The organism is Streptomyces sp. NPDC093568 (assembly GCF_044764945.1).
Taxonomy (GTDB): domain Bacteria; phylum Actinomycetota; class Actinomycetes; order Streptomycetales; family Streptomycetaceae; genus Streptomyces.
The window spans coordinates 455,710-571,052 of the sequence record NZ_JBIWJD010000001.1 but is presented as its reverse complement, the minus strand read 5'-3'; the positions used below and the strand labels follow the sequence as shown (position 1 = coordinate 571,052).

The 115,343-nt window shown below is 71.1% G+C and carries 82 protein-coding genes and 2 pseudogenes (1 of these 84 running past the window's edge); 45 read left to right on the top strand and 39 right to left on the bottom strand.

Features of this window, described 5'->3' with window-relative positions:
* From ACIRD7_RS02370 to ACIRD7_RS02345, 6 genes and pseudogenes are all read left to right on the top strand, one after another.
* Positions 1 to 588, top strand: partial view of a hypothetical protein gene (locus ACIRD7_RS02370; protein ID WP_403448632.1) — the 3' end only. It extends 744 nt beyond the left edge of the window; only the last 588 of its 1,332 coding nucleotides appear in the window; its start codon lies beyond the left edge, outside the window; it ends in the stop codon at positions 586 to 588.
* A gap of 13 nt (positions 589 to 601) precedes the next feature.
* A complete protein-coding gene (locus ACIRD7_RS02365; protein WP_403448629.1) occupies positions 602 to 1,996 on the top strand; it encodes a caspase family protein in 1,395 nt (464 codons plus the stop codon).
* A 404-nt stretch (positions 1,997 to 2,400) separates the two neighbouring features.
* Positions 2,401 to 3,813 (top strand): hypothetical protein, encoded by a 1,413-nt coding sequence (locus tag ACIRD7_RS02360; RefSeq protein ID WP_403448626.1) that lies wholly within the window; start codon positions 2,401 to 2,403, stop codon positions 3,811 to 3,813.
* Between the two features lie 273 nt (positions 3,814 to 4,086).
* Positions 4,087 to 4,278: pseudogene (locus ACIRD7_RS02355) on the top strand (CorA family divalent cation transporter); the annotation flags it as partial.
* Positions 4,279 to 4,769: 491 nt separating this feature from the next.
* Positions 4,770 to 5,654, top strand: a complete 885-nt coding sequence (locus tag ACIRD7_RS02350; protein ID WP_403448623.1) for a LysR substrate-binding domain-containing protein — start codon at positions 4,770 to 4,772, stop codon at positions 5,652 to 5,654.
* Between the two features lie 92 nt (positions 5,655 to 5,746).
* Positions 5,747 to 6,805, top strand: coding sequence for a tartrate dehydrogenase (locus ACIRD7_RS02345; RefSeq protein ID WP_403448621.1), 1,059 nt, complete (start codon positions 5,747 to 5,749; stop codon positions 6,803 to 6,805).
* Positions 6,806 to 7,013: 208 nt separating this feature from the next.
* Here the strand turns inward: ACIRD7_RS02345 and ACIRD7_RS02340 are convergent, their stop codons facing one another.
* Positions 7,014 to 8,615 (bottom strand): PucR family transcriptional regulator, encoded by a 1,602-nt coding sequence (locus ACIRD7_RS02340; RefSeq protein WP_403448618.1) that lies wholly within the window; start codon positions 8,613 to 8,615, stop codon positions 7,014 to 7,016.
* 278 nt (positions 8,616 to 8,893) lie between these two features.
* On the opposite strand from ACIRD7_RS02340, the gene solA reads away from it, so the two are divergent.
* The 10 genes and pseudogenes from solA (at position 8,894) to ACIRD7_RS02290 (ending at position 21,185) form a co-directional block, all read left to right on the top strand.
* Positions 8,894 to 10,030: an N-methyl-L-tryptophan oxidase gene (gene solA / locus ACIRD7_RS02335; RefSeq protein ID WP_403448616.1), complete on the top strand. Its 1,137-nt coding sequence runs from the start codon at positions 8,894 to 8,896 to the stop codon at positions 10,028 to 10,030.
* A 120-nt stretch (positions 10,031 to 10,150) separates the two neighbouring features.
* Positions 10,151 to 10,834, top strand: coding sequence for a haloacid dehalogenase type II (locus tag ACIRD7_RS02330; protein WP_403448613.1), 684 nt, complete (start codon positions 10,151 to 10,153; stop codon positions 10,832 to 10,834).
* A 157-nt stretch (positions 10,835 to 10,991) separates the two neighbouring features.
* Positions 10,992 to 12,011: an ABC transporter substrate-binding protein gene (locus ACIRD7_RS02325; RefSeq protein WP_403448610.1), complete on the top strand. Its 1,020-nt coding sequence runs from the start codon at positions 10,992 to 10,994 to the stop codon at positions 12,009 to 12,011.
* Positions 12,012 to 12,018: 7 nt separating this feature from the next.
* The gene (locus ACIRD7_RS02320; RefSeq protein ID WP_403448607.1) at positions 12,019 to 12,975 is read left to right on the top strand and encodes an amino acid ABC transporter permease; all 957 of its coding nucleotides are present in this window, start codon (positions 12,019 to 12,021) and stop codon (positions 12,973 to 12,975) included.
* Complete coding sequence (locus ACIRD7_RS02315) at positions 12,972 to 13,739, top strand: amino acid ABC transporter ATP-binding protein (RefSeq protein ID WP_351469011.1); 768 nt, start codon at positions 12,972 to 12,974, stop codon at positions 13,737 to 13,739. Before ACIRD7_RS02320 ends, ACIRD7_RS02315 begins: the two co-directional genes overlap by 4 nt.
* Before the next feature lie 322 nt (positions 13,740 to 14,061).
* Entirely contained in the window at positions 14,062 to 15,342 is a 1,281-nt protein-coding gene (locus ACIRD7_RS02310) for an NAD(P)/FAD-dependent oxidoreductase (RefSeq protein WP_403448603.1), read from the top strand.
* 41 nt (positions 15,343 to 15,383) lie between these two features.
* Positions 15,384 to 16,835: an NAD-dependent succinate-semialdehyde dehydrogenase gene (locus tag ACIRD7_RS02305; protein ID WP_403448601.1), complete on the top strand. Its 1,452-nt coding sequence runs from the start codon at positions 15,384 to 15,386 to the stop codon at positions 16,833 to 16,835.
* Position 16,836: 1 nt separating this feature from the next.
* On the top strand, positions 16,837 to 17,820 hold the full coding sequence (locus tag ACIRD7_RS02300) for a D-2-hydroxyacid dehydrogenase (protein WP_403448598.1): 984 nt from the start codon (positions 16,837 to 16,839) through the stop codon (positions 17,818 to 17,820).
* Between the two features lie 283 nt (positions 17,821 to 18,103).
* A pseudogene (locus tag ACIRD7_RS02295) lies at positions 18,104 to 18,292 on the top strand (CorA family divalent cation transporter); the annotation flags it as partial.
* A gap of 334 nt (positions 18,293 to 18,626) precedes the next feature.
* Positions 18,627 to 21,185 (top strand): GH32 C-terminal domain-containing protein, encoded by a 2,559-nt coding sequence (locus ACIRD7_RS02290; RefSeq protein WP_403448596.1) that lies wholly within the window; start codon positions 18,627 to 18,629, stop codon positions 21,183 to 21,185.
* Positions 21,186 to 21,199: 14 nt separating this feature from the next.
* Here the strand turns inward: ACIRD7_RS02290 and ACIRD7_RS02285 are convergent, their stop codons facing one another.
* Positions 21,200 to 21,502, bottom strand: coding sequence for a putative quinol monooxygenase (locus ACIRD7_RS02285; RefSeq protein WP_403448593.1), 303 nt, complete (start codon positions 21,500 to 21,502; stop codon positions 21,200 to 21,202).
* A 55-nt stretch (positions 21,503 to 21,557) separates the two neighbouring features.
* A complete protein-coding gene (locus tag ACIRD7_RS02280; protein ID WP_403448590.1) occupies positions 21,558 to 22,520 on the bottom strand; it encodes a carbohydrate kinase in 963 nt (320 codons plus the stop codon).
* Positions 22,521 to 22,766: 246 nt separating this feature from the next.
* On the opposite strand from ACIRD7_RS02280, the gene ACIRD7_RS02275 reads away from it, so the two are divergent.
* The 4 genes from ACIRD7_RS02275 (at position 22,767) to ACIRD7_RS02260 (ending at position 26,886) form a co-directional block, all read left to right on the top strand.
* Complete coding sequence (locus tag ACIRD7_RS02275) at positions 22,767 to 23,789, top strand: sugar ABC transporter substrate-binding protein (protein ID WP_403448587.1); 1,023 nt, start codon at positions 22,767 to 22,769, stop codon at positions 23,787 to 23,789.
* Positions 23,790 to 23,934: 145 nt separating this feature from the next.
* Positions 23,935 to 24,957, top strand: a complete 1,023-nt coding sequence (locus ACIRD7_RS02270; RefSeq protein ID WP_403448584.1) for an ABC transporter permease — start codon at positions 23,935 to 23,937, stop codon at positions 24,955 to 24,957.
* Positions 24,954 to 25,787 (top strand): ATP-binding cassette domain-containing protein, encoded by an 834-nt coding sequence (locus ACIRD7_RS02265; RefSeq protein WP_403448582.1) that lies wholly within the window; start codon positions 24,954 to 24,956, stop codon positions 25,785 to 25,787. Before ACIRD7_RS02270 ends, ACIRD7_RS02265 begins: the two co-directional genes overlap by 4 nt.
* Positions 25,788 to 25,863: 76 nt before the next feature.
* Positions 25,864 to 26,886, top strand: a complete 1,023-nt coding sequence (locus ACIRD7_RS02260; RefSeq protein WP_403448579.1) for a LacI family DNA-binding transcriptional regulator — start codon at positions 25,864 to 25,866, stop codon at positions 26,884 to 26,886.
* A gap of 103 nt (positions 26,887 to 26,989) precedes the next feature.
* On the opposite strand, the gene ACIRD7_RS02255 is transcribed toward ACIRD7_RS02260, so the two are convergent.
* Positions 26,990 to 28,054 (bottom strand): LLM class flavin-dependent oxidoreductase, encoded by a 1,065-nt coding sequence (locus ACIRD7_RS02255; protein WP_403448577.1) that lies wholly within the window; start codon positions 28,052 to 28,054, stop codon positions 26,990 to 26,992.
* 119 nt (positions 28,055 to 28,173) lie between these two features.
* Between ACIRD7_RS02255 and ACIRD7_RS02250 the strand changes: the two genes are divergently transcribed.
* Entirely contained in the window at positions 28,174 to 29,070 is an 897-nt protein-coding gene (locus ACIRD7_RS02250) for an aminoglycoside phosphotransferase family protein (protein WP_403448575.1), read from the top strand.
* 4 nt (positions 29,071 to 29,074) lie between these two features.
* Here ACIRD7_RS02250 and ACIRD7_RS02245 read toward each other — a convergent pair whose 3' ends face one another.
* Positions 29,075 to 29,275, bottom strand: a complete 201-nt coding sequence (locus ACIRD7_RS02245) for an MbtH family protein (protein WP_403448572.1) — start codon at positions 29,273 to 29,275, stop codon at positions 29,075 to 29,077.
* A 94-nt stretch (positions 29,276 to 29,369) separates the two neighbouring features.
* Between ACIRD7_RS02245 and ACIRD7_RS02240 the strand changes: the two genes are divergently transcribed.
* Positions 29,370 to 30,557 carry an alpha/beta hydrolase-fold protein gene (locus ACIRD7_RS02240; protein ID WP_403448569.1) on the top strand — a complete coding sequence of 396 codons (1,188 nt, stop codon included), beginning with the start codon at positions 29,370 to 29,372 and terminating at the stop codon, positions 30,555 to 30,557.
* Here the strand turns inward: ACIRD7_RS02240 and ACIRD7_RS02235 are convergent.
* The 8 genes from ACIRD7_RS02235 to ACIRD7_RS02200 form a co-directional block, all read right to left on the bottom strand.
* On the bottom strand, positions 30,487 to 32,187 hold the full coding sequence (locus ACIRD7_RS02235; protein WP_403448566.1) for an ABC transporter ATP-binding protein: 1,701 nt from the start codon (positions 32,185 to 32,187) through the stop codon (positions 30,487 to 30,489). The two genes, ACIRD7_RS02240 and ACIRD7_RS02235, sit on opposite strands and share 71 nt — an antisense overlap.
* On the bottom strand, positions 32,174 to 43,069 hold the full coding sequence (locus tag ACIRD7_RS02230; protein WP_403448563.1) for an amino acid adenylation domain-containing protein: 10,896 nt from the start codon (positions 43,067 to 43,069) through the stop codon (positions 32,174 to 32,176). The genes ACIRD7_RS02235 and ACIRD7_RS02230 overlap by 14 nt, the downstream gene beginning before the upstream one ends.
* A 59-nt stretch (positions 43,070 to 43,128) precedes the next feature.
* Positions 43,129 to 44,916, bottom strand: coding sequence for an ABC transporter ATP-binding protein (locus tag ACIRD7_RS02225; RefSeq protein ID WP_403448560.1), 1,788 nt, complete (start codon positions 44,914 to 44,916; stop codon positions 43,129 to 43,131).
* A gap of 2 nt (positions 44,917 to 44,918) precedes the next feature.
* Positions 44,919 to 45,977, bottom strand: a complete 1,059-nt coding sequence (locus tag ACIRD7_RS02220) for an iron-siderophore ABC transporter substrate-binding protein (protein ID WP_403448557.1) — start codon at positions 45,975 to 45,977, stop codon at positions 44,919 to 44,921.
* Positions 45,978 to 46,089: 112 nt separating this feature from the next.
* Entirely contained in the window at positions 46,090 to 46,932 is an 843-nt protein-coding gene (locus ACIRD7_RS02215) for an ABC transporter ATP-binding protein (protein WP_403448554.1), read from the bottom strand.
* Positions 46,933 to 46,971: 39 nt separating this feature from the next.
* Positions 46,972 to 48,096 carry a FecCD family ABC transporter permease gene (locus ACIRD7_RS02210; RefSeq protein ID WP_403448551.1) on the bottom strand — a complete coding sequence of 375 codons (1,125 nt, stop codon included), beginning with the start codon at positions 48,094 to 48,096 and terminating at the stop codon, positions 46,972 to 46,974.
* Positions 48,093 to 49,151 carry a FecCD family ABC transporter permease gene (locus ACIRD7_RS02205; protein WP_403448548.1) on the bottom strand — a complete coding sequence of 353 codons (1,059 nt, stop codon included), beginning with the start codon at positions 49,149 to 49,151 and terminating at the stop codon, positions 48,093 to 48,095. Before ACIRD7_RS02205 ends, ACIRD7_RS02210 begins: the two co-directional genes overlap by 4 nt.
* 93 nt (positions 49,152 to 49,244) lie before the next feature.
* Positions 49,245 to 50,600 carry a lysine N(6)-hydroxylase/L-ornithine N(5)-oxygenase family protein gene (locus ACIRD7_RS02200; protein ID WP_403448545.1) on the bottom strand — a complete coding sequence of 452 codons (1,356 nt, stop codon included), beginning with the start codon at positions 50,598 to 50,600 and terminating at the stop codon, positions 49,245 to 49,247.
* A gap of 264 nt (positions 50,601 to 50,864) precedes the next feature.
* Here ACIRD7_RS02200 and ACIRD7_RS02195 point away from each other — a divergent pair, with 264 nt between their 5' ends.
* Positions 50,865 to 51,812, top strand: coding sequence for a methionyl-tRNA formyltransferase (locus tag ACIRD7_RS02195; protein WP_403448542.1), 948 nt, complete (start codon positions 50,865 to 50,867; stop codon positions 51,810 to 51,812).
* 11 nt (positions 51,813 to 51,823) lie between these two features.
* Here the strand turns inward: ACIRD7_RS02195 and ACIRD7_RS02190 are convergent, their stop codons facing one another.
* Genes ACIRD7_RS02190 through ACIRD7_RS02160 form a run of 7 tightly spaced genes read right to left on the bottom strand, consistent with a single transcriptional unit; the run spans position 51,824 to position 61,586 of the window.
* Entirely contained in the window at positions 51,824 to 52,570 is a 747-nt protein-coding gene (locus ACIRD7_RS02190; RefSeq protein ID WP_403448539.1) for an anti-sigma factor domain-containing protein, read from the bottom strand.
* Positions 52,567 to 53,151 (bottom strand): ECF RNA polymerase sigma factor SigK, encoded by a 585-nt coding sequence (gene sigK / locus ACIRD7_RS02185; RefSeq protein WP_403448537.1) that lies wholly within the window; start codon positions 53,149 to 53,151, stop codon positions 52,567 to 52,569. The genes ACIRD7_RS02190 and sigK overlap by 4 nt, the downstream gene beginning before the upstream one ends.
* Before the next feature lie 43 nt (positions 53,152 to 53,194).
* Complete coding sequence (gene sbnA, locus ACIRD7_RS02180) at positions 53,195 to 54,319, bottom strand: 2,3-diaminopropionate biosynthesis protein SbnA (protein ID WP_403448534.1); 1,125 nt, start codon at positions 54,317 to 54,319, stop codon at positions 53,195 to 53,197.
* 43 nt (positions 54,320 to 54,362) lie between these two features.
* On the bottom strand, positions 54,363 to 55,433 hold the full coding sequence (sbnB, locus tag ACIRD7_RS02175; protein ID WP_403448531.1) for a 2,3-diaminopropionate biosynthesis protein SbnB: 1,071 nt from the start codon (positions 55,431 to 55,433) through the stop codon (positions 54,363 to 54,365).
* Positions 55,430 to 56,434, bottom strand: coding sequence for a TauD/TfdA family dioxygenase (locus tag ACIRD7_RS02170; protein ID WP_403448528.1), 1,005 nt, complete (start codon positions 56,432 to 56,434; stop codon positions 55,430 to 55,432). The genes sbnB and ACIRD7_RS02170 overlap by 4 nt, the downstream gene beginning before the upstream one ends.
* 23 nt (positions 56,435 to 56,457) lie before the next feature.
* Positions 56,458 to 59,013 carry an amino acid adenylation domain-containing protein gene (locus tag ACIRD7_RS02165; protein ID WP_403451614.1) on the bottom strand — a complete coding sequence of 852 codons (2,556 nt, stop codon included), beginning with the start codon at positions 59,011 to 59,013 and terminating at the stop codon, positions 56,458 to 56,460.
* Between the two features lie 5 nt (positions 59,014 to 59,018).
* Positions 59,019 to 61,586, bottom strand: coding sequence for a Pls/PosA family non-ribosomal peptide synthetase (locus ACIRD7_RS02160; protein WP_403448525.1), 2,568 nt, complete (start codon positions 61,584 to 61,586; stop codon positions 59,019 to 59,021).
* A gap of 52 nt (positions 61,587 to 61,638) precedes the next feature.
* Between ACIRD7_RS02160 and ACIRD7_RS02155 the strand changes: the two genes are divergently transcribed.
* On the top strand, positions 61,639 to 61,971 hold the full coding sequence (locus ACIRD7_RS02155; RefSeq protein ID WP_403448523.1) for a hypothetical protein: 333 nt from the start codon (positions 61,639 to 61,641) through the stop codon (positions 61,969 to 61,971).
* Positions 61,972 to 62,035: 64 nt separating this feature from the next.
* Here ACIRD7_RS02155 and ACIRD7_RS02150 read toward each other — a convergent pair whose 3' ends face one another.
* Positions 62,036 to 64,012: a protein-arginine deiminase domain-containing protein gene (locus tag ACIRD7_RS02150; RefSeq protein WP_403448520.1), complete on the bottom strand. Its 1,977-nt coding sequence runs from the start codon at positions 64,010 to 64,012 to the stop codon at positions 62,036 to 62,038.
* A gap of 181 nt (positions 64,013 to 64,193) precedes the next feature.
* Between ACIRD7_RS02150 and ACIRD7_RS02145 the strand changes: the two genes are divergently transcribed.
* From ACIRD7_RS02145 to ACIRD7_RS02135, 3 genes are all read left to right on the top strand, one after another.
* The gene (locus ACIRD7_RS02145) at positions 64,194 to 65,108 is read left to right on the top strand and encodes an amidohydrolase family protein (protein WP_403448517.1); all 915 of its coding nucleotides are present in this window, start codon (positions 64,194 to 64,196) and stop codon (positions 65,106 to 65,108) included.
* 110 nt (positions 65,109 to 65,218) lie between these two features.
* Positions 65,219 to 65,887: a LuxR C-terminal-related transcriptional regulator gene (locus ACIRD7_RS02140; protein ID WP_403448516.1), complete on the top strand. Its 669-nt coding sequence runs from the start codon at positions 65,219 to 65,221 to the stop codon at positions 65,885 to 65,887.
* Between the two features lie 181 nt (positions 65,888 to 66,068).
* On the top strand, positions 66,069 to 67,550 hold the full coding sequence (locus tag ACIRD7_RS02135; RefSeq protein WP_403448513.1) for a hypothetical protein: 1,482 nt from the start codon (positions 66,069 to 66,071) through the stop codon (positions 67,548 to 67,550).
* A gap of 130 nt (positions 67,551 to 67,680) precedes the next feature.
* Here the strand turns inward: ACIRD7_RS02135 and ACIRD7_RS02130 are convergent, their stop codons facing one another.
* Positions 67,681 to 70,143 (bottom strand): SpoIIE family protein phosphatase, encoded by a 2,463-nt coding sequence (locus ACIRD7_RS02130; RefSeq protein ID WP_403448510.1) that lies wholly within the window; start codon positions 70,141 to 70,143, stop codon positions 67,681 to 67,683.
* A gap of 229 nt (positions 70,144 to 70,372) precedes the next feature.
* On the opposite strand from ACIRD7_RS02130, the gene ACIRD7_RS02125 reads away from it, so the two are divergent.
* The 4 genes from ACIRD7_RS02125 to ACIRD7_RS02110 all read left to right on the top strand — a co-directional run bounded on the left by ACIRD7_RS02125 (position 70,373) and on the right by ACIRD7_RS02110 (position 77,237).
* On the top strand, positions 70,373 to 72,442 hold the full coding sequence (locus ACIRD7_RS02125; RefSeq protein ID WP_403448507.1) for a SpoIIE family protein phosphatase: 2,070 nt from the start codon (positions 70,373 to 70,375) through the stop codon (positions 72,440 to 72,442).
* Between the two features lie 54 nt (positions 72,443 to 72,496).
* Entirely contained in the window at positions 72,497 to 73,255 is a 759-nt protein-coding gene (locus ACIRD7_RS02120) for an IclR family transcriptional regulator (RefSeq protein WP_403448504.1), read from the top strand.
* Positions 73,256 to 73,361: 106 nt separating this feature from the next.
* On the top strand, positions 73,362 to 74,555 hold the full coding sequence (locus tag ACIRD7_RS02115) for a PP2C family protein-serine/threonine phosphatase (protein ID WP_403448501.1): 1,194 nt from the start codon (positions 73,362 to 73,364) through the stop codon (positions 74,553 to 74,555).
* 9 nt (positions 74,556 to 74,564) lie between these two features.
* A complete protein-coding gene (locus ACIRD7_RS02110) occupies positions 74,565 to 77,237 on the top strand; it encodes a SpoIIE family protein phosphatase (protein ID WP_403448498.1) in 2,673 nt (890 codons plus the stop codon).
* A gap of 119 nt (positions 77,238 to 77,356) precedes the next feature.
* Here ACIRD7_RS02110 and ACIRD7_RS02105 read toward each other — a convergent pair whose 3' ends face one another.
* Positions 77,357 to 79,348, bottom strand: a complete 1,992-nt coding sequence (locus ACIRD7_RS02105; protein ID WP_403448495.1) for a flavin monoamine oxidase family protein — start codon at positions 79,346 to 79,348, stop codon at positions 77,357 to 77,359.
* A gap of 292 nt (positions 79,349 to 79,640) precedes the next feature.
* On the opposite strand from ACIRD7_RS02105, the gene ACIRD7_RS02100 reads away from it, so the two are divergent.
* Complete coding sequence (locus tag ACIRD7_RS02100; RefSeq protein WP_403451612.1) at positions 79,641 to 81,062, top strand: family 43 glycosylhydrolase; 1,422 nt, start codon at positions 79,641 to 79,643, stop codon at positions 81,060 to 81,062.
* A gap of 41 nt (positions 81,063 to 81,103) precedes the next feature.
* Complete coding sequence (locus ACIRD7_RS02095) at positions 81,104 to 81,841, top strand: polysaccharide deacetylase family protein (RefSeq protein ID WP_403448492.1); 738 nt, start codon at positions 81,104 to 81,106, stop codon at positions 81,839 to 81,841.
* 75 nt (positions 81,842 to 81,916) lie between these two features.
* On the opposite strand, the gene ACIRD7_RS02090 is transcribed toward ACIRD7_RS02095, so the two are convergent.
* On the bottom strand, positions 81,917 to 82,927 hold the full coding sequence (locus tag ACIRD7_RS02090; protein ID WP_403448490.1) for a DUF2278 family protein: 1,011 nt from the start codon (positions 82,925 to 82,927) through the stop codon (positions 81,917 to 81,919).
* Positions 82,928 to 83,124: 197 nt separating this feature from the next.
* Between ACIRD7_RS02090 and ACIRD7_RS02085 the strand changes: the two genes are divergently transcribed.
* The 3 genes from ACIRD7_RS02085 to ACIRD7_RS02075 are packed head-to-tail and all read left to right on the top strand — an operon-like array spanning position 83,125 to position 85,487.
* A complete protein-coding gene (locus tag ACIRD7_RS02085) occupies positions 83,125 to 83,568 on the top strand; it encodes an SRPBCC family protein (protein WP_403448487.1) in 444 nt (147 codons plus the stop codon).
* On the top strand, positions 83,565 to 84,143 hold the full coding sequence (locus ACIRD7_RS02080) for a class I SAM-dependent methyltransferase (RefSeq protein WP_403448484.1): 579 nt from the start codon (positions 83,565 to 83,567) through the stop codon (positions 84,141 to 84,143). The genes ACIRD7_RS02085 and ACIRD7_RS02080 overlap by 4 nt, the downstream gene beginning before the upstream one ends.
* Positions 84,144 to 84,176: 33 nt before the next feature.
* A complete protein-coding gene (locus tag ACIRD7_RS02075; RefSeq protein ID WP_403448482.1) occupies positions 84,177 to 85,487 on the top strand; it encodes a lanthionine synthetase LanC family protein in 1,311 nt (436 codons plus the stop codon).
* Here the strand turns inward: ACIRD7_RS02075 and ACIRD7_RS02070 are convergent.
* The 5 genes from ACIRD7_RS02070 to ACIRD7_RS02050 all read right to left on the bottom strand — a co-directional run bounded on the left by ACIRD7_RS02070 (position 85,433) and on the right by ACIRD7_RS02050 (position 92,122).
* Positions 85,433 to 86,590, bottom strand: a complete 1,158-nt coding sequence (locus ACIRD7_RS02070) for an XdhC family protein (protein ID WP_403448479.1) — start codon at positions 86,588 to 86,590, stop codon at positions 85,433 to 85,435. The genes ACIRD7_RS02075 and ACIRD7_RS02070 overlap by 55 nt on opposite strands.
* 49 nt (positions 86,591 to 86,639) lie before the next feature.
* On the bottom strand, positions 86,640 to 88,097 hold the full coding sequence (locus tag ACIRD7_RS02065) for an NCS2 family permease (RefSeq protein WP_403448477.1): 1,458 nt from the start codon (positions 88,095 to 88,097) through the stop codon (positions 86,640 to 86,642).
* Between the two features lie 164 nt (positions 88,098 to 88,261).
* Complete coding sequence (locus ACIRD7_RS02060; protein WP_403448475.1) at positions 88,262 to 90,646, bottom strand: xanthine dehydrogenase family protein molybdopterin-binding subunit; 2,385 nt, start codon at positions 90,644 to 90,646, stop codon at positions 88,262 to 88,264.
* Between the two features lies 1 nt (position 90,647).
* A complete protein-coding gene (locus ACIRD7_RS02055) occupies positions 90,648 to 91,232 on the bottom strand; it encodes a (2Fe-2S)-binding protein (RefSeq protein WP_403448472.1) in 585 nt (194 codons plus the stop codon).
* Positions 91,232 to 92,122: an FAD binding domain-containing protein gene (locus ACIRD7_RS02050; protein WP_403448469.1), complete on the bottom strand. Its 891-nt coding sequence runs from the start codon at positions 92,120 to 92,122 to the stop codon at positions 91,232 to 91,234. Before ACIRD7_RS02050 ends, ACIRD7_RS02055 begins: the two co-directional genes overlap by 1 nt.
* 376 nt (positions 92,123 to 92,498) lie before the next feature.
* On the opposite strand from ACIRD7_RS02050, the gene ACIRD7_RS02045 reads away from it, so the two are divergent.
* Together ACIRD7_RS02045 and ACIRD7_RS02040 are read left to right on the top strand one after the other, a co-directional pair.
* On the top strand, positions 92,499 to 94,172 hold the full coding sequence (locus ACIRD7_RS02045) for a PucR family transcriptional regulator (protein WP_403448467.1): 1,674 nt from the start codon (positions 92,499 to 92,501) through the stop codon (positions 94,170 to 94,172).
* A gap of 153 nt (positions 94,173 to 94,325) precedes the next feature.
* A complete protein-coding gene (locus ACIRD7_RS02040) occupies positions 94,326 to 95,108 on the top strand; it encodes a hypothetical protein (protein ID WP_403448464.1) in 783 nt (260 codons plus the stop codon).
* 45 nt (positions 95,109 to 95,153) lie between these two features.
* On the opposite strand, the gene ACIRD7_RS02035 is transcribed toward ACIRD7_RS02040, so the two are convergent.
* The gene (locus ACIRD7_RS02035; RefSeq protein ID WP_403448462.1) at positions 95,154 to 95,975 is read right to left on the bottom strand and encodes a GntR family transcriptional regulator; all 822 of its coding nucleotides are present in this window, start codon (positions 95,973 to 95,975) and stop codon (positions 95,154 to 95,156) included.
* A 154-nt stretch (positions 95,976 to 96,129) separates the two neighbouring features.
* On the opposite strand from ACIRD7_RS02035, the gene ACIRD7_RS02030 reads away from it, so the two are divergent.
* Both ACIRD7_RS02030 and ACIRD7_RS02025 read left to right on the top strand, forming a co-directional pair.
* A complete protein-coding gene (locus ACIRD7_RS02030) occupies positions 96,130 to 96,981 on the top strand; it encodes a (2Fe-2S)-binding protein (protein WP_403448460.1) in 852 nt (283 codons plus the stop codon).
* 304 nt (positions 96,982 to 97,285) lie between these two features.
* Complete coding sequence (locus ACIRD7_RS02025) at positions 97,286 to 98,326, top strand: DUF2637 domain-containing protein (RefSeq protein ID WP_403448457.1); 1,041 nt, start codon at positions 97,286 to 97,288, stop codon at positions 98,324 to 98,326.
* Positions 98,327 to 98,429: 103 nt separating this feature from the next.
* On the opposite strand, the gene ACIRD7_RS02020 is transcribed toward ACIRD7_RS02025, so the two are convergent.
* On the bottom strand, positions 98,430 to 98,912 hold the full coding sequence (locus ACIRD7_RS02020; protein WP_403448455.1) for an ATP-binding protein: 483 nt from the start codon (positions 98,910 to 98,912) through the stop codon (positions 98,430 to 98,432).
* A 611-nt stretch (positions 98,913 to 99,523) separates the two neighbouring features.
* On the bottom strand, positions 99,524 to 100,141 hold the full coding sequence (locus ACIRD7_RS02015) for a hypothetical protein (protein WP_403448453.1): 618 nt from the start codon (positions 100,139 to 100,141) through the stop codon (positions 99,524 to 99,526).
* A gap of 247 nt (positions 100,142 to 100,388) precedes the next feature.
* Between ACIRD7_RS02015 and ACIRD7_RS02010 the strand changes: the two genes are divergently transcribed.
* The gene (locus ACIRD7_RS02010; protein WP_403448450.1) at positions 100,389 to 101,696 is read left to right on the top strand and encodes a helix-turn-helix domain-containing protein; all 1,308 of its coding nucleotides are present in this window, start codon (positions 100,389 to 100,391) and stop codon (positions 101,694 to 101,696) included.
* 20 nt (positions 101,697 to 101,716) lie between these two features.
* On the opposite strand, the gene ACIRD7_RS02005 is transcribed toward ACIRD7_RS02010, so the two are convergent.
* Entirely contained in the window at positions 101,717 to 103,000 is a 1,284-nt protein-coding gene (locus ACIRD7_RS02005) for a protein phosphatase 2C domain-containing protein (RefSeq protein WP_403448447.1), read from the bottom strand.
* A gap of 218 nt (positions 103,001 to 103,218) precedes the next feature.
* Positions 103,219 to 103,362 (bottom strand): hypothetical protein, encoded by a 144-nt coding sequence (locus ACIRD7_RS02000; protein WP_403448444.1) that lies wholly within the window; start codon positions 103,360 to 103,362, stop codon positions 103,219 to 103,221.
* 555 nt (positions 103,363 to 103,917) lie between these two features.
* Between ACIRD7_RS02000 and ACIRD7_RS01995 the strand changes: the two genes are divergently transcribed.
* The 4 genes from ACIRD7_RS01995 to ACIRD7_RS01980 all read left to right on the top strand — a co-directional run bounded on the left by ACIRD7_RS01995 (position 103,918) and on the right by ACIRD7_RS01980 (position 108,362).
* Complete coding sequence (locus ACIRD7_RS01995) at positions 103,918 to 104,907, top strand: helix-turn-helix transcriptional regulator (RefSeq protein ID WP_403448441.1); 990 nt, start codon at positions 103,918 to 103,920, stop codon at positions 104,905 to 104,907.
* A gap of 56 nt (positions 104,908 to 104,963) precedes the next feature.
* Positions 104,964 to 105,446 (top strand): DUF456 domain-containing protein, encoded by a 483-nt coding sequence (locus ACIRD7_RS01990; protein ID WP_403448439.1) that lies wholly within the window; start codon positions 104,964 to 104,966, stop codon positions 105,444 to 105,446.
* A 170-nt stretch (positions 105,447 to 105,616) separates the two neighbouring features.
* A complete protein-coding gene (locus ACIRD7_RS01985) occupies positions 105,617 to 107,926 on the top strand; it encodes a glycosyl hydrolase family 95 catalytic domain-containing protein (protein ID WP_403448437.1) in 2,310 nt (769 codons plus the stop codon).
* Positions 107,927 to 107,987: 61 nt separating this feature from the next.
* Positions 107,988 to 108,362, top strand: a complete 375-nt coding sequence (locus tag ACIRD7_RS01980; protein WP_403448434.1) for a PPOX class F420-dependent oxidoreductase — start codon at positions 107,988 to 107,990, stop codon at positions 108,360 to 108,362.
* 248 nt (positions 108,363 to 108,610) lie between these two features.
* On the opposite strand, the gene ACIRD7_RS01975 is transcribed toward ACIRD7_RS01980, so the two are convergent.
* The 5 genes from ACIRD7_RS01975 to ACIRD7_RS01955 all read right to left on the bottom strand — a co-directional run bounded on the left by ACIRD7_RS01975 (position 108,611) and on the right by ACIRD7_RS01955 (position 114,931).
* On the bottom strand, positions 108,611 to 109,120 hold the full coding sequence (locus tag ACIRD7_RS01975; RefSeq protein ID WP_403448432.1) for a methylated-DNA--[protein]-cysteine S-methyltransferase: 510 nt from the start codon (positions 109,118 to 109,120) through the stop codon (positions 108,611 to 108,613).
* Positions 109,121 to 109,122: 2 nt separating this feature from the next.
* Positions 109,123 to 110,517, bottom strand: coding sequence for an AlkA N-terminal domain-containing protein (locus ACIRD7_RS01970; RefSeq protein ID WP_403451610.1), 1,395 nt, complete (start codon positions 110,515 to 110,517; stop codon positions 109,123 to 109,125).
* 87 nt (positions 110,518 to 110,604) lie between these two features.
* Positions 110,605 to 111,696: a ribosome small subunit-dependent GTPase A gene (gene rsgA / locus ACIRD7_RS01965; RefSeq protein WP_403448430.1), complete on the bottom strand. Its 1,092-nt coding sequence runs from the start codon at positions 111,694 to 111,696 to the stop codon at positions 110,605 to 110,607.
* A gap of 238 nt (positions 111,697 to 111,934) precedes the next feature.
* Entirely contained in the window at positions 111,935 to 113,422 is a 1,488-nt protein-coding gene (locus ACIRD7_RS01960; protein WP_403448427.1) for a cellulose binding domain-containing protein, read from the bottom strand.
* A gap of 189 nt (positions 113,423 to 113,611) precedes the next feature.
* Complete coding sequence (locus ACIRD7_RS01955) at positions 113,612 to 114,931, bottom strand: radical SAM protein (RefSeq protein WP_403448424.1); 1,320 nt, start codon at positions 114,929 to 114,931, stop codon at positions 113,612 to 113,614.
* Positions 114,932 to 115,343 lie beyond the last annotated feature (412 nt).

Sequence of the window (115,343 nt, the reverse complement as noted above, 5' to 3'; positions counted from 1 at the left end):
ATGATCGAGACCCTGCGGCCGTGGCCGTTCGCCCAGTTGCTCAAGCGCGACGACTGGCGGCTGCCCGACGGAGAGCTCGTCTCCGGCGGCGATGGGATCAACGGCTCGATACCCGCGTACGTCCAAACGATCTATGCCGCAAGCGTCATCGGCCTGGCAAGCACGCCGCCACCGCGACCCCGCTGGCGGCTGGGGCCGTTCACGCCCGCCAAACCGCCGGTACGCGGCATCCCGCACCGCGTGCTCCCGCCGCCCTGGACCACCGTGCAGGGTGGGGGCAACGCCGGCGGGGTGGTCCCCGGGCGTACCGCCCAGCTCGTACTGCCCAGGACCGCGGCCTTGGGCGGCATCACCATGCGGTACCGGGACCCGGCCCTTGTCCAACGGTTCCAGATACCCCTGGACCGCTCGGAATGGCTGGCCCGGCTCGCCATCGCCCGCTCGGTCGGCGAAGGCGCACCCGCACCCGACCCGGAACCTGCCGAATCCAGCGTGGCTGACCTCGCCGCAGGGGCCCGCGTGGTCGGTTTCGGCTGCGTCACCGTGCCGGTCTCGCCCCGGCCCAACGATCAGTATCAATGGCAATGAAAGGTGGAGGACCGTGTTGACTGCAAGGCGATTCACGAGTTGTACGACCGCAAGCACCCGTGAGCGGCTCGAGACGGCGATGTCGAACGTCCGGCCCATCGGCGTGCGCGAGACGCACCGCAGTGCAGTCCGCGCCATCCAGAGCGCGCTGGCCGACCTCAGCGACGCATACCTGCTGCAGGCCCAGGTGGACGGCATGTTCGGCCCCCGGACCACGAGCGCCGTCGAGATCTTCCAGCGCGACTACGGACTGTACGCCGATGGTTTCGTCGGCAAGCAGACGATGACCCAGCTCGACACGATCTTCTCCGGTGGTGTCGTGCGGACGCCGTCCGGGATGAGCCTGCACGTCGGGGTGAACAAACTGGACCCGGCCCACTACGGCGGCGAAGTTGCTGTGCTGGCGTCTTGCGTCAACGACGCCAAGGCCATGCAGCGGATGGCCGAGAACCTCGGCTACAGCGGGTCGGTGCTTGCCGATGAGGACGCGACCGTGGCCAACGTTACTGCGGTGATCCGCGCGGCCACGGAGGCGTTGTTCGCCGGTGACGCGTTCTTGTTGTCGTTCTCGGGCCACGGCAGCCAGATCCCGAACAGCGGCGCCGACGACGAGCCCGACGGCATGGACGAGACTCTCTGCCTGTATGACCGAATGCTCGTCGACGACGAACTGCACTTGCTGCTGAGCGAGTTCCGCGTCGGCGTGCGGGTTTTCCTGGTCTTCGACAGCTGCCACAGCGCCACCGCAGCCAAGGCGAAGGATCAGATCACCGTTGGTCGCAAGGCGATCAAGGACGTGCTGGTCAAGGATTTCGACAGTTCCTTCAAGCAGTTGGAAGTCGCGCTCGCCACGGTGCCGGTCACCCGGCAAGAGGTCGGCAGCGACGAGGTGCCCGCGGCCCGCAGTTCCGAGCCGCTCACCGACGAACAGCTCAGCAAGGTATTCGCCGACGAGCTCGACCCGGATGAGTTGCGGCCGACCGAGCCGGCGGAGCTCAGCATCCAGTCCAAGGACATCATCCAGTTGTTCGCCGACCTCGAAGCAGACGCCGCCCAGGCGCCGGGCAAGCTGTTGCAGCGCTGGGAGACGCCGTACAAGGGCGCCAACCGTGCCGTGTACGACAGCGTGCGCAACCTCGTTGGCCCGAAGGAGATGACGGTCGTCGAGGCGAAGGTGGCCAGCTTCGCGGCCTGCCTCGACGCGCAGACGGCCCTCGCCGGCAGCGTTCTCAGCGAGTTCACCTCGCACCTGGTCACGGTGTGGGGGGACGGCAACTATGCGGGTGACGGCGAACAGCTCATCGCCCGGCTCAAACAACTCGGAAGCCAGAACGGCGCGATCCCCACCCTGATGACGTACGGTGCCGGCGGTTCTGCCCTCACTTACGAACGCCCGTTCGTGATCTGAGCCAACCATGTGTCTCGCGTCGCTTGCGGAGGACAGAAATGTATGGATCACGGGCACGCCGGGCGCCTCACCGGAGACAGTGGCCGGCATGGAGTGGTTGACGGCCTGTTGACCGGCGGCAAGGCGGTCCCACCGGCCACGGTAGGGGAGGCGGACCATACCGCCCGCGCCCTCTACCAGGGGCTTCCTCCGCCTGCCAGGCCAACTGCCAGTCCAATCGAGGGGTTGGAGAAGGCTCAATTGCAAGCTTGGCGACCAAAGTGGCCGAGGCTGGGCGACTTCCGGGAAGCAGGCTGTTGTCGAACCGTACAGATTCCGCCGAGGGCCCAAGGGGCTGGACAGGGCAGCCTGCCACGGCCCACCGGCAGTACGACGCGGCGTCGGCTCTGGGAAGGGGCGGGGACATGACCATCACTTGGCCTTGGGCGATCGTTCTGTGTCGCTTCTCCGATGTCCCCGCAGTGCCGCAACCACGCGAGTACTACGTTGATCTCTACACGGTGGGCGGGGCAGGCGGCGTCGCCGACTACTGGAGGGCAGTCACCAGCAACAACATCGACATCACTGGCTCCCAGGTCTTCGGGTGGTTCACCATGACACATCCTGCCTCAGATGTGTCGCGGCTGGTCTTCCCGCACGAGCGATACAAGCTGGTGCAGTGGGGAAGGGACGCCGCCGCGGCGAACGGTGTCGATCTCGCACCGTTCCAACAGGTCCTGGTCGTCCACAACTTCGGAGTCGATCACGGAGCAGCCGGCAACGGCATCGTCATCGGCCATTCAGACCCTCACCTCTGCGAGTTCGGCTTCATCTGCCATGAGATGGGCCACGGATTCGGACTGCCTCACTCCTTCGCGGCGAATCCCGACTGGGAGTACGGGGACGGCTGGGACCTCATGAGCTTCGCCACAACCACGTTCCAGTTCCCGATCACATTCAAGGGAACAGCTGGCGCAGCCACCGTAGGGCTCAATGCCCGCAATCTGCGAGCTCTCGGAGCCGTTCCTCCCGGCCGGATCTGGCAACAGTCCACACGCGACTTCAGCGCCGAGGTCACCCTTGATCCTCTGAACCAGCCTCCTGTCGGAAACCACGGCTACCTAGTCGCCGAAGTAGCGCTCGGCGGCGTCGCACACACCATCGAGTTCCGCAGGAAGGCTGGCTGGGACCGGGCCATCCCGGAAGACGCGGTATCCGTGCGGGAGATCCGGACCGACGGTCGTAGCTACCTGTACCCGTCCGCTGGGGCACGTTTCACCGCGGGGGAGCAGTGCGTCATTCCTGACCGCAAGGTCTGCCTCCATGTTGCCGCAGTGACCAGCGAAGCGGCCACCGTACGGGTCTGGGACCTGCCCGAAGGCTCGCTCAGGAAAGAGGATTCCAAACCGAAGGTCTATCTGATCGAAGGCAGTAGGAAACGCTGGGTGACCTCTCCGGCCGTTCTCTTCGCACTCGGCCGGACCTGGGCAGATGTCCGCTCCGTCCCGGACGGAGCACTGGCCCAGGTGCCCGACGGGCCGGACGTGAACTTCCAGGCGGTGACGGTGAGCCCGCATCCGATTCCGCTGAACCGACGCACGTCGGTGACGGTGAGTACCGCCGACCTGTCCACCGGAACCTCCTTGCAGGGCGATGTCTTGATCGACGGTAGTCGCGCAGGCACGACCGGAGTCGCATTCGACCACACGTTCAGAGCCAAGCGCATACGCATCCCAGGAACCAAGCCGCCTGAATGGGAGAGGGTTTTCCCACGAGGCAGCGTCCGGGTCCCGGGCTACCCGGACGCTGATATCGACTTCGGCTTCCCCGACTCGTAAGCCCACGGAAGTACAAATCAGGTTTCTTCACGGTTCAGTTCGATGGCTCGGTGCAGCAGTACCCGCGCGGCCGTTGAGCCAGCCTCCCCTCCCCACTAGCCTCACAGCGCGCGCCATCTCTGGGGAGAATCTGGGGAGTACGAATAGCTCTGGGGAGCACGTGGGGAGAATCGACTGCGTTACCGGACAGGACGCTGAAAGATCCAGAAAGACGGATCAGCCCAGGTCAGCGAGAGTTTCGACAGCATCACCGCAGGTCAGGACCTTCCGGTAGACGACTTCAAGAAGATCTCGAGCTGGGCGGCGATTCTGTTCGCTCCGACGCTCGTTGGAACCATTTACGGCATGAACTTCTCCCATATGCCCGAGCTGCACTGGGGCCTCGGATACCCCTTCGCGATCGGCTTGATGGGTGTGATTTGCGTGAGTTTGTACCTTATTTTCAAGCGTCGGGGCTGGCTGTAGGGCGGCAATGCCGCCCCAGCAGCACGCACTGTTTGCCCTTGCACCGTCCGAAGAAGGAGCCGTGACGGCCTCTGGGGAGGGAGAATCTGGGGAAATGTCGATGACGGTGCCGGAGGCCGGCCGCTCATCGACCTCCGTGACGAACGTGATGCGCCGTCCGGAAGCCGCCTCGTTCACCCGCCTGAGCTGGTCGACACGCTGGAGCAACTCGACGTCGCCCAGTGAGTGGTGTGCATCGTGAATTCGGAGGTCACGGGTGTGGTGTGTGTGACGACTCGGGTACCGCTCGTCGGCCAGCGCAGCCGGATTCTCCGGCAGATGTCTCGCCTGCCACAATCTCGGCAGATTTGCCGTTGCCGCCGATCATCGCCGACACGTGACGATTACGGCCAATGCATCGGTGGTCCGTGCTTCGTCCAGGCGGTCCTTCACGCAACCATGGTCGCGGCCAATCGAGTTGTCGGATGATTCCCTGAGGGCGGAGGGCGCGTATGGACGTTCGACAGCTGGAGTACTTCCTGGCGATTGTCGACCGCGGTGGATTCAACCGTGCGGCCTCGGCCCTGTACGTGTCGCAGCCGTCGCTGTCGCAGGCGGTGCGGGCACTGGAGCGTGATCTCGGTTCCGAGCTTTTCCATCGCATCGGACGCAGGGCGGTGCTGACGGAGGCCGGAAGAGCCCTGATCGAACCTGCCCGGGAGGCGGTACGGAGTCTGCAGACGGCGCGGGCGAGCGTCGCGGCGGTGCACGAGCTACGTGAGGGACGCCTGGACGTGGCATCCGTGCCGTCGCAGGCGGTGGAACCGCTGACGAGTCTGGTGAGTACCTTCTGCCACCGGTACCCCGGCGTCTCCGTGGCCATCAAAGCGGCGTTCACCGCACGTGATGTCATCAACATGGTGCGCACGGGTGCCGTGGAACTGGGGCTCTTGGCGTCCACCGGGCCGTTCTCCGACAAGGAGGTCGTCGCCTACGCGCTGGAGCGGCAGCGCTTCGTGCTGATGGTGCCGGCCGACGGCCCGTTCGCTGGTCGGACCGCGGTGGAATGCCACGAGCTTGCCGGACAGCGGCTGATCGTCGGACAGCCGGGTACCGGGATGCGTGCCTACGTCGACGCGCTGCGGGAACAGGGCATCGAGTTCACCATCGCCGCCGAGACGGAGCACCGGGTGTCGCTCATGCCGCTGGTGTTGGCCGGAGTGGGGCTCGCGGTGATCATGGATTCCTGGCGGGACCTCGCCCGGCGGCTGGGCGCCCGCGTTCTGGACATCAAGCCGGAGACCAGCTTGGACATCGCTCTCGTCAGCCGCCGCGGCAGCCTGTCGCCGGCAGCCGCCGCGTTCCTCACGGCCGCCACCACAGCCACCGGCAGCTGACAGGCACCGCTGGAGCTGATAGGCGTCGCCTATATGGGATATCCGCTTTGCGTCTTGGACGCCCCACGGACCGCCTTGCTGCAATCGACGGCATGACGACAACCCACCGCATTGCCCTGATCCCCGGCGACGGCATAGGCGCCGAGGTACTGCCCCCAGCACAGCAGGTCCTTGACGTTCTCGGCCGCCGCCACGGCTTCAGCCTGTCCTACACGTCGTACGACTGGTCGTGCGAGCGGTACCTGCGGGAGGGCGCCATGATGCCCACCGACGGGCTCGACCAGCTGCGCGACAAGGACGCGATTCTGCTGGGCGCCGTGGGATACCCGGGAGTGCCCGACCACGTCTCGCTGTGGGGACTGCTGATCCCGATTCGGCGCAGCTTCCGCCAGTACGTCAACCTCCGGCCCATCCGTGTCTTCGAAGGCATCGACAGTCCGGTGCGCGGCGCACGTCCGGGCGAGGTCGACATCGTCGTCGTCCGGGAGAACGCCGAGGGCGAGTACAGCGAGATCGGCGGACGACTGAACCAGGGCACATCCGAGGAACTGGCCGTCCAGGAAGCGGTGTTCACCCGCGCCGGGGTCACCCGGATCGCCGACTACGCGTTCTCGCTCGCCGCCCGCCGCCGAGGAAGGCTCACCTCCGCCACCAAGTCCAACGGCATCATCCACACCATGCCGTTCTGGGACCAGCTGATCGCCGAACGGGCCGCCGGGCACCCCGACGTCACCTGGGGCCAGGAACACATCGACGCGCTGGCGGCCAAGTTCGTCCTCGACCCCGCCCGCTTCGACGTAGTCGTCGCCTCCAACCTCTTCGGCGACATCCTGAGCGACCTCGCGGCCGCGGTCGCCGGATCCATCGGCATCGCCCCGTCGGCCAACCTCAACCCCGAACGGGACTTTCCCTCGATGTTCGAGCCGGTGCACGGTTCCGCGCCCGACATCGCGGGCCAGGGCATCGCCAACCCGCTGGGCGCGATCTGGTCCGCGGCCCTGATGCTCGACCACCTCGGCCATGGAGCCGCGGCCAAGGACATCACGGATGCGATCGCGGCGATTCTGGCCAAGAGCGATACCCGTACCCGTGACCTGGGCGGAACCGCGACCACCGCCGAGTTCACCGACCGGCTGATCGAGCTCCTCTGAGTCGTCCCCTTCCGCGGTGCGCGGCGGGGACGACACCACCCGCCGCTCGCCGGGCCACTCCGGCGCGCTGCGCCTCTTTCCGATCCGCGCCCTACCGGCACCCGTGGCAGAGGTCGTTCGAACGGTGCAGGGCGCTCTGCGGTATCGACGATGGCGACGGTCTTCAGAGCGGCGCCGTGTGCGAACCTGCCCTCGCCCCCGCAGGCGCCTAGCCCGCGTCCAGGACCAGTACCGCGACATGCAGGGACGTGCGCTGCAGTCCAGATTCCAGGTCGCAGCCAAGGAGACGTTCAATGGTGTGCAGGCGCTGGTAGTACGCCTGCCGGGACATACCGGAGTGTTTCGCCGCGACCGACTTGTTCCCGGCCGCCGCGAGATACGCGCGCAGCGCAGGGAGCAGGTCGCCGTTGTTGCGGTCGTCGTGCTCTATGAGGCGGGCCAGTTGCCGTTCCGCGTACCGCTGAAGGCGCGTGTCCGCGCGCAGGACGCCCAGCAGGTCCGGCAGCTGGACGTCGGCGGATACGTAGAACCACCGCTCCGGGGAGGCCGCGGTGATGGCCTCGGCGGTCTGCTCCGCCTCCTGCCACGACCGGGCGATCCCGCCGAGGTCGGTCACGCCGGGGCCGACGGCGACGACCGCCCGCGGTCCGAGTTCTTCCCGGGTCAGCCGGCCGATCCGTTCGGCGACCGGCTGCCAGGCACTCGCCTGTGCCAGTGCCATGAGGACGCCGATCCGGCCCGGGGCCGTCTCGCCGACCAGGGCGCGCACGCCCGTGTGCGTCAGCGCCTTCGCGATCCGTTCGTCGACGTGCTCGTCCTCGGTGCTGGAGCACGGGTGGCGGATGACCACGGCGAAGAGCCGGTGTCCGGAGGTGGGCAGCCCCAGTGCCTCGGTGCGGGCACGCGCGTCGGCGGAGGAGCGGAAACGCCGTTCGTACAGGTCTCGCAGCACGGTGCGGTGGGCCCGGCGCTCCCACCAGGCCTGCCCCGCAAGGCGCGCCATGGTCAGCGCGACCGCAGCGCTTTCCAGCACGAGGATGTGTTCGGGGTCGGGCTCGGCGTTGAGCCGGCCCTCCAGCAGGACAAGCCGCCCCCAGGGCCCGTGGTGGTCCTGCACCGGTGCGATCAGCCACCCCTCCGGGCCGCTCGGCGTGATCGTCTCCGGTGTCGGTGCGGCTCGTGAGCGCCGCGACCAGGCCGAGACCACCGGTTCGTACGGCCGGCCGAGCAGCTCGCACATGAGGACCCGGTGGGTGAGGTCCTCCAGTACCACGGGGGCTCCGGTGAGCTCCGCGGTGGTGTGCACCAGTTCCTCGGGGTCCGCGCCCCGCAGGGTCAGGGCGGTGAAGATGTTCTGGATGTCCCTGCCGCGGCGCAGCAGGGCCCCCTGGGCGTCGAGGATGAGCGCGTGCACCGTCTGAGTGACGTCGACGAACCGGACGCCACGGGCCAGCTCGACCAGCGGCACGTCGCGAGCGCGGCACGCCGCCACCAGCTCGTGGGGCACCTTCTGGTACCGGTAGCCGAGTTCCACGACCAGGCCGGCCGCACCGACGTCCGCAAGCTGGGCGACGTAGCCGCGCAGCTCGGAGGGGTCCTCAGGATGCGGCATGCCGGTCGTCAGTACCAGCTCGCCGCCCTCCAGGAAGTCCGCGGGGTTGAGGAGCTCGGTGACGTGCACCCAGCGCACCGGGCTGTCCAGCCGTGACTCCCCGGCCAGCACGCGCGGCATCCCTTCGGTGAGCACGGGCAGGAGCAGTACCTCCCTCAGGGTGGGGAAGTGCCCGGTTGCGGTGTGTCTGGGCGGCATAGGGGGTCTTTCTTCTGAAGGAATCCGGCTCACCATGGCACCGGCCACTCATCGTGACAAGAGGCGGCCCGTCATTCGGGCAGTCCGGTCGTCCGCCGTGACAGACCGTCTCGAGAAGGCCCCAAGCCGGAACACAGTGTGGGTTGACCTGCAGGTTCCGCCGGGCGGAAAGTGAACGCCATCCCCGGCAGGATCCGAACTGCAAAGGTCCGCACGGTATCCGCAGCGTGCTGGGGCCCGACTGCCACCCAGACCACACCATCGAGAGGAGCGACCTCATGCGCATCCCGAGGCGCGTCGCCGTGATCGGTGCCGGCAGCATGGGCAGCCAGGCCATGTGGCGACTGGCCGCCCGTGGAGCCGAGGTCATCGGCTACGACCGGTACGCACCGGGTCACGACCGCGGCGCGGCCGGGGGCGAGAGCCGCATCTACCGAGCCGTCCACCTCGGGGAGCGCGCGTACATTCCTCTGCTGCGGCTGGCGGACCGGATGTGGGAGCAACTGCAGGCGGAGACGGGCCGGTCGCTGCGACGCCGCAGCGGCAGCCTGGTGATGGGGGAGGCCTCCTCACCGTCCATGAGCCTCCTCCTCTCCACCAGCACCGCCCAGGGACTGGATCACGAGGTCCTGGAGAGGGAGGAACTTGCCCGCCGCTACCCGCAGCACCGGCTCCCGGACGGACACATCGCCGTACTGGACCGGTTGGGCGCCGTCATCAGGCCGGAGGCGTCCATCCAGGCCGCCGCCACCCGTGCCGAACAGCTGGGTGCCCGGCTGCACCGCTACACCACGGTGCGCGAGGTCGTCCCCGCGGCGGGCGGCGGGGTGCGGATCGTCACCGACCAGGGCACGGACCATGTGGACGTCGCCGTGGTGACCGTGGGCCCCTGGATCAACACCTTGCTCCCGGACCTTCCCCAAGCCGTCGACGTACGGCGGGTGGTCTGCTCCTGGCACCTGCCCACCCGTCACGACTGGTTCGCGGGCGGTGCTCCTCCGTTCGTACGCGCCGTACCGCACGACTGCTTCGGAATCCCGTCACCCGACGGCATCTCCGTCAAGCTCGGTCTCTCCTTCAAGTACCACGCGCCGGTGCCCGAGCCCGAACGGCTCGACCGCGCGGTCCGCCCCGAGGAACTCGGTACCTTTCGCGAGCTCATCGATGAACTCATGCCCGACCTGAACCCCGACCCCATCAGGATGTCGGCCTACATGGAGGGCTACACGCAGTCCGGAAACCCGCTCGTCGGTCATCTTCCCGGCGAGGACGACATCATCGTCATGGCCGGGTTCTCCGGCAGCGGCTTCAAGATCGCGCCCGCGATGGGAGAGATCGCCGCAGACCTGGCACTCGACGGCACCACCCGGCACCCCGTCGCCTTCCTCGCTCCGGCAGGTGTCGGCGCCGCCTGATCTCCGGCGATCGTCCACGGCACCGCCCTGCGCTCCGACCTTCCTGTCGCGGGCATGCCAAAAAACAAGTCCGTGTCGGCCATGACCGGTTATTCACGCACAAGAGACTGGAGTGCTTCCATGCGTCCCATCCCCTCGTTCCAGTTCCGCCCGAAGTACGTCTCGTTCGACTGCTACGGCACGTTGATCGAGTGGCCGATGACCCCCATCACCCGTGAACTCGTCGGTGACCAGATCCCGGCCGAGCACTGGGACCAGTTCGTCAAGGAGTTCCGCGGCTACCGCTACGACTCGATCCTCGACGCGTTCCGCCCCTACGAGCAGACGCTGCAGGACGCCTTCGAGCGGGTCTGCCGCAAGTGGGGCGTCAAGGCCGCCTCGGACGCCGGCAAGCGGTTGGCCGACGGCGTGCGCAGCTGGGGCCCGCACGCGGATGTGCCGGAACCGCTGAAGAAGATGGGCGAGCACTACAAGCTGGTGATCCTCTCCAACGCCGAGGACTCCTTCCTCGCGGAGAGCGTGCCCCGGCTCGGCGCGGACTTCCACGCGGTCTTCACTGCGGAGCAGGCCGGCTACTACAAGCCCCGCTACGCGGCGTTCGAGTACATGCTCGACCAGCTCGACGCGTCCCCCGAGGACTTCGTGCACGTCTCCTCGCACACCCGCTACGACCTGCTGCCGATGCACGACATGGGTTTCCGCAACCTCGTCCTCCTGGACCGCGGCTACGACCCGGTCACCCACGGCTACGACTACGTGACCGTCAAGTCCCTCGACGAGCTCAACCAGATGCTGGGCATCTGACGCGCCACGACGACGTCCCACCCCCGGCCCGACCCACACATCGCCCCCCACGTAGATCGGGCTCCCCGTACCCCCCGTATCACGGCCCCACCCGCATCCGTCGCATCCCTCGCATCACCGGCCCCCCGTATCCCCGCGTTCCCCAGGAGGCACCGCCATGGAAATCAACCGGACAGGCCGCAGAACCGTACGCCGCACCGCAGGCGCCGTAGCCGCAGCCATGCAGGTCAACAGGCAGTTGAGCATCCCGATCGTCACGACCGCCCTGGCCTTCGCGCTGGCCGCGTGCGGGGCCGGCGCCACCGGGCAGAACGTGGGGGCGAAGAGCACGGCACAGGGCGGAGGATCCGGCCCGTCCGCCGAGCACACCGACGACATCTCGATCGGCGTGAAGCCCGACCAGAATGCGGTGAAGCTGCTGCCCGCCGCGGTGAAGGCCAAGGGCACGCTCTCGGTGGCCATGGACCTGTCGTACCCGCCCACCACGTTCATGGCATCGGACAACAAGACCCCGATCGGGTTCAACCCGGACATGGCCCGGCTGGTCGCCGCCGAGCTCGGTCTGAAGCTCCAGATCAACAACGTCAAGTTCGACACCATCATCACCGGACTGCAGGCAAACCGGTACGACTTCACCGTCTCCACCATGGGCGCCACGGCGGACCGGCTGAAGGCGCTCGACATGGTCGACTACTTCAAGGCCGGGACCGGAGTGTCCGTCCCCTATGGCAACCCGCAGAAACTGGGCACCCACACGCTGTGCGGGCACCGCGTCGGTGTCACGTCCGGCAGCACCCAGGAACTGCAGTGGCTGCCCCAGCTGTCGAAGCAGGACTGTACGAGCAAGGGCAAGCCGGCCATCAAGGCCGTGACCCTGCCCAGCGTGAACGACGCTCTCACCCAGCTGGTCTCCAAGCGGATCGACGCGGTGATGTACGACTTCGTCGCGCTCGAGTGGGCGGCCACGCAGCAGCCCAAGACGTTCGACGTCCTCAAGCCCCTGGTGACCACCAAGCCCGTGACCGTCGCCCTGAAGAAGGACTCCCCGCTGACTCCCGCGGTGCAGGCCGCCCTTCAGTCGATCATCGACAGCCCCAAGTACGCCCAGGCGCTGGGCCGCTGGGGGCTCCAGGACCTGGGGATCAAGACCGCGGCCACGGCCGTCCCGCAGGACTGAGACGCCGATGGACGTGATCGAGACCACGACGCCCAGGAGCGGACCGGTGCCACCACTACGGGCCGAAGAGAAGAAGCGCATCACGCCGAAACGTCCGCGCGACTACGTCGCCTGGGCCGTCGCCATCGCGATCGTCGCCGGTCTGGTGTGGACCGCCGTGACGAACGAGAACTACCGCTGGCCCGTGGTGTTCAGCTACTTCACCACGCAGACCATCCTCAACGGCCTGCTGGTCACGCTGCTCCTGACCGCGGCGAGCATGGGTCTGGGCACGCTGCTGGGGCTGGTGCTGGCGGTGATGCGCATGTCGCAGCAGCGACCCGTCTCCGGGCTGGCCCAGCTCTACATCACCTTCTTCCGCGGCACCCCGGTGCTCGTGCAGCTGGTCTTCTGGTTCAACATCGCGGCGCTGTACCCGAACCTCTCGATCGGCATCCCGTTCACCGACATCTCCACACCGGTGAACGTGAACGCGATCATGACGCCGATGACCGCGGCCATCGTGGGTCTGACGCTCAACCAGGCCGCCTACATGTCCGAGATCATCCGCGGCGGGTTCGCCTCGGTCAGCCGCGGACAGCACGAGGCCGCGGAGTCCCTGGGCATGTCGGCCTTCACCAAGCTCCGCCACGTGATCATCCCGCAGACGATGCCGGCGATCATCCCCGCCACCGGGAACCAGGTGATCGGCATGCTCAAGGAGACCTCGCTGGTGAGCGTGCTCGGCGTCGCCGATCTGCTGCAGAGCGCCCAGGCGATCTACGCCCGCACCTACCAGACGATCCCGCTACTGATCGTGGCCAGCCTCTGGTACCTGATCATGACGCTGGTGCTGAGCGTGCCGCAGTCCATGATCGAGCGCCGCTTCTCCCGCTCCACCCGGGCACGGCTGACCCCGGCCGCCACCTCGGCCGAGCCCGGGGCCGGTCAACTCGTTCCCACTACGAGGGAGTCGCTGTTGTGAACCCGGACGGAACGATCGTCGCACGCAAGCTGTGCAAGAGCTTCGGACGTCACCAGGTCCTGCGTGACATCGACCTGACCGTCGCGGCCGGGGAGATCTCCTGCATCATCGGGCCGAGCGGCTCGGGCAAATCAACCCTGCTGCGGTGCATCAACGGCCTGGAGACCGTCGACCGCGGAGTCCTCAAGGTCAACGGAGAGGACTTCGGCTACGTCGAGAAGGACGACGCCTACCACGCCGTGCGCCCCAAGCGGCTGGCCGAACAGCGCGCCCGTATAGGCATGGTGTTCCAGCAGTTCAACCTGTTCCCCAACATGACCGCCGAGAGCAACGTCATGTCCGGACCGGTACTGGTGCAGAAGAAGGACCGCGCCTCCTGCCGGGAGCAGGCACAGCAACTGCTGGCCAGGGTCGGCCTGGAGGGGTGCGGCCACAAGTACCCCGCCCAGCTCTCCGGCGGCCAGCAGCAGCGTGTGGCCATCGCCCGCGCACTCGCCATGGAACCCACCATCATGCTGTTCGACGAACCCACCAGCGCACTGGACCCCGAGCGCGTGGGCGAAGTACTCGCCGTCATGCGCGACCTCGCCGGCAACGGAATGACCATGCTGCTCGTCACCCACGAGATGGCCTTCGCCCGCGAGGTGGCCGACGAAGTGCTCTTCATGGACGAAGGCATCGCAGTCGAACGCGGCGACGCACGCGAAGTGCTGGCCAACCCTCGCGAGAAACGAACCCAGGCCTTCCTCGAAAGGGTGCTGTAGAAGCGGCTGGTCACGCGGAAGCGGCCTTGCCGTGGCAAGCGTGGAGAAGTCGCCGGCCGACCGCGGGTGACGCAACGTCCGCCTCCCGACCGTCCGCGTCCTCAACACCTCCAGTACGACGTCGAACTGGCCCTCGCCGTCGTCAGCGCCCCCTCCATCGCTCCGTCCGCGAACTCGGTGGCACAGGACAGTCAGCACGGCCTGGCGGCACCGCCCCCATCCCGGCCTTCCCGCCGACACGGGCCGCGCAGGCGCTCAGAGCGCGACCGGCCCCGCTCCCCGGTCACCCCCTCACTTCGAAACTCCCCGCTAAGGACCCGACATGAAGACGATTCCCTACTGGATAGAAACCGCCGGGGCGTTTCCCGACCGATCCGGCAAGCCGCTGACCGAGGACACCGACCTGGTGGTCATCGGCGCCGGCCTGACGGGTCTGTCCACGGCTCTGCACTCCGCGCGCAAGGGCGCCCGCGTCACCCTCGTCGAAAAGGGCCAGATCGGCTCCGGAGCCTCCGCCCGCAACGGCGGCATGGCCAACCTGGGCTTCACCATCGGCGTGGGCCAGGCCATCCGCCGGTACGGGCTCGAACGGGCCCGTGAGATCTACAACTCCTACGGCGAGGCGGTGGACACCGTCGAACGGCTCGTCAACGAGGAGTCCATTGACTGCCAGTTCCGCCGCGTCGGACGCCTGGGCGTCGCCGCCCGCCCCGCCCACTTCGAGAGCAAGAAGGCCCAACAGCGCGCTCTGGCCAAACACTTCGGACACGAGACCACTCTGATCGGCAAGGCCGAGCTGCGTTCCGAGATCGGCTCCGACACCTACCACGGAGGCCTGCTCGACCCGTTCAGCGCCGCCCTGCACGTCGGCCGATTCGTGCGCGGCATGGCCGAGGCGTGCGAGCGCACCGGTGTCGAGATCCACGAGCGCAACGCGGCCGTCGGCGTACGGCGTACCGCCGCCGGACGGTTCGAGGTCAGCACCGAGCGCGGTGTGATCCGTGCCGGGCAGGTCATGATGGCCACCGACGCCTACACCGACAGGAACTTCCCCTGGCTGCGCCGCCAGCAGGTCTGCGTGGGCAGCTTCATCATCGTCACCGAGCCGCTCGGTGAGGAACTCGCCCGGGACATCATCCCCAAGGCCCGCCTCATCGTCGACTCCAACAAGGTCTGCCACTACTTCCGGCTCACCCCGGACAACCGGCTGCTGTTCGGCGGCCGAGCCCGCTTCGCGCCGTCCGACCCCACCTCGGACAAGAAGAGCGGGGCCGTCCTGTTCCGTGAGATGTGCGGGATCTTCCCCCAGCTCTCCCGCACGAAGATCGAGTACGTGTGGGGCGGCTCCGTCGGCTTCGCCATGGACCGCATCGTGCACGCCGGCCAGACCGACGACGGCGTCTACTACTCCATGGGATACGCCGGCCACGGCGTGCAGATGGCCACCCACATGGGGCAGGTCATGGCCGAGGTGATGGACGGCCACCCCGAGGTCAACCCCGTTCGCGACATCGCCCCGCCCCGTATCCCCCTCTACAACGGCACCGCCTGGTTCCTGCCCTTCGCGGGCGCCTACTACAAGACGCTCGACCGCATCCGCTGACCGGTCGACAGCCCCTCTGCACCCACAAGGAGATACCCACGATGACTGTCGTCCGTGATGTTCCCAAGCAGCTGTTCATCGGCGGCGATTGGCAGGACGCGGAGTCCGGCCGAACCCTGTCCGTCGACAACCCGGCCACCTGCGAGAAACTGTGCCAGGTCGCCGACGCCTCACCCGGCGACGGCCGACGGGCCCTTGAAGCGGCGGTCGCCGCGCAGGCCGCCTGGGCCGCCACTCCACCGCGCGTGCGCAGCGAGATCCTGCGTCGCGCCTACGACATCATCATCGCGCGCACCGAGGACCTCGCGCTGCTGATGACCCTGGAGATGGGCAAGCCCCTGGCCGAGGCGCGTGCTGAGGTCGCCTACGGCGCCGAGTTCTTCCGCTGGTTCTCCGAGGAAGCCGTCCGTGTCGACGGCGGCATGATGACCGCCCCCGACGGCAGGAATCGCCTGCTGGTCACACGTCAGCCCGTCGGACCCTGTCTGCTCATCACTCCCTGGAACTTCCCCCTCGCCATGGGCACCCGCAAGATCGGCCCCGCCATCGCCGCCGGCTGCACCATCGTCCTCAAACCCGCCCCCCAGACCCCCCTGACCAGCCTGGTCCTGGCTCAGATCCTCACGGAAGCGGGTCTGCCGGCCGGGGTGCTGAACGTCGTCACCACCTCCGATGCCGCCGGCGTCGTCGAACCCCTGCTGCGCGGCGGCCAGATCCGCAAGCTGTCCTTCACCGGCTCGACCCAGGTCGGCCGGATCCTGCTGGCCCAGTGCGCCGACACCGTCATCCGCACCTCCATGGAACTGGGCGGCAACGCCCCGCTCCTCGTCTTCGCCGACGCCGACCTCGACGTGGCCGTCGAGGGAACCATGGTCGCCAAGATGCGCAACATGGGCGAGTCCTGCTGCGCGGCCAACCGCATCTTCGTCCACACCTCTGTCGCCGAGGAGTTCGCCTCCCGCATGGCCGCCCGCATGGCCGCCCTCACCGTCGGGCCCGGCACCGAACCCGGCACCGATGTTGGCCCCCTCATCGACGTCGTCGGCCGCAGCAAGGCACACGACCTGGTGCGGGACGCCGTCAAGCGCGGCGCCACCGTCCTGACCGGCGGCGAACTCCCCGAGGGCCCCGGCTGCTTCTACCCGCCCACCGTCCTCACCGGTATAGCCCCCGACTCCGCGATCATCGACTCCGAGATCTTCGGCCCGGTCGCCGCGATCCGTACCTTCGAGACCGAAGACGCGGCCGTCGCTGCCGCCAACGACACCGAGTTCGGCCTGGCCGCCTACCTGTTCACCCAGAACCTCGACCGTGCCCTGCGGGTCGCCGAACGCCTCGAAAGCGGCATGATCGGCATCAACACCGGACTGGTCTCCAACCCCGCCGCGCCCTTCGGCGGCGTCAAGCAGTCCGGCCTGGGCCGCGAAGGCGGACGCGTCGGCATCGACGAGTTCCTGGAGTACAAGTACCTGGCCGTCCCCGTCGGAGCCTGACATGCGCGACCGACTCGTCGTCCTCTACCGCGGCAACCGGCCTCCCGCCACCGCGCGCCTCGAAAGCCTCGCCGACACCGTCTACGCCACCGAGGAGGAGCTGCCCTACCTCCTCCCCGGCGCCGACGTCCTGCTGGCCTGGGTGAACATCACCCCGGCCATCCGGGAGGCATGGCCCGACGATCCGCACAAGGCACCCCGCTGGGTGCACGCGTCCTCCGCAGGCGTGGACTCCTTCCTGTTCCCCGCCCTGGTGGACGATCCGCAGGTCGTCCTGACCAACGCCCGCGGGGTCTACGAGCAGCCGACCGCCGAGTACGTCCTGGGCCTGATCCTCGCCCTCGCCAAGGACTTCCCCGGCACATGGGAGCACCAGCGGCGCCGCGAGTGGCGCCCGCGCCCCAGCGACAGCATCACCGGACGCACCGTGCTGGTCTGGGGGACGGGGCCGATCGGCCGGGCCATCGCCCGGCTGTTGCGCGCCGTCGGGATGCGGGTGAGCGGAGCCGGCCGCGCGCCCCGTACGGACGACCCCGACTTCGGCACGGTCCACGGTGCGGCGACTCTGCGCTCCGCCCTGACGGAAGCGGACTACGTCGTCCTGGCCGCTCCCCTCACACAGGGCACCCGGGGAATGGTCGACGCCCCCGTGCTGGCGGCCATGAAGCCGGGGGCCCGGCTGATCAACGTAGGCCGTGGCGGACTCGTCGACGAGGAGGCGCTGGTCGACCACCTCGCCGCCGGACGGCTCGCCGGCGCAGCCCTGGACGTGTTCGCACAGGAACCGCTGCCTGCCGAATCTCCCCTGTGGAACATGCCCGGCGTGATGATCTCCCCACACACGGCGGGCGAGACCACCAGCGAGCGAGAGGCGCTCATCGAGGTGTTCCTCGACAACTTCACACGGCACATCGAGGGCCGACCGTTGCGCAACGTGGTGGACAAGCGGCGCGGATACGTGGTCGACGACACGCGCCCCGCCTGAAGACGAGTTGCACGCGGCAGGCTCCAACGGGACAACCCGAAGCAGGCGGCAGCTCTTCGTAACTGATAGAAGGCATCTGACAAGCAGAGGCATGTCCTCGCCAGAACGCGTGACCGGCACCTCCGCTGGGGAGAAGCTGGGGAGGATGAGCAGCCCTGGGGAGCGCGTGGGGAGAATCGACTACATAACGCGGCGTGCCCCTGAAAGACGAGGAAAGAGCCATCCGTGCAGGTCACAGGCGACTGGGATTCGTATCGTCCCAGGTCAGCCCGACCAGGTAGACAACTTCAAGAAGATCTCGGCGTGGGCGGCGATCCTGTTCGCACCGACGCTGGTCGGGACGATCTACGGGATGAACTTCGAGCACATGCCGGAGTTGCACTGGGTGCTCGGATACCCCTTCGCCATCGCCCTGATGGGGATCGTCTGCACCGGCTTGTACATCATCTTCAAGCGCCGGGACTGGCTGTAGGACCTCGCTCGGCGCTCCCCGGTCCTTCTTCGCGGAGGCCTGGACGACGTCCCGGCAGCCCGCCGTTTCACCACCCAAGTCGCAGCCCCGGCCTGCCCGTTCGCCCGCGCGGGGGCCCACCGCCGCAGGACCAATCGCGTCCGAACCGTTGACGCGCTCACCGGACTGCCCCTCATAATCGGGCACGTGATGTCATCGATGACACAAGTCAACGATGACACCCCGGGGCGGCGGCGTGGACGTCGATGCCGGCCCGGGATGCCACTTTTTCGGTCCGTCCGCGCCGGGGCCGCAGTCAGTGCTGTGCCGACGAGCCGCGGGACTAGGAGACACCATGAGCTCTGTACACGTATCCCGGCATGCCCGTATACGGATGATGGCGGCCGTGGCGACCGTCTGCGCCCTGTCCGCGGCCCCACTCGCTCACCGGGCCGTAGCGGCCGACACCCCGGCGTACACCGAGACCTACAGACCCCAGTTCCACTTCACTCCGGAGAAGAACTGGATGAACGACCCCAACGGCCTCGTGTACTACAAGGGTGAGTACCACCTCTTCTACCAGTACAACCCGAACGGCAACTCCTGGGGCGACATGTCCTGGGGGCACGCGGTGAGCAAGGACCTCGTGCACTGGGAGGAGTTGCCGCTCGCCCTGTCGCACGACGACGAGGAGATGGTGTTCTCCGGCAGCGCGGTCGTCGACTGGGACAACACCACGGGGTTCGGCACGAAGAGGAACCCTCCGATGGTGGCGATCTACACCAGCGCCTACAAGAACGGCGGCAAGCAGGCCCAGTCGCTCGCCTACAGCACCGACCGCGGCCGTACCTGGACCAAGTACCAGGGCAATCCGGTGATCGACATCGGCTCCACCGACTTCCGTGATCCCAAGGTCCAGTGGTACGAGCCGACCAAGAGCTGGCTGATGACGGTGTCGCTGTCCGCCGAGCACAAGGTGCGGTTCTACTCGTCGAAGAACCTCAAGGACTGGGAGTCGCAGAGCGAGTTCGGGCCGGCCGGTGCGACGGGTGGCGTGTGGGAGTGCCCGGACCTGTTCCCCCTCGCGGTCGACGGGGACAAGAAGAAGATCAAGTGGGTGCTGGTCGTCAACATCAACCCCGGTGGCATCGCGGGCGGATCGGCCGCTCAGTACTTCGTCGGCGACTTCGACGGCAAGAGGTTCATCGCCGACGACAAGGGCACCTACACCCCGCCCACCGGCACGGTGGTTCAGGACTTCGAAGGCGCCGGCTTCGGTGAGTGGACGACGAGCGGAACCGCGTTCGGCCAGGGACCGGCAACCGGGGCGGTGGACGGGCAGGGAGCCGTCACCGGCTTCGACGGCAAGGGCCTCGCCAACAGCTTCCACGGCGGCGACGGCGCCACCGGCACCCTCACCTCCCCCTCCTTCACCGTGAGCAGCCCTTACTTGAACTTCAAGATCGGTGGCGGGCGGCATCCGCACGAGGCCGGAACCGTCCTGGACAGGACTCCGCCCGAGGGCACGGTCCTCGCCGACTTCGAAGGCGGAACCTACGGCGGCTGGACGGCGACCGGGGACGCCTTCGGCTCCGCACCGGCGATGGGCACCCTCCCCGGCCAGCAGCAGGTCTCCGGCTTCCTGGGAGGCGGGCTGGCCAACACCTTCCGGAACGGCGACGCGATCACCGGCACCCTCACGTCGCCCGAGTTCACCGTCGACAGGAAGTACCTCAACTTCCTTGTCGGCGGCGGCAACCACCCGGCGGGCTCCGCCAACCCCACCGCCGTGGAACTCCTCGTGGACGGCCAGGTCGTCCGCAGCGCCACCGGAAAGGACAACGAAGCGCTCAACTGGGCCTCCTGGGACGTCGGCGGACTCGCCGGCAAGACGGCGCGGATCAGGATCGTCGACGACAACACCGGCGGCTGGGGCCACATCAACGTCGACCACGTCATGCTGTCCGACACCCAGGCCCGGCCTGTCTCCCAGGAGACGTCCGTCAACCTGCTCGTCGACGGCAAGGCCGTCCGCAGCGTCACCGGCGCCGACAGCGAGACCCTGGACTGGGCCTCCTTCGACATGCGCCCGTACGTCGGCAAGGAGGCGCGGATCCAGATCCTCGACATGAACACCGCCGGCTGGGGCCACGTCCTGGCCGACCGGTTCACCGCCGCCGACAAACCCGCCAAGTCCGTCGTGCAACGCGCCGACTGGGCCGACTACGGCAAGGACTACTACGCGGCGGTGTCCTGGGAGAACGCGCCGGGCGGCAAGCGCTACATGATCGGCTGGATGAACAACTGGGCCTACGGCCAGTCCATCCCCACCTCCCCCTGGCGGAGCGCGCAGAGCGTTCCGAGAGAGATGGCCCTGCGCACCGTCGACGGTCAGGTCCGGCTCACCAGCAAGCCGGTGGGCAGCCTGGAGTCCTTGCGGCACAAGCGCCCGGCCACGGTGTCCGACGTAACGGTCAAGAGCACCTCCAAGCCCTTGACCGGCCGTGGGGTCAAGGGCAAGGCCCTGGACATCGAGGCGACCTTCTCCCTGAAGGACGCCGAACGCTTCGGTCTGAAGGTCCGCACCGGCGCGGGTGGCGAGGAGACCGTCATCGGCTACGACGCCACGACCCAGGAGGTGTACGTCGACCGCACCCGCTCCGGTGCCGGTGACTTCCACAGCACCTTCCCCGGCGTCCAGGCCGCACCCCTGAAGGCGAAGAACGGCAAGGTCGAGCTGCGGATCCTGGTCGACTGGTCATCCGTCGAGGTCTTCGGCGGCAGCGGCGAAGCGGTGATCACCGACCAGATCTTCCCCGACCCCTCCAGCACCGGCGTCGAGGTCTTCGCCGAGGGCGGCACCGCCACCCTCGACCGCATGCGGGCGTGGCAGCTGAGGTCCATCTGGCGGTGATGAGTCCAACGCTGTCACGGATGCGTGGCCAGCGGATCGAGGAACGTCAGTACGGAGGCGTCTTCCTCGATCAGCGGCGTGAGGGCGGCGTTGAACGGGGGGCCGTACGGGGCGTCCAGGTGTGCCTTGAAGGCGTCCTCGTCCCGGTAGACCTCGAAGATCCAGTAGGCGCGCGGGCTGGCCGCCTTGGTGTAGACGTCGAAGGTCAGGTTGCCTTCCTCTTGGCGCACCTTCAGGGCGTAGTCCCGGATCAGGCGGGCGACCTCGTCCTCCGCTCCCTCTCGGGCGGTGAACTCGGCGAGCAGGGTCTTCGTCATGGTTTCGTCTCCTCGTCAGTGGGTGGAGTCGGGGTGGTGGGCACCGTACGGTCCCTCAGGCGTCGCCTGCGGTCGCGAGCAGTGCCGGCTGGTCGCGCCATGGCGGGTTGGGGCCGGCGACCGAGCACGTCAGGGAGGCGACCCGGGTGGCGAACCGGCAGGCTTCGGCGACTTCGTCGAGAGCGAGACCGGTCAGCCGGCCACCGAGGCTGCCGCGGGCCGCGAGATGGTGCAGCAGCCCGGCGGTGAAGGAGTCGCCCGCCCCCACCGTGTCGACCACCTGGGTCGTCACCGCCGGCACCCGCAGCCGTTCGCCGTCGAGTGAGGCCAGGGCTCCGTCGGCGCCGAGGGTGATGATGACGAGCCGTGCCCCTGCGGCGTGCCAGGTGTCGCATGCCTGCTCCGGCGGGGTGCCCGGCAGGAGCAGTTCCAGGTCGTCCTCGCTCAGTCGCAGGATGTCGGCGAGGGCGCACCAGTGCGCCAGCCTGGCGCGGTACACGTCGGGGTGCACCAGCAGCGGGCGGACGTTGGGATCGATGCTGATGGTGGCCTGACGTGAGGCCGTCGCCAGGAACTCCTCCACCACCGCCGCGCCGGGCTCACGGACCAGGGCCAGCGACCCGGTGTGCACACAGGCCGTCTCGGACAGGTCCAGCCCCGCCAGTTCCCCCGAGGTCCACTGCCAGTCGGCCGTGTTCTGCGCGTGGAAGGAGAACGCGGCCTGCCCGTGGGCGTCCAGCTCGGCCACGGCCAGCGTGCTGGGCTCGGCGGCCGCCACGGCGTACGACAGGTCCACGCCCGACGCCTCCAGGTGGGCCCGGAAGAGGCGACCGAACACGTCGCCGGACAGCCGCGCGAGGAAGCGGGCCGGGGTGCCCAGCCTGGCCAGGGACACGGCCGTGTTCGCAGGTCCGCCGCCCGGCAGCACCCGCAGCGCGAGCTCGTTGCGGGCACTTGTGGGTTCGGTGAACGCGTCCGCGACGCACTCCCCCAGGACGGTGATCTGATGCGGGCTCATGGGCTGCTCTTCTCTGAGAACGCGCGGGCGAAACGGGCACTTCACGGGCAGCCGCTGAGCGGGTTCGGGCGGGCGACGGCCCCGGGCGTTGCCGATTTGTGACGAGTGCAAGGCATTGACGTTGCCTGGAGGCGGAGTCCATCATCCTCGCCATGAAGTGTCAACGATGACATAAGTCAACGATGACACCTCCGGGACGGCATGCCCGATGCCGGCCGCTCGCCCGCAATCCCGCAGGAGTTGTTCATGTCTCGCATCTCTCGTCTGCCCGTCTCCTTGCTCAGAGCCGCTGCCTGCACGGGTGTCGCAGCCCTCGCCCTGACCGCCTGTGGATCCGGATCCGGATCGGGCACGGCTAACGCCGGATCGGGCAGCGTCAAGGTCGGTCTGATCACCAAGACCGACACCAACCCGTTCTTCGTGAAGATGAAGGAGGGCGCGGAGAAGGCCGCCAAGGAGAACGGTGTCGAGCTGTCCACCGCGGCCGGCAAGTTCGACGGGGACAACGCCGGTCAGGTCACCGCCATCGAGAACATGGTCGCCGCCGGGGTGAAGGGCATCCTGATCACGCCGAGCGACTCCAAGGCGATCGTGCCGGCGGTCGAGAAGGCCAAGGCCAAGGGCGTCCTGGTCATCGCCCTGGACACCCCGACCGACCCGGAGAGCGCGGTCGACGCCCTCTTCGCCACCGACAACCTCAAGGCCGGCGAGCTGATCGGCGAGTACGCCAAGGCGGCCATGAAGGGCAAGGCGGCGAAGATAGCCACCCTCGACCTCGCGCCGGGCGTCTCCGTCGGCGTCCAGCGCCACGACGGTTTCCTGAAGGGCTTCGGCGTCAAGGAGGGCGACCCCTCCGTCGTCTGCTCCCAGGACACCGGCGGTGACCAGGCCAAGGGCCAGACCGCCATGGAGAACTGCCTCCAGAAGTCGCCCGACATCAACGTCGTCTACACCATCAACGAGCCCGCCGCGCTGGGCGCGTACACCGCGCTGAAGGCCAAGGGCCGGGAGAAGGACGTGCTGATCGTCTCCGTCGACGGCGGCTGCACCGGCACGCAGGCCGTCAAGGACGGCAAGATCGCCGCGACCTCGCAGCAGTACCCGCTGAAGATGGCCGCCGAGGGCGTCAAGGCCGTCGCGACGTACGCCAAGGACGGCAAGAAGGCCTCCGGTTACACCGACACCGGCGTCACGCTGATCACCGACAAGGCGCAGGACGGCGTCACCTCCGAGGACACCGCCTTCGGCCTGGAGAACTGCTGGGGCTGAGCCGCCCCCGACGACCGTACGTTCGCCGCCTCTCCCTCAGCGGGGCGGCCGGCCACTCCTCCCCGGCCGGGGACGGCCGCCCCCTCGTCCTCCCGCCGTCCGCCAAGGACCGACAAGGACCTGAGTCTTCCGACAAGGACCTCGCATGACTGCCACGTCCACGCCACCCTCCACACCCTCCACGTCCAAGGCGTACGCCGACCTCAAAGGACCGAGCACGGTCCGCAGACTGCTCACGCAGCCGACCACCGGCCCGCTGGCAGCCCTCCTCCTGGCCTGCGTCTTCTTCTCCGTCTCGACGGACCAGTTCCTCACCGGCGGGAACTTCTCGCTGATCGTGCAGCAGGTCATGGTCGTGGGCACCCTGGCCATCGGCCAGACCCTGATCATCCTCACCGCGGGCATCGACCTGTCCTGCGGAGCGGTGATGGCGTTCGGCAGCATCATGATCGCCAAGATGGCGGCCGAGGGCTCCCTGCCTCCGCTCGCCGCGATCGCGTTGGGCCTGGCCGTCTGCGGCGGCTTCGGCCTGCTCAACGGGGCGCTGGTGCAGAAGATCCCGCTGCCGCCGTTCATCGTCACCCTCGGCATGCTCAACGTGGCGTTCGCGCTGACCCACATCTACTCCGAGGAGCAGACGGTCACCAACCTGCCCGGCCCGCTGACGGCCCTCGGGCAGACCTTCCCGCTCGGCAAGACCGACATCACCTACGGCTCGCTGGTCACGATCGCCCTGTTCCTGCTCCTCGCCTACGCCCTGAGCAACACCAGTTGGGGCCGGCACGTCTACGCGCTCGGCAACAGCCCGGAAGCGGCCCGGCTGAACGGCATCCGCACCTCCCGCCTGACCATCGGCGTCTACACCGTGGCCGGCCTCCTGTACGGCATCGCCGCCCTGCTGCTCATCTCCCGGACCGGGGTCGGCGACCCGCAGGCCGGGCAGACCGACAACCTCGACAGCATCACCGCCGTGGTCCTCGGCGGCACCAGCCTCTTCGGCGGACGCGGCTCGGTGCTGGGCACCTTCATCGGCGTCCTCATCGTCGGTGTGTTCCGCAACGGCCTGCAGCTGATGGGCGTCGCCTCCATCTACCAGACCCTGATCACCGGAGTCCTGGTGATCCTCGCGGTGACCGTCGACCAGATTTCCCGGAAGAAGGCCCGATGACCACCACCACTGCGACCCCCGTTCTGCAGGCCCGCGGCCTGGTCAAGCGCTACGGCCACGTCACCGCCATCGACGGCGCCGACTTCGACCTGATGCCCGGCGAGGTCCTCGCCGTCATCGGCGACAACGGCGCGGGCAAGACCAGCCTCATCAAGGCCCTCACCGGCGCGGTGGTCCCCGACGCGGGCGAGATCCGCCTGGGCGGCGAACCCATCACCTTCTCCGGCCCGCAGAGCGCACGCGCCCACGGCATCGAGACGGTCTACCAGGACCTCGCCGTCGCGGCCTCCATGGACATCGCCTCGAACATGTTCCTCGGGCGCGAGCTCCGCCGCCCCGGCATTCTCGGCAGCGCCTTCCGCATGCTCGACAAGAAGCGCATGCGTCAGGAGGCCGCCGAGCACATGGCCGACCTGAAGATCGGCCTGCGCTCGCTGACCCAGTCCGTCGAGACCCTCTCCGGCGGACAGCGGCAGGCCGTGGCGGTCGCCCGTGCCGTGGCCTGGGCCCGCAGTGTCGTCGTCATGGACGAACCCACCGCCGCCCTCGGCGTCAAGGAGTCCGGGCAGGTGCTGGACCTCATCCGCCGCGTCCGGGACAGGGGCATGCCGGTCGTCCTGATCAGCCACAACATGCCGCACGTCTTCGAGATCGCGGACCGGATCCACGTCCACCGACTGGGCAGGCGCGCTGCTGTGATCAAGCCGTCCGACTACTCCATGGCGGAGGTCGTCGCGATCATGACCGGTGCGCTCACCGTCGATGCGGCGGGAGGTACTGTCGTCGCGGATTCCGAGGCCGCGAAGGCTGCGGGAGTCCAGGCCAACTGACGACAGGACTGAAGCACTCACAGGTTCCGGCCGAGGCCGCGGCCGGGACCGACGAGCACAGGAGACCGTTTCCTCCATGGCAGCGAACCGCCGCCCGACCATGGCAGACGTCGCACGTGAAGTGGGCGTCAGCGCCAAGACCGTCTCCCGGGTTCTCAACGAGGACGGATACGCCTCGGCCGAGACCAGGGAACAGGTGCTCGCCGCCGTCGCCAAGCTCGGCTTCCAGCCGAACCTCATGGCCCGCAACATCCGTGTCGGCGGCCCGGACACCACCATCGGACTGGTCATCCCCGATCTCGGCAACCCCTTCTTCGGAGCGGTGGCCGGCGCCATCGAGGACACCGTCCGCGAACGCGGACTGACCCTGCTCATGGGCTCCTCCGCCGACGACCCCGACCGCGAACGCGCCCTGACGGACAAGTTCCTCGCCCGCCGCGTCAGCATCCTCATGGTCGTGCCGTCCGTCGGCGCCGACCACTCCCATCTCAAGGCCCACCGCACCGCCGGGCTCCCCGTGGTCTTCATCGACCGCCCCGGCGCGGGCCTGGCCACGGACAGCGTCGTCAGCTCCAACCGTGACGGCTCCCACGAGGGCCTCGCCCACCTGATCGCCCACGGCCACCGACGTATCGGCTTCATCGGCGACCTGCCCGTCAAGCTCTACACCCGCCGCGAACGCCTGGCCGGCTACCGCGCCGCCCTGCAGGAAGCCGACATCCCCTACGACCGCTCACTGGTCGTCAGCGCACACGACCAGCGGGGAGCCGAGGCCGCGACCTCGAAGCTGCTCGCCCTGGCCGATCCCCCCACGGCCCTGTTCGCCGGCAACAACATCATGGCGCTGGGAATAGTGGCCGAACTCGCCCGCACCAAGCGCAAGGACGTGGCCGTCGTCGCCTTCGACGACGTAGCACTCGCCGAGGCACTGGAACCTGCCCTGACCGTCGTTGCCCAGGACCCCGAGGAAATCGGCCGCAGCGCCGCGGCCACCGCACTGGCCCGCCTCGACGGCGACCGCGCCCGGGCTCGGACCATCACCGTGCCCACCCGGTTGATCGTCCGGGGCTCGGGGGAGCAACCGGCGCCCAAGCCGTAGGCCGTGCCCGGCCGGCGCCGACCGGGCACGGCGCCGCGGTCATCCAGTGGCCCACGGGACGGCGCGCCCCCGCTGCCATCCCGTCACTCCGGCCGATGTCCGCTCAGGTGAGGAGTTCCGCGAGCCGGGCCATCTCGATGGGCGGGTCGGTCACCGGCTGGATGAGGAGTTCGTCGATGCCGGCCTGTTCGAGGGTGGCGATGCGGGCGAGGAGGTCGTCGCGGGTGCCGACCAGGGCCAGGGTGTTCATCAGCGAGGGCAGAACCAGGTCGCGGTCCTGCGGGGCGATGCGTCCGAGGTAGTTGGGGTAGAGCTTGGTGTGCCGGTCCGGTGCGGTGGCGGTGGTGCCGCGCCGGTCGAGGAGCCGCCGCACCGCCTCGCGTTCCTCGGGGCCCAGTTGCTCGATGAAGGCGGGCTTCTCGGCGGCTGTGTCGGCGGCGAAGGCCAGCAGTGACAGGACGAGGTGGCCGGTCGCGTCCCGGGCCGCGTCGCCGTGGGGGTCCTCGTTCTCGTCGAGGAGATGGAGCGAGGTGACGAGGTAGGAGTCCGTACGGGAGCCGGGGTCGCGGGGTGTGTCCTCGGCGGCGTGGCGGCGGGCATCGTGCAGCGCGTGCCAGGCGGTTGGGTCCAGCAGGCCGAAGGAGATGAGGCCGGTGGCGCGGCGGCCGGCGACGGCGGCGGCCCGCGGCCCGAGCGCGGCCATGACGAACTCGATCGGGTCGGCGGTGTTCACGTGCGCCCCGGTGTGCAGGAACCGGATGTCGCGGACCCGGTCACTTTCGCGGTACTCGGTCGAGCGTCCGGCGCACAGGTCCTGCAGTGCGGCGGTGAAGTTCTCGAGCCGGGCCGTCGTGGTCGGCCGCATGCCCAGTGTGCGCCGGGCGGTGTTCCCGGTGCCGACGCCGCAGATGATCCGGCCCGGTGCCAGGGCGTTGAGGCCGGCGAGCCCGCTCGCGGCGGCCGGGGCCGAGCGGAGCGCCGGGGAGGTCACGCCGATGCCGAGCCTGATGCGGCTGGTGGCCTTCGCGCACAGGCTCAGGGCGACGAAGGGATCGCCGTGGACCATCGGGGTGTCGTTGACCCAGAAGCTGTGCAAGCCCAACTCCTCGGCCCGCACGGCGAGTTCCTCCACTCCGGGCTGCGCGCCGACCACGACGCCTGCGCGCATCACGACCTCCAGGGGATGCGGATGGAACGGAACTTGCTCAGCATGACAGGTCGCGGCGGCCGAGCCCGAGGCACGGAAAACTGGTTGCAGCCGTAGATCGTGACGTTGATGCTTCCCCCGTGAAGATGCACGCCAACCAGCTGACGGTGTCACCCGAGGCAGTGCGCACACTGGTGGATCAGCAGTTTCCCGAATGGCGGGGTATGCCGGTCAGGAGCATCCCTTCGCAGGGTACGGTCAACGCGATCTTCCGGATCGGCGATCGCTTCACCGCTCGATTCCCTCTTGAGTCCTCGGACGTCGAGTCGACGCGGATCCAACTGGAATCCGAAGCCGCAGCGGCTCGCGAACTGGCGGGGCGGACGCGTTTCCCCACGCCCGAGCCCGTCGCGCTGGGCGAACCCGGGGCGGGCTATCCCCTTCCGTGGTCGGTGCAGACGTGGCTGCCCGGAATCGTGGCCGCCGACGAGGATCCAGGCGAATCACCGGCGTTCGCCCGCGACTTGGCCGATCTCATCGGCGACCTTCGCGCGGTCGACACACGTGGCCGCGCCTTCGCCGGCACAGGCCGGGGAGGCGACCTGATGTCCCACGACGCGTGGATGGAGACCTGCTTCGAACACAGCGAGCAGCTCCTGGACGTCCCCCGGCTTCGCCACCTCTGGGCAACGCTGCGCGAGCTGCCGCGCGGCGCGGCGCAGGACGCGATGACCCATGGCGACCTGATTCCCGGCAACGTACTCGTGTCCGCCGGCCGGCTGGCGGGAATTCTCGACGTCGGCGGCTTCGGCCCGGCCGATCCTTCTCTGGATCTCGTGAGCGCGTGGCATCTCCTTGATGCCGGTCCGCGGCGGCTCCTCCGCGATCACCTGGGATGCGACGACCTTGAGTGGGAGCGGGGCAGGGCGTGGGCCTTCGCTCAGTCCATGGGGTTGGTCTGGTACTACGAGGAAAGCAACCCGCCCATGAGCCGGTTGGGCCGCCGCACCTTGGAACGCATCCTGGCGAGCGACTGAGGGCCTACGCCGAAAGAGACCGCGGCCGCAAGTCGGTCCAGTGGGACTCGATGTACTCCAGGCACGCTTCCCGGGTGTTCTCGGCGAAGACGATCGTCCATCCGCCGGGCACCTCGGCGAAGGACGGCCAAAGGGAGTGCTGGCCCTCGTCGTTCACCAGAACCAGGAAACGGCCTTCGTTGTCGTCGAAGGGGTTGGTGCTCATTCTGAGTGCCTCCTCGGAACGTCAACGTTAGGTTAGCCTGGCCTAATTGACAGGATCTTAGCCGTCGCCGCTCTGCCTTCACAAGGAGACGTTCATGCGCCTGGTCACGGCCGACATGGAGAACGCCTTCGCCGAGTTCGGACTGCACGGCACACCCGGCACCGACGACTTCTGGGCGGCTGCGCGGACACCCGCGTGCGTACCTGCCGACGACGACGGCGGCGGCGATGGTTGGGTGACCCTCTTCCTGTGGCGCGGGTCCGCGGCGAGCATCGGCTTCGAGAGCTGGTCGGAGCCCGTGCCCCTGCGCCGGTGGGGCGACACGGACTGCTGGTACGCCGAGGTGCGGATGCCCGCGCGACTGCGGGTGACCTACCAGTTCCTCGTGGGCGACGAGGCGTACGCCGACCCGTTCAACCCCGTCGGCGCGGGCGGCGACCGCTCGATCGCCGCGACCCCGGACGCCCCGGCCCAGCCGCACTGGCCCGTCATCGGCGCCACCGACGTCCTGCCCCTCCCGCGCACCCGCGTCCGCTGGGCCAGTGAGCGACTCGGCGGGCGGCGTACCGTACGGGTGCACCCGGCCGGCGGTGGTGGACCGGTGGTCCTGCTGCTCGACGGGGACGACTGGCTGTACCTGCACCCGGCGATGACCGCGTTCGACTCGGCCGTCGCCGCCGGTGAGATGCCCCCGGTCACCCTCGTCTTCCTTCCGGCCAAGGACAGGACGGACGAGTTCGCGTGCAGGCCCGAGCTGTGGGAGGCGGTCCGGGGCGAACTGCTGCCGCTGGTTGCGGAGTGCGGCGTACCCGCCGACCCGGACCGGCTGGTCGTCGCCGGGCAGAGTCTCGGAGGGCTGAGCGCGCTGTACGCGGCCCTGGAGTTCCCGGACCTGGTGTCCCGGATCGCCTGCCAGTCGGGGTCGTTCTGGTGGACGCCCGACGCCATGCGCCGGGCGGACCCCCTGGGCGGCCCGGTCGGCGGTGCCATCGCCGCGCGCCTGCGGGAGCGCCCCGAACTGTCCGGCCTGCGGGTCGCGTTCGACGTCGGGGAACACGAGACCCGGATGCTGCCCCACTGCGAACTGACCGAGTCCCTGACCGAACAGGCCGGTGCGACCGTACGGGTGTCGCGAGCGGCCTCGGGCCACGACCGCGCGGGCTGGCGACACGCCCTGCTCAGGGATGTCGCCTGGGCCCTCGCCCAGCACGTCACCGGGCCACCGCGCGGCAGTAGTCCTCGTCGGTGGCGAGCAGGTTCCGATGCGTGTCCTCGGCCGTGACCGCTCCGTCGTCGAGTACGAGAACCCTGTCGGCGGCGTCCAGGAGCGCCGGGCTGCTGGTGATCACGACGGTGGTGCGGCCCCGGCGCAGCTTCGCGACGTTGCGCGCGATGAGCTGTTCGGTGACCGCGTCGACGGCGGTCGTCGGGTCGTGCAGGACGAGGATGTCGGTGTCGGCGGCCAACGCCCGGGCCAGGGAGAGTCGTTGGCGCTGCCCACCGGAGAGGTTGGCGCCACGGTCGCGGACGCCGTAGTCGAGGCCGTCGCGGTGGAGTGCGACGACGTCCGTCAGCATGGACGCCTCGACGGCTTCGGGCACCGACCGGCTGGTGCCGAACGGGTCGATGTTGGTGCGGAGCGTCCCCGCGAAGATCTCGCCGTCGTACGGGTTCACCAGCATGTGCGCGCGGACCGCCTCGATCGACAGGTCCGCGAGTTCCTGTCCGCTGACCCGCACCGCTCCCTCGTACGCGTCGGGCGGGACGTTGACGGCCAGGACCGCCGCGAGGTCGGCCGCCGCGCGCGGCTGATAGGGGGCGATCGCCACGAACTCCCCGGCGGCCACCTGGAACTTCAGGTCGCGCAACATCCCGTACCGGACGCAGTCGATCTCCAGGTCGCCGCCGGCGGCAGGGCGTTCCGGCCCCGGGGTCGTGACCGGCGGAGCGGTCAGCACGAGCGCCATCCGCTCGGCCGAGGCACGCGCGATCATCACGTACTTCGGCATCTCCGAGAACAGCCGCAGCGGTTCCATGATGAACTGCGCCAGGCCTACCGCCATGACGAGTTCCCCGATGTTGATCTGCCCGTCGAAGGCGAGCCAGCCCGCCGTCAGCGTCACGGCGCCGGCGAGGACCGCGTTGAGGGCCAGCGCGGTGCCCGCGTAGGCGCCGTTCACCTTGGCGACGGTGATCGCCTGGAGCTTCGCCTCGGTGCTGACCTTCCGGTAGGACCGGAACGCCGCGTGGTTGCCGCCGAAGCCGTGCAGCGGGCGCAGGCCGGTGATCAGGTCGGCGACCTTCGCGCCCGCCCGCGCCACCCGGGCCTGCTGTTCCTGGGTGCTGGAGCCGATCCGCCTGGACAGCACGCTCAGGACCGACATGATCGCGCCGGTGCCCACGATCACCAGCAGACCGAGCCGGAGGTCGGCCAGGCCCAGCGCGACCGCCGCGACGGCCACCGCGACCAGCGAGCTGATCAGCAGCGGCACCACCTCGATGATGTCGGCGGTCTGGTCGGCGTCCTCGGTGGCGATGGTCAGCACCTCGCCGGACTTGAGGTCGACGTCCCTGGCCACCGGCTGGAGGCCGCAGGCGGCGACCTTCACCCGCCAGCGGTGGGCCTCGGTCGTGTTGGCCTTCTGCAGGATGCGCATCCCGAACCGCCAGGACAGCGACACGGTCGTGATGATCACGGCCAGCGCGGCGACCGACAGGCCGAGCGAGCCGAGGCTCCGGTCCCGCATCGTGTGCTCGACGATCAGGCCGAGCGCGATCGGGAAGGCCGTCTCGCCCGCCTGGTACAGGCCCATGAGGACGGTGCCCCAGACCATGGCGCCGAGGTTGCGGCGCAGAGCGGTCCGGAGGATGTCGGACCCCGGGCGGGGCCGCTGCGTGTCAGGAGTTGTCATCGAGGTGGCGGGCAATCGCTTCCGGGGTGCGCAGGGTGAACAGGTCTCGGATCGTGATCACCGGACCGTACTCGCGGCGGAGCAGTCCGATCAGTCGTACGGCCAGCATGGAGTGTCCTCCCAGGGACACGAAGTCGCTCACCGCGCTCACCTCGTCGTCGTCCAGGTCCAGTGCCTCGGCGAAGAACTCGCACACCACGGTCTCGGTCTCGGTCTCGGGACCGCGCTCCCCCGCCGTGGTCAGCGCCCCCAGCGGCTTGGCCTCCGGCAGCGCCTTCGTGTCAGCCTTCCCGTTCACCGTCAGCGGGATGCTGTCGACCTGGGCGTAGTGCGTCGGCCGCAGGAAGTCCGGCAGCCCGGCGCCCACCTCGGCGGCCACCGCCGCCAGGTCCGCGCCGTCAAGGACGAGGTAGGCGGCCAGCCGGTACGCGCCGTCGACCTGCGGGTCGGGCTGCGCGACCGCGGCGGCGAACCGTACCGCCGGGTGCGCGGCGAACACGGCCTCGACCTCGCCGAGTTCGACCCGGTGGCCCCGGATCTTGACCTGCTGGTCGGTGCGGCCCAGGTACATCAGGTTCCCGTCGGGCCGCCGGAGGACGAGGTCCCCGGTGCGGTACATCCGCTCGCCGGGTGCGCCGAAGGGGCAGGCGACGAAGCGGTGCGCGGTCTGGGCGGGCTGCCCGAGATAGCCGCGCGCGATGCCGATGCCCGCCACGTACAGCTCGCCGGGGACACCGTCCGGAAGCGGCCGAAGCCAAGGATCGAGTACGTACACGTCGGTGTTGTCGATGGCCACGCCGACCACCGGGTCCTCGCACTCGAAGGTGCCGACGCCCAGGGTGTTGATGGTGTACTCGGTGGGTCCGTACAGGTTGTAGCCGACCGTCCCCTCGGTCCCGGCGAGCCGCTGCCACAGTGTCGGCGTGACCGCCTCGCCGCCGAGGAGCACCAGCGGCGGCCGCCGGTCGGGGTCGTCCAACAGGCCCTCGGCGACAAGCTGTTGGGCGTAGGTCGGCGTCACGTTGATGACGTCGATGCCGTGCTCCAGGCAGTACTCGACCAGGCGGGGCGCGTCGCGGCGCAACTCCTCGTCGCAGATGTGCACTTCATGCCCGTCGGCGAGCCACAGCAGCTCCTCCCACGACATGTCGAACGCGAACGAGACGGTGTGGGCGATCCGGAAGACCCGGTGCCCGTGCTCGGCCAGCACCGGTTCGAAGATCCGCCGCTGGTGGTTGATCAGCATGTTGGTGAGCCCGGCGTACTCGGTCACCACGCCCTTGGGCTTCCCGGTCGATCCGGAGGTGTAGATCGTGTACGCGGGGTGCCGCAGCCGGTCGGGGTCGTCCGGTGAGAACGTCACGAACGGCTCGGCGTCCGGCAGGGGACGGTCCAGCTCGATCAGCTCGCCCGTCAGACGGGGCGATACGGCGCTCACCGTGAGGATCACGTCCGGGCGGGCGTCCTCGACGATCGCGGCGATCCGCTCGTCCGGGTGGTCCAGCTCCAGCGGCACGTACGCGGCGCCGACGCGCAGGACGGCGAACAGCGCCGCGATCCAGTCGAGGGAGCGCGGGATCGCGAGCCCCACGGTCGTCTCGGGGCCGATGCCGCGCGCGGCGAGCACACCGGCCACCGCGCGGCTGCGGTCCCGCAGTTCGGCGAAGGTCATCGTCGCGCCGTGGGCGACCAGCGCCACCCGCCCCGGGTCACGGTCCGCCGCCTGGTCGAACCGGTCGACGACGGTGTCCGTGCCGACGTCCGTGCGCTCGCCCGGCGTGGGCCGCGGCCCCAGCCCCCGCAGCGCCCCGACCGGTCCGGTCGCCCGGGCCAGGTCTTCGAGGACCCGCAGGTAGTCGTCGAGGAGCCGCCGGGCGCCCTCGTCGTCCTCGTCGCGGTACTCCAGCTTGACCGTGAGCCGGTCGCCGGGCGTGACGACCCAGGTGAACGGATAGTGGGTGGAGTCGTCCGCCTTCACCGAGTTGATGCCGTGCCGGGCGTTCATCTCCGCGAACGCGTCCATGTCCAGGAAGTTCTGGAGCACGAACAGGTTGTCGAACAGCGTGTCGTGACCGCTGGCCCGCTGGATCTCGCCGAGCCCCATGTGCTCGTGCTCCATCGCCTCGACCCTGGCCGACTGCACGGCCGACAGGTACTCCCGGACGGTCTCGTCCGGCCGGGCCCGCGTCCACATGGGAACGGTGTTGAGCAGCACGCCGACGATGTCCGCCAGCCCCTCGCCCTCCCGCCCGGACACGGTCACGCCGAACACGGCGTCAGCGCGGCCCGTACGGGCACCCAGCAGCAGGCCGAACCCGCCGGTCAGCACCGAGTTCAAGGTGACGCCGTGGGCCCTGGCGGCTTCCCTGAGCAGCTCCGACCGCTCGGCCGACAGCGTGTGCACGAGCGCGCGCGGCAGGTCGTCCGAGAGGGCCGGTGCCGGTCCCGCGAGCAGGGTCGGGCCGGGGAGGCCGGCCAGCTGATCCGCCCAGAAGCGTTCCGATACGGCGGCGTCCTTGGCGTCGAGCGCCCGGGCGTGCTCCTCGAAGCCCGGCGTGGCTGGGGTCGGAGCCGGCAACTCGCCCGAGAGGACGGCCTGGTAGGCGTCGAAGAGGTCCCTCAGCACGATCTCGCGGGACCAGCCGTCCCACAGCAGCAGGTGGTAGCTCAGCAGCAGGCCGTCGCGGTCGTCGGGGAGCCGCACCACGGTCATGCGGATCAGCGGCGGCTCGCCCGGGTCGAACCCCGTGTCGCGGTCACGGACGCGCAGGGCTTCGACCTCCGCCTCGGTGGACAGGGCGATCGTACGGACGCCGACGCGACGGCCGGCCGCGAGTGTCTGGACCGGGTTGCCGTCGTCGTCGGTGGTGAAGCCGGCGCCCACGACCGGGTGCCGGGCGATCACGTACGCCATCGCCTCGGCCAGCGCGTCGGTGTCCAGACGCCGGTCGAAGGTGAACCAGCTCTGCGCGACGTAGTGTCCGGCCGAGCCCGCCATCTGGGCCTGGAAGAACAGACCGCGTTGGAGCGGGGTGACCGGAGCCGTGCGCTCGGCCGTCGCGGAGGCGTCCGCGATGCCGCGCAGCGCGCCGAGCCAGTGCTCGGTGATCGCGTCGGGGACGCCCTCGGCGAGGGTGAAGGCCGCGTGCAGGCTTCCGGTGGCCTCGTCGAGCCACGCGTTGACCTCGACGGCGTACGGGCTGCCCTGGTCGCCGCCGGTGATCCGCGGCGCCTGCGACTCGCTGCCCCGGCCGAGGTAGTTGAACAGCACCTGCGGGCGGGCGGTGAGCAGCGGGGCCGTCTGGGGGTTGAGGTACCGCAGTTGGCCGTACGCGACGTGGGCGCGCTCGTCCGGCTGGCGTTCGGCGATCTCGCGGGCCGCCGCGACGGGGTCGGTGTGCGCGGTGAGCCGTACTGGCGCGATGGAGGTGAACCAGCCGACCGTACGGGTGTAGTCGTGGTGTTCGAGGGCCGGGACCCGGCCGTGGCGCTCCAGCTCGATCGCGAGGTCGGTGGGCGTCGGCTGGATACGGGTCAGCGCGGTGCGCAGCGCGCCGCACAGCAGCTCGGTGAGGCCTACGCCGAGTGCGGCGGGTGCGGTACGGGTGAGGCGGTCGCTCACGTCGGGCGGAAGGACGACCGTGGTCTCGCGCAGCCCGTCGACGGCCGGGAGCAGCGCCGGCGCCTGGAGGGTGGTGACCCAGTGCCCGAGGTCGTCGGTCGCGTCGGCCGAGTGAAGCGTCAGGGCCTCGGCGTACTCGGCGTACGACGTGGTGGGCGCCGCCGGCGGCCGGCCGCGCAGGGCGGTGGCCAGGTCGTCCAGGAGGATCAGCCAGGACACCGAGTCGACGGCGAGGTGGTGCACGGTGACCACCAGGGTCCGGGTCGGCTCCAGCCACGCGAACGCGATGACGTCCCCGGACTCGGCATCGAGGCGATCGGCGGCCTCGTTCGCCGCCGCCGTGGCATCGGGCGTGTCCGGCCGTACGACGGTGACCTCGCGGGCGGGTTCGGTGCGCAGGGTCCACACGCCGTGCTCGACGCGCAGGCGGAGCCGGAGGGCCGGGTGCGCGGCGACCACGGCGTTCGCCGCGCGCTCGGCGTCGGCGAAGCCGGTGCCCTCCGGCGCCACGAGTGTCCTGGCCTGGACGAACCGGGCCAGTGAGCCGCCCAGTTCACGCTGGCGCAGGATGATCGGCGTCGGTATGAGGGGGCCGTCCTCGCGGCGGCTCGGGGCGGGTGCGGCGGCCCGCGGCGCGCTCGTCGCAAGATGATCGGCGAGCGCGCGCGGGGTCCTGAGCAGGAACACGTCGCGTGGCGCGATGGCGAGGCCGAGCGCCCTGGCCCGGTTGATGAGGGTGATGGCGACGATGCTGTCGCCGCCGGCGCGGAAGAAGTCGGTGTCGGCGTCCACGGCGGTGCCCGGCAGCGTCTCGGTGAAGAGGTCGACGAGCGCGGCGAGCACGGAGTCGGTCGCAAGCGCCGGAGTGTCGTCCGGTGCCAGTGCGGCCAGGGCCGTCAGGGCCTTGCGGTCCAGCTTTCCGTTGACCGTCAGCGGCAGGGCGTCGACCGGCAGCACCCGGCCCGGCACCATGTGCGCGGGCAGCTTCCCGGACAGCAGCTCGGTGACGTCGGCGGGCGTCCGGCCCACGACGTGCGCCACCAGGTGGTCGCCGCCGTCCGCCACGGTGACGGCCACGTCGACCACGCCGTCGAGTTCCCTGACCGCGGCTTCCACCTCGCCCAACTCGACGCGGAATCCCTTGAGTTGGACCTGATCGTCGGCGCGTCCGGTGAACTCCAGCTCGCCGTCGAGCGTCCGGCGGGCGAGATCACCCGTGTGGTACATGCGGGAACCGTCCGCCGCGAACGGGTTCGCCACGAACCGTCCCGCGGTGAGCCCCGGCCTGCCCAGGTAGCCGAGCGACACCTGATCGCCGGCGACGTAGATGGCACCCACCCGCCCCGGCGGCACCGGCCTGAGCCGGTCGTCGAGCAGGTAGGTGACCAGGCCGGGAATCGGGCCGCCGATCGGGCTGACGCCGTCGCCCCGCTCGAAGTCCTCGTCCGTCAGCACCCGGTGGGTGACATGGACGGTGGTCTCGGTGATCCCGTACATGTTGACCAGCTCGGGCGAGGCCGTTCCGTGCCGCTCGACCCAGCCGCGCAGCCTCCCGAGCTCCAGCGCCTCGCCACCGAAGATGATCCGGCGCAGGGCGGGCAGCGGCTCGTCGGCATGCCGGTCGGCCTCGATGAACTGGTAGAACGCCGACGGCGTCTGGTTGAGCACGGTCACCCCGCGCTCGCGGACCAGCCGGTGGAAGTCCACCGGAGAGCGGGTCAGCCCGTACTCCGGCACCAGCAGCTCACCGCCGTGCGCGAGCGCGCCCCACAGCTCCCAGACCGCGAAGTCGAAGGAGAAGGAGTGGAACTGGACCCACACGTCGTGCGGGCCGAAGTCCATGTCGGGCTGGGTGTTCGCGAGCAGCGTGACCACGGCGGAGTGCGGGACGACGACGCCCTTGGGCCGGCCGGTCGAGCCGGACGTGTAGATGACGTAGGCGGGGTCGTGCCGGCTCACCGCGGGCCCGGGGGCGTCACCCGCCGGCAGCTCGTCCCCCTGCACGAGCACCCGGGCCGACAGACCCGCCCTGGCCAGCAACTCCGTGAAACGGTCCCGCTGTTCGCGGTCGACGAGGACGACCTGCGGGGCGGTGTCGGCGAGAATGTACTCCAGCCGTTCGTCCGGGTACGCCAGGTCCAGCGGCACGTACGCGCCGCCCGCGCTGACGACGGCGACCAGCGCGACGACCTGCTCCAGGGAACGCGGCACGGCTACGGCGACCCGCTTGCCCGGACCGACACCGGCCGTGCGCAGGGCCGAGGCCAACGCGCTCTTCGCTGCGGCCAGTTGGCTGTACGTCAGGGACCGAGTGGCACCGTCGAGACCGCACTGGGTGACCGCGGTGGCCGCCGGATCGCGATGCGCCGAGGCGTCGAACAGTTCGCCCAGGGTGGTCGGAGCGATCCGTGCCGGAAGGCGGTCGCTTTCGGGCACCAGGTCGTCCACCAGGGCGTCCGGGCGGGCGAGCAGGCCGGTGAGGACCGAGGAGAACGTGCGCAGGATCGCCCGGGCGGTCGCGGCGCGCAGCAGCTCACCGTCGTAGATCAGGTTGAAGCGCGGGCGGCCGTCGAGTGCGCGCTCCACCACCAGGGTCAGGGGATAGTGCGGGGCGCCCTCGTTCACGATGCCGGCGACGACCAGCGAGTCGCCGGGCCGCCGCAGGGCGTCCACGTCCGTGGCGACGTCGAACACCACCAGCGTGTCGAACAGGGAGCCGGAGCCGGCCTGCCGGCCGATCCTCGCCAGCGACACGTGCTGGTGCGGCAGTACCGCCCGCTGGTGATCCCGCACCGAGGCGAGCAGGTCGCCGGCCGTGGTCGTAGCGGCCCAACGGGCGCGCACGGGGATCGTGTTGATGAACAGACCCACCATGTCCTCGATGCCGGGCACATCGGCGTCGCGGCCGGACACCGTCGAGCCGAACACGACGTCCGCGCTGTGCAGGATGCCGCCCAGCGTCACGGCCCAGGCGCTGTGCACGGCAGCGCTCAGCGGAACGCCGGCCGACCGGGCGGCGGCGTCGACGTCGTCCCCCGGCTCCACGGCGAGGTCGGTGAACCGGTCGGACGGCGTGTGCCCCTCGGCGACCAGCGAGGGGCCGGGCAGCTCGGCGAGTTGCTCGCGCCAGACGCGGTCGCTCTCCTCGTCGTCGCGTCCGGCCAGCCAGCCGACGTAGTCGGCGAAGCCACCGACCGGGTACACGGTCCCCGGCGCGTGGTACTCGGCCAGCAGCGCACGCAGCATCGGCGGCACCGACCAGCCGTCGGCGATGATGTGATGCACGGTCTGCACCAGTACCGTGCGGCCGGAACCGGCGCGTATGAGCGTGTACCGCATCAGCGGGCCGGTGGCCAGGTCGAACCCGGCGCGGCGGTCTTGCTCGGCGTACGCGCGTATCTCGGCGTCGGTGATGCCAGGGCGGCCCAGCGTGGTGAAGGGCGCCTCCACCCCGCTCTCCTGCACGCAGACCACTCGGCCGTCCGCGAGGGCGACGAACCGCGCCGCGAGGTTCGGGTACAGCGTGAGCAGGCGGGTCGCCGCCGCCGCGAGCCGGTCGGGGTCCACGTCGCCGTCCAGCGTCAGGAGTTGCTGCTCGACGTAGGCGCCCGCGGAGTCGTCGTCGAAGACGGAGTGGAAGTACAGGCCCTCTTGCAGCGGGGTGAGCGGCAGGATGTCCCGCAGTACCGGGCTGTCCAGGTCGTCGACATCGGCCTGGGTGAGCGGTACCAGGGCGAAGTCGCTGGGCGAGTGGCCGCCTTGGTCGAGCGCGGCCAGACCCGTCAGGGCCGCCCGGAAGTACTCGCCGAGCGTCGCGATGTCCTCGTCGGTGAACATGCCGTCGGGCCAGGAGATCGTGGTGACCAGTTCGTACTCGCCGGGGGAAGCGGGTGCGGGTTCGGCGATGGCGTTGAACTCCAGGGGACGCGGCAGGCGCATTCGCGGGTCACGCTTCTCACCCAACTGTCCTGTGGCTCCCGCGAGTTGCCAGTCACCCGAGGTGCCCGCGTCGAAGCGGCCGAGATAGTTGAAGAGCACCTGGGGTGCCGGGGCGTCGAACTCGGTGTGCGTCAGGTAGCGAAGAGCGCCGTACGAGATCCCGTTGTCCGGCACCTCGGCGAGGTTCTCCTTGACCGCCTTGAGCGCGGCGGCCAGGTACTCGGGCTCCGTGAGGTCGGCGGCCGCACCGGGGTCCACGATCACCGGGAACAGCGTGGTGAACCAGCCCACGGTCCGCGACAACTCCGGCTCGAAGCCGGCGGACGGCGCCACGAACTGTCCTTCGCGGCCATGGCCTTCGAGTTCGATGTGCGCGAACGTCTGCGACTGCCCGAGGTCGCGACGCCATCGCGCGAGGGCCACGGCGAGCGCGGTCAGCAGGACGTCGTTGACGCCCGCGTGGAACTTCGCGGGGACCTCGCCCAGCAGGGCGGCCGTGACGTCGGGGCCGACCGACACGGTCCGTGTTCGCTCCCGCGCGACGGTGTCGGACGCGGCAAGCGCACGCCTGCCCACCGGCCCGTCCTCTCCCGGCAGGGGACGCCGGTAGTAGGAGCTGTCCGCGTCGAACGCGGCGCGCTCCAGCAGCTGCGTCCACCGCCGGAAGGACGTGCCCACCTGGGGCAGCTCGATCGGCTTCCCCGAGTCGAACTGCCGCCAGGCGGTGGCCAGGTCCTCCATCAGGACACGCCAGGACACGCCGTCGATCACCACGTGATGGGCGACCAGGACGAGCTGCCGTGCCTCTCGGCGCCAGACGGCCCGCAGCATGACACCGGCCATTGGGTCCAGCCCGTCGGCGGCGAGGGCGACGCACTCGTCGAGCGGCCGGCCGCTCTCCTGCCACCCGGCGACGGCCTCGTCGGCCTCCGGTATGTCGAAGCTCCAGCGCTCGCCGCGCACCAGCTTGGCGCGCAGCATGTCGTGGCGCCGGACCAGGGCGGTGAGGATCTCGTCGAGGGCGTCGGCGGTCAGGCCCTCCGGGGTGTTGAGCACCACCGACTGTACGAAGCCGTCGATCGCGTCCGTGGTCTCGCCGAGCCACTGCACGATGGGCGAGCCGACGACGGAGCCGGTCGCGACGTCCCGGCGGTCCACCGTTGAGGTGTCCTCGCGGCTCGCCACCGCCGCCAGCGCCCCCACGGTGCTGTGGGTGAAGATCTGCCGTGCCGTGACATAGAGACCGGCGTCGCGCAGCGCGCTCAGCAGGGAGATCGCCAGGATGCTGTCTCCGCCGAGCTGGAAGAAGTCCTGGTCGACGCCTACTTCGTCGAGTCGCAGCACCGACGCGACCGCGGCGCACACCGCCCGCTCGTTCTCGGTGGCGGGCTGTACGAGCGTGCCCGTCCGTGTCGTGGGCTCGGGCAGGGCGTTCCGGTCGAGCTTGCCGTTCGCGGTGAGCGGGAACTCCGTCAGGACGACGATGTGGGCGGGCACCATGTACTCGACCATGTGGCCGGTGGCCCACGCCTTGACCTCGTCGGCCCGCAGGTCCTCGCTCCCGGCGGCCGGGATGACGTACCCCACGAGGTAGGTGCCGCCCGCCGTGTTCTTCTTCGCGACGACGCAGGTGTGCCGTACGCCGGGGTGCTCCGCGAGACCGACCTCGACGTCCTCGATCTCCAGCCGCATTCCGCGGATCTTGATCTGGTTGTCGGCCCGGCCGAGGAAGTCCAACGACCCGTCGGGGGCGAACCTCGCGAGGTCACCGGTGCGGTACAGCCGGGAGCCGTCGTCGGCGAAGGGGTTGGCGACGAACCGGGAGGCCGTGAGGCCCGGTGCGCCCACATACCCGCGTCCCAGGAGGAATCCGCCCACGTAGAGTTCGCCGCCGACGCCGACCGGGACCGGGCGCAGCTCGTCGTCCAGGACGTACAGCTGGGTGTTCGGGTTGGCCTTGCCGATCGACGTCGACAGGCGTTCCGCCGCGCCCCGGTAGATGACGTGCGAGACACCGATCGTCGTCTCGGCCGGGCCGTAGCCGTGGTACATGGGGATGTCGAGCTTGGTGCGGAACCGCTCGTACAGCTCCGGGGTCAGCACCTCGCCGCCGCACCACACGTGCCGCAGGCTGTCCAGCCGCCCGGAGTCGCCCGCGATCTCCAGCAGCACGTCCAGCATGGACGACACCAGGTACGTGAAGGTGACGCGCTGCTCGGCGATCACGCTGAGCAGGTGGTGCGGGTCGCGTTCGCCGCCGGGCCGCAGGACCACCAGCCGGGCACCGCTCACCAGCGGCAGGAAGATCTCGTTGATGGAGATGTCGAAGGACAGCGGCGCCTTGAACAGCGACGCGTCGTCGTGGCCGAAGCCGAGGATCTCGTTGACCTGCCAGAGCAACCGCTCGCTGATCGCCTCGTGCCGGATCATCGCGCCCTTGGGCCGCCCGGTCGACCCGGACGTGAAGATCACATAGGCCAGGGCATCGCCGGGGACGGTGACCTCGGGGCCCTCGGCGGGGTAGGAGCCGAACCTCCAGTGGCCCAGGTCGACGGCGACGGCTTCCGGTTCGTCCGGGGCACTCTCCCCCGCGTCGTTGAGCTGCGCCACGACGCCGGCGTCCTCGATGACGACGGCCCTGCGTGCGGCGGGCCACTGCGGATCGAGCGGCACGAACGCGCAGCCCGCCTGGAGGACGCCGAGCAGCCCGATCACCATGTCGGCGGAGCGGCCCAGGGAGATGCCGACGACCTGTTCGGCGGTGAGCCCGCGTTCGAGCAGATGGTGGGCCAACTGGCCGGAGAGCTCGGCGGCCTGACGGTAGCTCAGTGAGCGGTGTTCATCGACGACGGCGACCGCGTCCGGCCGGTTCCGCGCCTGTTCGCGGAACATCTCCACGATGGTCGGGCGGACCCGGTCGGCCTGGGTGTCGTTCCACTCGGCCAGGGCCGCGAGCCGCTCCGTCACGCTGGACGGACCGATCGTCCCGAGGGGCCGGTCCGGGAAGTCGGCCAGGTCGTCCAGCGCGAGCTGCGCGTCGGCGAGCGCGACTCCGTCCGGGACGGCGATGCTCCGGCCGTCCGTGGCGACCTCCCAACCGCCGGGCCCGTCACCGCCGTTGTCGACCCATCCGAGGACTTCGGTGAAGAGGGTGCCGGGGGTGAGATCGATACCGTCGGGTCCGAGGCCCGTCGCCCAGTACGACAGCCCGATGGCGCACGCTTCGGCGATGGTCCGGTCGCCGTGGTCGCCGATTCGCCGGCGTACGGCGGCCAGTTGCCCGGAGGACAGCAGTACGTGACGAGCGCTCGGTTCGATCATCGAAGACTCCGCGTTCCTTCCACCGTACGAAAGTCGGCCAAACTCACTTCAGGGGTTGCTCAACTGCCCTCTCGCCAGGCCCGCCACAGTCGTGCGTACCGGCCGCCCAGAGCCACCAGTTCCTCGTGCGTTCCCTGCTCCACGACGCGGCCCGCGTCCAGCACCGCGATCCGGTCCGCCGCCATCGCCTGGGTCAGCCGGTGGGCCACGAACAACGTGGTACGGCCCGAACACGCGGCCAGCACGGCCCGCTCCAGCTCGGCGGCGCCCTCGCTGCCCGCCTCGGCCGTCGACTCGTCGAGCACCACGACCGGCGCCCGGCCCAACACCAGCCGGGCCAGGGCGATCTGGGCGACCTTGGTGACGTCCAGGCGCTCACCGCCCTCCCCGACCAGGGTGTTCAGCCCGTCGGGCAGTGCCTCGACCCACTCGTCGGCACCGACCGTGCGCAGCGCGTCCGTCAGCTCGGTGTCGGTCGCGTCCGGCGCGGCCAGCCGCAGGTCGTCGGCGAGCGGGCCGGAGAAGACGTGCGTCTCCTGCGTCAGGATGCTCACCAGCGCGCGCGCCCCGGCCTCGTCCAGCCCGGCGAGATCGGTCGACCCGATGCGCACCGACCCGGACTGCGGGGTGCCGATGCCCGCGATCAGCGCTGCCAGCGTCGTCTTGCCCGCACCCGTCGCGCCCACCAGCGCGAGCGAACCGCCGGCCGGGATCCTCAGGCTGACATCCCGCAGCACCGGCTCCTCTCCGCCGGGATAGCGGAAGGTCAGCCCCTCCACCGTCACCGCGTACGGCTCGCCGGCCGGCTGCCCGACGGCCGTGTCGCCCACCAGCCGGTCCTCCGTGGGCTCCGCCAGCACCCCGACCAGGCGGGTCAGGCTCGCGCCCGACTTCTGCGCCTCGTCGAAGGTGAACATGATGGCACCGAGCGGGACGAACAGCCGGTGGAACAGCAGGGGGGCCGCCGACACCTCGCCCAGGCTGGCTACATCGGTCTCCAGCAGGCCGTATCCCACCACGAGGATGAGGACCAGCCCGATGAACTCGGCGCGGTTCTCCCGGCCGACGAACCGGCCGAAGAACCGGAACACCTCGATCCCGAGATTGCGCACCCGCCACGACTCGCTGGTGACCTTCTCGCGGAAGGCGTCCTCCAGGCGGTACGCCCGGACCGTGTCGATCCCGTTCAGGCCGCTGATCAGCGCCTGCGCGCGGTCGGCCTGGGCGATCCGCTGCTGCTGGTAGAGCGGGGCGGACCGGGGGAGGTACCAGCGCAGGGCCAGCGCGTAGGCGGGCAGCGCGCCGGCGCCGGCCAGGCCGAGCCGCCAGTCGAGGCCGAACATGCCGACCGTGGCGATGACGACCAGCACGCCCGCCGAGAACACCGTGGGGATGGCCGTACGGATGCCCTTGGAGATGACGGCGACGTCGTCACCGACCCGGGACAGTACGTCTCCCCGGCCGACCTGCTCGATCCGCGCGCTCGGCATCCCGAGGACCGCCCGGACGGCGCCCTCGCGCAGCCGCGCGAGCAGGTCCGCCCCCAGCCGCCCGATCAGATACGTCGACACCGCGGTGGCCGCCGCGCCGAGCAGCGCGGCGGCCACCGTCAACGCCCCGATCGTGACCAGGATCGAACGCTCCTCGCCCTCGACCACCCCGTCGACCACGCGGCCGAGCAGGAGTACGGGGAGTACCTGGAGCGCCGCCCCGGCCACCGTGGTGAGCACGGTGGCGACCGTCAGCCAGGGCACCTCGCGGCAGTGCGCCGCGACCCATCGGGTGGCCTCGCGTCCGGTCGCCGTGCGCAGTGCTGCCGGGGCGACCCGCGTGTCGGTGCTGCTCACACCTAGCCGGCCGACTTGACGAGTTCGTCGATCGCGTACGGCATGGAGAGCAGGGTGCCCTGGGAGATGGCCGCGCCGACGGCCGGGCCCTCGCTGTCCAGCAGGTACGACACCTTGCCGTTCTTGACCGCGTCCAGGTTGGTGAACAGCTTGAACTTCTTCAGCGCGTCCGTGTCCGCCTTGTCGTTGATCACGAAGATGCGGTCGACGTCGACCAGGTCGATGCGCTCGGGCGAGAGCTTGGTGTAGAAGCTGCCGTCGGCGACCTTGTCGATCTCGGTCTGGTACTTGAAGCCGATGCCCGACACCAGCCGTCCGCGTACGTCGGTGGAGGTGAACGGCGCCACCGAGTTCTCGTACCAGGACAGCGCGACGGCGGTCTCCTTCCCGAACGCGGGGTGGTCCTTCTTGGCCCTGTCGAGCTGTTCCTGCACGTCCGCGATCATCTTCGCGCCCTCGTCGGCCTTGCCGAGGGCCTTGGAGATCTGCAGCGCGTTGTCCTGCCAGGGCGCGCTGAAGGGCTCCTTCTCGGTCTTGGTGCGGCCGACGGTGGGAGCGATCTTGGAGAGCTTGTCGTAGGCGGCCTGGTCGACCTCGGAGTACACCGCGATGATCAGGTCGGGGCGCAGGGCGGCGATCTTCTCGTAGTTGGGGCCGGAGTCACCGTTCTTCATGATGACCTCGGGCAAGGCGCCGCCCCACTTGTCCTTCACCCAGGGCCACTGGGTGTTGATGTCGGGGCTCTTGCCCGCCGGGTTCGGGTACTGGTCGGTCATGCCGACCGGCTTGATGCCGAACGCCAGGACGGTCTGGTCGTCCGTGTAGCCGACGGTGACGACCCGCTCGGGAGCCTTGGTGATCTTCGTGGATCCGAACGCGTGCTCCACGGTGACCGGGAATACGCCTGCCGCGGTGGTCGAGTTGTCGTCGCCGGCGTTGTCCGCCGAGTCGGACGAGTCGGAACCGCATCCCGCGAGGAGGCCGACGCCGAGCGTCGCGGCGGACAGGACGGCCGCCAGCCGCCGCCATGGCTTCGTACGCGTCGTTCTGGTGAGGAGCATCCGCATTCCCCTTGCTTTCGCGCTTTCCACTGCACCCCCGTCTAAGGGCAGGCAAACCTTAGCGTGGGCGGGTGAGGTAAGCCTAGCCTAACTTCTCCAACTTTACGGGGATCTACGGGAGTTGGACGTGTGTGCGGCCGATCGGCACGATGAGTGGCCGGTCGCCGACCGGGTCGTCGATCACCATGGCGCGCAGACCGAACGCCTCGTCCAGCAGCTCGGCGGTGATCACGTCACGCGGATGCCCCTGCGCCAGGATCGAACCCGCCCTCATCACAACGAGGTTGTCGCTGTAGCGCGTGGCCAGGTTGAGGTCGTGCAGCACCATGACCACGGTGCACCCCGACTCGTGCAGATCGTCCACCAGGTCGAGTACGTCGATCGCGTGCGCCAGGTCCAGATAGGTGGTCGGCTCGTCCAGCAGCAGCAGGTCGGTGCCCTGGGCCAACGTCATGGAGATCCAGACGCGTTGACGCTGGCCACCGGAGAGGGAGTCGACGGGGCGGTCGCCCAGATCGGACACCCCGGTCATGGCCAGCGCGCGCTCCACGACGTCTGCGTCGTCCGACGACCACTGCCGCAGCCAGCTCTGGTGCGGATGGCGGCCCCTGGCGACCAGGTCCGCCACCGTCAGCCCTTCCGGCGCGACCGGCGCCTGCGGCAGCAGGCCGAGCTTCTTGGCCACGTCCCTGGTCCTGAGCCGTGCGATGTCGTCGCCGTCCAGCACGACCGTCCCCTTGGCCGGCTTGAGCAGCCGCGACAGCGTCCGCAACAGGGTCGACTTCCCACAGCCGTTGGGCCCGATGATCGTGGTGACGACCCCGGACGGGATCGAGACGTCGAGATCCTCGATGACCGTCCGGGCGCCGTACCCGACCGTGATGCCGTCGGCTGACAGCCGTGCCGCGTCGACGACTTCGGACTCGATCTCGGTTGTTGTGTGCTGAGCGCCCACCAGGCCCCCTCCGTTCACGCTTCCTGACCTTTGCTCCGGCTATCTGAGGTTGGCCCGCACCAGCAGATAGACAAGGAAGGGGCCGCCGATCGCGGCGGTGACCACGCCGACCGGGAGACCGATCGGCAGTGCCGTGCGCGCGATGAGGTCCGCGCCGATCAGCAGCAGGGCGCCCGTCACGCCGGACGCCACCATCGGCGGCGTCGGGCACCGCGCCAGCCGCATGGCCACCTGCGGCGCCACCAGCGCGACGAACGGAACCGGGCCCGCCGCGCTCACGGCCACACCCGCCAGCAGGACCGCGCACAGCAGCAGGACCGCCCGCACCCTCGTGTACCGGACGCCCAGGCCCGCGGCGACGTCGTCGCCGAGATGCAGCGGCTTGAACTGGAAGGACACGCAGGCCACGACGGCCATGAGGACGAGCGTGCCCCAGATCGCCACCCGTACCTCGTCCCACGAGCGGTCGTCCAGCGAGCCGACCAGCCACGCCTGGGCCCGGGCGACGTCTCTGATGTCGGCCGACACCAGCAGCCAGGTCGTGATGGCCTCCATCACGGCGCTCACCGAGATGCCGATGAGGATGAGCCGGAAGCCGTCGACCCCGCGCCGCCAGGCCAGGAAGTACACCAGCAGACCCGTGCCGAGTCCGCCCGCGAGCGCCGCCGCGGACAGGCCCACGGAGTTGACGACCGCCGCGGCGGTCCCGCCCGACGCCGTCACCAGGAAGACGGCGACCGCGCCGGCGCCCCCGGTGATCCCGAGGATGTCCGGGCTGGCCAGCGGATTGCGGGCGATGGACTGCGTGATCGCCCCGGACACCCCCAGCGCGATCCCGACGACCACCCCGGCCAGGGCACGCGGCATCCGCAGGTCCATGATGACGAACTCGTCGACCTGTTCACCGCGGCCGAGGAGGGTGGCGATCACCTGGTCCAGCCCGATCGGGAAGTCCCCGACGCCGATGGACAGGCAGAACACCAGGAAGGTCGCCGCCGCCAGCAGCAGCGTGACGAGGACGAGCCAGGGCCGCCAGACGAACGACACGCCCGCGAGACGCACGCCCGGCGTCATCGCCGGCTGCAGGTCCGCCTGACTCGGCCGCACATCCGCCCCGTTCGGCTCGAGGTCCGGCCTGTTCGGCCGCAAGTCCTTCCCGCTCATGCGTTCCTGAACTTTCCGCGCCACACCAGGACCGCGAAGAACGGGGCGCCGAGAAGGGCGACGAGGACACCGGCGTCCAGTTCGCTCGGCCGCACCACCAAGCGGCCCACGATGTCGCAGACGAGCAGGATGACGGCTCCGAGCAGACCGGCGTACGGCACCAGCCAGCGGTAGTCCGGCCCGGTCAGATAGCGGGCCACATGGGCCACCATGAGCCCGAGGAACGCGATGGGGCCGCACGCGGCGGTCGCCGCGCCGGCCAGCAGGGTGATGGCAGTGATGCCGACGGTCCGGCTCAGCGCGATGTTCACGCCCAGTCCTCGCGCCACGTCGTCACCCAGGTTGAGCAGGTTGATGGTGGGCAACGTGGTCAGCGCCAGCACCAGCCCGACCACGATGAATCCGGTGACCGGCCAGATGACGTCGAAGCCGACACCGGCCACGGAGCCCGCGTTCCAGAACCGCAGCGCGTTCAGCGACTCCTTGTCCGACAGCGCGACCGCGGTGGTCATCGCCATGAGGAAGACCGCGACCCCCTGCCCGGCCAGCGCGAGCGTCAACGGGTTGCCCGCGCCCCTGCCGATGCTCGACAGCCCGAACACGACGACACCGGCGGCCGCGGCACCCAGGAAGGCGAACCAGACGTACTGGAAGGGGTCGTCGAAGCCGAACAGGGCGATCACCGACACCACCGCGAACGAGGCGCCGGTGTTCACCCCCAGCAGGCCCGTGTCGGCGATCGGGTTGCGCGTGTACCCCTGGATCAATGCCCCGCCGACGCCCAGGGCGATGCCCGCCACGAGCGCGAGCACCGTCCGGGGCACCCGCACGGTCTGCACGATGAGCCTGATCTCGGTGAGCCGTTGGTCGGAGTCGGGCGCCGCGAACAGCCCGTGCCACACCTCGGCCGGACTCAACGCGCGCGCACCGACGGCCAGCGACGCCAAACCCGCGATCACCAGGATCACCAGCAGCGTGCCCAAGCCCACCAGCCGTCGCCGACGGGCCGGTGCTGTGCCCCTGAGCGCGGGGCGCTCCACTGCGGTCGTGCCCATGTCGACGTACGTTATCCCTTTGGTTCAGGAAGGACGGTGCTCACAACATGCCCTACGTTCGGGCCTGTTGGCGGATTCCGGCAAGTGGGCGCACTAACGGGCGGCGCTGCCGGTTCCGTCGGTGACCGTCCGGGCCTCGTCGGCAGTGGACTTCAGGCCCCGGTCGAGGAGCGAGTCCAGGATCTCGCCGACCCTGATGGCGGTGTTCGACAGCAGCGACGAGGTGATGCCGTGGGTGTGCTCCGTGCCGCCCTGCAGATAGATGCCGCAGCGCAGGTCGGGGTCGGTCGCGATGCGGTAGTCGCGTTCGACGCGGACGCGGCCCTCGTCGTCGCGGAGGCAGTGGTCGGCGACCTCGCCGAGGAGGCCGAGGGGGTCGGCGGGGCTGTAGCCGGTGGCGAAGACCACGACGTCCGCGTCCAGGGGCGTCTCGTCGCCGGTGACGAGGGACGTCACCGTGGCACGGACCTTGTCCGGGGTCTCCTTGACGTCGGTGAGCCGGCAGACGTTGAGGAAGCGGAGCCGCTCGGTGCCGAGAACCTTCTCCTGGTACATCTGCCGGTACAGGTCGTCGATCAGGTCGATGTCGACGACGGAGTAGTTGGTGTTGCCGTGGTAGTCCATCAGCCGGCGCTTGACGTTCTCGGGCGCGGCGAAGTACTCGTCGACCGCGGCGGGGTCGAAGATCCGGTTGGCGAAGCCGCTGTCGTCGGCGGGGCTGTAGCCGTAGCGGGAGAAGACCGCGCAGATCTCGGCCTCGGGGAAGCGGCGGTGCAGGTAGGCGACGTTCTCGGCGGCGCTCTGCCCGGCGCCCACGACGACGAACCGCGAGGGCGAGGTGCCCTCCAGCTCGTCGACCTTCGCGAGTAACTCGGAGTTGTGCCAGACGCGTTCGCCGCGCTCCATGCCCTCCGGGACGAGGGGGCGCAGACCGGTACCGATGACGAGGTTGCGGGCCCGGTGGACCACGAGCCCCTCCCCCGAACGGACCGTCACCTCGAGGTACTCCACGGCTCCGGCACGGACGACCGGCGCGACGCCGACGACCTCGTGACCGTAGGAGACCATGTCCTCGACCTTGGCCGCCGCCCACTCGAAGTAGTCGTGGAACTCCACCCGCAGCGGGAACAGGTTCTTGTGGTTGATGAAGTCGATCAGCCGCCCCTTGCTCTTCAGGTAGCAGAGGAAGCTGAACTCGCTGGCGGGGTTCCGGAGCGTCACCAGGTCCTTGAGAAAGGACACTTGCATGGTCGCGTCGTCGATGAGCATGCCGCGGTGCCAGCCGAAGGAGGGCTGCTGCTCGAAGAACTGAGCAGTGATCACCTCCTGGCCGGCGGCTCGTGCGTTGTGCTCGCTGAGCGCGATCGCCATGGCGACATTGGACGGTCCGAAGCCGATGCCAATGAGGTCGTGTACCGGTGTTGCGTCACCAGGAAGAACCTGTGACATGTCTCTCCCATCGTGCGGGGCAGTCGCCTGTCAGGCGTGGGGAAAGTACGAGGAGCGGGCACGCTGACGGAGCGGCAAACCGGGGAACTTAGGTGAGCCTAAGCTAATCTTGTGGAGCTGTCGATAGGGCGGACCGGACATCGGAAGCATCGGCACCGACATCGAAGTCAGGCTCAAGTACCAAGCCACATGGGCCCGTTGTGCACTTAGGCAAGCCTTGCTTTACTTGCCCTCGGTCCATCCCTGCCCTTGAGGAGGAAGCCCATGCGGGTCGTCATGTTCGGCTACCAGACCTGGGGGCATCGCACCCTGCAAGCCCTCCTGGACTCCGAACACGACGTGGTTCTGGTCGTGACGCACCCCAAGAGTGAGCACGCGTACGAGAAGATCTGGAGCGACTCCGTCGCCGATCTCGCCGAGGAGCACGGCGTCCCCGTGGTCATCCGCAACCGCCCGGACGACGACGAGCTGTTCGAGCGCCTCAAGGAGGCCGACGCGGACATCATCGTGGCCAACAACTGGCGGACGTGGATCCCTCCGCGCATCTTCGGCCTCCCGCGCCACGGCACGCTCAACGTGCACGACTCGCTGCTGCCGAAGTACGCCGGCTTCTCCCCGCTGATCTGGGCGCTGATCAACGGCGAGCCCGAAGTGGGCGTCACGGCGCACATGATGAACGACGAGCTCGACGCCGGCGACATCGTCCGGCAGGAGGCGGTGCCGGTCGGACCGGCGGACACCGCCACCGACCTCTTCCACAAGACCGTCGACCTCATCGCCCCGGTCACCATCGGCGCGCTCGACCTCATCGCCGCCGGGCAGACGGAGTTCACCAAGCAGGACCGGTCCCAGGCCAGCTTCTTCCACAAGCGGTCCACCGAGGACATCCGCATCGACTGGAGCTGGCCGGCGGAGGACCTGCAGCGCCTGGTCCGCGCCCAGTCCGAGCCGTACCCCAGCGCCTTCACCTTCCACAAGGGCAAGCGACTTGAGGTCCTCGCCGCCGTGGTCTCCCAGGGCCGCTACGGCGGTACTCCCGGCCGCATCTTCTATCGCGAGGGGGACGGCGTGGTGATCGTCGCCGGAGCCGACGCCCGCACCGGCCGCAATCACGGTCTGGCGATCACGCGCGTACGGACGGAAGACGGCCGTGAGTTGGGCGCGACCGAGTACTTCACGTCCATGGGCGGGTACCTCACCAGCCGTCCCTGAGCTGCCGGCCGTCAGGAAGCGGGGAGCGGCCAGGTGGCGAGGGGCTTGGTGGTGGGTGCGGACGAGCCCGCGCTCGGTTCGACCGTGATGGCGAGGGCGGCGGCGGTCCGGGGCGCCGGAAGGGGCCTGGCCTGGAGGGCGGCCCCGGCGGGGACGAGTCCGGCGGAGCGGGCCGCGTTGCCGGGGGCGACGTACCACAACTGGTAGGTCTTGCCCGCGGGCAGCGGAGCCAGGTCCTGGCAGAAGTAGGCGGCCTGGTCCAGGTGGCGTGACACCGCGACCGTGCCGGAGCCGCCGTAGGCCACGTCCTGCTTGACGAACGTGGTGTCGGGGGCCGCGAGCAGCCGGGCCAGGTCGGCGGTGCGGCTGTCGGACTCCTGGCGTGTCTGCTGCGCCTCCTGGTGCTGCCAGGCCGCCACACCGCCGAGCACGGCGGCCGCGGCCACACAGGCGGCCAGCGCGAGGTTCAGCAGACGCGGCGCGAGTCGACGCCCGCGGGGCTCGTCCACCGGGCCGGGGAGCGTCAGGGAGTACTGGCCGGTCCGGGCCACCTCGGCGAGGACGCGTTCCTTCAGACCCGGCGGCGGGGTGCGGGCCGCCGCCAGGGCGAGCCAGGCCGCGGCCTCCTGAAGACGGACGACCTCCCGCGCGCAGTCGGGGCAGCCGGCGACGTGCCGCAGGAACTCCTCGCGCTCCTCACGGCTGAGGGCGTCCACCGCGAAGGCCCCCGCGAGGTCGTGTGGATCGGCGGTGATCACGGCGGAGCTCCCAGGCAGTGCCGCAGTCGGGCCAGCGCCCTGCGCAGGCGGCCCTTGACGGTGCCGAGCGGCAGGGACAGTGCCGCGGCGATCTCGGTGTGGGTCAGGCCCTGGTAGTAGGCGAGCACCACCGGTTGCCGCAGCTCGGCGGAGAGCTCCTTCAGGCAGGAGCGGACCTGTTCGCGTTCTCCGAGCGACTCCACGGCCTCCACGACGTCGTCATAGGCGAGAACCGACTCCTGCTGGGAGACGGCGCGCTCGCGGTCGGCGGCCCGCTGCCCGGTGCGGACGCTGTCCACCGCGCGGTGGTGGGCGATCGTCATCATCCAGGTCATGGCGTGCCCGCTCTCGGGCCGGTAGCGGGGGGCGCTCTGCCAGACCTCGAGCATGACCTCCTGCGCGACCTCCTCGGCACGGGCCGGGTCCTGCAGGACGCGGCGCGCCACTCCGTAGACCGGGCCGGCGGCCACGTCGTACAGGCGGCTGAAGGCCTCCTGGCTGCCTGCGGCCACGGACACCAGCAGACGGTCCGTCTCGGATGCACCGATGTGCCTGGCCTCGGAGGCCTGCCGCTTCGCCACACCCTCTCCCGCCTGTGTGTGCCTCGACGCGCCATGCCGGGAGTCATGCGCCCTCCCCCACAGTGTCCGAGGCCCGGCCGCCGCCCGCATCCGGGAGCGGGGCGGACTTGGCGGTCCAGGAGCCCGGTGCCGGCCGGCCCGGACCCACGGTGGCGACGCCACCGGTCAGGGCTTCGACGTCCTGGCCCGGCGGGGTCACCCGGAGGCCCGGCGTGGGGCGGAGCACGTCCTCGCCGTAGAGGGCCCGGACCCAGTTGCCCTGGTAGACGGTCTCCAGGTAGCGCTCGCCCAGGTCCGGCGCGATGGCCACCGCGGTCAGGCCGGCCGAGTCGTGCGCGGCCAGCCAGCGCATCGCGCCGCTGACGACGGTGCCGGTGGAGCCGCCGAAGAGGAAACCGCGCCGGGCCAGGTGGTGGCAGGCGCGAATGGTGTCGGCCTCCTCGACGTGCACCGCCTCGTCGACGAAGGACTCGTCGAGCAGCGGCGGGCTGACGCTCATGCCGAGGCCGGGGAGCATACGGCGGCCCGGGGCACCGCCGAAGGAGACCGAGCCGACGCTGTCGACTGCGACGATACGGACCCGCCGGTGCCAGTGCCGGAAGTAGCGGGCGCAGCCCATCAGTGTCCCGGTGGTGCCGGCGCCGACGAACAGCACGTCCAGTCCCGGGAACGAGCGGGCGATCGCCGGTCCCGTCCGCAGGTAGTGCGCTCGCCAGTTCTCAGGGTTGGTGTACTGGCTGAGCCACACGTACCGGTCGTCCAGGGCGGTCAGCGCGCGGACGAAGTCGATCCGGGCGCCGAGGAAGCCGCCGTCGGTGCTCGGCTCGGTGACCACGTGCACCTGGGCGCCGAGGGCCTTCATCACCAGCCGGGTCGACAGGTTGCAGCGGGAGTCGGTCACGCACAGGAAGCGGTAGCCCTTGCTGGCGGCGATCATGCTGAGTGCCACGCCCATGTTTCCCGACGAGGACTCGAGCAGGACCGACTGCGGGGTCAGTACCCCGGCCCGCTCGGCTGCCTCCACCATCTCGGTCGCGGGCTTCAGCTTGATCGAGCCGGCGAAGTTGAAGCCCTCGCACTTCAGGAAGAGCCTGCGTCCGAGTGTCGGCCGGAGGTCGACGTAGAGATCCTCCTCGTTGAAGGCGTAGGGGGCGGATATGACTGACACGATGGCCTCCGCGGATCGAAGGACTGCGGGGCCGGGCAGGGGTTCACCCGTACCGGCTCAGCTCATGGAAGAAGCCGTCGACGACGTGCAGTTCCCCGGCGCCGGCCAGCTCGTCGTAGACGTATTTGCCGACCGCCAGATCGAGCACTCCGAGGCCGAAGGGCGAGAACACCACCGTCCGGTCCGCGGCGGGCGTCACACGCCCGGCCATCACGTCCGCCAGCGTGCCCGTCAGGAAACCGCGGTCGCCGGTGAGCCGTTCGGCCAGGTGAACGGAGGTCTCCGCCCGCAGGCAGTGCTCGACGTCGTCGACGACGTTGTCGGAGTCGAGCACGATCTCCGGAGCCAGGTCACGCAGCGACACGTGCAGCACGAGCGGGCGGTGTGCGAACCACGACCGGTCACCGATGTGCGGGTGGGCGGCGACCGTGGCGAAGACGACCAGGTCGCTGCGGCGGATCAGCTGCTCGGGGCTGTCGTGGGCCACGATCCAGCCGGTGGCGCCGGACTGTTCCAGGTAGCAGCGGAAGCCGGCCGCGCTGTCTGCGGACACGTCGTGGATGCCGATGGTGTCGAACGACCAGCCGGTACCGGCCAGGAAGGTGTGGATGTAGCGGGCGATCAGGCCCGTCCCGATGAACCCGACGCGGGTCGGGCGCCGGCGGCCGCGGCTGAGCGTGTCCGCCGCCAGCGCCGCCGACGCGGCCGTCCTGGTGGCGCTGATGATCGAGGCCTCCATGCAGGCGAACGGATAGCCGGTGCGGCGGTCGTTGAGGATGAGCACCGCCGAGGCCCGCGGGATGCCGGCCGCCACGTTCTGCGGGCAGCTGGAGATCCACTTCAGGCCGTCCACCCCCGCGTGACCGCCGATCGAGGCGGGCAGGGCGATGATCCGGGACGACGGGCGGTCGGGGAAGCGCAGGAAGTGGGACGGCGGGTTCACCGAGTCGCCGGCGCTGTGCAGCCGGTAGGTGTCCTCGACCACCTCCACGATCTGCTTCTCGCGCCCCTGGAGCGCCCGCTGGACCTGCCCGCCGGACACGACCGCGAACGGCGGCACGGTGACCGGCCCGGAGTGGGCGGGCTCCCAGGCGGTGGAAGGAGTGGTGGTCATCGGGCGGTCACCTCCACGGTCGGTGAGCAGTCGGCCAGGCGCACCGCGTCCGACATCGCGACGAGCACCTCGCGCGGCCCCTCGTACGGCTCTCTGCTGTGGGCGGTGCGGACGTTGTCGACGAGCATCAGGTCGCCGTCCTGCCATGGCTCGCGCACGGTGTGGGCCTGGTAGACCTCGTTGAGCAGCCGCACGGTGTCCTCGCCGATCGGCGTGCCGTCCCCGTAGCGGGTGTTGAACGGCAGCCCGTCGGCGCCGTAGACGTCCACCAGGTACTCGCGTATCTCGGGGGCCAGCGTCCACTCGTTGAGGAACGCGATCTGGTTGAACCAGCAGCGGCGGCCGGAGACCGGGTGCCGCACCACGGCGCTGCGGCGCTGCCAGGTCCGCAGGCCACCGTCGGGCTGCCACTCGAAGTCGATCGCGGCCGCCCGGCAGTAGCTCTCCACCGCGTCGCGGTCGTCACTGCCGAAGGCGTCGGCCAGGGACGCCCCGATCTCCTCGTTGTAGTTGCGGACGAGCAGCCAGCCCTGGCTCATGAACCGCTCGGCGAGACCGGCGGGCAGCGCGCCCAGCACGGTCGGCGCGTCGGCCAGCGCGGTCGCCCCGCCGACGGCGGGGGCGGCGCGGCAGGCGAACAGGATCAGGCCGGGGAACTCCAGGGTGTAGCTGAGTTCGTGGTGCATGCACATCGGCTGGTGCGGTGGCCACTTCGACGAGGAGTACACCCCGTCGGAGTAGCTCTGCCGGGGCGCGAAGGCCTCCCTCTCGGTCATCGGACCGGCGGCCAGCCGCCGCAGGACGGCCGCGGTCTCGGCGTGGTCGCCCGGAGGGAGGCCGCGGACCAGGACCGAACCGTGCTCGGCGACGAGGGCGCGCACCCCGTCCCGGTGCTCGGCGGCCCAGCTCTCCGCGGCGTCCGGGTGGCCGGCACGGAGGATCGGGGGCTTGCCGGGCTCCAGGTCGACGCCGGGCGTCGACAGGGGCAGCGAGGACGGCATCTCGGTCTCCTTTCGGTCGTGGTTCAGGAGGGAAGCGGTGGCCCGGGGCCGGCCGCGGCGGCGCGGGATCCGGCGTCGACGGCGAGGGCCAGGTCGGCCAGGACCGGGCGGCGTGTGAGGTCCTTGACGTCCACCGCGCGGTCCAGGGCGATCGCGAGCCGCACCGCCGCTAGGGAGGTGCCGCCGCGGTCGAAGAAGTGGTCGTGCCGGCGGATGGTGTCCTGCGGTACGTCGAGCACCTGCGCCCACACGGCGGCCAGCCGCCGCTCGGTGGGCGTGCGGGGCGGGTCGCGGTCCGCATCGGCCGGGGTGAGCTCGGGGGCGGCGGAGGCGACGTCGTCCGGTGCCGCGGCGCCGTTCGGTGCGGCGAGCGCGGTGAGTGCTTTCCTGTCGACCTTGCCGTTGGCGGTCACCGGCAGGCTCTCGCGCCAGTGGAACTCCGAGGGGACCATGTACGCGGGCAGCGACCGGCCGAGCCGGTCCCGCAGGACGCCGTCCTCCAGCGGGCCCTCACCCGAGTAGAAGGCCACCAGGCGCCCGCCCTGTCCGGTCCCCTCGACGGCCACCACCGCCCCGTCGCGGACCCCGGGTGCCCGCAGCACGGCGCTCTCGACCTCGCCGATCTCGATCCGGAATCCGCGGATCTTGACCTGGCTGTCCTGGCGGCCGAGGAACTCCAGCTTGCCCCCGGGCACCCAGCGGCCGTGGTCGCCGCTGCGGTAGAGCCGTCGGCCCGCGTGATGCGGATCCGCCGTGAAGGCCTGCCGGGTGCGCTCGGGGTCGTTCACATAGCCGCGGCCGACGCAGACCCCCGAGAAGACGATCGCGCCGGGTGCGCCGAGCGGCACCGGTGACAGGTGCTCGTCCACGACGTAGACGTGCACGTTGTTGACGGGCGGGCCGAGCGGGACCCGTTCGCCGTCCGGCGCCCGGTCCATCACCTCGTGGTTGGTGTCGTCCGACGTCTCCGTCAGCCCGTAGGCGTTGACCAGCCTGATCCCGGGCCGGGCCGCGAACCAGCGCCGGACGAGCTCCTTCTTCAGCGCCTCTCCGGTGACCGACACGCACCGCAGCTCCGGCAGCGCGCGCGGGTGCCGCTCCAGGTAGGACACGACGGCATCGAGGTACGACGGCACGACCTGGAGCACGTTGACCCCGCCGCGGTCGATCGTGTCGACGAACCTCGGGACGTCCAGGATCGCGTCCTGTGGCACGAGCAGCGTCCGCCCGCCGGCCAGGAGAGCGGAAACCAGCTGCCACAGCGAGATGTCGAAGCACTGGGGCGCGGTCTGGGCGACGACCTGCCCCTCGCCGATCCCGAGGTCGTCGATCTTGGCGAAGAGGTGGTTGAGCAGCCCCGCGTGCTCGCACATGGCGCCCTTGGGCTCACCGGTGGAGCCGGAGGTGAAGTAGATGTAGGCGAGCTGGTCCGGGGCGACGCCGACGCCGGGGTCGGAGTCCGGGTGGTCCTCCGCACCGGCCGCGTCGACGCGGAGCGCCTGGACCCCGGGCAGCGTGTCGAGGGCCCGGTCGAGCATCGCGGTGCCGCCCGGCTCGGTCAGCACCAGCCGGCACCCGGCGCGGGAGAGCATGGTGGCGATGCGCGCGGCGGGGAAGTGCGGCTCGACGGGCAGGTACACCCCGCCGCCTTTGAAGACGGCGAGGACGGCGGCGGCCCAGTCCAGGTTCCGCTCCATGACCACCGCGACGACGTCCTCCCGGCGCAGCCCCCGCGCCAGCAGGGCCCGCGCCAGCCGGTTGGCCCGCGCGTTGAGTTCCCGGTAGGTCAAATGGCGGTCGCCGCATACGGCGGCCACGGCGTCCGGGTGCGCCGCGACGCGCTGTTCGAACAGCTCGTGGACGCGACGGTCGGGCAGCTCCCGGCGGGGCCCGGCGAGCCCTTCGAGCTGGAAGCGGCGCTCCTGTGCGGACAGCAGGCTCTGCCGGGCGTGCGCGGCGTCCGGGTCGGCGGCGATCAGCGTGAGCGCGGTGCGGTGGTAGCCCGCGATCCGCGCGGCGCAGTCCGCGTCGAGTACGTCGGTCCGGTACCGCAGCCGCAGCGTGCGCCGCCCGCCACCGCGCGGGATCTCCACCCGCAGTACGGCGTTCCCGGCGAGTGGGCCCGCGTCGCCGACCGGATCGAACTCGGCCTCGCTGGACGGCCCGGTCAGACCCAGCTCGCGCCGGAGCCCGTCGACGGGGAAGTCCTTGTGGGACAGCATCTCGGATGCGGTCCGGTCGGTGCGGAGCACCAGCGCCCGCCACGACTCGGGGGCGACGGTCAGCGGGCAGGGCAGCGGCCGCCCTGCCGGCTCGGCGACGTAACCGGTGGTGATCTCCCGCTCGCCGGACAGCGCGGCGAGCACCTTGGCGTGGGCTGCCAGGAACAACGAGCGCGGCGGGACCGTCAGATCGTCCGCGAGGCGGCTCAACGCGGCCACGAGTTCCTCGGGAAGCGTCTCCTCGTGTTCGGCCACGTGGTGCGCCGGGTCGGTGGTCCACCGGGGGATCGTGGTGTCCCCGCCGGCGGTGAGCACGCCCTGCCAGAACTTCCGGGCGGCCGCCGCCGAGGTCGTCATGACGGTCATGAGACCGGCCTCCTGTCGTCCTCACCGGTCGAGCCGACCGGCGTCGCCGGATTCCCGGCCCACCACGCGCCAGGCGGGACCGCCTCGCCCTTCATCAGGAAGGAGTCGGGGCCGAGCACCGCACCGTCGCCGACCGTGACGCCGTAGTGGACGAAAGCGCCGACCCCGAGGGTGCAGCCGGAGCCGATCGAGCTCCGGTCGGACTTGAAGGCACCGTCCTCCTGCGAGTGGCACTGGATCACGCTTCCCGCGTTGAGCGTGCAGCCGTCCCCGATGGCGGCCATGGCGCGTTCCGTCAGGAAGCAGCCGTCGTCGAAGACCATGCGGCCGAGCCGCACGCCCAGCAGCCGCCAGATGACGTTCTTGAACGGGGTGCCGTTGAAGACCTTCAGATAGCTCTCCGACGGGACCTTCCAGTAGCGCTCGTGCCGCCAGAAGTCCGGGGTGTAGATCGAGCAGAACAGCGGCCTCAGCGGGCGGACCGCTGTGACGACGCGTTCGACCAGCACGTAGTACCCGATGGTGACCAGCACGGCGAGGAGGTCGGCCAGCACGATCCCCGTCACGCCGAGCGGTCCGTACAGCTCGGCGCCTGCCGTGACGACCAGGGCGAGAGCGAAGACGAAGATCCAGCGCGTCAGCAGGTACCAGCCCATGGTGGCGACGTTGTGCCGGGTCTTGGCGGCGAGGCCGCGGCGCAGTTCCCCGGGGCTCCTGAGCCCGTCGAAGCCGCTGTCCCGCAGGACCGAGCGGGGAATCTCGAAGCTGGGAGAGCCCAGCAGCCCCACGCCCTCGCGGACCTCCCCGTCGACCGGCACCATCACCTTCGTCGCGAGCAGGCAGTTGTCGCCGGTCCTGCCCCGCGTCGGGTACGCGATCCGGTTCCCGAGGAAGTTGCGCGGCCCGATCGACACCCGGGACACCCGGAACGCCGTACTGGAGAAGTCGGCGTTCATGATCGACAGGCCGTCGGCGACCATCGTCCCGCGCCCGACGGAGCTCAGATACGGCGTCTCGTGCTTCATCTCCGTGCCGAAGTTCGACCCGGTCTGCTCGACGCGGGAGAGGTCGTACCCGAGGCCCCGCAGGTAGTGGACGATGGCGCAGCTGTCACCGAACAGGCGCTTGAGGAACTTCCAGTTGGTCAGGAGCGCGATCGTGCGGTGCACCTCGAAGTGGAAGCCGTACAGCCGGTAGGTCCGGCCCGGTGTGATGGCCAGGCCGAGCAGCCGGGGCACGGCGGTCAGGACGAGCAGACCGGCGGGCACGGCGCCGAAGACCAGCACGAAGGAGATCACCAGGGCCTCCAGGTAGAAGGACCCTTCGCCGAGAACCGCGGGGCCGGGCTCCAGAGCCGTGCGGAGCTGCGGGACCTCGACCAGCACCGCGACCAGGCCGCCGACCGCCACCGGCACGTACACGGCCAACGCGAGCAGCAGTTGCAGGACACCGTGGGCCGCTCTGCGCACCGCGCCGCAGCGGGCCCGCCCCACGACCTGGTAGTCCACGTCGGTCCGCCGGGCCGGGGACCCGTGCCAGTGCTCACCGGCGGGCACGGCCTGCCCGCGGTGCAGCGAGGAGGCGTGTCCGAGCTGGGCCCCGTCGCCCAGCGAGGTGTCGATGTCGAGCACCGTGGCCTCGCCGACCAGGACGTTCCTGCCGAGGGTGACCGGACCCGGCTGGATCAGTCCGGCGTGCGCCCGGTAGCAGGCGAAGGACGAGTCCTTGCGGATGACCGTGTCGTCACCGAGGGTGAGCAGGTCGGTGCACACGGGCACGTTCCGGGAGAGGACGACCGCGCCCCGCCCGACCTTCGCGCCCAGTGCCCTGAGGTAGAGCAGGTAGAGCGGCGAGCCGCTGAACAGCACGAGGGGGTCCGACCGGACCAGCGTCTTGACGATCCAGAAGCGTACGTAGGCAAGGCTCCAGACGGGGATCTGCCGGGGCGTCCACCGGCCGACGAGCGTCCACTTCGCGAGGACGGGCAGGGCGCACAGGCCCGCGAAGGCCACGGCCCCGAACAGGACCGACCGCAGGTACGTGTCGAGCACGCCCGATCCCGCGGAGATCCACCCGTAGCCCCGGGCGGTGCCGAAGGCGAGGAGATAGACGTAGCCCAGGAAGGCCAGGCTCTGCAGGGCGCCGCACAGGACGTATTGCCGCCTGCTCGCCGCGGACCGGGGCGGGAACGACTCCGCGGGCGGGGCCGCGGGTGCCGGCTCCGCCCGGGGAACGGTCGGGGCGTCCGAGAGCGCCGTCGCCAGGCTTCTGATCGTCGGGTGCCGGTAGACGTCCTTCATGGACACCGACGGCAGGTCCGCACGCTTTCTGATGCGCGCGCAGAAGTGCGCCATCACGAGGGAGTCGGCGCCCAGGTCGTCGAAGAAGTGGCTGTCGACCGGTACCTGTTCCGTCCGCACGACCCCGGCCAGCACCGTGGCGAGCGCTCTCTCGATCTCGGCCGCCTCGTCGCACCCTTCCAGGAGGGCCGTGGACTCCTCCCGTGCGGAGGTCAGGGTCTCCACCGGCCGGGGACTGTGCGGACCGTGTCCAGAACCACCCATGCTCTTGATTCGGCACCGGGACGCGGGCGGATCTCCGAACCGCGAAGTTCTCGTGCGCCTCAGGCGTCACCGCGGCCCGGCAGCTCGCCCGAGCGGCCGAACGCCCGCGTTCCAGGAGATCCGCACCACCCTGTACGTCTCCAGTCCGCTGCTGCTCACCGCCGCGGGCCCGCTGGTGCTGGTCGGGGTCTCGGCCCTCGGCTTCCTGGAGCTGGAGACCGCCCTGCTGATCAGCGCGGGCGTGGAGGTGGCGACCTTGTTCCTGTGGGGCTGGCGAACCGGCCTGCGCATGGGCAACGGCCCGCTGAGCGCCCTGCTTTCGGGCCTCTTCGACACCGTGATCGGCGTGGCCGTCGTCGCCGTGAAGCTCCTCGCCGGCCACTGACCCGGCTTTCGGCGTCCGCGAAGGCGGCCCACACGCACCCGTGGGCCGCCTTCGCGCCGACCTTCTACGTCGCCGGCGTCCGCCACCATTCGGCGGAGGCGTCGCGCAGGGTGTTGGTGCCGCAGTGCACCTCGCCCATGCCGAGGTGGTACGTGTACCAGTCGTCGATGTACGACACCTTCAGGCCCGCCCGCCGGTAGGCGGCCGTGACGGCCTCGGTGAAGACGTCCGTGCCGCCGATGACGGGACCCCACTGCCTCGGGGCGAGGTAGCGGTCGCGGCCGAGGAGAACGCCGTTGACCGCGCCGGGGACATACGCGCTGGTCGTGACGGTCGCCCGAGGCGCCGCGACGGATCCGTCCCCGGTTCGGGCGAGCCACCGCTGCCGGCCGTACTCCTTGAGCGCGTCGGGCAGCGCCGTGGTGCCGCCCATGCGGGTCAGCCGGGGCACGGGGATGACCTCGCCGCCCTCCGTCCGGGCCTCCGACTCACGGGTGTAGAGGGCCGGTACGCGCACGACCTCGGCATCGGTGACACCGGTCTCGCGCTTGAGGATCTCCAGGTTGGCCGTGATCCGCCGCGCCGCCATCTCGTTGTCGGCGACCAGGTGCCGGGAGGCGAGGGCCTGGTCGATCGTCTCCTTCGGGCCCGGCGTGTTCCCCAGGCCCGGCACCGAGAACATCTTCGCGCCGCCGTGTCCCGCCCGCTGTGCGTCGCGCAGCAGCCGCAGGCCGGCCTCCGGGTCGGCGAGTCCGATCCGCCAGCCGCGGCGTGTGTCGGCGGGCAGGAACTGCACGAACTCGTCGACGTGCCCGACTCCCAGCCAGGAGGTGTCCAGCAGCAACGGCTCCTGCAGCCCCTGGGACTTCAGCAGGGTGCGCATCGCCGTCGAGGGCCGCTGTCCGCCGTCCTTGCGCCACCCCATGATGATCCGTCCGGCCGGGAACGAACGGCCGCCCAGCGTGTAGGGCGGGATGGTCTCCAGGTTGCCCATGGAGTTGAGCGACCAGTCGGGCGGTGCGGACCGGTCGAAGGCCTGGACGACGCCGACGTCCTTGCCGCGCAGCTTCTCGAACAGCTCCCGTCCGGCCTCGCGGTCGGGCTGGGCGGAGCGCAGCAGTACCCGCAGGACCTGCCGCTTTCCGCCGGGTGCGGTCATGCTCACGTAGGCGGGCTCGACGAAGTCCTGCGCCCACGGGTCGTCGTACTTGCCGAAGGTCACGAGTGGCGCGGTGATGCCGGCCCGCTTGACCTCCTTCTCCAGCGCGGCTACGAACTTCCTTTGTTCACGGGCGTACTCGTCGGCGCCGCGCACCTTGGTCACCATCACCTGCCGGGCCTGCTGGAGGTGGTGCTGCGTGAGGAGCGGTGCGACGCGCAGGGTGACGTCGTCGCTGGTCGGGGTCTGTCCCGGGACGGAGACGGTCAGCCGGACGACCGCGCGGCCGTCCCACTTCGCACGGTCCCGGATCACATCGGTGGCCTCGGCGCCCAACTCGACGCCCTGGCGCAGTTCCTGGGCGGTGAGCCGGGTCCCGGGCGCGACCGCCACCCAGGTGCCGGCGCGCTTGAGGAAGACCCGGGTGTGCTGGGCTCCCGTGGTGATCCGCACGCTGCCGGTGGCGTCGGCCGGCAGATCGGTCAGGGGCACGGAGCGGAGCCGGGCGAGGTCGGCGGCGTCGGCCGCGCCGTTGACCCGGGTGTCGGAGGCGTCGTTGCACGCGGCCAGCCGGTCGTCGGGCAGGGGTCTGCCGCCGGTGCCGGTGGTCGGGCAACGCCTGGTGTCGTCATCGATGTTGGGCAGGTAGAGCGCTCCGCGCGCCGGGGACCAGGAGTCCTCGCCGCTCGTGTCGTCGGTGCCGCTGACGTCGACCCGTCCGTCGCGGTTCACGTCCGCCCGGAGATCGGCCCGCGCGGCCGGTCCGGCGGCGACGGCCTGCGGGAGGGGCGCGGCCAGCACGGCTCCGACCGCGGTGAGCGCGAGGACCAGCGGTCCGGCGGGATGCGTACGTATGCGTCTGGGTGAGCCAAGTGAACGCACAGCGCGTTCCTTCCTCGGTTGGGGGGTTGCGCTGTGCAAGAGGAGGAGAGGGCGGCTGTGCGTTCACTGTGGGCCGGAGGAATCGCAAGGAAAATCAAGAGGGGTGACACACTCCGCGCGGACGGCATGATGGCTGCCGTATGCATCGGTTCGTGCATTACTTAAAGGGGGCGGGGCGGCTTTGACTGACCGAACGACCGGCACCGACGCGGCGAACACGTCCGACGAGGCGGCGGAGGTGCGGCGGTTCTGGCAGCGGCTCGGGCTGCCGGGGCTCGTCGACGTGCACACCCACTTCATGCCCGAGCGGGTGCTGCGCAAGGTGTGGCAGTACTTCGACTCGCTGGGCCCGCTGACCGGCGGGATGGAGTGGCCCATCACCTACCGCACGGAGGAGGCCGAGCGGGTCGCCGTGATGCGGGGCATGGGTGTCCGCGCCTTCACCTCCATGCTCTATCCGCACAAGGCGGGTATGGCCGAGTGGCTCAACGGCTGGGCGGCCGGCTTCGCACGCCGCACACCGGACTGTCTGCACACCGCGACGCTCTTCCCGGAGCCGGGAGTCGAGGCCTATGTCCGCAAGGCGGTCGAGGAGGGGGCGCGGGTTTTCAAGGCGCATGTGCAGGTGGGGGCGTACGACCCGGCGGACCAGGCCCTGGACCCTGCCTGGGGCCTGCTGGCCGAGGCCGGGATTCCCGTCGTGATCCACTGCGGCTCCGGCCCGATGCCCGGCGCGCACACCGGCCCCGGGCCCGTGGGGCGCGTCCTCGCCCGGCACCCACGGCTGCGGCTGGTCGTCGCGCACATGGGGCTGCCCGAGTACGAGGACTTCCTCGACCTCGCCGAGCGGTACGGGGAAGTGCGCCTCGACACGACGATGGCGTTCACCGACTTCAGCGAACGGCTGGCACCGTTCCCGCCGGGAGCCCTGCCCCGCCTCGCCGCGCTCGGAGACCGCGTCCTGCTCGGCAGCGACTTCCCGAACATCCCTTACCCCTATCTGCATCAACTGGCGGCCCTGGAGCGGCTGGGGCTCGGGGACGACTGGCTGCGCGCGGTCTGCCATGACAACGGGGCACGGCTGTTCGGATTGTGACGGACTGATCTCCTACCTCGCTTTTACGAGAGCTAGGCTAGCTTGGTGAACGAAACCGTTTCGTTCCGCTGGCAGGCCGCCACCCGCCTCCCTCAGGAAGAAGGACAGGCATGGTCTCCGTACTCGTGGTGAACGACCAGTCTCTCCAGCGCCTCGCCCTGCGCATGCTCCTCGCCGCCGAGCCCGACATCGACATCGCCGGGGAGGCGACGAACGGCGCCGACGCGGTCGGGATGAGCGCCGCGCTCCGCCCCGACGTCGTCCTGCTGGCGGGCCACCCCTACGGGGCGGAGGGCATCGACACCGTCCGGCGCGTCGCCGGGCGACAGAGCCTCCCGCACGCACCCCGCGTCCTCGTACTCACCTCCACCGGCCACGAGGAGTACGCCTACGCCGCACTGCGCGCCGGTGCGGACGGATTCCTGCTGGAGGACGCCGCGCCCGGCGAACTCGCCTCGGCCGTCCGCATCGTGGCCGCCGGGGACGCCGTCGTCACCCCGGCCCTGACCCGCGCGCTCATCGACGCCGTACGCGAGCAGCGCACCGCCCGTCCCGGGCCCGGCGTGTCCGGGCTCGACACGCTCACCGGACGCGAGCGGGACGTCCTGATCGCCGTCGCCTGCGGCTGGTCCAACGCCGAGATCGCCGAGCGGTTGGCCATCGCGCCGACCACCGTCAAGACGCATGTGAGCAACATCCTCGGCAAGATCGGCGCCCGCGCCCGCGTCCAGGCGGTGACCTTCGCCTACGAGACCGGACTGGTCCGGCCCGCGGCGTGAGGCGGATCCGGCACGACTGACCGGGGCGCCGGGCCAACTGGCGTCCCGCGCTACACCATCCGGTGGCTTCTCGCCGCCGCAGCGTTATTCATATCACCCTATTTCCTATTCATTTCACTGTCCGGCTCTTGGTGCTGACCACCCGTCATGAGGCCCTGAACCAAGTCGAGGAGAGTGGAAGATGACCGCATCGCCGAAATGGCGATCTGTTCTGGCGCCGGCCGCCATGGCCGCCGCGCTCGCCGCAGCCGCCCTGGCGAGCGGGGGCACCGCCTACGCCGATGACCACGCACCCCCACACCCGCCGTACCCGCACAAGCCGGCCCACCCGGCCCACGCACCCCAGCCCGCACACCCGGTGAAGCCGGCGTACCCCGTTCACCCCGGGAAGCCGATGCATCCGGTGAAGCCTGTGCATCCGGAGAAGCCGGCGTATCCGGCCAAGCCGGTGAAGCCCGCGTACCCGGCCAAGCCGGTGAAGCCCGCGTACCCGGCCAAGCCGGTGAAGCCCGCGTACCCGGCCAAGCCGGTGAAGCCCGCGTATCCCGAGAAGCCTGCGTACCCGGTGAAGCCGGTGCACCCGGAGAAGCCCGTGCATCCGGTAAAGCCGGTGCACCCGCAGAAGCCCGTATACCCCGCGAAGCCGGTCAAGCCCGAGTACCCGGCACACCCCGTGAAGCCAGCGTATCCCGAGAAGCCCGCCTACCCGGCCAAGCCGGTAAAGCCCGCCTATCCCGAGAAGCCCGCTTACCCGGCCAAGCCGGTCAAGCCCGCCTATCCCGAGAAGCCTGCCTACCCGGCCAAGCCGGTCAAGCCTGACTACCCGAGCAAGCCCGCCTACCCCGCCAAGCCGGTAAAGCCCGACTACCCGAGCAAGCCCGCATATCCGGCCAAGCCCGAGTACCCGGCACACCCTGTGAAGCCCGCGTATCCGGAGAAGCCTTCGTACCCGGTAAAGCCGGTCAAGCCCGCATATCCCGAGAAGCCCGCCTACCCGGCGAAACCGGTCAAGCCTGACTACCCCAGCAAGCCGGCCTACCCGGCCAAGCCCGTCAAGCCTGACTACCCCAGCAAGCCCGCCTACCCCGCCAAGCCGGTAAAGCCTGACTACCCGACCAAGCCCGCTTACCCGGCCAAGCCGGTCAAGCCCGCCTACCCCGAGAAGCCCGCCTACCCGGCCAAGCCCGTCAAACCTGACTACCCGACCAAGCCCGCCTACCCCGCCAAGCCGGTAAAGCCCGCGTATCCCGAGAAGCCTGCCTACCCGGCCAAGCCGGTCAAGCCTGACTACCCGAGCAAGCCCGCCTACCCGGCCAAGCCCGCCAAGCCTGACTACCCCAGCAAGCCCGCGTACCCGGCCAAGCCCGCCAAGCCCGACTACCCCAGCAAGCCCGCGTACCCGGCCAAGCCCGCCAAGCCCGACTACCCCAGCAAGCCCGCGAAGCCTGACTACCCGAGCAAGCCCGCCTACCCGGCGAAGCCCGCCAAGCCTGACTACCCGAGCAAGCCCACCAAGCCTGACTACCCCTCAAAGCCCGCTCACCCGCAGAAGCCTGACTACCCCTCAAAGCCCAGCAAGCCCCACAAGCCCGACCACCCGTCAAAGCCCGACCACCCCAGCAAGCCCACCCACGCCAAGCACCAGCACGAGGAGAAGTGGTGACCAGGAGCGCCTGATCCTGGCTGGTGCCGCCCCCGGTGTGCCGGGTCCGGATGTCCGGGCCCGGCACACCGCTGTCCGGAGGGGCGAGGGATGGCGACCGGCCCAGCCGCGGCTCGCCCCCACCCCGGGCCTACGGCATCTCCTGCTCGGCCCAGATGATCTTTCCCTCGGCGGTGTAGCGGGCGCCCCACCGGTGGGCGAGCTGGGCCACCAGGAACAGGCCGCGCCCGCCCTCGTCCGTGCTGCGGGCGTGGCGCAGGCGCGGGGCCGTGCTGCTGCCGTCGGCGACCTCGCAGGTCAGCCGGGAGTCGCGGAGCAGTCGTAGCCGGATGGGGGGTTCGGCATAGCGGATGGCGTTGGTGACCAGTTCGCTCACGATCAGCTCGGTCGTCATGGCCAGTTCGCCGTAGCCCCACGCCTCCACCTGCCGGGTCGCGCGGGCCCGTACGTCGGCGACGGCGGCCGGGTCCACGGGTACCTCCCACGACACGACGTGCTCGGCGCCGAGCGCGTGGGTGCGGGCGAGCAGCAGGGCGATGTCGTCGGACTGCGGGGTGGGCACCAGGTGCCGCACCGCCGACGAGCACAGGGTGTCGAGGTCGAGGTCCCGCCGGCACAGCAGCTCACCCAGCTGGGACATGCCGTGCTCCATGTCCCGGTCGGCCGCCTCGACGAGGCCGTCGGTGTACAGGCCGAGCAGGCTGTTCTCGGCGAGCTCGATCTCGGTGGCCTCGAACGCGATCCCGCCCAGTCCGAGCGGTGGCCCCGGCGGGGGTTCGGGAAAGGAGACCTGGCCGTCGGGGGTGACGACGACCGGGGGCGGATGTCCGGCGCGGGCCATCGTGCAGCGCCGGGTGACCGGGTCGTAGACGGCGTACAGGCAGGTCGCGCCGAGAAAGCCGGTAGTGCTGCGCTGGACGTCCTCGCCGCTCTGCTCCTCCTCGCTGAGCCGGAGCACCAGATCGTCGAGGTGGGCCAGCAGTTCGTCGGGCGGCATCTCCATGTCGGCCAGGGTCTGTACGGCCGTACGCAGCCGGCCCATGGCCGCGGCGGCGGTGATGCCGTGGCCGACCACGTCGCCGATGACCAGGCCCACCCGGGCGCCGGACAGCGGGATCACGTCGAACCAGTCGCCGCCGACGCCGCCGGACGGGTCGGCCGGCCGGTAGGAGGAGGCCGCCTCCAGTGCCGTACCGCCGGCCAGGGCCTGGGGCAGCAGGCTGCGCTGGAGGGTGACGGCCGCGGTGTGTTCCCGGGTGTAGCGGCGGGCGTTGTCGACGCAGAGGGCCGCGCGGGCCACCAGTTCCTGGGCGACCAGGACGTCGTCGGGCTGGAAGGAGACGGGGTTGAGCGACCGGATGAAGGTGGTGAGGCCGAGGGCGGTGTTGCGTGCGCGCATCGGCGCGGAGATCAGGGAGTGCAGGCCGAACTCGCGGATGCTGGCCGCGCGCGCGGGCTGTTCGGCGACCCACAGTTCGTCGGACGGGTCGAGGACCGGGATGAGGATCGGGTCGCCGCGGACGAGCAGCTGCGCGTCGTGCGGCGGGGGCACGAAGTCGACCAGTTCACCGACCCGCACCACGGCCTCCGGGCAGCCCTCGCGCACCGAGCTCAGGCCGGCCCGGCGCATCACGGGCTTGGCCGGAGCCGGGCCGGCGTCGGTCAGCCACGCCCCGTGGCCCTCGGTGCTGAGCACGGGCTCCAGCAGGTCCACGACGACGAAGTCCGCGAACCGGGGCACGGCGAAGTCGGCCAGCTCCTGGGCCGTCCACAGCACGTCCAGCGTCGTGCCGATGCGGGTGCCGGCCTCCCCCACCAGCGACAGCAGCTGGCGGGCGTTCCACCGCTCGGTGATGTCCGTGACCATGTAGCAGACGCCGGTCGGCACGTTGTCGGAGTCCATGAGGGGGAAGAACGACGTGGAGTAGGCGTGCCGGCGGCGGGGGTCGGCCCAGCTCCAGCCCACGTACTCGTAGTCGGTGACCGGGACGCCGGTGTCCAGGACCTTGCGCATCAGGCCCTCGATGGTGTCCGCCTGGAGTCCGGGCAGCAGTTCGCTCAGCCGGCGGCCGAGGCGCTGCTCGCGGGGCACTCCGCCGAAGCGTTCGAGGGTGTCGTTGAGCCACACGTAGCGCAGCTGGGTGTCCATCACGGCCATGCCGATCGGGGACCTGGTCAGGAAGCCGTCGAGCACGGACTGGCCCACGGTCCACTGCGGGCGCTGCTCGCGCGCGGAGATCAGGAAGCACTCGTCGTCGCCGATCCGGAAGGAGGCGGAGACGCGCAGGTCCGCGTCGACCCGGCGGCCGTCGCGGTGCCGCAGCGGAATGTGCCCGCTCCACCCCATGCCGCCCCGGCAGCGCTCGGCGACACCGGCGACCCGGACCGGGTCGCCGGGGATCGCCAGCAGCCGTGCGGCGGGGGTGCCGACGACGTCGGCGGCGGTTTGGCCGAGAAGCTCCTGCGCGGCCCGGGTCCAGCCGAGCACGACACCCCGTCCGGACACCACCGCCGCCGCGTCGGAGGACGCGTCGAAGAGCGCGCGCGGTCCTCCGGACGTGGGCGCGTCGGGCCTTCCTCGCGGAGCATCCATGGGTCCTCACGCAGCGTCCCTGGGGGTCCCGTCCTCTACAGAACCATGTTCCTGCTAGTCCGCCCGATGTGCACGGGCCGGGACCCCCGCCCCTTCCTTGCTCCCCCGCCGCCCTGACTGGGCAACCCGGGGCGCCGGGGGGAGCATGGAGGTGCCGAACGGCGTCGGTGTGGTACCCGGTGGTGGCCGGGGCCGGTCGGTGGGGCCGGCCGGTGGAGGTGGAGCTGGGATGACAGCAGCCGAGTCCTTCGAGCCCGACGACGGTGGGTACGGTGCGCAGCCGCCCCGCCCGACCGGGCTGCTCGACGTTCTGAGCGTGGCCGCGGTGGTCGTCGACGCCGCCGGGCGCGTGGTGTTCTGGACCCCGCAGGCCGAGGAGCTCTTCGGATACACCGCCGAGGAGGCGCTGGGGACGCCCGCAACCCGGCTGTTCATCCACCCCGAGCACATGCCGGCCGTGGTGCAGCTGTTCACGGAGGTGCTGGAGACCGGCCGCAGCTGGGCCGGCGCCTTCCCGGTGCGGCACAAGGACGGCAGCACCCGCATCACGGAGTTCCGCAACATGCGGCTCCTGGACGATCTCGGCGACGTCTACGCCCTGGGCATCGCCGCCGACCACTCCCTGCTCCAGCGGGTGGAGACCGACCTGGCACTGTGCGAACGGCTGATCAACCAGTCCCCGATCGGCCTCGCCCTCGTCGACCCCGACATGCGCTTTCTGCTGGTCAACCCGGCGCTGGAGCGCATCGACGGGACTCCGGCGGAGGAGCACGTGGGCCGCAGGCTGCGTGAGACCCTGCCGTTGCCCGACATCGACACGATCGAGTCCTGTCTGCGCCAGGTGCTCACCACCGGCACCCCGCTGCTGGACCAGTACCACGTGGGCCGCCCGCCGGCCGACCCCGACCACGAGCACGCCTGGTCGCTGTCCTTCTACCGGCTGGAGGACCCCGGCGGCCGGGTCCTGGGCTCGGCCATCTCGTTCGTCGACGTCACCGAACGGCACCGCGCGGCGGCCGAGGCCGACCGGGCCCGCCGGCGCCTGGCACTGATCGCCGACGCGTCCACCCGTGTCGGCACCAGCCTGGAGGTGGACCGCACCGCGCGCGAGCTGGCCGACGTCGCCACCCCGGAGCTGGCCGACGTGGTCGCCGTGGACGTACTGGACTCCGCGCTCGCGTGCCGCCGGATGCGCCGGCCGGACAACGGTCCGGAGCTGTTCCGCGCCCTCGCGTTGAAGGCGGCGTACCCGAGCGCGGCCCTGCGCGCCGCCGATCCGCCCGGTGACCTGGCCGCCTACGACGGCGACCGGCTGGTCACGCTGTGCGTGCACACGGGCCGGCCGATCCTCGTGCGGCACGTCGGCGAGGAGGATCTGCGGCGCATCGCCCGGGACGACGAGGCCACCGCCCTGCTGGCGCGCGCGGGCGTGCACTCGTATCTCGCCGTCCCGTTGATCGCGCACGGCGAGATCCTGGGCGCCCTGGACCTGAAGCGGACGCGCAACCCGCTGCCGTTCGACGAGGACGACGTCGTCCTGGCCAGTGAGCTGGCCAGCCGGGCCGCCGTGGCCATCGACAACGCCCGCTGGTTCCAGAGCGTGCGCAACACCGCTCTCACCCTGCAGCGCAGCCTGCTGCCCGATCATTCGCCGCACCACACCGGCCTGGAGCTCGCCTCCCGCTACCAGCCCGCGCAGGCCACCAGCGAGGTCGGCGGCGACTGGTACGACGTGATTCCGCTGGACGACGGCGAGACCGCCCTGGTCGTCGGCGACGTGATGGGCAACGGCATCGACGCCGCCGCCACCATGGGCCGGCTGCGCACCGCGACCTGCGCCTATGCCGACCTCAACCTCGATCCGGGCGCCGTGCTCCAGCACCTGGACAAGATCACCTGCGATCTGGAGCACTACATCGTCACCTGTCTCTACGCGGTGTTCGACCCGCGCACCGGGCAGTGCCACATCGCCAACGCGGGCCACATGCCGCCCGCGCTGGCCCGCCAGGGCCGGCCGCCGCAGCTGCTGGACCTGCCCGCCGGGGCCCCGCTGGGCGTGGGCGGCATCCCGTTCGAGACGACGACGGTCGACCTCGGCCCCGGCGATCTGCTGGTCCTCTACACCGACGGCCTCGTCGAGACCCGGCACCACCCCATCGACGACCGCCTGAACACCCTGCTCAGCTTCCTCGAAGAGCCCCGCAGGCCCCTGGAGGAGACCTGCGACCTGCTCCTGTACGGCCTGCGCCACCCCGACGACCACGACGACGTGGCCCTGCTCGTGGCCCGGGTGCTGTAGGGCGCGTACCGCACTCGCCTTGCCCGCGCGGCGCGTCCGGCGCAGTCTGTTCCTATGGGTGCTGACAACGGCCCTACGCTCATCGGCTCGGTGCAGCGCGCCTTCCGCCTGCTGGAGGCGATGAGCGCGCACGAGAACGGCGCGCCGGCCAAGCAACTCGCGCGGGAAACGGGCCTCCCCCTGGCCACGGCGTACCACCTGCTGCGCACGCTCGTCCACGACGGCTATGTGCGCAAGCTCGCCGACGGCGGGTTCATCCTCGGCGAGCGGCTGGAGACGCTGCACACCGCGGGCCGGGCGCAGGCGCTGCTCAGCCGGGTCCGGCCGACGCTCGCCGCACTGCGGGACGAGCTGTCGTCCGCCGCCTACCTCACCTTCTACGAGGAGGGCGAGATCCGGGTGGCCGAGATCGTCGACGGTCCGCGCGCGCCCCGGGTCGACCTGTGGGTGGGGTTCGAGGACGCCGGCCACGCCACGGCGCTGGGCAAGACCGTGCTGCGGGAGCTGGACGAGGAGGCGCGCAAGGACTACCTGTCCCGGCACTCGCTCGCCGACCTCACGCCGCGGACCATCACCGACACCCCTGAGCTGCTGCGGCGGATCGAGGCCGCGCCCATGGCCCCGGCGGTCACGGACATGGAGGAGTACGCGCTGGGCACGGTCTGTGTCGCCGTGCCCGTGTACAGCGGGACCACGCTCGGCTCGCTGGGCGTCTCGCTGCGGGCCGACCAGCGCTCCCGGCTGGAGGAGGTCAGGGCGCGGCTCCTGCCGACCGCGGGCCGTGTGACCAGGGGCCTGTCGCTCACTATCTGAAATCGCGGTCCTTGTCCCGACCCGGGTGGAACGCGTTTCCTGAATAAAGCAGACATTTCCACCCGGGCGCATGCCCCCACGCACAGGTGAGGACAGCGGACAAGCGATGAGTCAGGCCCCTGATCACGGACCCGACCACTGGCACCGGCGGCTGATCGTCGCCACGCCCGTACTGCTCATACTGACCGTCTCCGGTCTCGTGCTCGTCGATCTCGTCGGCGGGTCCGGATTGACCTGGGTACCTCTGCTCGCCACGGGGCCCGCGCTCGCCGCCACCACCAGCGGCCCGCGGGCCGTCCTGGGCGTGGGCCTGCTGGCCACCGTCCTCGGGGTGGGTCTCGGGCTGCGCGGCGGCGCTCCGGACGGCGAGCTGGCCATCGCGCTGGCCGCCCTGCTGGTCATCACCCTGGCGTGTGCGGTGACCAGCGCGCTGCGCGGGCGGCGCGAGCGGGTGCTGGCCGCCGTGCGCTCGGTCGCCGAGGCCGCCCAGCACGCGCTGCTGCAGCCGGTGCCGGCGACGGTCGGGCCGTTCCAGGTGGCCGTCCGCTACAGCGCCGCCGCCGCGGAGGCCCGGATCGGCGGCGATCTCTACGCCCTGGTGTCCACGCCGTACGGGGTCCGGCTGATCGTCGGCGATGTGCGGGGCAAGGGGCTGCCGGCGGTGGGGACCGCGGCGCTGGTGCTCGGCGTGTTCCGCGAGGCCGCCCATGACGAGCCCGATCTGCTCGAGGTCGTCGCGCGCATCGAGCGGAGCCTGGCGCGCAACCTCGGCGGCGACGACTTCGTCACCGCCGTCGTCGCCGGATATCCGCGCGACGGTCAGCTGGAGGTGGTCAACTGCGGTCACGCGTCGCCGCTGCTGGTGCGCGACCGCGTCGTCGTACCGGTGGAGCCGGACCGGCCCGCCCCGCCGCTCGGGCTGCGCGCCCTGTCCGGGGAGACCCCCGCGCTGCACGTGCTGCCCTTCACCGACGGGGACCAGCTGCTGCTGTACACCGACGGCGTCACCGAGGCCCGCAATCACCACCGGGAGTTCTACCCGCTCGCCGAGGGGCTGGAGCGGCACACCTGCGACTCCCCCACTGACACCGTCACCGCGCTGCACGGCGAGCTCCAGGCCCATGTGGGCGGCCGGCTCCACGACGACGCGGCCCTCCTGCTGCTGCGCATGCCGCCCCGGACCCGCGCATCCCTGGAAGGCGCCGGGAATCCCGCGACCGGCCACGCCGAACCCGCGATGGAACGACTGCCGGACCCGGGGCTTTCCTCCCGGCTCTCCCCGCGCGGCACCCCGTGCTAGAAATAGGGCATGGCCGGAATCCTCGGCCGCCTGCGCTCCCTGTTGAGCGCGCCTACCGTCGCCCGGCAGGTCTTCGTGCTCCAGGCGGCGATCGTCGTGCTCCTCGTCGTCGCCGCGGTGGTGGCCCTGGTGCTCCAGGTGCGCAACGACACCAGGCGGGAGGCCGGCAACCGCTCCCTCGCCGTCGCCGAGTCCTTCGCGCAGGCGCCGGGTGTCGTCGACGCGCTGGCGGCACCGGATCCGAGCGCGGTGCTCCAGCCCCGCGCCGAGGCCGCGCGCAAGGCCACCGGCGTGGACTTCATCGTCGTGATGACCAAGGACGGCATCCGCTACACCCACCCCAACCCCGACCGGATCGGCGGGCACTTCGTCGGCACCATCGCACCGGCGGCGGCGGGCGGGGTGGTCCGGGAGACGTACGACGGCACCCTGGGCCGGTCCGTGCGGGCCGTGGTCCCCGTGAACGACGAGCACGGCACGGTGGTGGGACTGGTGTCCGCCGGCGTGACGCTGGAGAGCGTGGGCGGGGTCGTGAACCACCAGCTGCCGTGGGTGTTCGGCGCGGCCGCAGCGGCGCTCGCCCTGGCCACGGGCGGCACCGCGCTGGTCAGCCGGCGGCTGCTGCGGCAGACGCACGGCCTGGAGCCCGCCGAGATGACGCGGATGTACGAGCATCACGACGCCGTCCTGCACTCCGTACGCGAAGGGGTGCTGATCCTGGACGACCGGGGCCGGCTGGCGCTGGCCAACGACGAGGCGCGCCGGCTGCTGGCGCTGTCGGCGGACGCGGAGGGGCGGCCCTGCGTGGCCCTGGGCATCGGCAGCGACCTGGCCCGGCTGTTCGCCTCGGGGCGGGACGCCACCGACGAGGTGCATCTGGCGCAGGGCCGGCTGCTGGCGGTCAGCCAGCGCTCCACCGACCGCGCCGGCGGGCCGCCCGGCAGTGTGGCGACGCTGCGGGACACCACCGAGCTGCGGACCATGACCGGCAGGGCGGACGTGGCGCGGGAGCGGCTGAAGCTGCTGTACGACGCCGGCCTGGAGATCGGCACCACTCTCGACGTCATGCGCACCTCGCAGGAGCTGGCCGACTTCGCGGTGCCGCGGTTCGCCGACTTCGTCTCCGTCGACCTGGCGGATCCGGTGCTGCGGGGCGAGGAGCCGAAGGTGGGGCGTGCCGACATGCGCCGGGTCGCCTTCCAGGGGGTGCGCGCGGGCAGCCCGCTCTATCCGGTCGGCAAGCTGATCAGCTTCGCTCCGGACACCCCGCAGGCCTTCGGCTTCGGCACGGGCGAGTCGGTGCTGGAGGCGGACCTGCCCGCCTTCTCCGGCTGGGAGCGGCAGGACGCCGAGAACGCCCGGAAGTTCGTCGCCTTCGGGCTCCACGCGATGCTCACCGTCCCGCTGCGCGCCCGCGGCGTCATCATGGGCATGGCCACCTTCTGGCGCGCCGAGCGGCCCGATCCGTTCGAGCCGGAGGACGTCTCCCTCGCCGAGGAGCTGGTCGCGCGGGCCGCCGTCAGCATCGACAACGCCCGCCGCTACACCCGCGAACACACCCTGTCGGTCACGCTCCAGCGCAGCCTGCTGCCCCGGGCGCTGCCCGAGCAGAGCGCCCTGGACGTCGCCTACCGCTATCTGCCGGCGCACGCCGCGCTCGGCGGCGTCGCCGGGGACTGGTTCGACGTCATCCCGCTGCCGGGCGCGCGGGTGGCACTGGTCGTCGGGGATGTCGTGGGGCACGGGCTGCACGCGGCGGCCACGATGGGACGGCTGCGTACGGCGGTCGACAACTTCTCCACCCTCGACCTCCCGCCCGACGAACTCCTCGGCCACCTGGACGAGCTGGTGGCCCGGATCGACCAGGACGAGGGCGACGACGAGGCGGCGCCGATCACCGGCGCGACCTGCCTGTACGCGGTGTACGACCCCTCGTCCGGACAGTGCGCCCTCGCCCGCGCCGGGCATCTCGAACCGGCGCTCGTGCACCCCGACGGCGGTGTCGAGTTCCTGACCGTGCCCGGCGGGGCGCCACTGGGCCTGGGCGGCAGCATGCCCTTCGAGGCGACCGAGCTGCGGCTGCCGGAGGGCAGCGCGCTGGTGCTGTACACGGACGGGCTGATCGAGGACCAGGGCAAGGACATCGACGAGGGTCTGGACCGGCTGCGCGGGGCGCTGGCCGCCGCGCCGCCCACCCACGGCCGGACGCCGGAGGAGACGTGCAAGGCGGTGCTGGAGTCCCTGCTGTCCGAACGGCCGCGGGACGACGTCGCCCTGGTCGTGGCCCGCACCAGGCTGCTGCCCGCCGACCGCGCCCGGTCCTGGGACGTCCCGGACGACCCCTCCGCCGTGGCCCGGGTCCGGGCGGCGGCCTCGCGGACGCTGGATGAATGGGGGCTGGCCGAGGAGGCGTTCACGACCGAGCTGATCCTCAGCGAGCTGGTCACCAACGCCCTGCGGTACGCCACCGGCCCGATCGGCGTCCGGCTGATCCGCGACGACGCCCTGATCTGCGAGGTCTCCGACGGCAGCAGCACCGCCCCGCACCTGCGCAGCGCGGCCACGACGGACGAGGGCGGCCGGGGGTTGTTCCTGGTGGCCCAGTTCGCCGAGCGGTGGGGCACGCGGTACACGGCGAACGGCAAGGTGATCTGGACGGAACAGCCACTGGCGGGCCCGTAGCGGGCGGCGACGACAGGAAGACCCGTACCCCCGCCTCCTGCCGGCCTCCGTACCGCGCCGGGGCTGGGATCCGGCCGACGCGGTACGGGCCAGGGCGGAGGCGGACGCCGCCTGAAGCGCTACTCGCCGTGCGCTTCCAGCGCCGCCCGCACCCCCGACTCGACGGCACCCTCGATCCAGGACGGCTTCACCGAGGTGTGGTCCCCGGCGAAGTGCAGCGGCCCCTCGGGGGTGCGGATGGCTTCCAGCAGCTCGGTGTGCTGGCCGGGCAGGAGCACGGACGCCTCGCCGTACGCGTACGGGTCGCGCAGCCAGCTCTGGGTGCGTCCGGCCCCGGTGTAGAAGACCTCGACGCGCTGGCCGTAGACCTGTTGCAGGCCTCGGAGCGCGTGCGGGTAACGGGCGTCCTCGTCGAGGGAGTCCCAGCGGGAGGCGTCGTCGGCCCAGCTGTAGGAGGCGAGGACGACACCGCCCTTGCTGCCCTCGACGGGGTGGGAGGGGTTGATCATGAAGCGGTTGGAGTTGTCCGAGACCGAGCCGCCGCCGACGATGTGGGCCGCCTCGGGCTGGTCGCGGGTGGCCCAGCGGTTGGCGGCGTAGTGCACGCGCTGCGCGTCGCTGATGTGGCCGTCCGGGACGGACGGGTGGGCGCCGAGCAGGCTGCCGTCGGCGGGTGCCTTGCCCTTGCGGTAGTCGTCGTAGAGCCCCGGGCGTACGGCGTCCAGCTCCCGCTTCCAGTCGGCCTCGGTGAACTCCCACCAGCGCAGGCCGAATTCGAGCAGCACCTTGGTCGCGCTGTCGTAGTGCAGCTCGGCCACCGCACGCCGCTTCTTGTACGACATCAGCGGGCTGACCTGCACCTGCCTCAGCCCCGAGAACGGCACCGTGACGATCGCGAGGTCGCCGGTGAACTCCTCGCGCACGACCTTGCCGTCGCGGCCCTCGGAGACGGTGTCGATCCAGACGTGCGGGCCGTCGGCGCGGACGTGGGAGGTGTCGTCGGCGCCGGGCCGGCCGGGGGCCCAGTACTCGACATGGGTCGCGCGCCGGTCGAGGCGCAGGACGTCGGCGACCTCCTTCAGCAGCGCGTCCGGGAGGGTCGCGGTGCCGCCCACCAGCTCCCAGAACTCGGTGTCGGGGCTGATCAGCGACTGGCTGATGAAGCTGTGCAGGAAGGAGAGCGGAAGGCGCGAGGTGAGGTTCTCCAGGGTGCCGATCAGGTCGACGGTCCGCTCGTCGAAGCCCGCCTCCTCGGTCAGGAAGCGGTACATCGACCAGTCGCCGTACCGCCGCAGCACCCGCGCCCAGCCCTCCACCCGCTCGGGCATCGGCTTGTCGACACGTTTGCCGTCCGGGCCGACGGTGCTGAACTCGTCGCGTACGGGGTCCAGGGCCCGGCGCAGGATGACCGAGGAGGGGGTGTCCCAGTGGGCGCGCGGGACGCCGAAGGAGCGGTTGATCCGGCGGGGCGCCCGCGCGTACTCGGAACGGCGTACGCGGACGCCGTTGACGTGCAGCCAGGCGTTGTTGACGGGCTTGCCGTCCGCGTCGACGTCGACGAGGTGGAACCGGCGGCGTTCGACGCCGAGTTGGTCGAGGAGGTGCATCACGAGCGGATGGCTGCCGGGGATGCGCATGGCGCCGGCCTCCGCGTACTGGGCCGGATCGGCGAACGCCTGGGCCGCCTGCTCGTGACCGCCGGTGCGGAAGGTCTTGATCCGGCCGCCGACGCGGTTGCCGTTGGCCTCGACCAGCGTGACGTGGTGCCCGGCCCGCTTCAGCAGCCAGGCGGCGACCAGTCCGGCGGGGCCGGCGCCGAGGACGAGGATCTTCTTGGCGGTCTTCGTCGTCGCGCGGGGCAGCCCGGAGCCGAGGATCTTCCGGTAGGCCGGGGCGAGCGGCCGGTCGTGGTCGTCGACCAGCAGCAGGGCCCGGGCGACGGCCAGGCAGGTGTCCCAGTCGGCGGTGGACCTGGGCCGCCCGGGGGCGGCGGGGGCGGCCGCGGCCGATGCGGGAGTCAGCGCGGCCAGTGCGGCCGTCGTGGCGGATGCGGTCGTGAACTGCCGCCGCGAGAGGGGAGTTGAGCCGGCAGGGGCACCAAGATTGTCCATGTGCCCTGGATACGGGGGCAGTTGGGCCGCCGTACGCCCAACCACGGGTTCATCACCTGAACGGGCAAGCGCACCATCGGGCCGGCGTGCCGCGCGTGCGTCCGCACGCGGGTTTGGCGGTCACGCGTGACGAAACCGTTGACGGCGCCATGACCCACTTTTATCTTCTGACCCGATCACGATCGGAATCGCGAACTTCGTTCGAAATCACGGACATGGCGCCTCGCCCCCACCACCTGATCGCCCGCACCGGAGGAGAACTCCTTTGAGACGCACAGCCGTACGGCTGCTCATGGCCGCCCTCGTCGCCCTGGCGGCCTGCCTCACCGGACCGGCTCCGGCCGCCCGGGCAGCCGTACCCGACTCGCCCGCCGTGACCTACACCAACCCGATCGCGGAGAAGCGGGCCGACCCGCACATCTTCAGACACACCGACGGCTACTACTACTTCACCGCGACCGTCCCCGAGTACGACCGCATCGTGCTGCGCCGGGCGACGACCATCCAGGGCCTGTCGACGGCCCAGGAGGTCACCATCTGGACCAAGCACACCAGCGGCGGGATGGGCGCGCACATCTGGGCGCCGGAGATCCACTTCATCGACGGCAAGTGGTACGTCTACTTCGCCGCCGGCGCCACCAACGACATCTGGGCGATACGGATGTACGTCCTGGAGGGCACCGGCGCCAACCCGCTCACCGCCACCTGGACGGAGAAGGGGCAGATCAAGACCCAGTGGGAGAGCTTCTCCCTGGACGCCACGACCTTCGTCGTGGGTGGCGTGCGCTATCTGGCCTGGGCCCAGCGCGACCCGTCCGTGAACAACAACACGGACATCTACCTCGCGAGGATGGCGAACCCCTGGACCATCACCGGCACTCCGGTGATGCTGTCGCGGCCCACCTACTCCTGGGAGACGGCCGGCTTCAAGGTCAACGAGGGGCCGGCGGTGATCCAGCACGGCGGCAAGGTCTTCATGTCGTACTCGGCGAGCGCCACCGACAGCAACTACTGCCTGGGGCTGCTGTCCGCCTCCGCGAGCGCCGACCTGCTCAACGCGGCTAACTGGAGCAAGAGTTCGTCGCCGGTCTTCACCAGCAACGCGAGCACCAGCCAGTACGGGCCGGGCCACAACTCCTTCACCGTCTCCGAGGACGGCAAGAGCGACATCCTCGTCTACCACGACCGCGGCTACAAGGACATCAGCGGCGACCCGCTGGGCGACCCCAACCGCCGCACCCGCGTCCAGAAGTTGTACTGGAAGGCCGACGGCACCCCGGACTTCGGCATCCCGGTGGCCGACGGCGTCACGCCGCAGCGCTTGTCGTCGTACAACTTCGCGGACCGGTTCGTCCGGCACTGGGAGTACCGCGCCCGCATCGAGGCCGGCGTCTCCCCGCTCGCGGACTCGCAGTTCCGCGCGGTCACGGGCCTGACCGGCAGCGGCACGGTCTCCCTGGAGTCAGCCAACTTCCCCGGCTACTACCTGCGGCACAGGAACTTCGAGGTGTGGCTGGAGAAGAACGACGGCACGGCGGGGTTCGCGTCCGACGCGAGCTTCCACCGGCGGGCCGGGCTGGCCGACTCGGCCGGGGTGTCGTACGAGTCGGTCAACTACGCCGGGCGGTACGTCCGGCACTACGACTACCTGCTGGTGGTCCAGACGCCGAGCACGGCGACGGACCGGGCGGACGCCACGTTCTACGCCCAGTAAGTCCGCAGGGACGAATAGGCCGGACGCAAAAGTGGGCCTGGTTGTGTGCCGTCGCCATCGCGGTGGCGGCCGCTTCCCTGGTGGCCTTCTCGCAGTACGTACGCCTGGAGACCACATCGCCCGGCGCCGCGCGGGACCAGTCCACCTCGGCCCGGACACGTGTCGAAGGCGTCGACTGCCGCAAGGCCAAGTGCATCGCGCTGACCTTCGACGCCGGGCCCGGCAAGCACTCCGCGCGGCTGCTCGACCTCCTGAAGGAGGAGAAGGTCCCCGCGACGTTCTTCCTGCTCGGCAAGCGGCACGTCGAGAAGTACCCGGAGCTGGTCGAGCGGATGGCCGACGAGGGTCACGAAGTGGCCAACCACACCTGGGACCACAAGAGACTCACGGAGCTGGAGCCCGACGAGATACGCGAGGAGATAGAGCGGCCCAACAAGGAGATAGAGCGCCTCATCGGGCGGCGCCCCACGCTGATGCGCCCGCCGCAGGGCCGGACGGACGACACCGTGCACGACATCTGCCGCGAGCTGGGGATGTCGGAGGTCCTGTGGACCGTGACGGCCAAGGACTACACGACCGACGACTCCGAGCTCATCCGGCAGCGCGTCCTCGATCAGGCCGACCGGGACGGGATCATCCTGCTGCACGACATCTACGACGGGACCGTGCCGGCGGTGCCCGGGATCATCGACGCGCTGAAGGAGCGGGGGTTCGTGTTCGTGACCGTGCCGCAGCTGCTCGCGCCGGGGAAGGCCGAGCCGGGGAAGGTGTACCGGTGACCCGGCTCACCGGGTGAGGCGAAGACGGTCCACCTGGCGTCCTCCCCCGGCCTCGAATGCCCGCCGTGTGCTCCGTCAGAAGACGACGGACCAGCCGTCCCGTCCGGCCTGCTCGGCGGTGTACGAGACGCCGTCCACCTTGAGCCCGGTGGCGTCGAGGAGGCTGATCTCGCCGCCGTGGTTGCCGAGTTGGGCGCCGCCCGCCAGGCCGACCGTGCGGACGGCGCCGGCCGCGAGGGGGCCCTGCGGTACGGCGGAGCGCCGGCCGAGCCGGTCCTGGAGCTGCCAGCCGGTCAGGTCGACGGGGTCGGGCGAGGCGTTGAGGAGGGTGACGGTCTCGGCCTCCGGGGCGGGGCCGCGCGGGTTGACCAGGGCGGCGATGATCCGGACGGGCCGGGTGCCGGGCTCCGGGCGCGAGGGGTCGACGCCCTCGACGGCGTGCCCGGTGACGTCGTCCGTGTGCCAGGACTGGCTCTGGAAGGCGAGGAAGATGCCCACCCAGCGGGACCGCGCCGGGAAGTGGATGAGCAGTCCGCCGTCCTGCCAGACGCCGTCGTCACCACGGAAGCGGCCGCTGTTGCCCTGGTTCATGTGGATGTCGTGGACGCCGTTGCCGGGCAGGAAGCCGAAGATCTTGTCCTTGACCCGTACCTCGGGCCCCCAGCGCTCGCCGAACAGATACACGCGGGCGTCCCTGTCGGCGACGGCGCGGCGCACGGAATGGTCGAGGAGGTCGGCGAGGTCGTTGTCGGGGCCTTCGAGGTCCGGGGGCAGCTTGCGCATCAGGGCCGGGTCGAAGAGGTTGCCGCGCACGAAGTCGAGGTTCGGGCCGCCGGGGCCGGGCGGCAGGGAGTTCCAGCCGCTCGCCAGACCCTCCAGCCGGGCCGTGATCGGGTGCCGGAAGTCCTCGCTGACGAAGTAGAGCAGCTCGGAGGGCTGCTGCGCCGACAGCACGTTGACGGCGGCGCGATAGTGGACGCCGGCCTCGTCGGTGACATGGATCTGGTAGTGCGGCGAGTCGCTGCCGCCCTCACGCCGGGTGTCGACGGCCCGTCCGATCAGGACGCCGTAGGTCTTCAGTGGCATGACGATCAACTCCCCCTGGAGGTGGGCGGATTGCCCGCTCTTGTGAGGAAGGGTAGGGGCTGGGCGCGACGGCCGAAGGGGAGTTCACCTCACGTACGTCTGCGCGCCGACCGGGGGCTGGACCGACTGCACGACCCGTCTACGTCCGCGCCCTGACCAGCCCGGATTCCACAGGGGCGGACCGTAGGATCACCTCCGTGGCGAACTTCCTCCTCGAACGCACGGTTCCGCTCCCCCTCCCGGAGGCATGGCGCCGCCTGACGCAGTGGCCCCGCCACGCCGACGCGGTCCCCCTGACCCGCGTCCGGATCACCACCCCCGAACCGACCCACGAGGGCACCCTCTTCGTCGCCCGCTCCGGCATCGGCCCGCTCTCCTTCGACGACCCGATGGAGGTGACGGTCTGGCAGCCACCGGGGGACGGCGAGACGCCGGGTCTGTGCCGGCTGGAGAAGCGGGGCAGGGTGATGACGGGGTGGGCCGAGATCGAGGTGCGGCCGGGGTCGGGAGGACGGGCCCGGGTGGTGTGGCGGGAGGAGATCCGGGTGCGGTTCGTGCCGGAGAGCTTGGACCGGGTGGTGGAGCGGGTGGCCCGGTATGTGTTCGGGCGCGCGTTGAACCGGTTGCTGAGGCGGGCGTGAGGTCCGTCGAACGAGCGGACTGGGACGACCACTTCGCGCGGGGCCGTGGCTTTCGGGGCGTGCGGGAGCAGGAACTGCGGCTGCTCGGTGACGCGGTACGTCCGCGCGACGGCGCCCGGGCCCTGGACATCGGCTGCGGGCTGGGGACCTACGCCGCGGCTCTCGCCGGCCTCGGCTACGACACCCTCGCCGTCGACTGGTCGGACGCGGCGGTGGCGGCTACCCGGGACCGCTACACGGATCTGGAGCCTCGACTGCGGGTCGGCCGCCTGGACTTCGAGGACGCCGACCAGGCCGCCGCGCGCCTGCCCCGGGCCGGCTTCGACCTCGTGACGATGCGGCTGGTCCTGGCCTTCATGGCCGACAAGCGGGCCGCCGGCGACCGGGTGCGGGAGCTGCTGGCGCCGGGCGGGGCATGGGTGGTGACGACGCCCCTCGCCGAACGGCTGCCACCGGAGCGCCGGTTCATCGGGATGACCGCCGAGGAGGTGGCCGTCGTGACGGAGGGGTGGCGGCGCGGGGAGTGGCACGACCTCGACGGGGGCGGCGTCCGGTGTTTCGTGCTCCGCGGGTGAGGCCCGGGAATCGATCATGACAGAGTGGGCGGCATGACGGAGACCGAGCCGAGGGTACTGCCGGGCGACATCGAGGATCTGGCCGTGGACGGGCTGCGGTGGCTGATGGCCGCCGCGCGGGACACCGGGCAGGCCGGTGGACTCGCCTGGCCCGTCAAGCCCTCCGACGGCGAGATCGACAACATGCTCTACAACGGCACCGCAGGCGTCGTCCCCGTCCTCCTCGAAGCCTGGCGGCACTTCGGCGACGACTCCTACGCCGACGCCGCCCTGCGCGCGGCCCGCACGCTCGCGGCGTCCGTCGAGGGCCGGCAGGACGACTCCCTCTACTTCGGCCGCACCGGAATCGCCCTCGCGCTGCGTGCTGTCCACGACGCCCTCGGCGACCAGGCCGCCGCTGCCGCCGCCGACCGGGCCTTCGAGCTGGTGCGGGCCGGCTTCGACGGGGAACGGTGGGGCGACCTGTACGAGTTGATGGGCGGCAACGCCGGTATCGGTCTCGGCGCGCTGCTCGCCGGAGCGGAGGACCTCGCCGTACAGGCGGTGGAGCCGTACGCCCGCACCGCCGAGCCGACCGCGCACGGTGTCCAGTGGCCGCACCGGCCGGGCGTTCAGGGCCGTATGCACCACATCTCGCACGGCACCCTCGGCATCGTGTACGGGCTGGCCGCGGTCGGCCGTGCCGCGGGCCGCACCGACCTGGTCGAACTGGCTCTGGCCGGGGCCGCGGACGTCGTGTCCCGCGACGAGGGCGGGCCCGACGGATTCCTCGTGCCGCACTCCGAGCCCAAGTACGGCGGCGAAAGGACCGCACGTCACAACTACGGCTGGTGCCACGGCCCCACCGGCGACGCCCAGGTCTTCCGTCTGCTGCGGGACGTGACCGCGGACCCCGCCTGGCCGGCCCTCGCCGACCGCTGCTGGCGCACCGTCACGCACTCGGGTCTGCCGAACCGACTGCGCCCGGGCTTCTGGGACAACAACGGCCGCTGCTGCGGTACGGCCGGTGTCCTGGCCCTCGCCTGCGACCGGATCGCCGAGCAGGGTGACGGCCACGACTTCGCCCAGGTCCTCGCCGCCGACCTCGCCGCCCACGCCGTCCGGGACACGGACGGCGCCCGCTGGTCCAACGTCGAGCACCGGGCCACGCCGAGCGAGCTGGAACCGCAGACCGGCTGGGCGATGGGCAACGCCGGCATCGTGCGGGAGCTGTTGCGCTTCGTCCGGCTCGGCAGGGGCGGCGACCCCGGCTACGCCTTCGCCTGGCCGGACCAGCCGGCACCGCGCGCTCAGGCCACCGACCCGATCCGCCCCGCCGCACCGGTCGCGGACGCCGTGTCGTGATGGATCGGCGTGTGCGCGCCGGTCAGTGAGACGCCGCTGCCGCCGCGCCGGGCCGCGACGATCTCCGAGGCGATCGACAGGGCCGTCTCCTCGGGCGTACGGGCGCCCAGGTCCAGGCCGATCGGCGAGCGCAGCCGCGCCAGTTCCAGCTCGGTCACGCCCACGTCCCTCAGCCGCTCGTTGCGGTCGAGGTGCGTGCGGCGGGAGCCCATCGCGCCCACGTACGCCACCGGCAGCCGCAGCGCCAGTCGCAGCAGCGGCACGTCGAACTTGGCGTCGTGGGTGAGGACGCACAGGACGGTCCTGCCGTCCACGTCGGTGCGTTCCAGGTACTTGTGCGGCCACTCCACGACGATCTCGTCGGCCTCCGGGAAGCGGGCCTTCGTCGCGAAGACCGGGCGGGCATCGCACACGGTCACGTGGTAGTTCAGGAACTTGCCGATCCGCACCAGGGCCGACGCGAAGTCGATGGCGCCGAAGACGATCATCCGGGGCGGCGGGACCGAGGACTCGACCAGCACCGTGAGCGGGGCGCCGCAGCGCGAGCCCTGTTCGCCGATCTCCAGGGTGCCGGTGCGGCCGGCGTCCAGGAACGCGCCCGACTCCGCCGCGACCGTGCGGTCGAGTTCGGGGTGGGCGCCGAAGCCGCCGTCGTACGTGCCGTCGGGGCGGACCAGCAGCGCGCGGCCCATGAGGTCGGAGGGGCCCGACACGATCCGGGCCACCGCCGCCGCCTCCCGGCTCGCGGCCGCCCGCAGCGCGGACGCGAGCACGGGGCGGGCGGGGTCGGCGGCACGTACCGGAGTGACGAGGATGTCGATGACGCCCCCGCACGTCAGGCCGACCGCGAAGGCGTCCTCGTCGCTGTACCCGAAGCGCTCCAGGACCGTCTCGCCGTCCCGCAGGGCCTGTTGGCACAGCTCGTACACCGCGCCCTCCACACATCCGCCGGAGACCGACCCGATCGCCGTACCGTCGGCGTCCACCGCGAGCGCGGCGCCGGGCTGGCGGGGTGCGCTGCCGCCGACGGCCACCACGGTGGCCACGGCGAAGTCGCGTCCCTGCTCGACCCACCGGTGCAGCTCTTCGGCGATGTCCAGCATCTGTCGGTCTCCTTAGCAGCGGTTGTGCGGAGGGCGGTCCCAGCAATTGCTAGTGGACGCCCATCCAGCTCTCAATGGGATTGAGGGCGAAATAGACCAGGAAGATGCCTGTCAGGGCCCACATGAACGCCCCGATCTCCCGTGCCTTGCCCTGAGCGGCCTTGATGGCGACGTACGAGATGACACCGGCCGCCACCCCCGCGGTGATCGAGTACGTGAACGGCATGATCACGACGGTGAGGAACACCGGGATCGCGGTGGCCCGGTCGGCCCAGTCAACGTGCCGCGCGTTCATCATCATCATGGCGCCGATGACCACCAGGGCCGCCGCCGCGACCTCGCCCGGCACGATCGCCGTCAGCGGGGTGAAGAAGAGGCAGGCCGCGAAGAACAGGCCGGTGACGACCGAGGAGAGACCGGTACGGGCCCCCTCGCCGACGCCGGTGGCCGACTCGACGAACACGGTCTGGCCGGAGGCGCCGGCCACACCGCCGATCGCGCCGCCCGCGCCGTCGATGAACAGCGCCTTGGACAGACCCGGCATCCGGCCCTTGTCGTCGGCGAGCTTGGCCTCGGTGCCGACGCCGATGATGGTGGCCATCGCGTCGAAGAAGCCGGCGAGGACCAGGGTGAAGACGATCATGCCGACCGTCATCGCGCCGACCTCGCCCCAGCCGCCGAACTCGACGTTCCCGAAGATCGAGAAGTCGGGCATGGACACCGCGCTGCCGTGCAGTTCGGGAGCGCCGCTGGCCCACTGCTTGGGGTCGATGACGCCGAAGGCGTTGAGGACGACGGCGAGCACGGTGCCGCCGACGATGCCGATCAGGATCGCGCCGGGGATGCCGCGCGCCTGGAGCATGAAGATCGCGAGGAGGGTGACCGCGAAGAGCAGGACGGGCCAGCCGGCCAGTTCGCCGGCCGGGCCGAGGGTGACCGGGGTCGCCTCGCCCTGGTGCACGAAACCGGCCTTGTAGAAGCCGATCAGGGCGACGAACAGGCCGATGCCCATGGTGATCGCGTGCTTCAGCGCGAGCGGGATCGCGTTCATGATCATCTCACGCAGGCCGGTGACGACCAGCAGCATGATGACGACGCCGTACATCACACACATGCCCATGGCCTGCGGCCAGGTCATCTGCGGGGCGACCTGCGAGGCGAGGACGCCGGAGACGGACAGGCCCGCGGCGAGGGCGAGCGGCACCTTGCCGAAGAAGCCCATCAGCAGTGTGGTGAGGGCCGCCGCGAACGCGGTCGCGGTGATGAGGGCCTTCTGGGCGAGGGTGTCCCCCGCCGCGTCCTTGCCGGACAGGATCAAAGGGTTGAGCAGGAGGATGTACGCCATCGCCATGAAGGTGGTGACGCCGCCGCGCACCTCGCGCGCGACCGTGGATTCTCTCTTGGTTATGTGAAAGTACCGGTCGAGCCAGGACCTGCCGGCCGGGACGCGGGTGCCTTCTCCCGCGTCTTCGGCTGTGGTCGCCGGCTCCAGTGACTGCTGGGTCATGTGGGCCTACTCCCAAGGTTCAAAGGGGCACCCGCGCATTGCCTTCGGCGATTGGCGGGGTTTGGGGAGGTGCACGACCCGGGGGACGGCCCGAGACGAACAGTTGGGGCCTGGGGGGACTTCGTCCCCCCAGGACAGAATTGACCGGTTCAACGCCCGGAGGGCTACGTGCCGGTGAGGTGTTCCGGCCGTACCGGCGTGCGGTTGAGCTCCAGCCCGGTCGCGCTCCGGATCGCCGCGAGGACGGCCGGGGTCGACGACAGGGTGGGTGCCTCGCCGATGCCGCGCAGCCCGTACGGGGCGTGGTCGTCGGCGAGTTCGAGCACATCGACGGGGATGGTCGGCGTGTCGAGGATCGTGGGGATGAGGTAGTCCGTGAAGGAGGGGTTCCGGACCTTCGCCGTCTTGGGATCGACGATGATCTCCTCCATCACCGCCACGCCCAGCCCCTGGGTGGTGCCGCCCTGGATCTGGCCGATGACGGACAGCGGGTTGAGCGCCTTGCCGACGTCCTGGGCGCAGGCCAGCTCGATCACCTTCACCAGGCCGAGCTCGGTGTCGACCTCGACGACGGCGCGGTGAGCGGCGAAGGAGTACTGGACGTGGCCGAACCCCTGCCCGGTACGCAGGTCGAAGGCCTCGGTCGGACGGTGCCGCCACTCGGCCTCGACCTCGACGACCTCGCCCTCCAGGACGTCCACCAGGTCGGCGAGGACCTCGCCGCCGTCGGTGACGACCTTGCCGCCCTCCAGGAGGAGTTCGGCGGTGGCCCAGGCGGGGTGGTAGGAGCCGAACTTGCGCCGCCCGATCTCCAGGACCTTCTCGCGGACGAGCTCGCAGGAGTTCTTCACCGCACCACCGGTGACGTACGTCTGACGCGACGCGGACGTCGAGCCGGCGCTGCCCACCTGGGTATCCGCGGGGTGGATCGTCACCTGGGTGACGCCCAGCTCGGTGCGGGCGATCTGCGCGTGGACGGTGACGCCGCCCTGGCCGACCTCCGCCATGGCGGTGTGGACGGTGGCGACGGGCTCGCCGCCGACGACCTCCATGCGCACCTTGGCGGTGGAGTAGTCGTCGAAGCCCTCGGAGAAGCCGACGTTCTTGATGCCGACCGCGTAGCCGACACCGCGTACGACGCCTTCACCGTGGGTGGTGTTGGACAGACCGCCCGGCAGCTGCCGTACGTCCGCGCCCTCGCTGGACTCCCACTGGCGCTCCGGCGGCAGGGGCATCGCCTTGACGCGGCGCAGGAGTTCGGCGACCGGGGCCGGCGAGTCGACCGGCTGGCCCGTCGGCATGATCGTGCCCTGCTCCATGGCGTTGAGCTGCCGCAGCGCCACCGGGTCCATGCCCAGCTTCTCGGCGAGCTTGTCCATCTGCGCCTCGTAGGCGAAGCAGGCCTGGACCGCGCCGAAGCCGCGCATGGCGCCGCAGGGCGGGTTGTTGGTGTAAAGGGCGATGGCCTCGATGTCGACATCGTCGACCACGTACGGGCCGATGCTGAGCGAGGAGGCGTTGCCGACGACCGCCGGGGAGGCGGAGGCGTACGCGCCGCCGTCCAGCACGATCCGGCACTTCACGTGGGTGAGCTTGCCGTCCTTCGTGGCGCCGTGCTCGTAGTACAGCTTGGCCGGGTGGCGGTGGACGTGTCCGAAGAAGGACTCGAAGCGGTTGTAGACGATCTTGACCGGTTTGCCGGTGCGCATCGCCAGCAGGCATGCGTGGATCTGCATCGACAGGTCCTCGCGGCCGCCGAAGGCACCGCCGACGCCGGACAGCGTCATCCGCACCTTGCTCTCGGGCAGTCCGAGGACCGGGGCGATCTGGCGCAGGTCGGAGTGCAGCCACTGGGTGGCGATGTAGAGGTGGACGCCGCCGTCCTCGTCCGGCACGGCGAGACCCGACTCGGGGCCGAGGAAGGCCTGGTCCTGCATGCCGAAGGTGTACTCGCCCTTGACGATCACGTCGGCGCGCTTGGCGGCCTCCGCGGCGTCACCGCGGAGGATCGGCTGGCGGTGCACGATGTTGGGGTGCGGGACGTGGCCGGAGTGGTGGTCGTCGCGGCCCTCGTGGATGAGGATCGCGTCCGGGGCGGTCGCGGAGGCCTCGTCGGTGATGACGGGCAGCTCGCGGTACTCGACCTTGATCTTCGCCGCGGCCCGGCGTGCGGTCTCCGGGTGGTCGGCGGCGACGATGGCGACCGGCTCGCCGTGGTGGCGGACCTTGCCGTGCGCGAGGACCGGGGTGTCCTGGATCTCCAGGCCGTAGTTCTTCACGTCGGTCGGCAGGTCGTCGTACGTCATGACGGCGTAGACGCCCGCCGTCGCGAGGGCCTCACTGGTGTCGATGGACACGATCTCGGCGTGCGCGACGGTGGACCGGAGGATCTGGCCCCAGAGCATGTCCTCGTGCCACATGTCGGACGAGTACGCGAACTCGCCGGTGACCTTGAGGGTGCCGTCCGGGCGGAGCGTGGACTCGCCGATGCCGCCCTTGGTCTTCGACCCCTGGGTGATCTTCGTGGGAGTGCCGTTAGGAGTGGACACGTCAGACCGCCTCTCCCTGCCGGGCGGCCGCGAGGCGGACCGCGTCCATGATCTTCTCGTAGCCGGTGCAGCGGCACAGGTTGCCCGACAGCGCCTCGCGGATGTCCGCGTCGGTCGGGTTCGGGTTGTGCTCCAGCATCTCGTCGGCGGCGACCAGCAGACCGGGGGTGCAGAAGCCGCACTGGACGGCGCCGGCGTCGATGAACGCCTGCTGGATCGGGGAGAGTTCGGTGCCCTCACCGGTCTGCGAGTCCTGCCCCTTGGCCGCCCACGTCTGCGCGTCCTGGAGCGACGTACCGCAGGCACCACTCGCACAACCACCGTGCTCGGCGCGCTGCTTGGCGAAGTCGGCGAGCCCCTCGACGGTCACGACCTCGCGGCCCTCGACCTGCCCGGCGGCGACCAGACACGAACACACCGGCACGCCGTCGAGGCGGACGGTGCAGGATCCGCACTCGCCCTGCTCACAGGCGTTCTTGGAACCCGGAAGGCCCATCCGCTCGCGCAGCACGTACAGCAGGGACTCGCCCTCCCACACGTCGTCGGCTTCCTGCGGACGTCCGTTGACAGTGAAGTTGACACGCATTACGCGGCTCCCTCCGTGAGGCGGCGCTCGCCGCGGTACGACTCCCAGGTCCAGGTCAGCGTGCGGCGGGCCATGACGCCCACCGCGTGCCGGCGGTAGCTCGCCGTGCCCCGGACGTCGTCGATCGGGTTGCAGGCGCCCGAGCACAGCTCGGCGAACTGCTTGGCGACCGACGGGGTGATGATCTTGCCGTTGTCCCAGAAGCCGCCCTCTTCGAGCGCCGCGTTCAGGAACTCCTCGGCGGCCTTGGCCCGCACGGGCGTGGGGGCGGCCGAGCCGATGCCGGTACGCACGGTCCGGGTCTCCGGGTGCAGCGCGAGACCGAAGGCGCACACGGCGATGACCATCGCGTTGCGGGTGCCGACCTTCGAGTACTGCTGCGGCCCGTCGGCCTTCTTGATGTGCACGGCCCGGATGAGCTCGTCCGCGGCCAGCGCGTTGCGCTTCACTCCGGTGTAGAACTCGTCGATCGGGATACGGCGGCTGCCGCGCACCGACTCGACCTCGACCTCGGCGCCGGCCGCGAGGAGGGCGGGGTGGGCGTCACCGGCCGGGGAGGCGGTGCCGAGGTTGCCGCCGACGCCGCCGCGGTTGCGGATCTGCGGGGAGGCGACCGTGTGCGAGGCGAGCGCGAGGCCCGGCAGCTCGGCGTGCAGGCTCTCCATGATCTTCGAGTACGGGACGGAGGCGCCGAGCCGCACGCTCTCCTCGCCGACCTCCCACTCGTAGAGGTCGCCGACGCGGTTGAGGTCGAGGAGGTACTCGGGCCGACGGTGGTCGAAGTTGATCTCGACCATCACATCGGTGCCACCCGCAATCGGCACAGCGGTGGGGTGCTCGGCCTTCGCGGCGAGCGCCTCCTCCCAGCTGGCGGGGCGAAGGAAGTCCATGACCGGCTCTCTTCTTCGTCTCGTGGGGTCGTACGGTTTGAGCCAGATCAGGTGCGGCGGGCCCGGCTCGTTCATGTGCTGTTAACGCGCATTGACGTCAGTACACAGCGCTGTGCTCCACCAGGGTCAGTCACGGAAACCATGAAGGAGTTGGCTGGCCAGGGTGGGCATCTTGTAGATTCGTATGAACGGAGGTCACCAGTAACCTCCGCGTCTTTCTCTGGAAACTTCGGGCACAGGCTTGTGACCTGGGACACCGTCCGAAAGACGATGAGCACCGCCCCCGGTGGCGCCCGCCGACCCGTAGAGCGGGCCGCAACGACTGACCCTTCAAGATTCATCGTAGGTTTCGAGACAAAGAACGGCGGCGACGAGAATGCGGCTGCGCGCACTGCTGGACACGGACGCGCTGGGCCTCAAGCTGCTCGGCGGCGAGGACGAGCTGGACCGCACCGTGCGCGGTGTCATGACCACCGACCTCAGGGACCCCAGCCGCTACCTCTCGGGCGGTGAGCTGGTGCTCACGGGGCTGGCCTGGCGACGCGACGCAGACGACTCCGACCCGTTCGTGCGCATCCTGGTGCAGGCGGGCGTCGCGGCCCTGGCCGCAGGTGAGGCCGAGCTCGGCGACATCCCGGACGACCTGGTGCTGGCCTGCGCCCGGCACCGCCTGCCGCTGTTCGCGGTGCACGAGTCGGTGGCGTTCGCGACGGTCACCGAGCATGTCGTACGGCAGGTGAGCGGCGAGCGGGCCGGGGACCTCGCGGCCGTCGTCGACCGGCACCGCCGGATGATGACCTCGGGCCCGGCGGGCGGCGGTCCGGACGTCGTCCTGGACCTCCTGGGCTCGGACCTCGACCTGCGTGCCTGGGTGCTGTCGCCGACGGGCCGGCTCATCGCGGGCTCGAAGGTCGCGGGGGCACCGCTGCCGGCGGAGGTGTACGCGAAGCTCGCGGCGGAGCATCTGACGGCCGCCCGCACGGGCCGCCGCGGTCCGCACCGGACGGCGCTCGGCAGCACGTCGTACTCGCTCTTCCCGATCCGCAGCAGCGGCCGCTCCCCGCAGGCGCAGCGGGACGTGCGTGAGACGCTCCTGTCGGACTGGCTGCTGGCGGTGGCGGCGGACGCGAGCGACTGGCCCGAGGAGCGGCTCGACCTGCTCCAGGGCGTCACCCAGCTGATCGCGGTGGAACGGGACCGCAGGGACGCGGCGCGCACGGTCCGCCGCCGCCTCGCCCAAGAGGTCCTCGAGCTGGTCCAGACGGGCGCGGCGCCGGCCGAGATCGCCGCGCGGCTGCGGGTCGCGGCACCGGTCCTGCTGCCGGGCCTGGGCGCGGCCCCGCACTGGCAGGTCGTGGTCGCCCGGGTCGAGTGGGAGGAGGGCGACATCGAGGCGGGCCCGGTCGCCCAGTCGCTCCTGGAGGAGATCCTGGTCGACCCGCTGGCGACGGGTCCGGAACCTTCGGACCGCATCGCGGTGGCGCATACGGGCGACGAGGCCATCGCGCTGGTCCCGCTGCCGGCGGTCTCGGCGGAGCACGACGGCTCGGAGGCCGGCATCCACGCCGACGCGCTCCTTGAGTCGGTCCGCGTCCCGCTCGCGGCGGGCCTGGACGGCGACGGCCGGGTCACGCTCGGGGTGAGCGCGGCGGTGCACTCGGCGGAGGGGCTGCGCGGGGCCCTGGAGGAGGCCCGGCACGCCCGCCGGGTGGCGGCGGCGCGCCCCGGCCGGGTCTGCGCGGCGGGCCACCAGGAGCTGGCCTCGCACGTGCTGCTGCTCCCGTTCGTCCCGGACGACGTGCGCCGGGCGTTCACGGCGCGGCTCCTCGACCCGCTGCGTGACTACGACCGCCGCCACCGGGCCGAGCTGATCCCGACCCTCGAGGCCTTCCTGGACTGCGACGGCTCCTGGACCCGCTGCGCGACCCGTCTCCACCTGCACGTCAACACACTGCGCTACCGGGTGGGAAGGATCGAGCAGTTGACGAGTCGGGACCTGTCCCGGCTGGAGGACAAGCTGGATTTCTTCTTGGCATTGCGGATGAGTTGACCTCACCGGGCCGCCCCGCCGGATGGCACCAAGTGCCGCCACTGTCCCACGACTTTGTGAAATCCTTCACCCACCCTCTTGGCCGGGCACGGAGATTCGTGCTGAGATGCCGCCACCACTCAACAGCTCGATGGCGTGCTCGGGGAGGGCGAGGTGGCGTATACCGCCATGTCTGGTAACGGAACGACCGCCGGTGACGATCCACTCCAGACCGCGGTATGGCGGCTGCGCTCACGCGCGTGCTGGGCGGACGCGGCGGCCCTGCTGGAGCCGGTCACCGCACCGGCCGCGCTGCAGCGCGCGTCACTGCAGGTGGAGCGCTGTCTCTACACCGAGCAGGGCTGGGAGGAGGCCGAGGACGCGCTCCGTACGGCCGAGGCGCTCGCGCACAGTGACGACGAGCGGGGCGCGGCCGCTTGTGAACGAGGGCAACTTGCGTACGCGGCCACGCTGCACGGAGTGCGCGACCGCGCGGACGAGGCGCGTGCCGCGCTCGGCCGTGCGGCGGCACTGATCCCTCCGGGGGCGGCGGGCAGGGCACTGCTGGACTTCCGCCGGGGCCTGCTGGCGGAGAACCTGGCCCGCTCGCCCCAGGCGGCCCGAGCCGCCTACCGCCGGGCCCACGCGGGCGCGACGGCCCACGCGGACCCGTTGCTCCTGTCCTTCACCTGGCGCCACCTCGCCGGACTCGCCCTGCGCGACGGCGAACTGGCCGAGGCCCGGCACGGTTTCGCCGAGTCCCTGCGCATCCGGGAGGAACTCGGCTACCTGGTGGGCACGGCCCCGGCCCTGGCGTCCCTGGCCGACACGGAGACCGAACCGGAGGCGTCCCGGCTGCGCGAGGAGGCCCGCCGTCTCTTCCGGCTCCTGGGCGGCGTACCGACGTGGCTCTCCCGCCAGCTGGCGCCCCCGGCGACCGGAGCGGCGACGGCGTGACCGGTCCGGGGGGCGGCGCCCCCCGGACCGCAGGCTCTGAGCCGCTCAGCGCGACCCGGCGAAGTGCTCCCCCACCAGTGACCGCACCACATCCAGATCCCGGGCGATCAACGCGTCCAGCAGAGCCGTGTGTTCCGCCGCGTCGGCGAGCAGATCGGCGTGGAACCGGCCCGACGGGCGGACCGGGGTCACCAGCGGCCACTGGGCCCGGCGATGGAGGTCGTCGGCGATCTGGACGAGCTGCTCGTTGCCGCAGAGGGACAGCACCGCACGATGGAAGGTGCGGTCCGACTCCGCGTACGTCGCCCGGCAGCCGGTGGACGCCGCCCGCACCGTCGCGTCGGCCAACGGCCGCAGCTCCGCCCACCGTTCGGCCGCCACCGTGCGCGCGAGCCGCAGCATCACCGGCACCTCGATCAGCGCCCGCACCTCGGCCAGCTCCGCCAGCTCCCGGGCCCCGCGCTCGACCACCCGGAACCCGCGGTTGGGCACGACCTCGACGGCCCCCTCCAGCGCGAGCTGCTGCATGGCCTCACGCACGGGCGTCGCGGAGACCCCGAACCGCTCCCCGAGCGCGGGCGCCGAATACACCGCCCCTGGCGTCAGCTCACCGGTGACCAGCGCGGTACGCAGCGCGTCGAGGATCTGCCCCCGCACCGACGCCCGCTGCACCAGCGGCCGCGGTCGCGGGATGGGCGTCTCGCTGTGGGTGTGCTCACCGCGGGCCGTGGGCGCGGCACCTCCGCGGACGGTACCGACGTCAGCGGCCGCGGCCCGCCCCTGCGGCGGAACCCGCGGCTCGCGCGGCACTTCCGGACGAACCTCCGAAGTCTCCGAGGCCTCAGGCCGCGTGCCGCCCTGCCTCACGGGTCCTCCTCCGGACGTGTCGGTACTTGGGGTCATTACGACGGGTTGTTACTCACCCGTCAAGCACCATAGGCCCAGAACGCGACAGTTCAAACCGCAGCGATCTTGGGTAAGGTAAGGCTTACCTTCAAAGCCTCGTGAACAGGCGGTCCGCATGTCCGTGCCCCCCATAGCCCTCGCAGACGCCTACACCCGTCTCACCGAGGTACTCCCGGGGCTCGACATCACCCAGCCGCACACCCACGAAGAACTGCCCCGGCACGCCGGATGGATCACCGCGGACGCCCTCGCGGCCGGTGGTACCGGCCTGGACGCCTTCCTGGCCTGGGACGACGCACAGGTGCGACGCGACTACGGACAGTCGGCCCGCCCGGACGTGGTCGCCGGCTTCGGCCTGCACCGCTACGCCTGGTCCGCCTGTCTGCTGATCACCGCACCCTGGTTCCTGCTGCGCCGGGTCCCCCGCCTGCCCGTGACGCACGTCTCCTACGACCGCACGGACCCCGGCTTCGCCATGGGCCGCCTCGCCGCCCGCCCCACCGCCTTCGCCTGCCTCCCCGGCGACCCGGCCGCCGATCTTCCCGGCGCCAGGGTCGTCCTCGACGAGGAGGCACTGCGCGACGAGGTGCGCGCCGCCGTCGCCGAGCACCTGGAACCCGTCCTCGCCGGCTTCGGCCCCCGGATGCGCCGGCGCGGCCGCGCACTGTGGGGCATGGCGACCGACGAGATCGTCGAGGGCCTGTGGTACGTCGCCCATCTGCTCGGCGACGGCGAACAGGTCCGGGCCCGACGCGAGCTGGAGCTGCTGCTGCCGGGCGCGACACAGCCGTACGTCGGCTCCGCCGCCTTCCGCGAACTCACCGGCCCGAACGGCGAGTCACTGCCCACCCGGGACCGCGCGAGCTGCTGCATGTTCTACACACTGCGCCCCGAGGACACCTGCGCCACCTGCCCCCGCACCTGCGACGCCGACCGGGTCACCAAGCTTATGGCCGCGGCCAGTTGAGGCACCCTCAGGCGGATTCGTAACCCCCCGTGCCGTAAGATCACCCGAGAGCGGGACGCTCGTTACGGTTACAGGCGTTTCACAAATTCCTCACTTCGCGCAGGAACTTTCCGTGGAACCACCCGCACGGGTAGTCTTATTCGAACTCAACTCCCGCCCCTCAAGCGGCAGTTCGAGCAGAACGCCGCCCTGGGCATCCCCTTGCACTTCCTTGGCGGCCTCTTGCCCCGAAACCCCCTGAGGGCCAGCGGGATTGGGCCACTATGGCGGGCGTTACGCCCTATCCCAATGCAAGGGACCCCAGATGAGATTGACCGACATATCGCTGAACTGGCTGCTTCCGGGCGCCGTACTGCTCCTGGGCATGCTGGCGGCGGTGGCGGTGCTCGCGCGCGGCAAGCGGTCCGGGGAGCACGCGAAGACCGAGGACTCGTGGGAGCGCAGCGAGGAGCGCCGCAGGCGCAAGGAGGCCATATACGGCACGGCCTCCTATGTGCTCCTCTTCTGCTGCGCCGCGGTCGCGGCCGCGCTCTCCTTCAAGGGCCTGGTCGGCTTCGGTGAGCAGAACCTGGGCCTGTCCAACGGCTGGCAGTACCTGGTGCCGTTCGGTCTGGACGGCGCGGCGATGTTCTGTTCCGTCCTCGCCGTGCGCGAGGCCAGCCACGGTGACGCCGCGCTCGGCTCGCGGATACTCGTGTGGACGTTCGCGGGTGCCGCGGCCTGGTTCAACTGGGTGCACGCGCCCCGGGGCCTCGGTCACGACGGCGCCCCCCACTTCTTCGCCGGCATGTCCCTGTCCGCGGCCGTGCTGTTCGACCGGGCGCTGAAGCAGACCCGCCGCGCCGCCCTGCGCGAGCAGGGCCTGGTGCCGAGGCCTCTCCCGCAGATCCGGATCGTCCGCTGGCTGCGGGCGCCCCGCGAGACCTACAGGGCCTGGTCGCTGATGCTCCTGGAGGGCGTGCGCAGCCTGGACGAGGCGGTCGACGAGGTCCGCGAGGACAAGCGGCAGAAGGAGGCGGCCCGACTGCGCCGCCGCGACAAGGAGCGCATGGAGCGCGCCCAGCTCAAGGCCATCAGCCGTGGCCACCGCGGGTTCATCGGGCGCGGCGGCGGCCGGCAGGTGGAGCCGCAGGCGCTGGAGCGTGCCTCGGCCCAGGTGTCCGCGGAGCCTGCCATATCCACGCCGGAACAGCTGCCCGTGCGGTCTCGTCCCTCGCTGCAGCCCGTTCGCACCGGTTCTGACCCGGTCACCGTCGACCTCACCGCGGAGGACGACACCATGGCGCTGCCCCGGCTCGACTCGCTGGAGCGCAAGCTCAAGGACCTTGAGCAGCAGTTCGGCTGAGCCCGCATCTCATCGAGGAAGGGGCGCGACCCGGGACACGGGGTCGCGCCCCTTCCCGTTGCCGCACGCGATCCCCCGCACCTCGGTTCCCCGCACCCCGGTCTCACCCGGAGTCCGCGTCGAGCTCGAACCACACCGCCTTCCCCACCCCGTGCGCCCGCACGCCCCAGGCGTCCGCGAGGGACTGGACCAGGATCAGGCCCCGGCCGTTCGTACCGCAGTCGGCGTTCGGTACGCGCGGTCTGGGCAGCCGGGCCACGAAGTCCCGCACCTCCACCCGGAGTCCGTCCGGTCCGACCGTCGCGGTCAGGACGGCCTCCCGGTCGGTGTGCACGAGCGCGTTGGTGACGAGCTCGCTGGTGAGCAGTTCGGCTATGTCCGCTCGTCCGGGCCTGCCCCAGTGCCGTAACAGCTCGCGCAGCGCCCGGCGTGCCTCGGGTACGGCCCGCAGGTCCGCCCGCCCGAGTCTGCGCCTGAGCTGAGGCGGCTGCGCGTGATCCCCGTCGCTCGCGTCCCTGTCCTCCACCGTCTCGACCGAGGAGGCCCCGAATACGATGGGACCGCCTCCTCGTGCATGCCTCTTCATGACCCCCGCCCGCGTGCCGATGTCGGTTCCCCTCCTGCTCGAACACGTTCACGGGAACCATTTCCCAGTCGGACCGGCGGCAGTCATGTCGAATCGTCAACGACCAGGTGTTCGGCCACCGTTGGGTGCGGTCAAGACCGACGGATGAATACTGGAACGTCACCCGTCGGCCGCCCGGAGGCCGCCGAGCCCGATGCCCGTGCCGTGTCGGCCACCGGCCACGGCCAGGTTTCCCGGCGGCGGGCGCGCTCGCGGTGAGCGGAGGCCGGGCGGTGCATCCGTTGCCCGTGGGAGAGGGCCGACCAGCGCGGTGCCGCACGGCATCGGGCCGACTCCCCCGCGGGCGCGGCGACCGCAGGGGATCGGCCCGACTGCCGAGTCCGCCCTGCCGAACCGGCCGTACCCGACACGGCGGCGGCGCGGTCGGGGTCGTACGCGGCGTGGGCACCCACAGGACGGGCGGCGCGGCAACGACACGTCTTTGGCCACCTTCACGCAACCCGTGAAAGTGGCCGGAACTCGCGGGTGCCGGAGCCGTGGTGCGGGGCCGCCTGCCCGACCCCCGTCCGGGAGGGCGGCCCCGCTGGTGCGGTGGTCCGGTGACGCGTGGGTCAGTGGAGCTTGTTGACCGCCGTGGTGGTCGTCTTCCTGAAGGCCTTCACCGGCGCGTCCCCGAAGTCGCCCATCTGCCCCCACTGCACGACCGTGACAGTGCCGCCGTCCCGGCCGACGGAGACGAGGTGGATGTCCATGGCGCCCCACGAGGCGCGGGTCGCGAAGCCGTGGACGCGGGCGCCCTCCTCGACCGGCAGGGTGCCGTAGCTCCGGTAGTCGGCCTCGACGTCCGGGGCGGCGTCCATGCGCTGCACACAGCGCTTGACCTCCTTGTCGAGGCGGGCGGCGAGGGCCTTGGCCTTGGCGCTGTCGCCGACGGTGACGTTCAGCTGCTCGGCGCCGGTGTCGAGGTCGGTGCGGAAGGTGCGGTAGCGGGAGTCGTAGGCGAGCAGCGCCTCGCCGAAGCAGTACTGCATCTCGTCCGGGACGCCGTCGGTGACCCGGCCGGCGATCCAGTCGGACGAGGGGTGCGGCGGCAGTTCGGACGCCGCGAGGAACTTGGGCGCGGGCGCCCTCGTCGCGGCGCCGGCCGGTGCGGCGGAGAGGGTGGCGCCCGCGGTGAGGGCTGCGACGGCGAGTGCGGCGAGCAGTCCGGCTCGGATGCGCTTGGACATGGATGGTCCCCCGTGGATGAGATGAATCGCGTGAAGTGCGTGAACGGTCGACAAGTGGGCCGTCACCGACGCCGGCTGGTCCGTCCGGAACCGGTCGGTGCGACACCTTGAGCATCAGCCGTCACAGCGGGCGGCCGCAAGCGGCGTCGGCCGATGCGCGACGGTGGAACCATCCCAGCCCGTCTGACGTGCAGGTACAGGGAGTGCCTGGGATGCCGTCCCGGGACGGGGAGGACACGGGAGAACAGTGTCGGAAGCACAGGACGACGACGTCCAGGAGTTCGCGGCGTCGCTCAGACGCCTGAAGGAACGCACCGACCGGAGCTACGGTCAGCTGGCCCGCCGCCTGAACATGAACACCTCCACGCTGCACCGCTATTGCGCGGGCGACGCGGTCCCTGTCGACTTCGCCCCCGTGGAGCGTTTCGCCGCCCTGTGCGGCGCGACGCCTCAGGAGCGGCTGGAGCTGCACCGGTTGTGGATCCTGGCGGTCGCGGCACGGCAGCGGGCGCGTACGGGGGCCACCCCGGCGGCCTCTGCCGTTACGGCCGCGGACCCGGCTCCGGAGCCCGCCCCGGAGCCGGCCGTCGAACCGGTCCGGGATCCGGCACCGGCCGACGCCGCCCGCCGGCCCTGGTTCCGGCGCCGGCGCCTCCTCGTCTCCGCGGCCGTGGCGACCGCGCTCCTCGCCACGCTCGGCAGCCTCTCCGCCCTGCCAGACGACGACCGCCGGCCGAGCGACTCGGTCCAGGCCGGCGATCCGCCTCGTACGACGCGGCCGGGCACCGCTCCCCCGAGCACCGCACCGACGTCTCCGAACCCCACCTCCACGACCGCTTCTCCCAAGGCCGGCGCACCGAAGAAGCCTTCGGCGAAGCCCACCGAGAGCGACGGTGGCCCCTCGAAGAAGACCGGCCGGCCACAGCCCCCGACCGGGCTGCCCCTCACCTGGAGCGTCGACTCCCACGTCTGGCAGGCCGGTTGCGGTCACGACTACGTCATCACCAGGCCCCCGCAGCAGGTCCCTCCGCCGCCGAACCCGCAGGACGCGGCGACCTGGGCGGCGAGCGAGAACGCCGTGCACGGGGAGCAGACGATGGTGGAGATCACCGTGCAGGGCCGGTCGTCCACGGCCGTCGTCCTGGAGGCGCTGCGCGTGCGGGTCGTCGGCCGGTCGGCACCGCTCGCCGGCACCAACTACGCCATGGACCAAGGCTGCGGCGGAGCGCTGACCCCCCGCTACTTCGACGTCGACCTGGACAAGGACCGGCCCATCGCCCGCCCGGCCGACGGCAACGACTCGGGCGTCACGATCCCGGCCGTGCGGATGCCCTACCGGGTGTCCGCCGAGGACCCGGAGGTGCTGCTGGTCGACGCGCAGACGCGGAACTGCGACTGCAGTTGGTACCTGGAACTGGACTGGTCGTCCCAGGGCCGCACCGGCACGGTCCGCGTCGACGACCACGGCCGCCCGTTCCGCACGACCGGCATCAAGGGGCTCAAGAGCTACGCGTACGACACCTCGACCCGCGCCTGGGTGCCGTACGAGGAGTAGACGAGTCGGGGAGCAGCGGCCTACGCCTCCCACACCGCGGCGGCCGTACGGTCGTCCGCGTACCCCTTCACCCGGACCTGTGTGTCGGCGAGGAACTCTGCGAGACCGGGCGGTTCCGCGCCGGACCAGCGTCCGGTCAGATGGGCGGCGAGTTCGGGTTCGCCGCGCAGCGGGTCGGCGAGGCCGCTCGTGCACATCAGGAGGATGTCGCCCTGGCGGGCGACGGAGGCGCGGAAGCGGAAGGGTTCGCGGCGCGGCTCGGGGGCGGGGTCGTAGGGGCTGGGCGGTGTGGTGATGCCGAGGTCCATGGTGAGGCGGTCGCCCTCGGGTGTCTCCGCCGGCAGTGAGCCGAAGCCGACGACGGGTTCGCCGGTGGCGTCGGTGACGCGGGGTTCGATGTCCTGCCATTCACCCTTGCGCAGCCGGAAGAGTCCGCCTTCGCCGACGCCGAAGAAGACGCGCGTACGGCACTCGGGGTCGGCCGGGAGCAGCAGGCAGCGCAGGGTCGCCGCGTACTCCTCGGGTTCGATGCCCTGCTCGGCGGCGCTGGCGCGGAGTTTGCCGAGGCTGCGGTCGGTGAGGCGGTGCAGCCCGGACTTCAGATCACCGCGCCGCGCGGCCCTTATGTCCTCGGACAGTCTGGCGTGGCTGCGGCCGACGGCCCGGCCGATCCAGTGGCAGGCCTCGGCGGCGGCGCGGTGTGCGCCCGGGGTGGCGCGGGCGCCGGTGGCCATCGCCACGAGGAGCAGCGCGTGGTCGCCGGTGCCGAAGCGGGCGGTGAGGAGGGAGTCGCGGCGGGGTTCGCCGCGGTAGCGGGCGGAGTCGCCGCGCAGGGAGACGGCGCGCAACGTGCTGGTGCCGTAGTGGGCGCCGTCGAGGACGGTGTCGGCGACCAGGTCGTCGAGGTCGTCCGGGTCGGCGGGCGGCAGGGCGGTGGGTTCGGCGGCGTAGGTGGGCGGGCCGTCGCCGACGTAGGCGAGAGGGCCGGGTGGCGCGGTGTCCGCGGCCGACGTGTCCGGCCGCTCGGGTGCCTCGGCCGGGGGTGACTCCACGGTGAATCCCGGCGGCTTCGGCAGTCCGGCCGGGAACGTCGAAGCGGGCTCTCTGGCATCCGTGTCCGTGCGTGGTGAGGGCACCGACGCCCCCGCTTCCGACCGCTGGTTCACCGCCCCCGCGGCCGAGGCGTACCGGTCGTCCAGTGAGTCGGGGGCCGTTGTCGGGCCCGTGTCGTCGACGCGGTCACCGTACAGCTGCCCCCACCAGTCGTCCTCGCGGCCGGCGGGCCTACCCCCCTGCTGGTTCATGCCCCCAATTGTCCACCGCGGGGCCCGGATGAAAACGGGGCATCCGGAAAATCCGGCCCCCTACGCCGTCTGTGACGGCTCGTCGGGTGAGGCCTTGAACAACCTTGCGAAACAACGGGAGGAACGGCGGGAAACGCGTCGCCGGGCGGCCCCACCCCCCACGGGAGAACCGCCCGGCGACTTCCGGGTGACCCGGGCCCCGATCCCCTTCGCGCGCTTCAGCGCACGTCGTAGGCCCGGGTCACGATCTGGGTGACCGAGGCGCCCCGGGCGTCGGCCAGGACGGTCCTGAGGGTGACCCGCTTTCCCGTCGCTCCGCCGTGGTCCACCACCGCCGTCCAGATGCCGTCGGCCTTCGGCACGGTCCGCGCCTCGGTCCAGGTCTCGCCCTCGTCGTACGAGTACGCGAGCCGGGCCTCGGTCAGCTCACCGGGCTCGTAGCCCGCGTGGCCGCTCGCCGTGAGCGTGATCGGCAGGCCGTCCTCGGCGGGCCGTGTTCGGCGGGGAGCGTCTTCAGCCGTCCTCCGGCAGCGTGTACCGCGGGAAGAGCATCGGTATGCCTTGCGAACGGATACGGGCTCCGGCCGACGATCTCCCCGTCGCTCCGCAGCGTCCTACCGCCGATGTCACCGAAGCTCCCCTGTACGCCCAGGTGCTGACCCTCGCGCCCGGTGCCGTGCGCGATATCGCTCTCCCCAAGATCGCCTCTTCCGGTCCTGCCGCGTGCCCACGGATGCGAAAGCGCAGGCCAAGAAGGCCCAAGTCGGGCAATGCGGGCGGTGGTTGATGCTGCGGTGGCGACACCTTGGCAGAGTGACGGGTGGTACCGCGATGATGTGCGGAGGCGGTTTTGCGCCGTGGCCGTTTTCCGCCACGGACCGAACGCGGGTGTGCCGCCGGGGAGGGAGCGCGGCCGGATGCTGGGAGCCATTGGCCTCGACGAGACGCACGAGTCGGCGTACCGGGCCCTGGTGTCCGTGGGCGCCGCCGACCTGCCGGATCTCGCGAGACGGCTGACGCTCGGTGAGTACGACACCGAGCGCGCCCTGCGCCGGCTGGAGCGGCACGGGCTCGCGGCGCAGTCCTCGGCCCGGCCCGGCCGCTGGGTCGCCGCGCCGCCCGGGGTGGCGCTGGGCGCGCTGCTCACCCAGCAGCGGCACGAGCTGGAGAAGGCGGAGCTGGCGGCGGCGATGCTCGCCCAGGAGTACCGGGCGGGGGCCACCGAGCCCGCCGTGCAGGATCTGGTCGAGGTGGTGGTGGGCACGGCCGCGGTCTCCCAGCGCTTTCTCCAGCTCCAGCTCGGCGCGAGCGACGAGGTGTGCGCGCTGGTCACCGGCAGCCCGGTCGCCGTCACCGGCACCGAGAACGAGGCGGAGGAGCAGGCCGCCTGTCGCGGGGTGCGCTACCGCGTCGTCCTGGAGCGCTCGGTGCTCGACCAGCCGCACGGCGTCACCGAGCTGTCCGCCGCGCTCGGCCGCGAGGAACAGGTGCGGGTGGTGGACCGGGTGCCGACCAAGCTGGTGATCGCCGACCGGACGCTCGCGCTGGTGCCGCTGACCTCGCACACCGCGGAGCCGGCCGCGCTGGTCGTGCACGCGAGCGGGCTGCTGGAGCTGCTGACCGGGTTGTTCGAGTCGGTGTGGCGGGAGGCGCTGCCGGTGCGCCTCGGCCCCGCCGGCCTGACCGAGCAGCGGCCGGACCGCCCCGACGACACCGACCTGGAGGTGCTCTCCCTGCTGCTGGCGGGCCTGACCGACGCGAGCGTGGCCAAGCAGCTGGACCTGGGTCTGCGGACCGTGCAGCGCCGGGTGAAGCGGCTGATGGAGCTGACCGGCGTGACGACCCGGCTGCAGCTGGGGTGGCACGCGTACGAGCGGGGGTGGGTGGCCCGGGAACGGCAGGGGTGAACCCGCGGCGTGAGTGCTGATCTGCGGTTTCCCGTCGGCTCCGGCACTCTGGTCAGATGGGAGTGTGGGACCTCCTGCTGGTCGGTCTGGTCCTCCTGCTCGGCCTGTGCGGAGTGCTGGTGCCCGGAGTGCCGGGGTCGTGGCTGGTCTGGGCCGCGGTCATGTGGTGGGCGGTGAAGGATCCGCAGCCCGTCTCGTGGTGGGTGCTCGTGGGGGCCACCGTCGTGCTTTTCCTCTCCCAGGTGGTGCGCTGGGCACTGCCGCCCCGCCGGCTGCGCCCGAACTGGGCCGACAGCCGTATGACGGTGTACGCCGGGGCGGGGTCGTTCCTGGGCTTCTTCCTGATCCCCGTGATCGGCTCGATCCCCGGCTTCATGGCCGGGATCTACATCGGGGAACGGCGCCGGCTCGGCCGCCACGGCGAGGCGCGGGCCTCGCTGCGGACGGCGATGCGCTCGGGCGGGTCGAGCGTGCTGGCGGAGCTGTTCACCTGCCAGTTGATCGCGGGGGCGTGGTTGGGTGCGGTGATCTGGGGCTGATACATCGGGTCTCTTTATTCCAACCACCCCACCCTTGACGACTGATGGCGCTTTCTCTACGTTGCGTCCCGGGATAGCTCCGATGAATTGCCGCGCAGTTGTAACAGCAGTTGCACACGCAGTTGTACCCGCATTTGTACCCGCATTTGTACGAGCCGCCGGGAGGCGCCATGCCCAGCCCGTCCAGACGTACCGTGCTCGCCACCGGATCAGCTGTCGGCGGGACCCTCCTTACCGGCGGACTCCCCGCACCGGCGAGCGCGGCCGCCCCGGAACCCGCCGCCCGCGACCCCTGGCGCGCGGTCCTCGACGACGCCGACCTCGTCTGGCGACGCGCGCCGGCGACCTGGTACGAGGGCCCCTTCCTCGGCAACGGCTTCCTCGGTTCCGGCATCTACGCCGAACCGGGTGCCGCGACGCGCGCCGTGCGCTTCAACGTGCAGCACTCCGAGGTGCGGGACCACCGCCCCGAGTTCGGCTCGCTCTTCGGGCTCGCGCGCCTCCCGATCGCCCACTTCACCCTGGAGCCGGTCGGCACGATCACCGGCTGGGACTGGCGGCTCGGCCTGCGCGACGCGGAGCTCACCGGCACCCTCACCACGGACCGGGGCACCCTCGCGCTGCGCGCCCTCGTGCACAACGACCGCTCGGTCCTGGCCGTCGAGGTCACCCCGAGCTCGGGCGAGCGCGACTTCCGCTGGGTCTTCCACCCGGCGGAGGCGATCAGCCCGCGGGCGGCCTTCAAACCGCTCCCGGCCGGCTACCGGGGCAACCCGCCCGCCGAGGTCGCCGAGCACGACGGTGTGTCGGCGGCCGTGCAGCCGCTGCTGGCGGGCGGGCAGCATGTGACTGCGTGGCGGGAGCGGAGCACCGGCAGGACCCGGACGCTGTACGTCCACGTCGCGCACTCCCACCCCGGGACGACGGCGCTCGACCGGGCGCTGAAGGCCGTACGCCGCACGAGCCCGCTCCCCTACTCCGCGCTGGCGGCGACACACCGGGCCTGGTGGCACGCCTACTACCGCAAGAGCTTCCTCTCCCTGCCCGACGCCCGGATGCAGCGCTTCTACTGGATCCAGCTCTACAAGGCCGCTGCCGCCGCCCGCCGCGACGCCCCCGTGATGGCGACCAGCGGCCCCTGGCTGGAGCCCACCCCGTGGCCCAACACCTGGTGGAATCTCAACGCGCAGTTGGAGTACTGGCTGATCCACGGCTCCAACCATCTCGAACTCGACGCGATCACCAGGTCGTTGAGCGTCTTCCGGGACAACCTGGCCAAGGAGACACCGGCCCCGTACCGCACGGATTCCCTCGGCATCCCGCGCACCACCGACCCGGCCCTGGTCAACGGCGCCGCCGACCCGCTGACCGGCTACGGCGTCGGCGTCCCCGGCCAGGACCCGCCGACCCCCGAGGTCGGCAACCTCACCTGGGCGCTGCACAACGTCTGGCTCAGCTACCGCCACACCATGGACGAGTCGATCCTGCGGGACGTCCTGTACCCCTTGCTGCGCAAGGCGATCAACTACTACCTGCACTTCCTGGAGCCGGGCCCGGACGGCCGGCTCCATCTGCCGGCCACGTTCTCCCCGGAGTACGGCGGCAACTCAAGGGACTGCAACTACGACCTGATGCTGCTGACCTGGGGCTGCCGGACCCTGCTCGAATCGGCCGAACTCCTCGGCGTCGAGGACGAGTTGGCGCCGCGCTGGCGTGAGGTGCTGACCAGGCGGGTGCCGTATCCGACCGACGCGAACGGCTTCGTGATCGGCGCGGACCTCCCCTTCGCGAAGTCCCACCGCCACTACTCGCATCTGCTCGCGGTGTACCCGCTGTACGAGCTGACCGGCCGCACGTCGGACGAACGGGGCCTGATCGAGCGGTCGTTGGCGCACTGGGTGGGCTTCGAGGGTGCCCTGCAGGGCTATACCTTCACCGGCGCCGCCTCGATGTCCGCGCTGCTCGGCAAGGGCGAGGACGCGCTGCGCTACCTGGGCGAGCTGATGTCCCGCTTCGTGCGGCCCAACACCATGTACAAGGAGTCGGGCCCGGTCATCGAGACACCGCTGTCGGCGGCGCAGTCCCTGCACGACATGGTCTGCCAGTCCTGGGGCGGGACGATCCGGGTCTTCCCGGCCCTCCCGGACGCCTGGGCGGACGTGACGGTGCACGACTTCCGCACACAGGGCGCCTTCCTGCTGTCGGCGGTCCGCGAGGGCGGCGTCACCCGCTGGGTCCGGCTGACCAGCGAGGCGGGCGCGCCCTGCGTCGTACGGCACGGCATCGCGGGCCCGGTCGAGGTGCGGGACGGCCGGGGACTGCCGTTGCGGTACACGGACGCCGGGGACGGCGCGATCCGGGTCGCCCTGCGCAAGGGCGAATCGGCGCTGATCACCGCCCGGGGCGACCGGCCGGACCTGACGATCGCGCCAGTGCGGGCGAACGGGGCGGCGCCGCGCTGGGGGCTCCCGGCGGAGTAGGCCCCTGGCCGTAGGGCGAGCGGCCGATGCGCCGCCGGTGCGGGCGTGCTTGGCTGGCCGTATGACCGCTTTCAGCGAGGCCGAACGCGTATACCTGACGTCGCAGCGGCTGGGACGGCTGGCCACGGTGGACCCGGCCGGCCAGCCCCAGGCGAACCCGGTCGGCTTCTTCCCGCAGGACGACGGGACGATCCTGATCGGGGGTCGCGCGATGGGCGCCACCAAGAAGTGGCGCAACCTGCGCGCGAACCCCAAGGTGGCCCTGGTCGTCGACGACCTCGCCTCCGTACGGCCGTGGCGGGTGCGCGGGGTCGAGGTCCGCGGGGACGCGGAGCTCCTCACCGGCCCGCACGGACTGGGCCCGCACTTCAGCGAGGAGGTCATCCGCATCCATCCGCGGTGGGTGCGCAGCTGGGGCCTCGAGGAGGAGGACTAGGGCCTGTCGTTTGGATCATGCCGGCGTCGCGGGGTCTGGCACGCCCTCCCCCAAGCTCTTCGAGCAGGGGGCACCCCCAGCCGCGTTGTCGTCACTCGCCGACTCCCCCACGCTCGAACAACCTCGCGCGGGAGGGACCCCCATCGCGTCGACTCCCTCCTCCGCCTTGCAGCTGCACGCACCAGACCCCGCTCGGGTCGGTTGAAAGTCGCCGCACCTCACAGCCGGCCCGATCCAAACGACGGGTCCTAGGGCACGTCCGGGAGCGTGCCTTCCAGCGCGAGCAGCCGGATCTTCCGTTCGAGGCCGCCGGCGTATCCGGTCAGTGTCCCGTCGGCCCCGATCACCCGGTGGCAGGGGCGCACGATCAGCAGCGGGTTGGCACCGATCGCGCCACCGACGGCCCGCACGGCGGGGCGGGAGGCGCCGATGCGCGCGGCGATCTCGCCGTACGTCGTGGTGGATCCGTAGGGGACGTCGTCGAGGGCGGCCCAGACCCGCTCCCGGAACTCGCTGCCGGCCGTGCTCAACTCCAGTTGGAAGTCCTTCAGTTCACCGGCGAAGTAGGCGGCGAGCTGTTCCTCGGCCGCGCGGAAGAGCGTGGGGTCGCGGCGCCAGCCGTCCTGCACGGTCCGGCCGCCCTTCTGGCCGGGCACGGAGAGCGAGGTCAGGGCGCCGGTCGCGGGGTCGGCGGTGAGGAGGAGGGGGCCGAGCGGGCTGTCGAAGTCGGTCCAGTGAACGGGGGGCGTGACCATCATGGTTACTCCAACTCCCCTGCTGCACGCAGGTGTTGCACGGCATAGGAGCGCCAGGGGCGCCAGCTGTCGGGGGCGTCGACGCCGGGCGGGGCGACGTCCGGGTCGCCGAGGGCGCGGGTGCGGATGACGGCGACCGTACGGGCGTCGAGGCCGGGCAGGGCAAGCAGCGCGTCCTGCGCCTCGTCCCGGTCGGCGCCGGGGTCCAGCCGCAGGGCACCGTCGGCGAGGGCGGCGGCGAGCGCGCCGAGGGGCCCGTGCGGCTCGGCCCCGGCGAGGACGGCCGCCTCGGGGAACAGATGGGTGAGGGCGCCGCAGGGCGCGTCGAGCGCCTTCCCGTACCGCGCCACCAGCCGCTCGGCCTCCGCCGGGCCGACCAGTTCCCGGACCGCCAGCTCCTCCGCGTCGGCGCTACCGGGTGACCGCAGTCCCGGCCGGGCGGCGACCATCGGTCCGAGCCGGGGGTCGGCACCGAGCCGCTCGTCCACGGCGTACGGGTCGGCGTCGAGATCGAACAGACGCCGCAGCCGGTGGACGGCGGTGGTCAGGTCGCGGGGGTCGGTGAGGTGGAGGCGGGCGTCGAGCCAGCCGCCCGGGTGGGCGCCGCGTGCCCGAGGGGCACCCGTCCGCTCGTCCACGGCGACGATCGCGGTGCCGTGGGGAAGGCGGAGGGTGCGCCGGTAGGTGCGACGCCCGGCCCGCCCGGACACGGCCTCGACGCCGGGGACGGCCTCCCGCTCCAACTGGTCGAAGACGGCACCGCTTCGGTAGGGGCCCCGGTAGGCCAGCCGCAGCGGTATCCCGGCCGACGGGGTGCCCGTCCGCCGGGCGTCACGGCCGCCCCTCGATGCGGCGGCGCGCAGCTCGCTCGGGGTCGAGGCGTACACCGCCCGGATCGTGTCGTTGAACTGGCGCACACTGGCGGACCCGGCCGCGAACGCGATCTCCGTGATCGGCAGGTCGGTGGTCTGCAGCAGCACCCGGGCGGTGTGCGCCCGCTGGGCGCGGGCGAGCGCGACCGGGCCCGCGCCGAGTTCGGCGGTGAGCTGCCGCTGCACCTGCCGGGCGCTGTACCCGAGCCGTGTCGCGAGTCCGGCGACACCTTCCCGGTCGATGATCCCGTCGCCGATCAGCCGGACGGCACGGCCGACCACGTCGGCCCGCACGTTCCAGGCGGCCGACCCGGGCGCGGCGTCCGGCCGGCACCGCCGGCAGGCCCGGAAACCCGAGCCCTGCGCGGCGGCGGCCGTCGGGAAGAACCGCACGTTGTGCCGTTTCGGTGTGACCGCCGGGCAGCTGGGGCGGCAGTAGATGCCGGTGGTCTCGACGGCGAAGAAGAACTCGCCGTCGAACCGCGCATCACGGCTGCGCACCGCCTCGTACCTGGTGTCCTCGTCCATCACGGTGTCCAGTGTCCGCCGGGCCGAGGGGGTGGTGCCAGCGGGAATCGGACACGGAGCTGTCCCTTCCCGCCGGCACCGGACGGGTCACCGGACGTGGCCCCGCTTCGCCTCCATGGCGGCGCGGCCCTGCGCCCCCTTCCGCTTCCAGTCCTTCTTGATCTCGGCACGCAGCCGGGCGTCGGTCTTGGCCACGATCCACTGGTTCTCCCGCATCAGCTTGCGGTAGCTCTCCAGCCGGCGCACCGGCAGCACGCCCTCGTCGATCGCGGCGAGCACCGCGCAGCCCGGCTCGCTCTCGTGCGCGCAGTCGTGGAAGCGGCAGGACCCGGCCAGTTCCTCGATCTCCGAGAAGACCTGGCCGACGCCGGTCTCGGCGTCCCACAGCCCGACGCCTCGCAGCCCCGGTGTGTCGATGAGGACACCGCCGCCCGGCAGGGCGAGGAGGTTGCGCGTGGTGGTGGTGTGGCGGCCCTTGCCGTCGACGTCGCGCGCGGCCTGGACCTCCATCACGTCCTCGCCGAGCAGCGCGTTGGCGAGCGTGGACTTGCCCGCGCCGGACTGCCCGAGCAGCACGGTCGTACCGCCGCCCACGACCGCGGTGAGGACGTCGAGTCCCTCCCCCAGCGTGGCGCTGGCGGTCAGCACCGGCACTCCCGGCGCCGTGGTCTCCACGTCCTGGACGAGATGGGAGAGCGTCACCGCGTCCGGCACGAGGTCGGCCTTGGTGAGGACCACGAGCGGCTGCGCGCCCGACTCCCACGCCAGGGCGAGGAACCGCTCGATGCGGCCGAGGTCGAGTTCGACGGCCAGCGACACGGCGACGATGGCGTGGTCGACGTTGGCGGCGAGGATCTGCCCCTCGGACCGCTTGGAGGAGGTGGAGCGCACGAACGCGGTACGGCGTGGCAGGTACGCGCGTACGTACTGCGGGTTCCCGCCCGGTTCGACGGCGACCCAGTCACCGGTGCACACGACCCGCATCGGATCGTGCGGGGTGACGAACGCCGTGTCGGCGCGGACGACCCCGTCGGCGGTGACGACGTCGCACTGCCCGCGGTCGACCCGTACGACCCGGCCGGGCAGGAGACCCTCGGTGTCGTACGGGGTGAACGCGTCGGCCCAGCCGGTGTCCCAACCGTAGGGTGCCAACGCGGAGAAAACAGAGGTGGAAGTCAACGGGTGACCCTTCACAAGGGTGGCCCCGGCAGCCGCGTGCACATGACGCGGAGAGATGAGGTGAGGTCAGCCGGCGGCCACGGAGGTGGACTTGATGAACTGGATGCGGGTAGCGCTCATCGCAAAGACAGCCATCGGTCGACACCTCCTCACACACGTCCGCTCGGCGGCGGCCACCGGCCACCGCCCTGATCTTCCGTCACTCTAGCCCGACCCCTGGAAGGCCCGTCAACCGGTTTTACGCGCAGTCGTGCCCGTTCAGCGTGAAGTCGACCCCCGCCGAGTTCTCACCCTCCCAGGAGGCGATGAACCCGAACGAGAGCGTGCTGTTCGCCTGGACCGTCCTGTTGTACTCAGCGGCCTTGGCCGTGACCCGGGAGCCGTTCTGGGCGAAGCTCGCGTCCCACATCTGGCCGACCTGCTGGCCGTCCCGGAAGGACCAGGCCACGCGCCAGTCGTCGAGGGCATGTTCGGTGGTGACCGTGACGGTGGCCTGGAAGCCGTCGGGCCATTCGTTGACGAGGTCGTAGTCGACCTCGCAGGCCGGCGCGGCGCTCGCGGAGGGGGAGGGTTCCGGGTCGTCCTGGCGGGCCGTGGAGGACTGGGTGCCCTGGGGTTCCGGTTCGGGGTTCCTCGGCTCGGGCGAGTCGTCCCGGGAGGCGCTCTTCGACGGCGCCGGCGTCTTCGTGGCCGGCTGTGTGGCGGCCGTGACCGGCAGCGTGAAGCCGGGGTCGGCGACCGGCTGGCGGTCGGAGGGGTCGCCGCCCGCCGCGGTGCCGGCGCCGGTGGAGCCGCCCGGCATCATCGACACCGCGAGGGCGAGCGCCGAGACGAGGACGGCGGCGAGGAGCAGACCGCTGCGCACGACGCGCGCCTTGTGCGCGCCGGGGTTCGGCGGAACCGTGTCGGCCTCCGCGGGGCCGGGGCGCCCGGCGCCGAGGCGCACCTCGGAGGCCCGGCGGCGGCGCTCCAGGTAGGCGAGGCCGCCCCAGCCGATCACTCCGCCGGCGAGGGCCCCGGGCAGCCCGCCGCCGTGCGGCCGCAGACAGGCGGCGGCCTCGGCGCACCGCACACAGGTGGCGAGGTGGCGGGAGAGGTCTTCGGGGGTGTCGGCGCCGGTCGAGCGGGTGACGGCGTCGAGGAGGCGCGCGTAGCTGCGGCACCGCGCGTCCATGGGCGTGTCGAGGTGGTTGCGCTGGCAGCGGTCCCGGAACAGGCCGCGCACCTGGGTGAGTTCGTCGGCTACGGCGGCCGGGTCGAGGCCGAGCCGGCGGGCCACCACGGTCTGCGGCAGCGCCTCCACCTCGGCCAGCCACAGCAGTGCGGCGTCCGGTTCCTGCATGTCACGCAGGCCGCGCAGCGCGAGCGGGCGCTGGAGCGGGGGGCCGGTGTAGCGGGCGGCCTTGTCGGAGTTGAGCCACAGGCGCAGGTCCGGATCGAGGTCGTGGCCCTGGCCGGTGTCCTCCCAGACGGCCGCGGTGGTGCGTACGGCGGTCAGGAGGAGGGGAATCCGGGGCAGCCGGGCCGGGCGGCGGCCTGCGCTGCGGAGGGTTCCGGTTTCGGCCTCACGGGCCTCGCGTATCCCGGTGGAAAACGCCTCGGCGGCCAGCTGGTTGGCCGCCGAGGACCCGGCCGTGCACAGGTCGGCGTACGACAGCACGGAATCCCAGCACTCGGAGAACAGCGCTGCCTCGGTGGCGTCCTGGGGGGTCGGCAGGTCGGGCATGGGTCTCCTGCATCCACATGCGAGGTCAACTCGCCATATTGGCAATGGAGTTGGGGGGAACCTCGCGGCAGGACATGAGCCTTTCACGTTTTCAACACAACTGACAAGCGCCGTGTTCACATGTCATGACAGACCGTCGCGCCCCACAACTACAGCCACTTGTACGGACGCGGGCCCCATCCGTCTCAACTACACCGCCGAAGTCTCCTCCGCCGGCAGGCTGTCCATGAAGGAGCTCACCGAGAACACCGCGCGGCCGGGGCCGGGCTCACCGTATCCGGGGGGCGAGGAGAGACCGAAGTCCTCCATCGTCTGGCGATAGGCCTGCAGCAGCCGGATGTGGTACTCCAGCGGCGCGCCCTGCGGGTTGGCCTTGCCGAGCGGGGTGGTCGGCTCGGGGCACCACGTGGTGAAGCGGGGCGTGATGCCGTGCGACATGAAGAAGCGCAGGCCCTCGGTGGTGGAGTCGATGGCCTCGTCGACCGTCTTGAAGCCGAAGGGCTCCGCCATCTCCACGCCGGCCACGAAGTTGGGGATGACGTTGCGGGCCCCGAAGATCTCCGCGGAGTCGAGGATCCGCTTGTGCCACTCGTCGCGGCCGACGTAGCGCTCCTTGCCCGGGCAGTACATCTTGAACAGGTACTCGTCCCACACCTCGTAGTTGGGGTGGTAGATCTGCACGCCGTAGTCCTTGAACCGCTGCACGTCGTCGCGCGGCAGCGCCTGGGCGACGACCTTGCCGATCCAGCGGCCCGGGAAGCGCTCCTCGATGGCCTTGGCGTAGTGGCCGTAGAAGTCGGCCTCGTCACGGCCGGAGACCGTCTTGGTGATGGCGCCGCCGGTGAGGGTGTAGGCGGTGGAGGCCTTGGCGGTGTCGTACCGGTCGATGATCTCGAGCGCCTCCAGCACCTCCTCGACGTCCTTCACACCCGTGTACGGCCGCCCGGCCGCCTTGTGCTGGCGCCAGTTGTGGTTGATGTCGCAGTACTGGCACTCCTCCTTGGCACCGAAGTACTGGCACACCCGGAAGACGGTCAGATAGATCAGGTAGCCCCACTGGATGGTCGGGGCGACCTCCATCACGGACTTCCCGTTGGCGAGCTTGTGCCGGTAGTACTCCGGCATCGGCGGCACGCCGACGTCGGCGATCCGCTTGCCGTCGAGGTAGAGGCCGAGCACGCCGTGGTCGTCGGCGGCGACGCGGTACGGCGACGACGGGTTCACGCGCACGGAGACGACGGTGCGGCGCAGGTCGTACGGTCCGCCGGTGAGGATGATCTCCTCCGGCGGCCGCCGGAGCGCGGCCTCGCCGAGTTCGGGGAGCGTGCCGTGGTCGAAGGAGAAGATGAAGTACGACTTCGGCTTGACCTCACCGCCCTCGTTGTCACTGAGCGCGGACGGGTCGAAGGCCACCCCTCCCCGGAGCAGATCCTCCTTGAAGACGGCTTCCCGCGGAACGTGCGGGAATCGCTCCATCAGATCCTCGACCAGTGCGGTGCGGCTGCCCATCCGTAATCTCCTCCCGGCTCAGGCGTACGACTCCTCACGGTATGCCCCTGCCGGGCCGCGAGCGGCGCCGGGGCCCCCTCAGGCCGCGCGTGGCGTAAGCCGCACGGCCGGCCACAGGCCCTCACGCCTTCCGCCCCAGCGCGGCAGCATCGACCGGTTACCCCGGCTCGTCACCTCCCACCAGCCACCAGGTGAGCCGTCAGGCGGCGGCGCGGGGCCGCTGGTGGCCGCGCGTGAGAGGCGCGGGAAGCCGACCGCAGGCCCTCACGCCTCCCGCCCCAGCACCGCAGCATCGACCGGATACCCCGGCTCCTCACCTCCCACCAGCCACCAGGTGAGCCGTCAGGCGGCGGCGCGGGGCCGCTGGTGGCCGCGCGTGAGAGGCGCGGGAAGCCGACCGCAGGCCCTCACG

What these genes read in the sequence shown, in the direction of transcription:
- ACIRD7_RS02170 (WP_403448528.1), bottom strand. Translation starts at nt 56,434, where the DNA reads ATGCCGTCCTCGCTGCCCCTGTCGACGCCCGGCGTCGACCTGGAGCCC.
- ACIRD7_RS01995 (WP_403448441.1), top strand. Translation starts at nt 103,918, where the DNA reads ATGCTGGGAGCCATTGGCCTCGACGAGACGCACGAGTCGGCGTACCGG.
- ACIRD7_RS02240 (WP_403448569.1), top strand. Translation starts at nt 29,370, where the DNA reads ATGCGCCTGGTCACGGCCGACATGGAGAACGCCTTCGCCGAGTTCGGA.
- ACIRD7_RS02330 (WP_403448613.1), top strand. Translation starts at nt 10,151, where the DNA reads ATGCGTCCCATCCCCTCGTTCCAGTTCCGCCCGAAGTACGTCTCGTTC.
- ACIRD7_RS02105 (WP_403448495.1), bottom strand. Translation starts at nt 79,348, where the DNA reads ATGGACAATCTTGGTGCCCCTGCCGGCTCAACTCCCCTCTCGCGGCGG.
- ACIRD7_RS02310 (WP_403448603.1), top strand. Translation starts at nt 14,062, where the DNA reads ATGAAGACGATTCCCTACTGGATAGAAACCGCCGGGGCGTTTCCCGAC.
- ACIRD7_RS02090 (WP_403448490.1), bottom strand. Translation starts at nt 82,927, where the DNA reads ATGCCACTGAAGACCTACGGCGTCCTGATCGGACGGGCCGTCGACACC.
- ACIRD7_RS02195 (WP_403448542.1), top strand. Translation starts at nt 50,865, where the DNA reads ATGCGGGTCGTCATGTTCGGCTACCAGACCTGGGGGCATCGCACCCTG.
- ACIRD7_RS02255 (WP_403448577.1), bottom strand. Translation starts at nt 28,054, where the DNA reads ATGCGCGCAGGCGTCGTGGTCGGCGCGCAGCCCGGAGTGGAGGAACTC.
- ACIRD7_RS02100 (WP_403451612.1), top strand. Translation starts at nt 79,641, where the DNA reads ATGGCCGCCCTCGTCGCCCTGGCGGCCTGCCTCACCGGACCGGCTCCG.
- ACIRD7_RS02070 (WP_403448479.1), bottom strand. Translation starts at nt 86,590, where the DNA reads ATGCTGGACATCGCCGAAGAGCTGCACCGGTGGGTCGAGCAGGGACGC.
- ACIRD7_RS02140 (WP_403448516.1), top strand. Translation starts at nt 65,219, where the DNA reads ATGGTCTCCGTACTCGTGGTGAACGACCAGTCTCTCCAGCGCCTCGCC.
- ACIRD7_RS02205 (WP_403448548.1), bottom strand. Translation starts at nt 49,151, where the DNA reads ATGGGCACGACCGCAGTGGAGCGCCCCGCGCTCAGGGGCACAGCACCG.
- ACIRD7_RS02340 (WP_403448618.1), bottom strand. Translation starts at nt 8,615, where the DNA reads ATGCCGCCCAGACACACCGCAACCGGGCACTTCCCCACCCTGAGGGAG.
- ACIRD7_RS02220 (WP_403448557.1), bottom strand. Translation starts at nt 45,977, where the DNA reads ATGCTCCTCACCAGAACGACGCGTACGAAGCCATGGCGGCGGCTGGCG.
- ACIRD7_RS01970 (WP_403451610.1), bottom strand. Translation starts at nt 110,517, where the DNA reads ATGGACGAGGACACCAGGTACGAGGCGGTGCGCAGCCGTGATGCGCGG.
- ACIRD7_RS02075 (WP_403448482.1), top strand. Translation starts at nt 84,177, where the DNA reads ATGACGGAGACCGAGCCGAGGGTACTGCCGGGCGACATCGAGGATCTG.
- ACIRD7_RS02230 (WP_403448563.1), bottom strand. Translation starts at nt 43,069, where the DNA reads ATGATCGAACCGAGCGCTCGTCACGTACTGCTGTCCTCCGGGCAACTG.
- ACIRD7_RS02360 (WP_403448626.1), top strand. Translation starts at nt 2,401, where the DNA reads ATGACCATCACTTGGCCTTGGGCGATCGTTCTGTGTCGCTTCTCCGAT.
- ACIRD7_RS02030 (WP_403448460.1), top strand. Translation starts at nt 96,130, where the DNA reads ATGTCCGTGCCCCCCATAGCCCTCGCAGACGCCTACACCCGTCTCACC.
- ACIRD7_RS02050 (WP_403448469.1), bottom strand. Translation starts at nt 92,122, where the DNA reads ATGGACTTCCTTCGCCCCGCCAGCTGGGAGGAGGCGCTCGCCGCGAAG.
- ACIRD7_RS02055 (WP_403448472.1), bottom strand. Translation starts at nt 91,232, where the DNA reads ATGCGTGTCAACTTCACTGTCAACGGACGTCCGCAGGAAGCCGACGAC.
- ACIRD7_RS02270 (WP_403448584.1), top strand. Translation starts at nt 23,935, where the DNA reads ATGACTGCCACGTCCACGCCACCCTCCACACCCTCCACGTCCAAGGCG.
- ACIRD7_RS02165 (WP_403451614.1), bottom strand. Translation starts at nt 59,013, where the DNA reads ATGACGACCTCGGCGGCGGCCGCCCGGAAGTTCTGGCAGGGCGTGCTC.
- ACIRD7_RS02130 (WP_403448510.1), bottom strand. Translation starts at nt 70,143, where the DNA reads ATGGATGCTCCGCGAGGAAGGCCCGACGCGCCCACGTCCGGAGGACCG.
- ACIRD7_RS02005 (WP_403448447.1), bottom strand. Translation starts at nt 103,000, where the DNA reads ATGAACCAGCAGGGGGGTAGGCCCGCCGGCCGCGAGGACGACTGGTGG.
- ACIRD7_RS02260 (WP_403448579.1), top strand. Translation starts at nt 25,864, where the DNA reads ATGGCAGCGAACCGCCGCCCGACCATGGCAGACGTCGCACGTGAAGTG.
- ACIRD7_RS02290 (WP_403448596.1), top strand. Translation starts at nt 18,627, where the DNA reads ATGAGCTCTGTACACGTATCCCGGCATGCCCGTATACGGATGATGGCG.
- ACIRD7_RS02300 (WP_403448598.1), top strand. Translation starts at nt 16,837, where the DNA reads ATGCGCGACCGACTCGTCGTCCTCTACCGCGGCAACCGGCCTCCCGCC.
- ACIRD7_RS02265 (WP_403448582.1), top strand. Translation starts at nt 24,954, where the DNA reads ATGACCACCACCACTGCGACCCCCGTTCTGCAGGCCCGCGGCCTGGTC.
- ACIRD7_RS02235 (WP_403448566.1), bottom strand. Translation starts at nt 32,187, where the DNA reads ATGACAACTCCTGACACGCAGCGGCCCCGCCCGGGGTCCGACATCCTC.
- ACIRD7_RS02280 (WP_403448590.1), bottom strand. Translation starts at nt 22,520, where the DNA reads ATGAGCCCGCATCAGATCACCGTCCTGGGGGAGTGCGTCGCGGACGCG.
- solA (WP_403448616.1), top strand. Translation starts at nt 8,894, where the DNA reads ATGCGCATCCCGAGGCGCGTCGCCGTGATCGGTGCCGGCAGCATGGGC.
- ACIRD7_RS01980 (WP_403448434.1), top strand. Translation starts at nt 107,988, where the DNA reads ATGACCGCTTTCAGCGAGGCCGAACGCGTATACCTGACGTCGCAGCGG.
- ACIRD7_RS02320 (WP_403448607.1), top strand. Translation starts at nt 12,019, where the DNA reads ATGGACGTGATCGAGACCACGACGCCCAGGAGCGGACCGGTGCCACCA.
- ACIRD7_RS02245 (WP_403448572.1), bottom strand. Translation starts at nt 29,275, where the DNA reads ATGAGCACCAACCCCTTCGACGACAACGAAGGCCGTTTCCTGGTTCTG.
- ACIRD7_RS02045 (WP_403448467.1), top strand. Translation starts at nt 92,499, where the DNA reads ATGCGGCTGCGCGCACTGCTGGACACGGACGCGCTGGGCCTCAAGCTG.
- ACIRD7_RS02135 (WP_403448513.1), top strand. Translation starts at nt 66,069, where the DNA reads ATGACCGCATCGCCGAAATGGCGATCTGTTCTGGCGCCGGCCGCCATG.
- ACIRD7_RS02125 (WP_403448507.1), top strand. Translation starts at nt 70,373, where the DNA reads ATGACAGCAGCCGAGTCCTTCGAGCCCGACGACGGTGGGTACGGTGCG.
- sbnB (WP_403448531.1), bottom strand. Translation starts at nt 55,433, where the DNA reads ATGACCACCACTCCTTCCACCGCCTGGGAGCCCGCCCACTCCGGGCCG.
- ACIRD7_RS02115 (WP_403448501.1), top strand. Translation starts at nt 73,362, where the DNA reads ATGAGTCAGGCCCCTGATCACGGACCCGACCACTGGCACCGGCGGCTG.
- ACIRD7_RS01955 (WP_403448424.1), bottom strand. Translation starts at nt 114,931, where the DNA reads ATGGGCAGCCGCACCGCACTGGTCGAGGATCTGATGGAGCGATTCCCG.
- ACIRD7_RS02020 (WP_403448455.1), bottom strand. Translation starts at nt 98,912, where the DNA reads ATGAAGAGGCATGCACGAGGAGGCGGTCCCATCGTATTCGGGGCCTCC.
- ACIRD7_RS02065 (WP_403448477.1), bottom strand. Translation starts at nt 88,097, where the DNA reads ATGACCCAGCAGTCACTGGAGCCGGCGACCACAGCCGAAGACGCGGGA.
- ACIRD7_RS01985 (WP_403448437.1), top strand. Translation starts at nt 105,617, where the DNA reads ATGCCCAGCCCGTCCAGACGTACCGTGCTCGCCACCGGATCAGCTGTC.
- ACIRD7_RS01990 (WP_403448439.1), top strand. Translation starts at nt 104,964, where the DNA reads ATGGGAGTGTGGGACCTCCTGCTGGTCGGTCTGGTCCTCCTGCTCGGC.
- ACIRD7_RS02345 (WP_403448621.1), top strand. Translation starts at nt 5,747, where the DNA reads ATGACGACAACCCACCGCATTGCCCTGATCCCCGGCGACGGCATAGGC.
- ACIRD7_RS01975 (WP_403448432.1), bottom strand. Translation starts at nt 109,120, where the DNA reads ATGATGGTCACGCCCCCCGTTCACTGGACCGACTTCGACAGCCCGCTC.
- ACIRD7_RS02275 (WP_403448587.1), top strand. Translation starts at nt 22,767, where the DNA reads ATGTCTCGCATCTCTCGTCTGCCCGTCTCCTTGCTCAGAGCCGCTGCC.
- ACIRD7_RS02160 (WP_403448525.1), bottom strand. Translation starts at nt 61,586, where the DNA reads ATGGGTGGTTCTGGACACGGTCCGCACAGTCCCCGGCCGGTGGAGACC.
- ACIRD7_RS02305 (WP_403448601.1), top strand. Translation starts at nt 15,384, where the DNA reads ATGACTGTCGTCCGTGATGTTCCCAAGCAGCTGTTCATCGGCGGCGAT.
- ACIRD7_RS02350 (WP_403448623.1), top strand. Translation starts at nt 4,770, where the DNA reads ATGGACGTTCGACAGCTGGAGTACTTCCTGGCGATTGTCGACCGCGGT.
- ACIRD7_RS01960 (WP_403448427.1), bottom strand. Translation starts at nt 113,422, where the DNA reads ATGCCCGACCTGCCGACCCCCCAGGACGCCACCGAGGCAGCGCTGTTC.
- ACIRD7_RS02200 (WP_403448545.1), bottom strand. Translation starts at nt 50,600, where the DNA reads ATGTCACAGGTTCTTCCTGGTGACGCAACACCGGTACACGACCTCATT.
- ACIRD7_RS02110 (WP_403448498.1), top strand. Translation starts at nt 74,565, where the DNA reads ATGGCCGGAATCCTCGGCCGCCTGCGCTCCCTGTTGAGCGCGCCTACC.
- ACIRD7_RS02325 (WP_403448610.1), top strand. Translation starts at nt 10,992, where the DNA reads ATGGAAATCAACCGGACAGGCCGCAGAACCGTACGCCGCACCGCAGGC.
- ACIRD7_RS02285 (WP_403448593.1), bottom strand. Translation starts at nt 21,502, where the DNA reads ATGACGAAGACCCTGCTCGCCGAGTTCACCGCCCGAGAGGGAGCGGAG.
- ACIRD7_RS02210 (WP_403448551.1), bottom strand. Translation starts at nt 48,096, where the DNA reads ATGAGCGGGAAGGACTTGCGGCCGAACAGGCCGGACCTCGAGCCGAAC.
- ACIRD7_RS02120 (WP_403448504.1), top strand. Translation starts at nt 72,497, where the DNA reads ATGGGTGCTGACAACGGCCCTACGCTCATCGGCTCGGTGCAGCGCGCC.
- ACIRD7_RS02015 (WP_403448453.1), bottom strand. Translation starts at nt 100,141, where the DNA reads ATGTCCAAGCGCATCCGAGCCGGACTGCTCGCCGCACTCGCCGTCGCA.
- ACIRD7_RS02025 (WP_403448457.1), top strand. Translation starts at nt 97,286, where the DNA reads ATGAGATTGACCGACATATCGCTGAACTGGCTGCTTCCGGGCGCCGTA.